Annotated in this window: 68 protein-coding genes, 2 tRNA genes and 1 pseudogene (1 of these 71 running past the window's edge); 27 read left to right on the top strand and 44 right to left on the bottom strand. The window is 56.1% G+C overall.

Going from position 1 to position 90,641, the window contains the following annotated elements:
• Positions 1 to 874: 874 nt before the first annotated feature.
• Positions 875 to 1,180 (bottom strand): hypothetical protein, encoded by a 306-nt coding sequence (locus VFA76_11525; protein HZR32465.1) that lies wholly within the window; start codon positions 1,178 to 1,180, stop codon positions 875 to 877.
• A 121-nt stretch (positions 1,181 to 1,301) separates the two neighbouring features.
• Here VFA76_11525 and VFA76_11520 point away from each other — a divergent pair.
• From VFA76_11520 to VFA76_11495, 6 genes are all read left to right on the top strand, one after another.
• A tRNA-Thr gene (locus VFA76_11520) sits at positions 1,302 to 1,377 on the top strand.
• 172 nt (positions 1,378 to 1,549) lie between these two features.
• Positions 1,550 to 2,896, top strand: coding sequence for a sigma-54 dependent transcriptional regulator (locus VFA76_11515; protein HZR32464.1), 1,347 nt, complete (start codon positions 1,550 to 1,552; stop codon positions 2,894 to 2,896).
• 144 nt (positions 2,897 to 3,040) lie between these two features.
• A complete protein-coding gene (locus tag VFA76_11510) occupies positions 3,041 to 4,225 on the top strand; it encodes an AAA family ATPase (GenBank protein ID HZR32463.1) in 1,185 nt (394 codons plus the stop codon).
• 88 nt (positions 4,226 to 4,313) lie between these two features.
• The gene (locus VFA76_11505) at positions 4,314 to 5,084 is read left to right on the top strand and encodes an SDR family oxidoreductase (GenBank protein HZR32462.1); all 771 of its coding nucleotides are present in this window, start codon (positions 4,314 to 4,316) and stop codon (positions 5,082 to 5,084) included.
• A gap of 432 nt (positions 5,085 to 5,516) precedes the next feature.
• Positions 5,517 to 7,088, top strand: coding sequence for a hypothetical protein (locus tag VFA76_11500; protein ID HZR32461.1), 1,572 nt, complete (start codon positions 5,517 to 5,519; stop codon positions 7,086 to 7,088).
• 66 nt (positions 7,089 to 7,154) lie between these two features.
• A complete protein-coding gene (locus tag VFA76_11495; GenBank protein HZR32460.1) occupies positions 7,155 to 7,859 on the top strand; it encodes a hypothetical protein in 705 nt (234 codons plus the stop codon).
• 37 nt (positions 7,860 to 7,896) lie between these two features.
• Here VFA76_11495 and VFA76_11490 read toward each other — a convergent pair whose 3' ends face one another.
• Positions 7,897 to 8,205, bottom strand: coding sequence for a hypothetical protein (locus VFA76_11490; protein HZR32459.1), 309 nt, complete (start codon positions 8,203 to 8,205; stop codon positions 7,897 to 7,899).
• A gap of 194 nt (positions 8,206 to 8,399) precedes the next feature.
• Here VFA76_11490 and VFA76_11485 point away from each other — a divergent pair, with 194 nt between their 5' ends.
• Positions 8,400 to 9,950 (top strand): glycosyl hydrolase family 28-related protein, encoded by a 1,551-nt coding sequence (locus VFA76_11485; GenBank protein ID HZR32458.1) that lies wholly within the window; start codon positions 8,400 to 8,402, stop codon positions 9,948 to 9,950.
• 77 nt (positions 9,951 to 10,027) lie between these two features.
• On the opposite strand, the gene VFA76_11480 is transcribed toward VFA76_11485, so the two are convergent.
• The gene (locus VFA76_11480) at positions 10,028 to 14,083 is read right to left on the bottom strand and encodes a hypothetical protein (protein ID HZR32457.1); all 4,056 of its coding nucleotides are present in this window, start codon (positions 14,081 to 14,083) and stop codon (positions 10,028 to 10,030) included.
• A gap of 235 nt (positions 14,084 to 14,318) precedes the next feature.
• Between VFA76_11480 and modB the strand changes: the two genes are divergently transcribed.
• Entirely contained in the window at positions 14,319 to 15,002 is a 684-nt protein-coding gene (gene modB / locus VFA76_11475; GenBank protein HZR32456.1) for a molybdate ABC transporter permease subunit, read from the top strand.
• Complete coding sequence (modC, locus tag VFA76_11470) at positions 14,978 to 16,183, top strand: molybdenum ABC transporter ATP-binding protein (protein HZR32455.1); 1,206 nt, start codon at positions 14,978 to 14,980, stop codon at positions 16,181 to 16,183. Before modB ends, modC begins: the two co-directional genes overlap by 25 nt.
• A 7-nt stretch (positions 16,184 to 16,190) precedes the next feature.
• Here modC and VFA76_11465 read toward each other — a convergent pair whose 3' ends face one another.
• The 3 genes from VFA76_11465 to VFA76_11455 form a co-directional block, all read right to left on the bottom strand.
• Positions 16,191 to 17,621, bottom strand: coding sequence for a M20/M25/M40 family metallo-hydrolase (locus VFA76_11465; protein HZR32454.1), 1,431 nt, complete (start codon positions 17,619 to 17,621; stop codon positions 16,191 to 16,193).
• 120 nt (positions 17,622 to 17,741) lie between these two features.
• Complete coding sequence (locus tag VFA76_11460; GenBank protein ID HZR32453.1) at positions 17,742 to 19,319, bottom strand: glycosyltransferase family 39 protein; 1,578 nt, start codon at positions 19,317 to 19,319, stop codon at positions 17,742 to 17,744.
• A gap of 25 nt (positions 19,320 to 19,344) precedes the next feature.
• A complete protein-coding gene (locus tag VFA76_11455) occupies positions 19,345 to 19,635 on the bottom strand; it encodes a DUF3467 domain-containing protein (GenBank protein HZR32452.1) in 291 nt (96 codons plus the stop codon).
• A 146-nt stretch (positions 19,636 to 19,781) separates the two neighbouring features.
• On the opposite strand from VFA76_11455, the gene VFA76_11450 reads away from it, so the two are divergent.
• Together VFA76_11450 and VFA76_11445 are read left to right on the top strand one after the other, a co-directional pair.
• On the top strand, positions 19,782 to 20,762 hold the full coding sequence (locus VFA76_11450; GenBank protein HZR32451.1) for a hypothetical protein: 981 nt from the start codon (positions 19,782 to 19,784) through the stop codon (positions 20,760 to 20,762).
• A gap of 195 nt (positions 20,763 to 20,957) precedes the next feature.
• Complete coding sequence (locus VFA76_11445) at positions 20,958 to 21,557, top strand: PEGA domain-containing protein (protein HZR32450.1); 600 nt, start codon at positions 20,958 to 20,960, stop codon at positions 21,555 to 21,557.
• A gap of 7 nt (positions 21,558 to 21,564) precedes the next feature.
• Here VFA76_11445 and VFA76_11440 read toward each other — a convergent pair whose 3' ends face one another.
• Positions 21,565 to 23,748 carry a hypothetical protein gene (locus VFA76_11440; GenBank protein HZR32449.1) on the bottom strand — a complete coding sequence of 728 codons (2,184 nt, stop codon included), beginning with the start codon at positions 23,746 to 23,748 and terminating at the stop codon, positions 21,565 to 21,567.
• A 318-nt stretch (positions 23,749 to 24,066) separates the two neighbouring features.
• On the opposite strand from VFA76_11440, the gene VFA76_11435 reads away from it, so the two are divergent.
• Positions 24,067 to 24,909, top strand: coding sequence for a class I SAM-dependent methyltransferase (locus tag VFA76_11435; protein HZR32448.1), 843 nt, complete (start codon positions 24,067 to 24,069; stop codon positions 24,907 to 24,909).
• A gap of 346 nt (positions 24,910 to 25,255) precedes the next feature.
• Here the strand turns inward: VFA76_11435 and VFA76_11430 are convergent, their stop codons facing one another.
• On the bottom strand, positions 25,256 to 27,961 hold the full coding sequence (locus VFA76_11430) for an amylo-alpha-1,6-glucosidase (GenBank protein ID HZR32447.1): 2,706 nt from the start codon (positions 27,959 to 27,961) through the stop codon (positions 25,256 to 25,258).
• Positions 27,962 to 28,115: 154 nt separating this feature from the next.
• Here VFA76_11430 and VFA76_11425 point away from each other — a divergent pair, with 154 nt between their 5' ends.
• A complete protein-coding gene (locus VFA76_11425) occupies positions 28,116 to 29,870 on the top strand; it encodes a CRTAC1 family protein (GenBank protein HZR32446.1) in 1,755 nt (584 codons plus the stop codon).
• Here VFA76_11425 and VFA76_11420 read toward each other — a convergent pair.
• Positions 29,836 to 31,677, bottom strand: a complete 1,842-nt coding sequence (locus tag VFA76_11420) for a CRTAC1 family protein (protein HZR32445.1) — start codon at positions 31,675 to 31,677, stop codon at positions 29,836 to 29,838. The two genes, VFA76_11425 and VFA76_11420, sit on opposite strands and share 35 nt — an antisense overlap.
• 61 nt (positions 31,678 to 31,738) lie before the next feature.
• On the opposite strand from VFA76_11420, the gene VFA76_11415 reads away from it, so the two are divergent.
• From VFA76_11415 to VFA76_11405, 3 genes are all read left to right on the top strand, one after another.
• Positions 31,739 to 33,508, top strand: a complete 1,770-nt coding sequence (locus VFA76_11415; protein HZR32444.1) for a tetratricopeptide repeat protein — start codon at positions 31,739 to 31,741, stop codon at positions 33,506 to 33,508.
• Between the two features lie 360 nt (positions 33,509 to 33,868).
• Positions 33,869 to 37,411, top strand: coding sequence for a TonB-dependent receptor (locus VFA76_11410; GenBank protein HZR32443.1), 3,543 nt, complete (start codon positions 33,869 to 33,871; stop codon positions 37,409 to 37,411).
• 90 nt (positions 37,412 to 37,501) lie between these two features.
• Positions 37,502 to 38,539 (top strand): tetratricopeptide repeat protein, encoded by a 1,038-nt coding sequence (locus VFA76_11405; GenBank protein HZR32442.1) that lies wholly within the window; start codon positions 37,502 to 37,504, stop codon positions 38,537 to 38,539.
• 27 nt (positions 38,540 to 38,566) lie between these two features.
• On the opposite strand, the gene VFA76_11400 is transcribed toward VFA76_11405, so the two are convergent.
• On the bottom strand, positions 38,567 to 40,258 hold the full coding sequence (locus VFA76_11400; GenBank protein HZR32441.1) for a trehalase family glycosidase: 1,692 nt from the start codon (positions 40,256 to 40,258) through the stop codon (positions 38,567 to 38,569).
• Between the two features lie 244 nt (positions 40,259 to 40,502).
• On the opposite strand from VFA76_11400, the gene VFA76_11395 reads away from it, so the two are divergent.
• A complete protein-coding gene (locus VFA76_11395; GenBank protein HZR32440.1) occupies positions 40,503 to 42,557 on the top strand; it encodes a glucan 1,4-alpha-glucosidase in 2,055 nt (684 codons plus the stop codon).
• A gap of 183 nt (positions 42,558 to 42,740) precedes the next feature.
• On the opposite strand, the gene VFA76_11390 is transcribed toward VFA76_11395, so the two are convergent.
• The 7 genes from VFA76_11390 to VFA76_11360 form a co-directional block, all read right to left on the bottom strand.
• Positions 42,741 to 42,825 (bottom strand) — tRNA-Leu (locus VFA76_11390).
• A 676-nt stretch (positions 42,826 to 43,501) separates the two neighbouring features.
• Positions 43,502 to 44,002, bottom strand: coding sequence for a hypothetical protein (locus tag VFA76_11385; protein ID HZR32439.1), 501 nt, complete (start codon positions 44,000 to 44,002; stop codon positions 43,502 to 43,504).
• 48 nt (positions 44,003 to 44,050) lie between these two features.
• Positions 44,051 to 47,227: a TonB-dependent receptor gene (locus VFA76_11380; protein ID HZR32438.1), complete on the bottom strand. Its 3,177-nt coding sequence runs from the start codon at positions 47,225 to 47,227 to the stop codon at positions 44,051 to 44,053.
• A gap of 154 nt (positions 47,228 to 47,381) precedes the next feature.
• Entirely contained in the window at positions 47,382 to 48,638 is a 1,257-nt protein-coding gene (locus tag VFA76_11375) for a hypothetical protein (protein ID HZR32437.1), read from the bottom strand.
• Positions 48,625 to 49,377: a sigma-70 family RNA polymerase sigma factor gene (locus VFA76_11370; protein ID HZR32436.1), complete on the bottom strand. Its 753-nt coding sequence runs from the start codon at positions 49,375 to 49,377 to the stop codon at positions 48,625 to 48,627. Before VFA76_11370 ends, VFA76_11375 begins: the two co-directional genes overlap by 14 nt.
• A 373-nt stretch (positions 49,378 to 49,750) precedes the next feature.
• A complete protein-coding gene (locus tag VFA76_11365) occupies positions 49,751 to 50,092 on the bottom strand; it encodes a PilZ domain-containing protein (GenBank protein HZR32435.1) in 342 nt (113 codons plus the stop codon).
• Positions 50,093 to 50,298: 206 nt separating this feature from the next.
• The gene (locus VFA76_11360) at positions 50,299 to 50,568 is read right to left on the bottom strand and encodes a hypothetical protein (GenBank protein ID HZR32434.1); all 270 of its coding nucleotides are present in this window, start codon (positions 50,566 to 50,568) and stop codon (positions 50,299 to 50,301) included.
• A gap of 322 nt (positions 50,569 to 50,890) precedes the next feature.
• On the opposite strand from VFA76_11360, the gene VFA76_11355 reads away from it, so the two are divergent.
• Positions 50,891 to 51,256 (top strand): iron-sulfur cluster assembly accessory protein, encoded by a 366-nt coding sequence (locus VFA76_11355; GenBank protein HZR32433.1) that lies wholly within the window; start codon positions 50,891 to 50,893, stop codon positions 51,254 to 51,256.
• A 118-nt stretch (positions 51,257 to 51,374) separates the two neighbouring features.
• On the opposite strand, the gene VFA76_11350 is transcribed toward VFA76_11355, so the two are convergent.
• The 13 genes and pseudogenes from VFA76_11350 to VFA76_11290 all read right to left on the bottom strand — a co-directional run bounded on the left by VFA76_11350 (position 51,375) and on the right by VFA76_11290 (position 62,435).
• A complete protein-coding gene (locus VFA76_11350; protein HZR32432.1) occupies positions 51,375 to 52,403 on the bottom strand; it encodes a hypothetical protein in 1,029 nt (342 codons plus the stop codon).
• 18 nt (positions 52,404 to 52,421) lie between these two features.
• On the bottom strand, positions 52,422 to 53,045 hold the full coding sequence (locus tag VFA76_11345; protein HZR32431.1) for a hypothetical protein: 624 nt from the start codon (positions 53,043 to 53,045) through the stop codon (positions 52,422 to 52,424).
• Complete coding sequence (locus VFA76_11340; protein ID HZR32430.1) at positions 53,046 to 53,579, bottom strand: hypothetical protein; 534 nt, start codon at positions 53,577 to 53,579, stop codon at positions 53,046 to 53,048.
• Complete coding sequence (locus VFA76_11335) at positions 53,576 to 54,223, bottom strand: PilN domain-containing protein (GenBank protein ID HZR32429.1); 648 nt, start codon at positions 54,221 to 54,223, stop codon at positions 53,576 to 53,578. Before VFA76_11335 ends, VFA76_11340 begins: the two co-directional genes overlap by 4 nt.
• Positions 54,224 to 55,081 (bottom strand): hypothetical protein, encoded by an 858-nt coding sequence (locus tag VFA76_11330; GenBank protein ID HZR32428.1) that lies wholly within the window; start codon positions 55,079 to 55,081, stop codon positions 54,224 to 54,226.
• Between the two features lie 149 nt (positions 55,082 to 55,230).
• The gene (locus VFA76_11325) at positions 55,231 to 56,889 is read right to left on the bottom strand and encodes a GspE/PulE family protein (protein HZR32427.1); all 1,659 of its coding nucleotides are present in this window, start codon (positions 56,887 to 56,889) and stop codon (positions 55,231 to 55,233) included.
• Positions 56,890 to 56,960: 71 nt separating this feature from the next.
• Complete coding sequence (locus tag VFA76_11320) at positions 56,961 to 58,172, bottom strand: type II secretion system F family protein (protein HZR32426.1); 1,212 nt, start codon at positions 58,170 to 58,172, stop codon at positions 56,961 to 56,963.
• 91 nt (positions 58,173 to 58,263) lie between these two features.
• Entirely contained in the window at positions 58,264 to 58,953 is a 690-nt protein-coding gene (locus VFA76_11315; GenBank protein HZR32425.1) for an outer membrane lipoprotein carrier protein LolA, read from the bottom strand.
• Positions 58,954 to 59,056: 103 nt separating this feature from the next.
• Positions 59,057 to 59,980, bottom strand: coding sequence for a hypothetical protein (locus VFA76_11310; GenBank protein ID HZR32424.1), 924 nt, complete (start codon positions 59,978 to 59,980; stop codon positions 59,057 to 59,059).
• Complete coding sequence (locus VFA76_11305; GenBank protein HZR32423.1) at positions 59,977 to 60,753, bottom strand: ABC transporter permease; 777 nt, start codon at positions 60,751 to 60,753, stop codon at positions 59,977 to 59,979. Before VFA76_11305 ends, VFA76_11310 begins: the two co-directional genes overlap by 4 nt.
• A complete protein-coding gene (locus VFA76_11300) occupies positions 60,750 to 61,679 on the bottom strand; it encodes an ABC transporter ATP-binding protein (protein HZR32422.1) in 930 nt (309 codons plus the stop codon). Before VFA76_11300 ends, VFA76_11305 begins: the two co-directional genes overlap by 4 nt.
• A 186-nt stretch (positions 61,680 to 61,865) precedes the next feature.
• Positions 61,866 to 62,243, bottom strand: coding sequence for a prepilin-type cleavage/methylation domain-containing protein (locus tag VFA76_11295; GenBank protein HZR32421.1), 378 nt, complete (start codon positions 62,241 to 62,243; stop codon positions 61,866 to 61,868).
• Between the two features lie 52 nt (positions 62,244 to 62,295).
• Positions 62,296 to 62,435 (bottom strand): annotated as a pseudogene (locus tag VFA76_11290) (prepilin-type N-terminal cleavage/methylation domain-containing protein).
• Positions 62,436 to 62,671: 236 nt separating this feature from the next.
• On the opposite strand from VFA76_11290, the gene VFA76_11285 reads away from it, so the two are divergent.
• Positions 62,672 to 63,325 (top strand): UdgX family uracil-DNA binding protein, encoded by a 654-nt coding sequence (locus tag VFA76_11285; protein HZR32420.1) that lies wholly within the window; start codon positions 62,672 to 62,674, stop codon positions 63,323 to 63,325.
• Positions 63,326 to 63,342: 17 nt separating this feature from the next.
• On the opposite strand, the gene VFA76_11280 is transcribed toward VFA76_11285, so the two are convergent.
• Both VFA76_11280 and VFA76_11275 read right to left on the bottom strand, forming a co-directional pair.
• The gene (locus tag VFA76_11280; GenBank protein HZR32419.1) at positions 63,343 to 64,239 is read right to left on the bottom strand and encodes a metallophosphoesterase; all 897 of its coding nucleotides are present in this window, start codon (positions 64,237 to 64,239) and stop codon (positions 63,343 to 63,345) included.
• Positions 64,240 to 64,264: 25 nt separating this feature from the next.
• Complete coding sequence (locus VFA76_11275) at positions 64,265 to 65,629, bottom strand: APC family permease (protein HZR32418.1); 1,365 nt, start codon at positions 65,627 to 65,629, stop codon at positions 64,265 to 64,267.
• 104 nt (positions 65,630 to 65,733) lie between these two features.
• Here VFA76_11275 and VFA76_11270 point away from each other — a divergent pair, with 104 nt between their 5' ends.
• On the top strand, positions 65,734 to 66,819 hold the full coding sequence (locus VFA76_11270) for an aromatic ring-hydroxylating dioxygenase subunit alpha (GenBank protein ID HZR32417.1): 1,086 nt from the start codon (positions 65,734 to 65,736) through the stop codon (positions 66,817 to 66,819).
• Positions 66,820 to 66,832: 13 nt separating this feature from the next.
• On the opposite strand, the gene VFA76_11265 is transcribed toward VFA76_11270, so the two are convergent.
• From VFA76_11265 to VFA76_11245, 5 genes are all read right to left on the bottom strand, one after another.
• Positions 66,833 to 67,840 carry a radical SAM protein gene (locus tag VFA76_11265; GenBank protein ID HZR32416.1) on the bottom strand — a complete coding sequence of 336 codons (1,008 nt, stop codon included), beginning with the start codon at positions 67,838 to 67,840 and terminating at the stop codon, positions 66,833 to 66,835.
• Between the two features lie 91 nt (positions 67,841 to 67,931).
• Positions 67,932 to 69,398 (bottom strand): pitrilysin family protein, encoded by a 1,467-nt coding sequence (locus VFA76_11260; protein ID HZR32415.1) that lies wholly within the window; start codon positions 69,396 to 69,398, stop codon positions 67,932 to 67,934.
• On the bottom strand, positions 69,395 to 70,918 hold the full coding sequence (locus VFA76_11255) for a pitrilysin family protein (GenBank protein HZR32414.1): 1,524 nt from the start codon (positions 70,916 to 70,918) through the stop codon (positions 69,395 to 69,397). The genes VFA76_11260 and VFA76_11255 overlap by 4 nt, the downstream gene beginning before the upstream one ends.
• A 71-nt stretch (positions 70,919 to 70,989) precedes the next feature.
• Positions 70,990 to 71,697 (bottom strand): metallophosphoesterase, encoded by a 708-nt coding sequence (locus VFA76_11250; protein HZR32413.1) that lies wholly within the window; start codon positions 71,695 to 71,697, stop codon positions 70,990 to 70,992.
• A 5-nt stretch (positions 71,698 to 71,702) separates the two neighbouring features.
• Positions 71,703 to 72,566 carry a nucleotidyltransferase gene (locus VFA76_11245; protein HZR32412.1) on the bottom strand — a complete coding sequence of 288 codons (864 nt, stop codon included), beginning with the start codon at positions 72,564 to 72,566 and terminating at the stop codon, positions 71,703 to 71,705.
• Between the two features lie 122 nt (positions 72,567 to 72,688).
• Here VFA76_11245 and ligD point away from each other — a divergent pair, with 122 nt between their 5' ends.
• The 4 genes from ligD to VFA76_11225 are packed head-to-tail and all read left to right on the top strand — an operon-like array spanning position 72,689 to position 76,486.
• Positions 72,689 to 73,795 (top strand): non-homologous end-joining DNA ligase, encoded by a 1,107-nt coding sequence (gene ligD, locus VFA76_11240; GenBank protein ID HZR32411.1) that lies wholly within the window; start codon positions 72,689 to 72,691, stop codon positions 73,793 to 73,795.
• A 25-nt stretch (positions 73,796 to 73,820) separates the two neighbouring features.
• The gene (locus VFA76_11235; protein ID HZR32410.1) at positions 73,821 to 74,570 is read left to right on the top strand and encodes a DUF72 domain-containing protein; all 750 of its coding nucleotides are present in this window, start codon (positions 73,821 to 73,823) and stop codon (positions 74,568 to 74,570) included.
• Positions 74,571 to 74,599: 29 nt separating this feature from the next.
• Complete coding sequence (locus VFA76_11230) at positions 74,600 to 75,559, top strand: tyrosine recombinase (GenBank protein ID HZR32409.1); 960 nt, start codon at positions 74,600 to 74,602, stop codon at positions 75,557 to 75,559.
• A 24-nt stretch (positions 75,560 to 75,583) separates the two neighbouring features.
• Positions 75,584 to 76,486: a tyrosine recombinase XerC gene (locus tag VFA76_11225; GenBank protein ID HZR32408.1), complete on the top strand. Its 903-nt coding sequence runs from the start codon at positions 75,584 to 75,586 to the stop codon at positions 76,484 to 76,486.
• Positions 76,487 to 76,570: 84 nt separating this feature from the next.
• On the opposite strand, the gene VFA76_11220 is transcribed toward VFA76_11225, so the two are convergent.
• A complete protein-coding gene (locus VFA76_11220; GenBank protein HZR32407.1) occupies positions 76,571 to 79,345 on the bottom strand; it encodes an AMP-binding protein in 2,775 nt (924 codons plus the stop codon).
• Positions 79,346 to 79,463: 118 nt separating this feature from the next.
• Between VFA76_11220 and VFA76_11215 the strand changes: the two genes are divergently transcribed.
• Positions 79,464 to 80,021 carry a DUF892 family protein gene (locus VFA76_11215; GenBank protein ID HZR32406.1) on the top strand — a complete coding sequence of 186 codons (558 nt, stop codon included), beginning with the start codon at positions 79,464 to 79,466 and terminating at the stop codon, positions 80,019 to 80,021.
• A gap of 206 nt (positions 80,022 to 80,227) precedes the next feature.
• Complete coding sequence (gene secA / locus VFA76_11210; protein HZR32405.1) at positions 80,228 to 83,221, top strand: preprotein translocase subunit SecA; 2,994 nt, start codon at positions 80,228 to 80,230, stop codon at positions 83,219 to 83,221.
• A 24-nt stretch (positions 83,222 to 83,245) separates the two neighbouring features.
• On the opposite strand, the gene VFA76_11205 is transcribed toward secA, so the two are convergent.
• The 6 genes from VFA76_11205 to larC all read right to left on the bottom strand — a co-directional run bounded on the left by VFA76_11205 (position 83,246) and on the right by larC (position 89,851).
• Positions 83,246 to 83,824, bottom strand: coding sequence for a class IV adenylate cyclase (locus VFA76_11205; protein HZR32404.1), 579 nt, complete (start codon positions 83,822 to 83,824; stop codon positions 83,246 to 83,248).
• 110 nt (positions 83,825 to 83,934) lie between these two features.
• Positions 83,935 to 84,924, bottom strand: coding sequence for a polyprenyl synthetase family protein (locus tag VFA76_11200; GenBank protein ID HZR32403.1), 990 nt, complete (start codon positions 84,922 to 84,924; stop codon positions 83,935 to 83,937).
• 14 nt (positions 84,925 to 84,938) lie between these two features.
• A complete protein-coding gene (locus VFA76_11195) occupies positions 84,939 to 85,436 on the bottom strand; it encodes a YajQ family cyclic di-GMP-binding protein (GenBank protein ID HZR32402.1) in 498 nt (165 codons plus the stop codon).
• 51 nt (positions 85,437 to 85,487) lie between these two features.
• Complete coding sequence (locus VFA76_11190) at positions 85,488 to 86,306, bottom strand: TatD family hydrolase (GenBank protein HZR32401.1); 819 nt, start codon at positions 86,304 to 86,306, stop codon at positions 85,488 to 85,490.
• A gap of 34 nt (positions 86,307 to 86,340) precedes the next feature.
• A complete protein-coding gene (metG, locus tag VFA76_11185; protein ID HZR32400.1) occupies positions 86,341 to 88,431 on the bottom strand; it encodes a methionine--tRNA ligase in 2,091 nt (696 codons plus the stop codon).
• Positions 88,424 to 89,851 (bottom strand): nickel pincer cofactor biosynthesis protein LarC, encoded by a 1,428-nt coding sequence (larC, locus tag VFA76_11180; GenBank protein ID HZR32399.1) that lies wholly within the window; start codon positions 89,849 to 89,851, stop codon positions 88,424 to 88,426. The genes metG and larC overlap by 8 nt, the downstream gene beginning before the upstream one ends.
• A gap of 74 nt (positions 89,852 to 89,925) precedes the next feature.
• On the opposite strand from larC, the gene argS reads away from it, so the two are divergent.
• Positions 89,926 to 90,641 carry the 5' portion of an arginine--tRNA ligase gene (gene argS / locus VFA76_11175; protein HZR32398.1) on the top strand. 1,261 nt of this gene lie beyond the right edge of the window, so the window shows 716 of its 1,977 coding nt (coding positions 1-716); it begins with the start codon at positions 89,926 to 89,928; its stop codon lies beyond the right edge, outside the window.

Below are 90,641 nucleotides of genomic sequence, written 5' to 3'. Positions count from 1 at the left end.
ACGGTACGTTCCACCCCAGTCTTCAGTGCTTGTTCTTGGGTCGAATTAGGCGGACATTCTCCGGCGTTGTATTAATGCTTGGGAAGTCTCGATGATTTACTTGAAGAGCGCACTTGGTTGGAGTGGCGTCGCGTGTCCAAGGCCAAGAGCCTAGTTGCTGTCCAAGGAATTTTCAAGAACACTGTTACCAAAGGGGCATGTCCTTCTGATACCTACGTTACTTGCAAGTTCTCTGCTCTAATGGGCCTCAATAGAGGAGGGCTAGGTTCCGTGGCCCACTGGCACGAATATCTCATTAAGTTTGGCGTCCTGGTTTGCACGGCTATTGCCGTGACCAAGCTGATTGTTAGCGAGCTTCGCGGTCTTTAAGTGGTAACCGCTGGCAAAGGCATCCTGGAGGGCTGCTCGGGGCAGGATTGTTCAGTGAAACCCCCCAAAGATCAGTTCGGCCAGTGAACCACTCCAAACGCAAGCTCAAGGAGAAACAAGCAGCCGAAAGACAAGGCCACGTATCCGACGAACACGACTCGCTTCACTTGCTTAGCATTCGGAGTCTTGCCCCATGACCCAATGCGACCACACTGGGCGGGGAATTTCAGCAGCAGGAATCCCCATCCAAAGAACCACACGAGGGTTATTATGTGAACACTCCGGGGAGATGGCATGGGCCTTTAGTTTGCCAACAGGACAATTTGAATTCTCAGAACTCCGGGAGCAAAGAGCACGCGGAGCAGGAACCAAAAACCCTCGTGGATGATACCGTAGATAAACCCAATCACTACGAGCAAATCTAAAATTACGGAAAGGGCCAGCAGGTTGCCCTACCAGCCCTGGAGAAAGCAGCGACACGACTAGCTAGTTAATCGGACAGTATTCAAGCAGCCCCGGCCCGTTCCAGTACCAGTGCCAGCCCACGCGCCAATACCTCAGCCGATTTAAACACAGCAGCGGCATGTACCGCACCAGCAGCGTGTTTCTCGTCGTATCCCGGCACAACCTGGACTGGAACTCGCATGTGGATACTCTGAAGCATGAACTGTTTGGCGACATCATTTCTCGGCTCGTCCTCGTCTAGCTCGTACTCAATTGGCTGATCTTCGGCAAGCTGAGGGCAATCCTCAAGACGGTTGGATTCTTCGGGGCGAGGAAGGAAATCCGCCCCACCTGGACAACCTTGCACGTCGCGTCATCAGGCCAGCACTCGCTGAGGCTAGGTTAAAATGGAGAGGCTATTGCAGCCTGCGTCCAGCAAGTCCAGCAAGTCCCGCAAGTGCAGTAAACTCAAGGGAGTCCAAAGAGAGGCCGACGTAGCTCAGTTGGTAGAGCAGTCGATTCGTAATCGACAGGTCATCGGTTCAAGTCCGATCGTCGGCTCCATGTTTAACAACGGTCCAACCTGGCATCGCGCACATCGTGCATTCGCCAACCTGAACCATGGCCGGCAAAGGGCGCCCACGGTCACTTTCGTAACCTTCAGATCAGGTGGCAGCCCGGATAGGCTTGATATGTACCACTAGCAGGCCTTCTCTAGAGGCGAGGAGCTGTCAGCTTGAAATGCCACTTCGTTGACGACCGGCGGGAGTTCTTCGCAATTTTGGAGGAAAAGCTGGGAGCGGACTTTTCGCTCTCTCCTGCCTCCCTGGAAGACCATTCGCGCCTTGCATCCAGCGATGTGATTATCAGCAGTCTGCCTGCCGCCGACGATCCGCAATTTCCGTCGCAGGTAAGGGCCCTGCAGACGTTGGTCCGCAATCCTGCGGGTGTGCCGGTAGTGGCTTTTCTTTCCACCGACAACCGTGAAGTAATGCGCACCGCCATGACTAGTGGAGCCTACGACCACTTTGTGGAGAACGGCTCCATGGAAGAACTGCGCCTGGTGCTTCGCCGTGCGTGGCAATATCAGGAAGCGCAACGCGAACTGGCGCGCCTGCGTGCCAGCGCGCCGGACATGAGCCGCTTTGCAGCCATAGTGGGTACTGATGAAACCATGCGCGCCGTGTTTGCCCTGGCAAGCAAAGTGGCTTCCACCGATGCTACTGTGCTGATCACAGGGGAAAGCGGCACTGGCAAGGAACTCCTGGCGCAGGCGATCCATCGTGCCAGCCCGCGTGCCGACCAGCCATTTGTCGCGGTCGCCTGCTCGTCGTTACCGGAGAGCTTGATTGAGGCCGAGCTCTTCGGCCACGAAAAGGGCGCATTCACCGGCGCCACCGGGCTGCGCGTAGGACGCTTTGAGGCGGCCCAGCGTGGCACAATTTTTCTGGATGAGGTTGGCGATCTCGCTCCCGCGCTTCAGGTCAAGCTGTTGCGGGTGCTGCAAGAACGTACCTTGGAGCGGCTGGGCAGCAATGAGCCGCGTAGTATGGAAGCCCGCGTCATCTGCGCCACCCACCGCAACCTGCAGGAGTTGGCTAAACAGGGGGGCTTCCGTCTCGATCTTTATTACCGGCTGAACACTGTCGAAATAGAACTCCCGCCACTGCGCGACCGCCGTGATGATGTCGCCCTGCTGGCGCACACTTTCTTGCAAACTTTCCGTGAGCACCACCAGCGGCCGGTGCAGCGGATTTCCGCCGCTGCCCTATGCGCTTTGGAAGAATATGACTGGCCCGGTAACGTGCGCGAACTGCAGAATGTGATCGAGCGCGCCATAGTCATTTGTGACGGCCCGCAGATCGAAATCGAACACCTGCCCTCGCAGTTTGCGGCCTGGAGCCTCGAGGATTCCGACAATTCGTTCGACGAAGAGGTACGTAATTTTAAGCGGCGACTCATCCTGCGCACTCTGGCTGAGTGTGGCAATAATAAGGTACAGGCGGCGCGCTTCCTGAAAATTGCGCGCTCCTCAATTCACCGGCTGATTGAAGAGTTGGACATTCCTCCCCTGGTGCACTGAACCGGGACTCAGCCTCCACTTTTTCCAGGCTTTTCGGCGAATACGCGTCTTAAAACGGCAGGTCTGCGACTTCCGTCACCTTGGAGCAACTCGCTCCGGCTTCTAGCATTTAGGTGGACAGTTGTCAGTGGGGAGGGCGGCATCATGAGCACGGTCACGGTCGGCATCGTGGCAGCAGAGGGTGATCAACTCGACCTGTTGCAGGCTCTGGTCGATGCCACTACGGCGGGCCGCACCGTGATGAAGGAATTCCACTCCACCCCTGATTCTCTGATCCCAAAGATTAAGGAAGCGCACCCGCAGATTCTCTTAGTCGATATTCCGCCGCGAAGCGCGGCTCCTGCTCTCAGCGCGATTGAGACTCTGCATGCCCAGTTTCCGCACACCTCCATCTTCGCCGTGGGCGACATGACCAAGCGCCAGGTGATCGTGGATGCCATGCGGGCGGGCGCGTGCGAGTTTCTGGATCGGCCGCCCAGCACCAGCAGCCTTTTGGACGCCTTCTCGCGCTTGACTGCGAGCCGGCGCAAGAGCTCCGACGATGGCAGCCGCGGAAAGCTCATCACAGTGATCAATGCTAAAGGTGGATGCGGAGCCACCACCATTGCGGTCAATGTGGCGGTCGCTCTGAATGAGTCGCATGGCAGCGCGGTATTAGTGGATCTGGCTCAGATCGGGCACACCGCCCTGCACTTGAACGTAAGACCCAATTTCGGCGTGGTTGACGCTCTCGGTAACGCGCAGCGTCTCGACAATTCGCTGCTCGATGGTTTCATGACCAGGTGTCCTTGTGGCATCCAGCTGCTCGCCGGCCCTGAAATACCTACTCCCGTAAAGGTGAGCGAGGAAGATGTGGAGCGCCTTTTCGACATGCTGCTTGGACAATTTCGTTATGTTGTTGTGGACGCCTCCTCCCGGTTGGATCCCCTGGTACGCATGGTGTGCAATATTTCCGACAGCATTGTGATGGTGGCTGAAACTGACATGATCGCCCTGCTCTGGAACGCAGCCCGGGTGCAGAGTTATCTGGGCGATGGGCCTGTGCGCGACAAGGTGCGCCTGGTGCTCAATCGTTTTCGCAAGACCCCGGAGTTCAGCGATGCCGATGCCGAAGCGGCCACCGACGCTAAAATCCTGTGGAAGATTCCCAGCCAGTATCTGACGGTCGGCACTTCCATTGATAAAGGCAGCCCAATTGCGCTGCAGAAGACTCCCGAAGTAGCCCGCTCGTTTAGAGGTTTGGCCGCCGCCCTTGCGCAAGTGCAAAGCAAGCCGCGCCGCAGCTTGCTGAACAGCGAATATGCCACGCGCATCCGTTCGCTGACTTAGTCGTCACAATCCACTCTAGTTTTTCCACCTGCCGCATTGGCCAGACCTTTCAATTCCGCGTAGGATGTTGAGTTTTCAACCCGCGCGCATGAACGGCTTTCCCAACTTTGACCTCAATGGCCAGGTGGCACTGGTCACGGGCGCGGCTCGTGGCCTCGGGCACGCCATTTCTCTGGCATTGGCGAATGCCGGCGCCGACGTGGCGCTCGGCCTCCGCGATGTGAAAACCGGAATTGGGCTTGCTCGTGAAATTGAAAAACTCGGTCGCCGTGCACTCCCTTTGCAGATGGACGTCGCACATCTCGACCAAATCTCGCGCGCGGTGGATGACACCGTGAAGCGCTTCGGACGTCTCGATATCCTGATCAACAACGCTGGTGGTGGCGTCAGCAACCTGGCTGAAGACGTGAGCGAGCGCGAATTTGATGAAACTGTCGCCCTCAATCTGAAGGCAACATTCTTTGCCAGCCAGGCCGCGGGGCGGGTAATGGCGCGCCAAAAGCATGGGCGCATCGTCAATTTAAGCTCACAGGCGGGATTCGTCGCGCTGCCCACCGAATCGGTTTACTGCATGACCAAGGCTGGAGTTTCGCACCTCACCAAATGCCTGGCCGTAGAGTGGGGCAAGTACAACATCACGGTGAACGCGGTGGCTCCAACTTTTATTCGCACCCCGGGGACTGACGAGGCGTTAGCTGATCCCGCGTTCTGCGCCGACGTCATTGAGCGCATTGCTGGACTGCACCGCATCGGCGAGCCAATGGAGGTCAGCGGTGCGGTCGTGTTCCTGGCATCGCCCGCAGCTTCCCTGATTACCGGGCACACAATTCTCATTGACGGCGGCTGGACGGCGCGCTAACTGACCACGAGCTTTCACTCCGCTGGGGATTTCCCTGAATAAAACACGTTGTTATTGTTTACAGAAGGGAATTCTTCGATGCCATGGGAGCGCTCGCCGCGGTTCGAGGACACGATGGATGTGATGGGCAAATGCAGCGAAAGGCTTGACAAGAGCGGATTTCGGGGTACTATGTAGCGCTCCACCAAAGCGAAGTCTTCCGGAGGAAGTTTCCCTATGAAAAGGAATATTTCTCGGTCAATTACCAGTCTCTTCTTGCTAGCCTTTTCCATAACAATTCCCGCCTGGGCGGGCCAGGTTTCAAGTGGAAAGGGGTTTAAATCTCCGGCTGCAAAATTTTCCAAAGCTGTGGCGGCTGATGTTTCGCCGTCTATGCGCACCCTTGCAACAGTGCCCCGTCTTTTCTCTCCATCCTTCACATCCCTGCGCGAAGTGAGACGGGAGCGCGGGCCGGTAGCTAAGGATAAAGGTTTTTCGGGTGACGCAGCGGTTCAGTCATCCACAGGGCGCGCCCTAGTTAATGCCGCAGCTGCTCTTACGCCAATACGAACTTTCGAAGGCTTATCGAACCAGGACAACTTCAACATCTTCGGATTCCGTGTCAACCCACCCGATCCTGTGGGCGCAGTCGGCCGCAACCATTACGTCGAGATGGTCAATTTGACCTTCGCGGTCTATGACAAACTGGGCAATCGCTTGTTAGGGCCGGTCGATACCGGCACCCTGTGGCAAGGTTTTGCGGTTCCCGATTGCACTGATCCTTCGGGCGATCCAGTGGTTCTCTACGATCGCTTCGCCGACCGCTGGCTCCTCTCACAGTTCACCACCAGCGGATTGAATCCCGACGGCAGTTACAACGGCAAACCGTTCTACAACTGCGTCGCGATTTCGCAGACCGGAGATCCCACCGGCGCGTATTTCCGGTATGCATTTATCACCTCCGCGCCCGGATCGGTGACATTCTTCCCCGACTATCCTAAGTACGGAGTTTGGAGCAACTCGTATCTGCTGACCTCGCGTGATTTCGGCCCCACGGTCGAATATGGCATCAGCGTTTATGCTCTTGAAAAAGAAAAGATGCTAAAGGGCGACCCCAATGCCCGTTCGGTGCACTTCTTCCTTGATTACACAGTGGTTCCGCTTGAACAAATTGGTGACGGCCTGCTCCCGGCCGATATGGACGGTGAGAACGTTGATGATAGCGTCTCTGCTCCCATCGTCGGCACCCAGGACGATAACTCCGATTACGGGGCGACCTTCGACGCGCTCAACATCTACGAGTTATCAGTCCGCTGGCGCAGCCAGCCGACCGCATCCCTGAAATTGTCGGCTCAGCTTCCGGTAGCGCCGTTTGACTCGATTTTCCCCTGCGGTGTGGTGCATGGATCGCAACCGCCGAGCGCCAGAGACTGCTTGCCTGAACCCGGGATCACTGATGGAAGCCGTTACCTCGACATCCTGTCCTACCGGCAGCGTCCAACCTGGCGACTTGCTTACCGGAACTTCGGCAATTACGAAGCGATGGTCACGAATCAGTCGGTGGAGGCGCGTCCGGGAGTCGCCGGCGTGCGCTGGTACGAGATACGGCGGCGCAACGGCAAATTCTCCGTGTTCCAGCAAGGTACTTACGCCCCCAGCGATGGCGTGCACCGCTGGATGGGCAGCGTCGCCATGGATCGGAAAGGCGATATCGCCTTGGGCTACAGCGTCGTTAATGGAACCGATGTTTACCCAGGGATTCGCTACACTGGCCGGCTAGCTGGTGACACTCCGGGGCAAATGACCTTGGGCGAGGGCACCATTATTAATGGGACCGGTGTGCAGGTGACAACTAACTCCCGCTGGGGTGATTACACCTCAATGAACGTGGACCCGACTGATGATTGCACGTTCTGGTATGTAAACGAGTACTACCAGATAAGCGGGATCATCGGCGTTAATACCGCGCCTTGGCAGACCCGGATTGGCAGCTTCCAGTTGCCGGGCTGCGCCAGGAAACGCTAGACACCACTTGCAACAGTGTTATTCAAACCACCGGCGCAAATTTCCCGTTTGCGCCGGTTCAATTTTATGCCGTTAAAATCCTGCAATTTTGGACGGAGCACGATCATCCTTCTGGCCGGAATGGTTGCGGTCTACGCCTGGGCTCAATCCCCCAAGCGCAGTTTGGCGATTAAATACGGCGATGCAGAACAGAAATTAACGTTCAATCCAAATCTACTTTCAGAGGACCAGGTTCGCCGTTTCGCAAAGCTATCTCCCCATGTCTCCGAATACACCGACCTTGACTTGTCTCCGGCATTAGAGTTGTGCATTGCTGGCAGACCGGAATACCTTGAATGCGGCAGTCGCGACTTGCACGACAAAAACTTCTATCGCAACGCACAAATCAATCTGAAGAAGGGCCGTGAAGCGTTGCGGTACTTGGCGGACCAGCAATATCCGCCGGAGCTTAAGCCGGTTTTCGATTACTTCAATAGCTCGCTCAACTTTTCGCTCTGGCGGGAGCAGGCGAGATTGGATTTTTACAAGAGCTGGAACACTGACGTGTTACGGAGCGACTACCAGGATTTGAAGCCGACCGCGCTGTGCGCGTCAGTCCTTGAAAAGATAGACTCGGCTAGTTCAAGAGATGAGCGATATGGGCTGGCGAAAGAGTGGTCCAACTGTTTGGTTCGTGCTCGCCCCCAGTCATACCCGGAACCTGCATGGCAAAACTTTCTTAAAGCCTACGGCATGACTGAAGAGTATGTGGAGGAGGATGACAATGAGTGACCTTTATCCGACTTCGACCTCGTCAGCCTACGTTCTACTAACGCTGCTTCTTTTCTTGTTTCAGACGCCAAACTGAGGTGAGTAGATCGGGGGAGGTCACAGGCCCGATCAGTCCACGATCCTCCAATGCTTTTATAGTGTTCCGATTGGCGGATGCAGTGCGGATGACTTCGTTGTCTTTTAGTCTGCGCAGGAGCGGCCCCGTTTCCAGAGAATTGGTCTCAATCTGGTAGCCATTCTGCAGATGCCGCAGCAGGTCTGCTTCGGTTTTGCTCAGTTTTGCAGGAAGCTTAATGGCTGATGTGTTCTGCCTGGTGCGGAATGTTGGTGTTTGTGTTTTGCTCACTTGCATACCCTCGCTATTGCAGCTCCTAGAGGAAAAATTAATGGATGCCCTCACAGAGTTAAAAAATGTGCTTAACACTAGCGATAACGTGCTTAACCCTAGAGATAACTTTACTGAAATTTCATTTCTCTGCGAACAACGCTCGTAGACTCTGCGCATCTGAGTCTATACCCCTGAGATGTTGAGGATTTCCCGTGAGGATTTATCGAGCAGGTGCATTGCTATTAGTGTGTGTCGCTGTAACATTTGCGGCCGCGATTGCACAGATGACCCCAGCCACTCCAGTAATTATCAATGTGAAAGACTACGGTGCGATCGGCGATGGCATCGGCGATGACACGGCAGCGATTAATAGGGCCATAACTGCGATTCCGCCGACAGGCGGCACTCTTTATTTTCCCTGTGGCACGTATTTGGTCACCTCCAGTCCCTTACCCATTAGGATCAGCCACGTCACAATAACCGGGCCGAGCACCTCGTGTGCAACTCTAAAGGCTTCGGGGGCAGCCAACATTACTATGTTGGAGCTGGGTGGTGGATCTCCCGGTTTGAGCCAGCCGGAGTTCTTGGCCAGTGATACTACTGCAAACACATTTACGGTTGGGGGTGGCGGGTTGGCGAAGCTTGGCATACGGGTGGGGAGCTACGTTTTAGTTTCTGATGCGGGTACTCCCAGTCACGGTCCTGGATCTCCCTTAATCTCAGATCAGCAAACAGTGAAAGTCACGAGTGTGAGCGGCGACACGGCCACCATCGAGAACGCGTTCTCAACTCCATTCACTGTTCTTGGAGGTAGTTACGTCCAGAAGATCATGAAACCGGTAGTTGGAAGTCTTATTTCGTATCTGGCATTTGACGCCACGTCCAATGTGGGGACAGGGACATTCGGAATCAGCTTGCCTCTCGCTGTCTCCTCGGTGATTGAGCATGTCTCGGTCACGGGCCCTCAGGGAGGGGGCATCGTGGTGGACTGGGGGTACAAGAACCATGTGCACGACGTTGTCTGTATAAAGTGTGGTAACGGGACGGTAGGGGCGCAATCTGTGATGATCAGACGACAGACTTTCACAGTCGCTAAGAATCTCACTGTAACGAATAGCTCAAGTCAATCGGTCTTCGGGTTTGCCCTGCATCAAGTGCATTTCAGCACTGTACAGAATGTTGCTGTTGATGCGGGAGGAGCCAATGGACGGCCCTTCAAGTTGCTACGTTCCAGCAACAACACACTTTCGTATGTGACCGCGAATAACGGTGGCGGAGGTCATAACGGCATCAGCATTACTGACAAGTCCACTTACAACACTTTCAACAACTGCGTTGCGCTGAACAACACTGGAAATGGAATCATCACCTTCGGAGACCACAACACGAACAACACTTTCAACAATTGCATCGCCAAGTACAACACCCAGTCTCAAATCGGCCAGATGGCGGCTTGGGATGGCACGTACACCGATTTTTACAACACTGTTAACGGCGGCACGTTCTGCTGCGTGCGTGCCGTTCACCGGGCCGTGGTGGCAATTTATTCCGATTACACCACGTTAACGGGTGCGGTGATTACGGACGACCAACAACTCGCGCGAAATGGATTGCTAGTTTCAGCATCTGGTGTGACCGTCCAGAATAACCAGTTCAGCGGATTGCCCAAATTGCACGACATTTACGTGCTCTCCGGCATGAGCTCCTCCACATATTCTGGAAATGTGACTCCCGATGGGACAACTCCTGCCGGCGTGCCGTGACCTCGATCCTGCCGTTCACTTGTCATCTGAGAGTTCAGAAGGCAGCGCTCAACTGTAGTTCGCAGGCGGCACAAGCGTTATTGCACCACCAACGTTAGTGAGGTGGTGTGCGTAATGGAGGGGGAGGCAGCGCTTATCTTTACCGTGTAAGTGCCCGGAGGAGTGCCCCCACTGCGCGGCGGTGGACTGTTGCTGTTTCCGCCGCCGCCGCAACTCATCTCAGCCAACGACAGGGTGAATAGAATCAGCAGTCCACAATACAAGCGCAAGCGTCTTTTCCGGGAGAAAGGCAGAAAACCGGTTGTTAGCAGGCCACAAAGCGGCAGAGTCCAGAGCGCGGTGATCGGAATGCTGTTCCGGTGCTGCGGCGGGTGGAACACGGCCAACGTTGGCACGGGTGCCATGGTTGAAACGCTCACGAGCACGTTTGCTACTCCGGCCCCAGGAGTGATTACCACTGGTGAAAATGAGCAGTTGCTGCCGGATACGTGATCTGAACAGAGGAATGCCACTTGATCGTTGAAGGCTCCTCCCACGCCAACAAGCTGCAAGTGATATTCCGCTGTCTGTCCAGCGGACACAGTAACGGAACTGTTCGAAACACTTGCTGAAAAGTCTGCATCCACGGTGAGCATAGCGGCGAAATTGTGGACGGGGATGCCGGATGCGTCGTGAGTGCTCACGTTCACGGGATAATTGCCCACCAAAGCTGAGCGTGGAACGCTTACAGTTAAAGTTGCGCTGTCCGCGCCGTGCGCGAGAGATACACTCGTCGGACTAACGCTGCAGGAAGCACCGCCCGCGGCGCTGGCATCGCAAGTTATGTTTACGGTCCCCTTATATCCATTTACCGGCTGAAAAGTGAGCGGCATGGTTGCTGAGTTCCCCGGCAAAACCGAGGCGGACTGTACTTGCCATTTGTAATCGGGGACCACTTTGACGGTGAGAGAGAGACTCTGAGTCTTAGGTGCCGGTGCGCCGATGGAGTTGGCGACGACATTGAAATTGGAAGTACTGGCTGGCGTGTCCTCGGCAGTGCTGACCCACATCGTGACCGTGACCGGGGAAGCCGAAGTGGGCTGCACCGTGTCCGAGGGCAAGAAATGACAGCTCGCGCCGGGAGGCACCAGGCCTGCACAAGAAAGGGTGACAGCCGCATTGAACGCTCCCTGGGCTGTGACCTGCATTGTCGCACTATTAGAAATTGAGCCGCTGTTCACGATCAGCGCGGAAGGGGAAGGAGCCCCCAGAGCAAAATCCACAACATGCAGAAGCACCGGAGCAGAGTGGGTGACGTGCTTAGGGTCAGAACCGACGCCTTTGAGGTTGAAGCTGAAATCCTTGATGCTGCTGCCGCCAAACGTAGCTGTAAAGGGCGCTCCGCTGGAAGTCGGGGTTACGCTTGGGCCAACGCAGCTGGGCGGCTGTGTACTGCCATCACAACTAAGCGCTACCGGGCTGTTGTAGCCGATCAGAGAGGTCAGGGTTCCGGAGAATGATCCTGCCTGACCTGGATAGACCGCAACGGGTGAGGAAACCGCAATCTGAAAATCAGGCGGCGGGCTCGCCAAAACAAGTTCCCAAATTCCCCGGCCGTAGGTGGCAACTCTGAGGATCTTGAATCCGCCGCTCTCAAAGAATCTGAGAGTCATCGCCGGCGCGCTGGGCAGTAGCCCCGTGCCCGAGGTTGGCCCGACCTCGGTCCAGTTGACGCCTCCATTCGTAGTTTGAAAGACGCCGACGTCAGTACCGACGTAGATGGTGCTGCTATTGTCCGGATCAACAATTACTGAATCAGCCGGCGCGTCGGGCAGGTCGCCGGTGAAATCGGTCCAGGCGGCGCCGCCGTTTGTGGTCCTCCATACATGGGGAACGCCGAATCCCATCACGGTGGCGTAGGCGGTCTGCCCGGTTAGGTCGGACGGGTCGAGGGCGACGTCAGAAATGCGGAAACCCGCAGTGCCGGGCGGAGTAACGTCAGCCCATGTGAACGGACCGCCCGCTGCGTCGCTGGTAGCAAAAATTTGGCCGGCGCTCGTGCCCGCGTAGTTTACGGAAGAGTTGCCGCCCGATGCTGGACCTCCGGCGGCCAAGGCGGAGACAAGATTGGCCTCGAACCCGGTGCAGGCAGCGGCCGTGCTGGTATCAAAATTGAAGCTGCTGGGAGAAAAGCCTGTGCCATCGGTATTGCCGTTCCACACCCGGCAAGTTCCGACAATCATCCTATTGCTCGCCTGGGAATCGAGGATGTACGGCGTATAGAAAGCTCCCTGGTCTCCCTCGAGCGTGTTGGAGTCCACGATGGTCTGAAAATCGAGGCCGCTGCAATTCACTCCGGATAAACAGCTTTGAATGCTCACAAAAATATTCGACGTGAACCATTGGGTAGGATTGCCGGGATTGATGGCGTTGTACCCGCCGTCCCCGCCGTTGACTGTGAGCCAACCGGGAGCAACAGTGGAGGCGGTTGCGGGCGAGCCGTTGTCCTGCGTTCCGCCGAGCAGAACGGTCCGATCAGTGGGATGCTGCGAAAAAGAGACGAAGTCACTCAGCGAGCCCAAGTTTGCATTCAGGTTGTCGAACGGGTTCGATGTCGCGCAAGTTCCGGAGCGCAGGTTGTAGCCGTCAAGCGCGCGGTTCACACCACCATCGTTGCCGAAGTACATCAAAGCGTGGCCGTTCACAATCATGAAGTCGAGATCGTGCTGGTCGGGATGAAGGTGCGAAACCCAGGCGACGGGGCTACAGCCGTACACGCGAGTCAGGTTGAGAAATCCGGAAGAGCAGGTTGGATTTGAGAGATTGACGGAACATTTGTAGAGATTGATGGCCCCGGCGTACAGGTCAGTGCCGCTTCCTGAGGGAACAGCAGCCAATTCCAAGTCGTAAATTCCCTGGTCGGCGGTGCCACACCCTTCCGCGTCTCCACAGAAATCAATTGAGCTGGTGTTAATCTGCAGCCAGGTTGACCCGCTATCCGTGCTCTTGTAAATGCCTTGATCGGTAAACGTGAAATCTACCGGGTTTTGTGAGATGTACCACACGTAAATCTCATTGGCCCCCGGCCGGATGGCAATCTGGCCGCGCAGAATGGGACAGGTTGCAGCATCGATTGCCGCCGGCGGGCAGTTCGCCGCGATCAGTCCCAACCCCGGCTGATTGGGCAGCCGAGTCCAGTTGGCGCCATCGGTCGAACTGTAGAAGCCATGTCCTGTCATTGCGGCGTAAAACGTGCCATTCGAGGAGTTGTACGTAACATCCGAGACTGATTGCTGGGCAACCGGAACACCAGCATCGGTGACGCTGGCCATCTGCCAAGTGAGCCCTGGATTAGCGGAATTATTCGACCAGTACAGGCCGGGCGCGCCCGACGCCAACGGTGATGGATAAAAATCGAAGTTGCTGGCCGCTGCCACTACCAGGTTCGGATTGACCTGGCTGAAAGCGAGCTTGCTGAAACCCAATCCGGCGAATGGGTGGGCTCCGGAATCCGCCGAGCTGATCAAGCTCCAGGTGCCTCCGTGATTAGTGGAGCGAAGAATGCCGAGCCCGTAGTAAGAATCGCCTGAACCGTTCGGTTCACCGGTTCCAACCAGAATCAGCTGACTATTGTTCGGCTGTAGCGCGATGGCGCCTGTCGCGAGGGTAGCTTGACCGTCAGTGAGCGCGGTCCAAGTGACAGTGGTTGGATCTGGGTTGGCGGCGTTCGTACTTTTCCAAACACCACCGTATGCACCGCCCGCATAAACGGTGTTGCCGGTTGTGTCGGATGGGTCAATGGTGATGGAGGTTACACGTCCACTGACGAAGCCATAGTCCTGGTCGGGACCGAAGGTGCGGGAAGCGAAGTTTGTGGGTCCCAGCGGTCTCCACGCAGGGGATGATGTTTCAGATACCGCGCGCGCCGAGCGCAGCGCCATCTTCTGTTGATGAGCGCGACGCAACAGAGCGGCCGCTGATTGTCCTCGAATTGTGCGTCCGTTGCGGAACCAGCGCTCGCGCTGTAAGAAATGGTCTCGGGCGCCCTTTTCGGATGGAGGGAGGGACCTCTGCGCCCACGCGTCCGGCGCCCATCCCAAAAAAGTGAATACCATGACTGCGCGAGCAATATGACGCGCGCTATTGCGCCTCATGATCCAATCCTGGGATGAGAAGAGATAAAAAACAAACTATGGCTGCATGGAGAGCGTGTCAAAGCAAATTGAGTGAGTTCGCGTGTGATCGCCATCACAAGGCGTCCTATTTCAGGAACGAAGAGGGTTCCGTGCTGCTGATAATTTACCAAGCCACTGGCATGAGCGCCGGATGTGACGTCCGCATGGGGTCGCGGATACAATCAGGTTTTCACTCTGATTTCTACTAAGAGGAATGCTCCGTATGGATTGGCAGGCGTTCGCCTTGACCCTGAGGCTGGCATTGGTAGTCACAGCCGTGCTGTTGGTGGTCGGCCTGCCTATTGCGTACTGGATCACTTACTCAAGCTGGCGTGGAAAATTTCTGGTAGAGGCTGTGGTTGGGCTGCCCCTGGTCCTGCCCCCGACCGTGCTGGGTTTTTACGTCCTGCTGGCACTAGGCTCGAGGAGTCCAGTTGGAAGGATGTGGACTTCGCTCACCGGTCATACCCTGGCTTTCACTTTTGAGGGCCTAGTGGTCGGCTCGATCCTTTACAGCTTGCCTTTTGCGGTGCAGCCCTTTGCGGCTTCGTTCGCAACCGTGGATCGAAAACTGATTGCAGCGTCATCTACTTTGGGAGCGTCGCAACTGCGCACCTTCTTCAATGTGATCGTGCCCCTCTCCACTTCGGGACTGCTGACGGGCGTCGCGCTTACATTCGCGCACACCATGGGAGAGTTTGGCGTGGTGCTGATGGTGGGCGGCAATATTCCGGGCGTCACCCGCACCGTCTCCATTGATATATATGACCAGGTGCAGGCCACGAACTACGCCGCTGCTAACCAGACAGCGCTTGTGCTTCTGGCTATTTCATTTGTGGTCCTGGCATTGGTGTACGCTTTGAATCGAAGGGTATGGGCGATTTGGCCGTGGAAATAGCTGGAGAACAGCGGGCAGCTCTGAGTCCTATTTTGCCAACCGTCGCGGTCGGGGCAACGGGCTTGGATGCCCACATCCTTAAGCATCTGAGCGCCAGCGAAGACGATGATCCTTCCCACCTGGGCTTCAATCTAGATGTGCAGTTTTCCGTTCCCCCAGGTATCACCATTGTTTTCGGTGCGTCTGGCTCGGGGAAGACCACGCTGCTGAACTGTCTAGCCGGATTGCTTACGCCTGATACTGGTCGAATTGCGGTTGCCGGGCATGTACTCTTTGAGCGACCCCCGGGGCGCGCTCCCAAGGTAAATTCTCCGCCGGCACAACGCCGAATTGGTTATGTGTTTCAAGACCTGGCGTTATTTCCTCACCTCACGGTGAGAGGAAACGTGGAGTACGGCCTGGGCAAGTTTGATCCCGACGAGAGAAGCCTGCGCGCCGACAAGATTGTGCAGACACTAAACATTGCTCATCTGCTGGACCGCCGGCCAGGTGACATTTCCGGTGGCGAGCGTCAGCGTGTGGCTTTGGCCCGTGCGCTGGTGATAGAGCCTTGTTTGCTGTTGCTTGATGAACCCCTGGCAGCTCTCGATGCCCCCACCAAGTCGTCCATCGTGAAAGACCTGCGCATCTGGAACGATCTGCACCGTATCCCGATTTTGTACGTCACCCACAGTCGGGAAGAAGTGTTTGCGCTCGGCGAGCGTGTGTTGTTTATGGAAAAGGGAAAACTGCTTTCTCAAGGGACGCCTCATGAAGTGCTGGAAACGCCCCGTCAGGAGATGGTTGCTCAGTTGGCCGGCTTTGAGAACATCTTCGACGCCAGAGTGAGCGAGATACACGAACGACAGGGCACCATGACCTGCGCCCTCGACGGAGCCGGGGTGCACTTGGAAGCACCGCTTACCCGGGTGGAGGTGAACGCACGACTTCGGTTAGCTGTGCGCGCGGGCGACATTCTTGTGGCAGCAGCGCAGCCCCAGTCTCTGAGTGCGCGAAACATAATCGCGGGAAAAATAACCTCGCTGGTCCAACGAGACTTTATGGTGATCGCCCAGGTGGACTGCGGAGCGCTTTTTGAGGTTCATCTCACTCCCGGCGCGCGAGATTCACTGCAACTCGAGAGCGGCAAGGCAGTGTGGCTGGTGATAAAGACTCACTCCTGCCATCTTGTGCGACCCTAATATCCAGTCACTCTGACGAGGTCAGCGCCTTCAAGAAGCGATAGTAGAAGTCCACTCCGTTGTAAAACGATTCGATCCCCACCCGTTCGTCTTTTCCGTGGGCACGACTGTCGCTAGCTTCAATGGCTATGCCGGAAACTTCATAAGTGGGCAAGCCGACCGCGTTGGTGTAGATGCCGTCGGAGGCTCCTCTGGACATGGAGGGCACTACCTGAACGCCGGGCCATTTAGCCGCTGTGGTCCGTTCCAGCGTCTTTATTACTTCCGGACGCAGGGGCGCAGGCGGGAGTGCGGTGCTTTCGGGCGCTGTGTCCGAGACGGTGCCGTCGTTGGCAACCGAACCAACCGAAATCTTGGGATCGGCAAAAACGCGAATCAGGGTTTGACGTACTTGTTCGCGCGAGTGTCCAGGCAGGATACGGCAGTTCACATTCGCGCGCGCCATTTGAGGCAGGGCATTGTTGGCATGACCGGCGTCAAGTCGAGTGGCCACACAGGTGGTACGCATGGTGGCATTCTCCAGCGAATCGGCAGAGAGGCGTTTAATGGCAGCCTGGTCGGGAGGAGTTTTCAGGATGGCGCGCATGTCCGCAGCTTTCTGTCCGGTCTGTACCTTCGCCATGGCCTGGAAGTAGGCGCGAGTCACAGTATTGAGTTCGAAAGGGAATTGATAATGCTCCAATCGGACCAGTGCATTCGCCAAGTGGTAAATGGCGTTGTCCGGCACCGGGCGTGAACTGTGCCCGCCGGGGTTGGTGACCGTGAGCTGGTAATCGCCATATAGTTTTTCGCTGCCATTCACGGAGAACAGCAGCGGCTTTCCATTTTCAGTCAAGACGCCGGAGCCGTCGTGGTTGAGAACGAAATCAGCCTCAATCAGATTTCGGTGATTCTTAAGGAGCCAGTCAACGCCGTTTGATTTTCCGCCTTCCTCGTCGGCGGTAAGGGCAAGGATGATGTCGCGGTCTGGTTTGTATCCCTCCTGTTTCATGCGAATGAGGGTGGTGACCATGATTGCATCGCCGTCCTTCATGTCCTCAGTGCCGCGACCGTAAAAAAAGCCGTCCCGCTCCACGAATTGAAAGGGATCGGTGGTCCAATCCTGGCGGCGAGCTTCCACCACATCGAGATGCCCGATGAGCAGCACCGGCTTATGCGCCCCGGTCCCGTGGAGGCGCGCGACCATATTGCCTTTGCGATCGCTGGGGCCGAGTACTACAACGTCCTCTGCGGGAAATCCCGCATCCCGCAGGCGCTTCGCCATGGCCTCGGCGGCCACGGTAGTGCTACCAACCGAGTCGGTGGTATTGATTTCGATCAGCTCTTTGAAAATGTCGTGGGAAAGTTTCTTGGTTGCGTCATCAACCTGCGCGCCTGATGTGATTGCGCAAAACAGCAACAAAATCGCGAGGAATGCCGTCGAACTCCACTTTTGCATCAGAATGGCTCCAGGGTTGAGCAACGGAGATTACCAGATCGTTTGACGAACGCCAAACCCGCCACGCGTTGTGTGTATGAATATAGGGATTCCTCCCGTTGCCCGGAATGACATTAAGAGTTAATAAAGGGGGCTGGCTATCGCATTGACGGCAGGCTGCAGGTCAATTAAGACTATCCACTGGCCGCCGCGTCTTTTTTCCAGGACGACGATTCCACCCAGCAGTTCGGCAGCGGCCTGGGGTGGGAGATCGCGGTGATAACCAAAGAAACGAGTCTTGATTCTCTCCCATGCCTGCCAGTCGCCGAGCAGAGGTTTGGCGGGTTCGTACTTGGTGGAAAATAGGAGTGCCACATCGAAGCCTGATTCTGCCTCCCGCACGCGCAAGATCTCCGGCAACGAAAAATTATCAATACTGACCACGCGCGCTGGATGTTTGACGTATCCGAGATATGGTTTGGTGAGCTCGTCGGATGCAGGCCAGGCGGTCAGTACCCTGGAATTTGTGTAGTGCTGAGCTACGAAACCGTCGGCTTCTTTGTGCAACAGCACGTAGTCGCGGTAGGCGAGGTTATCTTCAGGAGCAAATCCATACGGTGGATTTACGAACAGTGCGATTACAAATCCGAAGGCAACTATGGCGACAACGGCGCGCCAGCGTCGAATTCGCCGGCGCAAGGTGGAGACGCAAACAATAATGACCAAAGGAATGACAGGCAGCATATAGCGCGCCAGTACTGCTCCGCCGATTAGAGACATTGCCAGCAGATAGGTGATGATCACCGCAGCAAATGCTCGCTGCACTGGGAGCCGAATGCGCTGTCTTTCGTCAGAAGAATCAATTACAGGAGGGAAGGACATTGCAAGCGCGGCTGCGCCGCTCAGAAAAAGCATATTCATGTAGCCGAACGTCTGCCAGACTCTGAAGATCGCAGCCAACAGAAGGCGCGCCGGGTGCAGCGTGGCTTGCAGGTTGTAGCGAACGTATTCAGGATTGCCGAAGGCGTAGCCGGTACGCCATCGGTGATAGCCGAACCAACACGCCAGCGCAAAAACGGGGACGCCTAGTGCCAGGGCACGACGGCGGCTGCGCTGCTCAAAAAGGCAGACCTGCTGGAGGGTGCTTTCCCGGCGCCGCAAGGGACAAAGCCACTCGTAGGTGAGCAGCGCCAAGGGCGCCAGGACCGCGGTTTCCTTGGTTAGGGCCGCCAGCGAAAACCAGGCGGTGGTCGGAAAGCGGCGATCCTGCAGATACGAGACCAGCCCCCAAATGGTGAGCGCTGCTGCCGCCAAATCCAAATGCGCCAGCGAGCTTTGGGCAAAGAACACGGGATAAGACGCTGTGCAGAGCACCGTGGCAACGGCTACTTCGCGGTTGGAAACAAGCTTCGCCAGGCGGTAGATGCCGAGCAGACAAAAAGCGGCGACCATTAACATGGCCGTGCGCGTGACCGCCGGCGCGAAGCCGGAAACCTTCCACCACGCTGCAAGATAAGCCATCAGCAGCGGAGGATGCGCATTAGAAACCGTAGAGTGCGGGATGAGACTGCCGCTCAGGAGCAGGTCGCGCGCTGCGGGAATAAAATATCCCGCCTCGTCCCAAAAATAAGGAAGCCGTAAAAGGGGTGCGTGAGCGATGAATAGCCCGGTAAAGAGCAGCGCGAAAATCAGCACCGGGTGAATTTCACCACTAGCCACGGGCTTCCGAGCGCCGTCGTTACCGTCAGTGGACTGGTCCGCTCGCGACCATACGCGGGTCGAGCTTGATCTCGCCAAATGTGTTCTCGTAGCTGACGACGTTTTGTTGCAGGATCGCAAGCAACGCCTTAGCTTGCTGCGGACTCAGATAGATACCCTGGAAATTTCGCACCTCGACCTGGGTCTCGGTCTGTTGCTGAAGCGTGCCGAAGACGAGAAAGAAGTCCCACACATTCACCCGCACTTGCACGCTGTTGGCATAGCTCTCCCGGTATTCTGGGCTGTTGATGAGTTTTATATTCGGCTGCCCTGGCATTTGCATAGCGTAAGAGTCTAAATCAAAGGCAGCAGGACGAGTATTTGTTTCCGAGCATGCAAGGCATCCGCATGGGACCGCCCCTTAGCTATACAATTTAGGGGCCCAATTTGTGGGCTTTGCGCTGAATTTTTTGGAGGTGGCGCATGCAGTCACTTCGGTTTTGGTTACTGATCCTAATTACCGCCGCAGCTTCTGCGGCCACCGGCCAGGTTTCCATTCACGAATGGTCGGTGCCTACTCCCGACTCCAGGCCGCACGATCCCGCCCTCGCGCCCGATGGTTCGCTCTGGTTCACGGAGCAACTGGCAAACAAATTGGGACGTCTCGATCCCAGCACCGGGCAGTTCAAGGAATTCGCTCTCAAGATCGCTGATTCCGGGCCGCACGGACTGGTTGCCGATCACGACGGAAACATCTGGTTCACCGGAAACCGCAAGGGGTACATTGGAAAACTGAATCCGAAGACCGGTGAGGTTCGCGAATATCGAATGCCGGATCCGCGCGCCCGCGATCCACACACGCCGGTATTCGACAACAGGGGAACACTCTGGTTTACAGTGCAGAGCTCCAATTTTGTGGGGCAACTTGATCCTCGCAGCGGCGACATCAGGCTTAAAGAAGTGCCAACTCCCAATGCGGTGCCTTATGGGATCGTGGTCACGTCGGATGGAACGCCCTACTTCTGCGAATTTGGGACCAACAAGCTGGCCTCAATCAATCCAAAAACCATGGAAATTTCTGAGTACAGCTTGCCGCAAGGCGCGCGTCCGCGCCGGTTGGCAGCGGGAAAAGATGGAACTATTTATTACAGCGATTATGCCCGCGGGTATTTAGGACACTTCGACCCAAAAACCAAGAAAGTAGAAGAATGGGCCTCGCCCTCGGGCGCGGAGTCAGAGCCTTATGGAATAGCGGTCGCGCCGGACGGGACCGTCTGGTACAGCGAATCTGGAGTGCAGCCGAACACCTTAGTGAGCTTCGACCCTGCGACGAAACATTTCTCCAGCACGCCAATTCCTTCCGGCGGAGGCGTGGTCCGAAATATGGTGGCGACGCCGGAAGGCAAGTTGTACCTGGCCTGTAGCGGAGTGAACAAGGTCGCAGTGGCGGAAGTGAAGCAATAACCTGCAAACCTGCCGAGGTTTGCAACAGCAGTGAAATTAATCGAAAAACTCAGGGGTTTACCGGGTCTTCAAACATCGGGGATATGGCTGATTAAGGCCATAATCCGCTTGCGACCTGAGTCCTCGCTAGCTAGCATCGGGGTAATCCCAAAAGGGGAATTTCTTCCCAATCAATAAATTTGAGTGGAGGTTGAAGTGTCCAAGTATTTAAGTTTGTTGTTGGCTGGATTTTGCGCGGTCGGCATCGCAGGCACGGTGCACGCCGATAACCAGGTTATGTCCGAATTGCGGTTTGTGGCAGACAAAGGTGCAGACAAAAACGCCGGAGTCTGGGTGGATGGCCAATACGTCGGTTACGTGAAAGAACTCAAAGGAGACAAAAAGATTCTGCTGCTCCCGGGCACGCATGAGATTGTTGTGCGGCAGGCCTGGTACAAAGACTACGTCCAAGAGGCCGTGCTCGAGCCCGGTGAGCTGCACGTAGTGAAGGTTGCGCTGATGAAGCAGGAACGGAAGCCTACGGGCGCGGCGACGGCCGAGTTGAAGATTGCCGCCAATCCGAATCGAGCTGCCGTGTTCGTTGACGAGCAGTTTGCCGGCCACGTCAATGAATTCGACGGAATCGGAAAGGCAATGCTGCTTACACCAGGACAGCACAATGTACGCATCGCTTTGCCCGGATACCAGCCGTTTGAGACGACCGTGGACCTACTGCCCGGTCAGAAAATGAAGATACAAACCGATCTGGTGAAGGGCAGCATCGAGGAAGCGGGTTCGCTGGTCAGCCAGAAATAAACCAAGCCTACTTCAGCCCGAAGACCCATAAATGGCGCGAGGTGCCGACGTACACCTTGCCGTTAATCACAGTGGGCACCGCCCATTTGGTCGGTGTCCCTGTGAGCGCCGGACTCCGATACAGCTCATTGGCCAGGTTGGTCGCGTCATAGGCATGCAGGCTCGGGTTAGAAGTTGGGCGGTCAACCACCCACGCAATTCCATTGCTCGAACCGTTGGACGAAACCACCGGTTGCCCCCCCGGGAAGTTGAATACGAACGTACCTTGTGACACTGGGGCAGCGGACATCTTGCCGGTCACAGGATCCAGGGCGAACTGCTTGATTACGTCATTGTTGCCCACAAAGTAAAGGCTGCCTTGCCAGTAAGCCGCGCTGGTGAAGCAATGATTGTCGGCTTGCGTGCCCACCGGGCCACCAACAATGTTGGTGAGAGTTTGAACAATCTGGCTGTTGGACGTTGATTGGTAGTGCCCCATCTTGTCGCGATCTACTACGTACACATCCGGCCCCTTGCCGCAACCGATGATTTCGTGGGGATGAGCCCCGGTTTGATCTGGCACCAACAGCAGTCCACCAGAGCCCAGGTCCCAGTCTTTCCTGGAGAGTGTGGCTTGATCAAATGGAGTGAAGTAATCGAGCACGGTTAAATTTGGACTCAGCTTGACGAAGCTGGTGGAGTAGTTCTGCGTGCCGTCCCAGTCTCCATTAGAAGTGGAAACATAAATGTTCCCGCTGGAATCAGCGGCAGGAGCGGCGCCAGCCATCCAGATAGATCCTTCCGTGCCGGTCGGCGTGCTAGTCCAAACCGCCATTTGCGCCAACGATACTGCGCTATACGCAAACAGCCAGCCATGATAAGGATCGGTGTCATTTTGCGATCCGAAGGCTATGTACACATTGCCATTGGCGAGCAGCAGGCCGGGCCGTTGCAACTGGCGGAACGGCTGCCAACCCGGAGCATTAAGAATGACTGGGCTGCCTGGCCTCTCAGCGCCGGTGGTAACGCTTAAAGCATGCAACCGGAAAACAATGCTGCTGTTCTCTAGAGTTTCAGCGACTACGTACAGGGTCCCGGCGGCGACATCAATCACCGGTGTGCCGGTAATCCCGACTTCTGGCCGGATAGAGCCGAGCACCAGGGTTTGTGGGGCCGTAGTCGCTCCTGGCGGGATTAGACTCTGCTGCCACAGCGGCGCACCCGCGATGTCGGCATCAAAGGCATACACGCTGTCATGTTCGGTAGCGACGAACACTACGTTGTGGGTGCTACTGCCGATCATCAGGTTAGCCAAATAAAGCGGCTGGCTGTATACCGAACCGTCCACGGGATCGCTGAATTTCAATCCAAAGGTGGTTGAATTCACATTGCCAGGCGTGAGCACGGTCTCGCTGGCCTGTTGTCCGGTGCGCTGGTTGTCGTTTTTCCAGCTGGTGTAATTCAGGGCAGTAGTGACGGTTATGTTGGTGCGTCCGGTAAAAACTTTCGCGGTAGTCGCATCCTTGGCCTGCACTTCGATCAGGTGCGCCCCGTTCGTCAGGCTGACGCTGGTGTCAAATACATTTGTTGTGTGTTGAACCGTGCCCGCAACATGGTCCACCCAAATCTTCATGTAGGTGGCGGCAACCGACCCGTTGTAGGTCGCGTGCACATGGACGGGCGAGGTCACGGTCGAACCATTGGTTGGGGTCTGAATAGTGACAGTGTTTGGCGGGGAAATAGTAACCGTGGCCGTTCCCTGGTTGCTGTTTGAATCGGTGGCCGTAACGCTGAATGTCCCTGAAACTGAACCTGCTTGATATAACCCTGCGCTGGTTATGGTTCCCCCGGTGGCCGTCCAGCTAACCGGCAGGCCGGCGCTGTCCGTGGCGGTAAATTGCTGCGTTCCACCGGTTTGGAGATTAACGGACGCTGGGCTCACGGTGACCGTGGCTGCGGACGTAACAGTTATGTGGGAGCCGGTGGTGTACACGATCAGGCTGGTGCCGTCCTTGGCTTGGACCTCGATCAGGTGTGGACCATTGGCCAAAGTAACGGTGGTATCAAACACATTTGTGCTGTGTTGAACCGTGCCTGCAACGTGATCAACCCAGATCTTCATGTATGCGGCGGGAACGGAACCATCGTAGGTGGCATGCACATGGACAGGCGAAGTGACGGTCGACCCATTAGTGGGCGTGGTGATGGTCACGGTTCCGCCAAATGCCTGAGAGCCGAATGCAAGGGAGCAAATCGTGAGGGTAAGAAGCTTACAGAGAAGTTGTCTTGGGCCCATAGAAAAGGCGCATAGCCTCAAGGTTATCCGCCACATAATAGTTAAGCACGTCAGCAGCCACTCTCTTTAGGGAGAATCTCGGAGGAGTATTATAGCCCTGTTCCAATCTTGGGAATATAGCTGCCTTGTTTAAGGCTAACGACGGCAATAAGGATGGGTCAAAAAGCAAGTCAAGCCCCTGAAGGCAACATCAGTTGCTGCCGTGGGATAATTTCACTTCTAGTGAGGTACTGAATGCAAGCTGGCAATATCGATTTCGCTCGGCTCAAGTCCAGCATGAAGGCCAGCTGGACGGCGGGCGACTTTGGCCAGATTGCCAACTACGTCGCCAAAGCCGGCGAAGACTTCGTAGGGCGAACGAAAATTACGCCCGGAGCTCGCGTGCTGGATGTGGCTTGCGGAACCGGAAACTCAGCCATCCCATCGGCACGGAAAGGCGGCGTCGTGACCGGGGTTGACATCGCAACCAATTTGCTCGACCAGGGGCGCAAGCGGGCGGCGTCAGAAGGAGTCAACGTCTGGTTCGAGGAGGGTGATGCGGAAGAACTCCGCTTTGATGATAAGTCTTTCGACTTCGTACTCAGCATGTTTGGCGCAATGTTCGCGCCCCGACCGGAGCGCGTCGCCGCTGAACTGATTCGCGTTTGCAAGCCGGGTGGCCAAGTGGCGATGGCGAACTGGACTCCAGAAGGATTCGTGGGCAAGTCGTTTCGCGTGACGGCAGAAATGGTGCCGCCTCCTCCCGGGCTGCCCGCGCCCGCACTTTGGGGAAGTGAGGAGGTCGTGCGGCAGCGCTTCTCTGGCCGAGTTTCCGACTTGAGCCTCACGCGGCAGAAGGTACTCTTCCATTATCCGTTCAGTCCCAAAGAGGTAGTGGGATTCTTTCGGCAGTACTTCGGGCCGACCCAGGTCGCGTTCACACGACTGGAACCACCAGGCCAATTGGAGTTGGCTTCTCGGCTGGAGTCGCTGTGGACTGAGTACAACACGGCCACGGATGGAAGCACGAAAGTCGAGGCCGAGTATTTGGACGTAAGAGCGACCCGGGCGTTAGGCAGGCCTGGCGCGGAAGCCTAAGCGGGAACTTCTCCTCTCTTAATGCTATAAGACATAGTCTTAATGTTGTAAGAATAAGCAGCTACTCTGGATTTTTGTTGCCCAGGCAAGGTGTATTTTGTAGGCTGGAGACCTCCCCCAGCTAGGAATGGTGTCATGGTACGAATCCTCAGGTTCCCCAGAAAGAAAAGTTCTGCGCGCTGCGAGGTCAAGGGCCCAATTCGTTGCCACAGGTGTCAAAGGCTATGTCGAGACGCTGTGGATTACCTGAGCCACAAGTGCGTGCCCAAGAAGGTAAAGCCGGTTACCCAAGTTTTGTAAAACAGGACTGAGATTCCAACCCTTGTGGTTGGTCTGACTGACGCCATTAATGGGCGTTCGGCTTTCCTGCCGAGAATCGTATGGTGATACTTGTGTGTAGATACCCTGGGCTGACGGCTTCTGGCATTCGAAGTTGGATGGACTTGAATCCCTCGCGATCTTTGTTTACCCGTGCGCCTTGTACATCAAACAGAGCTGAGCCAAACACCGGGATCTGATATTCCCGCCCTGACAGGCCAGAAACTTCCAACTGAAGCCGTTGGCGGTCTGCGCTCCACGATTGGGAAACAAATTTCAAGTTTCGGCTCGTTAAACCGAGACGCGGAAGCGGTGCAATTACGCCCAGATTGAAATCACCCTGCATGCGAATGCGGATGGTGTTGAGGCCGGGGAGAATTGGCACCCGAATCTGGATATGCTGGTCTTCAGTATTTGCTTGTAGATGAAAAGCTGCGGGGCGACCGTTCATCTCCACGTCCAGCACGCGAGCGTGGAGACTCACTGCAGGCGCGAACTGGAGTATGCATTCACCCTTCCCGGCGCTTCGCGCCTCGAGCTTGATTTCATCGTCGGCTCGGCTGTACGCGAGATCAATAGTTACGCTGCCCACTCGCACATTTCCTACACGGAAGGAATTCCATTCTGCCGGAACGTGGGGCGCGAAGGTGAACTGATGCGCGGGGACGTTGACCTCCATTCCCATCAACCCCCGCAATAAGGGACTCACAACCATTGCCGCCGACCAGATCTGGTGCGGCGAACTCGTAGAAAGCGACTGGTGGTAATCACCGGAGAGAACCTCGGTGACGTGGCCCAGCGAGCCGCCGAGGACGAGTTCGGCATTCGCACGCAGATTGGCGTAGGCAGCCAGTGGGCGGTGATAGCGATACTCGCCCACCGCGGCCCAACCGGTAAACAGCGGCCAGACGGTGCCGTAGTGGTAGCCGGCGGGATTGTATCGAGGATCACGCGAAGAAATGATTCGTGAGCCCCAGTCGGTTTCAAAGTCGGCATCCGCGAGCTGGTTGATCATGGGCTGCGCTTTGTCCATATCGAGCAGGCCAAACCACATGGGAACAGTAGCCAGCACGCTGGGAACGTCTATGCGCTGGTCCTTCGGATCCAGAGCGAAAGCAAAGCTCTTTGCGTTTTGATTCCAGAAAAGCTTATTCAGTAATTGCCGCTGATGCTCGACCGCCTGCTCGGCTTCGCCGCGGAGATCATTGTGACCAGAAAGCCTCGCCAGATCCGCAAGTGCAGTTAATGCTTCAATCCCCAATCCACTTTGATAAAGTTCAGTTTTGATCACCCGCGGCTTGGGCTGGCCGGAACTCATGTCCAGGCCGCCCAGGTTGGTGGTTGGCTCCTCGGGAGGGCGTAGCGGGCCACCTTCGATCCAGCCATGCCCGATCCCAAAATTCTGCGCGAGCCCTTGCGGATCCCACGTGGAGCGCAGGAATTGATAGGCCCTTTGGATGTTCTCCCATTTTTGAGTGGCGAAGGCGACATCGCCGCTGTGAAGGACATAATCACGGACAGCGATAATGAAAAGCGGGGTCGCATCCGCAGACGCCCACGGATAGGGGAAGCTTTTAAACCAGTCAACCAGGCTGGCAGTCTGCGCGATCTCGTGGGGGATTTTTCCGTCGGCGCGCTGGTATTGCGCCAAAAATTCGAGACCCTGGCGAACGTGCACAAAATCGCCGGCGGCATCGAGTGCCAAAGCCGTCCACTCCGTGTCGCGCCCGAAGAACCACGCGAACCCAGGCCGCTGTCCGCCATCCGAACCTCGGTAGCCGGCCACTAATCCCGTGCCGAGATATGGATTAGCAACTACGCCTTGCAGCATGCTGACTCGCGCCCAATCGTACGCTTGCTGCATTCGTGAGTCGGGCAGCGTAAGGGTGATGGTGTGGTCGAGGTAGCGCCGGTAATAGTCGGCGGAGTCGCGCAATAAAGCGTTGTAGTCGGCGGCCAGGTGCTGAAACGTTTTCTCAGCAGCCGCTCGACCCGTTATGGACCCGGCAATAATAATGACCTTTTTGTCCCGGCCCTTGTTGATTTGCCCCAGAGAGAATGAAGTTATGGCGGAGCTCGAGTAGTTGGTAGCGTATTCCTGTTCCAGGACGACTGCTGAAGGCGAGCCGACGAGTGCGACATATTTTCGCTGCTCTTCAGCCATCACGAAGGCGCGCAAAGCTGCGTCCCAGCTCATGTAGGTTGCGCCTAGCGCAGCTGGCCATTCCAGGGTGAAATCGCGAACAAATTCTGCTTCTATCTGCAGCGGCTCCGCAGTTTCGACCTCCACTAGTACAACCGCTCCAGGTTCGTTAACCGGGACGAATGCGGTCTCTTTTACCTGAAATGTGTCGTAGACATAAGTAATAGTGGCCGATTCAGCGTGAACGGTGAGCGTGCGGGCCAGAGCTTCTGCGGGTAACACCCGGTCGGCAATACGAAATTGCAGCCGAAACTCGCGAAAAAGCTTGAGCGGATACACCCACGCTTCAAACGCGCCCGATTCCTGGCCAAACAGTCCGGCACGCGTGCCTACAGCCGGAAGAAACTCCCAGGCGCGGACTGGTCTGGAAAGTTCAAGATCGTTGGCCGGAACATCCTGAGCGGGCGCTGCTGCTGGTGCGCCTGCCGCAAAAAGCAGAACGACCAGCACCAGGAGAATAAGGGTGAGCGCTTTACCAGAGGCTTTTTGGGGCGTGATGGTTTCTGGCTGCATCAGCGCGGGCGTTTGCAATCTCCCCTCAGTAACTGTTAGAAAATAGGCGCGATTCTAGCACGGAGCTATTTCGGCCAGGTATCCCCTCTTGTCTTTTTCGCGACGCTCGTTCCTTCAATCTTTAAGCCGATCGGCGCTGGTCCTCTCCTTCGAAAGTGTTGTGGCGATGGCAATGCCCAATCGGTGGAATCCGCTTGCACGAGCCCAAACTGCAGCAGCCAAGCCGCCGACGCATCCAGCTTATCCGCCGCCGCCCAAGTTCGCTGACTTGGGAATTAACTTCGTGAACGTGGCGCGTGAAGCCGGCTTGAACGCGAAGACCCTTTTTGGCGGCGAGCATAAAAATAAATATCTGCTCGAAACCACAGGTTGCGGAGTTGCCTTCTACGACTACGACAATGATGACTGGCTGGATATTTTCCTGGTAAACGGATGGCGACTGGAAGGTTTTCCGAAAGGCGAAGAACCACATTGCCACCTCTTCAAGAACAATCGCGACGGCACTTTCACTGACGTGACTGCGAAGGCCGGACTGGCCCACACGGGGTGGGGACAAGGAGTCTGCGTCGGCGACTATGACAATGACGGCTTCGACGATTTGTTCATAACCTATTTTGGAAAGAATGTTCTGTATCACAATAACGGGGACGGCACGTTTACTGACGTCACTGAAAGAGCTGGCGTAGGAGGCAATGGCAAGCGCTGGAACACCGGCTGCGCATTTGTTGACTATGATCGCGACGGCCATCTGGATTTGTTTGTGGCCAACTACATAGACCTGGATCTGGCGACGGCGCCGGTGCCGGAATCGGGACCGTGCCTATATAAAGGTGTGAAGGTTGCCTGTGGCCCACCCGGCCTTGCCGGTGGAAAGAATATCCTTTATCACAGCAACCGGGACGGAACTTTTACGGACGTATCCGAAGCTGCGGGAATCACACAGGCGAATGGCACTTACGGACTTGGCGTTCTGACCGCCGATCTGGACAACGACGGGTGGCCGGATATCTATGTAGCTGACGACTCCACTGCCAGCGTTCTGTATCAGAACCGCAAAAACGGAAAGTTCGTGGATATCGGCATTGACGCCGGCTGTGCGTTCAGCGCCGACGGCAAGCCTCAAGCAGGCATGGGCATCTCAGCCGGAGACTATGACCTCGACGGCAATCTCGACCTAATAAAGACTAATTTCGCCGGCGACACCCATTCCCTTTATCACAACATTGGTACCGGCGCCTTTGAAGACACAACCTTCGAAGCTGGTCTTGGCCTGAACACCAAATACCTTGGCTGGGGTTGCGGATTTTTTGACATGGATAACGACGGCTGGCCCGACATTCTGGTCTGTAATGGCCACGTCTATCCCGAGGTCGAGCAGCTCAAGACTGAGGCCGGTTACCCGCAGCGCAAGCTTCTTTACCAGAACCTGCGGAATGGACGCTTCGAAGATGTCTCGCTGCAGGGCGGCCCCGGCATCACCGGACCCTCGGCTTCCCGGGGCTGCGCATTCGGCGATTTCGATAATGATGGCGATATTGACGTACTCGTGAACACCGTCAACGATTTCCCGCAATTGTTGCGGCGCGATTCTTCTGCCAGCCAAAATTGGATAAAGATTCGGACCATCGGCACCAAATCGAATCGCAGCGGAATCGGAGCGCGTTTGCGGTGTCTGACCCGACCACCTGATGAATCAGTCCCTCACCAGCAAATAGATGAAGTGCGAAGCGGTGGCGGGTATCTCTCTCAGAATGATTTGCGCGTCCATTTTGGCCTAGGCAAAGCCAAGAAAATAGAATTACTCGAGATTCGCTGGCCGAGTGGACAGGTGGACTCGCTAAAAGATCTCGAGCCTAATCAATTGATCTATGTAAAAGAATCGGCGGGAATTGTTAAGGCGGTGAGGTTTGAAGGGAGAAAATCTTAAAAGCCCGCGAGTGGACTTCCGCTTTGACCTGTGTTCCCGAACCTTCCTTCAAGGTATGAATGGTATCCACGGCAAGGTCTCGGAAACCCTCAACTAGTCCGCTCGGCCAGCGAATCTGTAGATGGTCAATCTTCGTGGCGGCTCCGAGTCCGAAGTGGACGCGCATGTCACTGTTCGAGATGTAGCTGGAGCCGCTGCGGACTTCATCCACCAACGTGCGCTTGCCCACCTTGAGCGTGATGCGTGCGCCGATACCATCCCGATTGGAGCGCGTGCCTTCGGTCTTAATCGCGATCCAGTGGTTGCCATTCTTGACTTGGTTCACCAACAGACTCGCTCGATCATTCATATTGCTGATCACCGCAGAAAGTCGCCCATCATTCCAAAGATCACCCACCGCGAGTCCGCGGCCCGACCAGGCCGTCGCGATGCCGGGGCCGGCGGAACTTGAAATGTCGCTGAAAGTCCCGTTGCCATTGTTGTGATACAGAATTCGCGGTTCACGATAGTTGCTGCCCAGTTTGTACTTGTCTACTTCGGGGTAAACGTGTCCATTGACCAGTAGAATGTCGGGCCAGGAATCGTTATCAAAATCGAAAAACATCGTGCCCCATCCTAGATATTGGGTGTGCAATCCCAGTCCGGCCGCGAAAGTCACTTCGGAAAAGCTTCCGTTGCCGTTATTGCGATAGAGTGTTGAGGTGTCGTCAGAGAAATTGGTCTTGAAGATGTCTAGATTTCCGTCCCCATCGAAATCCGCCACCGTAGAACCCATACCCGCCTGGCTGCGGCCGTCCTCGTTGAAGGCGGCTCCCGCGCTTACGGCTACGTCACTAAAGGTGCCGTCACGATTGTTGTGATAGAGGATGCTGGGCGTGCTGTCACAAGCGACGTAAATATCGGGCCAGCCGTCATTATCGTAATCCAGAGTTGAAATGCTCAAAGCGTAATAGCCGTCGCTTCGGTCAATCTTGCTTTTGCTGGTGACGTCCGCAAATTTTCCGTTGCCAAGATTGCGATAGAGAATATTTTTGGCAGGCTTCAGCCCGCGGGGACCACACATCACCGGCACACCTTTCCAGAGACAACTCGGTCGCTCCCCGGGGCGCGGCGCAGTCTGCAGGTCGAAATCAACGTAATTGGCCACCACCAGGTCGAGTAGCCCATCCCGGTCGTAATCCACGAAAGCGCATCCCGATCCCCAGGCTTTTCCGGAACCAGCGACTCCTGCCTGCTCCCCCACTTCTGCAAATGTACCGTGCTGATTGTGATAGAGCCGATTTTTGCCGTAGTAGGTGACAAAAATGTCTTCCCAGCCATCGTTGTCATAATCCCCGACGCATACGCCCTGTCCCCATCCCGCTCCCGCAAGTCCCGCCTTCGCCGTGACGTCGGTGAACGTGCCGTCATGATTGTTGCGGTACAGGTGACTGGTTGGTCCTTTGCCCGGAGGAAAGCCCTCAAGAGTGGTGCCGTTCACAAGAAAGATGTCTGGCCAGCCATCATTGTCGTAGTCGAATATCGCGACGCCCGTCCCGGTAGTTTCGGTGATGTACTTCTTGGTCTCTAACCCACCGAACACGTTCAACATTGTTAGGCCGGCCTTCTGCGCGACGTCGGTGAAGTAAGCCACCGCTGGTGTACGAGCTGTGGTTTGCGTTTTGGAAGTCTGAAGCTCCGCGCTTTGGAGGCTGAAAGCCAGTCCGCCTACCATAAGCACGAGGGCGAGAATCAAGCAGACGAACCGGAAGTGCGGGCCCCTCAACATCTCTTGAGATACTATCGTGGCTGCCTTTGGGGCGGTCAAGGTTGGCTCCTGCGCTGAGGCCAGCATAGTAATATTTTCGCAAGCCACTTTCGGATTCGTGATGTCCCTTCCATTCATCTGTGATCGCCGTCTCTCGTGTACAAGGGCGCTTGTCTTCTCGTTGATGTGCGTCTTGATGACGCTGCCATGCTCTGGTCAAAAGCCACCAACCCGTGCGGCAGCGGCGTATAGGCGCGGAGTCTCTGCCCTGAAGAGGGGTGACCTCCCAGCAGCGCGCTCTGCGTTTGAAAACGTGGTGAAGCTCGCGCCCGCGGATTATGACGGCCACAACTCTTTAGGCTGGGTGCTTCTGGCTCAAGGTGAGACCGATGCTGCAATCTCGCATTTTCGCAATGCTATCAGGCTCAAACCCGCGACTGCTTCGGCACACACGAACTTGGGAAGCGCTCTGGCCATGCAAGGAAAAAAGGAGGAGGCCATTGCCGAACTACGCCAAGCCGTCAAGCTGGCTCCTTCAGATGCGGAAGCCCATCGGCAGCTTGCAAAGGCGCTGAGTTCAAAGGGGGCACTTGCCGAGGCCACTCTCCAGATGCGTCGCGCCTCGCAGCTTGCGCCGCATCGTGCCGAACTGCACGATGAGCTCGGTTCGCTTCTGGCGCAGGCAAACAACTTTGAGGACGCAATCGGTGAGTTTTCAAAGGCGGTGCGCCTCGAACCAAACATACCGTCTTCCCACCTGCACCTTGGCATTGCATTGTGGAAGAAGAAGGAGCTTGAGCGGGCGATTACAGAACTGAAGCGGGCCGTCGAGCTAAACGCAAGCGACGCTCATAGCTATTACTACCTGGGGTCAGTGTTGGAAGCGCAGGGGAAGCGCGCGGAAGCCATTGCTGCCCTCAAGAAGGCTGTGCAGGTGCAGCCGGATTATCCCGAGGCCCAAACGGAACTAGGACTGATGCTGCAGCGGACGGGTGAAACTTCGGGCGCCATCGAGGCGTTCCGTCGCGTCATTCAGCTTCAGCCCGGTAATCCAGACGCCCACAATAATTTGGGACTTGCGCTTGTGCAAGCAGGGCATGCCGACCTTTCCATCCCGGAGTTTCGTGCGGCTTTGCGACTCCGCCCTGACGACGGTGGATATAAAGAAAATTTGGGCACTGCTTTTCTTCAGAAATCAGATTTCGATGCCGCGATCGGCGAGTTCCAGGAAGCACTCAAGACAACGCCGGGTGATGCGACGCTACACTACAACCTGGCCTTAGCTTTGAAATTGAAGGACCAGCTGCCGGAAGCCATTGCAGAATTTTCGCGGGCACTAGACCTCGACCCCGCGCTTGCAGACGCCCACTACAGCTTGGGTGTAACTCTTTGGCAGCAAGGTGAATTCTCCAAATCAGCAGAACACTTGCAGGCTGCCGTGAAGATCAAGCCAGACTACGCTGAGGCCTATTACACTTTAGGCACCGTACTTAAACAGCAGGGCGAACTGACAGGCGCAACCGCAGCCTTGCGGGAGGCGATTCGCTTGCAGCCCGATTTCGCTGGGGCGCACACCACTCTGGCAGCGATCCTTCGCCAGCAGGGAGATGTCGCTGGCGCAACTGCCGAAGCGCGGGCGGCCTCTGAAATCACTAAGACCAAAAATAGTTTGCAGGCCGCCACGTTTAATACCAATTCTGGAATAACGCTACTCAATGCTGGCGACCTGGCGGGCGCAATTGGGCAACTTCAGAGCGCCATCACGCTTGCCCCCAGTTATGCTCCTGCACATTTTTATCTTGGGCGGGCACTTCAGATGCAGGGCAAAGTTCAAGAAGCTCAGGAAGAATTCCGGCGTGCCGAAAAGCTGGATTCAATCCTAAAACACTAGCCTCCCTAATCTAGCTGTTAAATCCTGTAGTTTCATAACGCGCGACTATGGCTTTTCATAGTAGGCCAGCCTCGTATAACGTCCTTGACATTCAAAACAAAGCGGCTTAGCCTTGCGCTCGCCTTGGAAGAATAGTTGCTGTACGAACCCCCTACAGATTTTTTTTTGGCAGGTTGTGCGCGAAGCATAAATGACCGGATCCCCTAAACTAAATCCAAGCCGTTGGCACTCGACCGCATTGATTCTAAGTTTGCAGCTGTCCATCGCTAGTTCACCCATTCAACAGTCAGAGGCATACGCCGACCAGTTCAGGGAAGAGCTCAAGGCCAGGCGTGCGGGAAAACATTGCGGAGGCATGTGATGAGAAAGCAACACGTTTGGGCGATAGTCGCTTGTATAGCGCTATTTTGTTGGGGATCAACATCCGCCGTTGGCCAGGCAGTTTACGGGAGCATCTTCGGGACCGTCACCGATCCTAGCGGCGCGGCGGTGCCCAACGCCAAGGTTATCGTAACCGACGTGGCAAAGGGATCCACTGAACAAACCACGACGAACGCGACTGGCAATTACAGCGTGACCCACTTAATCCCTGATGTTTATGGCGTGCGTATCGAAGCGCCGGGCTTTAAGGCGTCGGAGCAAAAAGGCATCAAGGTACTGGCTGATACAGCAGCGCGCCTTGACATGCAGCTGCAACTCGGAGCGGTTTCTGAGGCAGTAGAGGTCACTGGCGAAGCGCCACAGCTAAAAACCGATCGCGCTGATGTGGCTGTGATTTTTGATCAGAAAGCGGTTCAGGAGCTCCCGCTGCTGAATCGGAATTTTACGTCCCTGGAGCTATCCTCGCCGGGTACACAGAAATTAGTGGGATGGTCGCATGCGGCCACCGAAAATCCACAAGGAAGTCAGCAGATTTTCGTAAATGGACAGCACTTCAGCGGGACCGCTTACGAATTAGACGGCACTGACAACCAGGATCCGATCCTGGGGATCATCGTAATCAATCCCAACCTGGATTCAGTTACCGAGACCAAAATGACGCTGCAGAACTACGATGCCGAGTTCGGCAAGGCCATTGCGGGCGTTATGACGGCCCAGACGCGATCCGGCAGTAATGCGCTGCACGGTAGCGCTTTTTGGTTCAGGAGGAGTGACGCTACTCAGGCCCGCGACCCTTTTACCCAATTCCAGAAGGATCCAGTGACGAACCGCTTCATTCCCAGCACGATGTGGAATCAGTTTGGCGGTTCCATTGGTGGCGCGGCGATCAAGGACAAGCTCTTCTTCTTCGGCGACTACCAGGGTACTCGGCGTAAAAGCGGACGCACCATCAAAGGCACGGTCCCGACCGACCTCGCTCGTACTAGCTGCCTGCAATTAACTGGCATGTGCAATCTCTCCGACTATCTGGGGGTGAAGGGGACGGGAAAAGTTTACAATCCTGCGACCGGTGATCCTCTTACCGGCGCTGGTCGTACTCTGTTTGCCGGCAACCTGATTCCCAACTCGCTAATTTCGCCACAAGCCCGGAGTATCCTAGCGTTGTTTCCGTCGCCTAATGCTCCTGGCGTGGTGAATAACTTCGTAGGCTCGGGGTTCGGTCCTTACAATGACAACAGTTACAACACCCGTGTTGACTACCAAGCAAGCCAGAAAACGCACGTGTTCGGGCGCTATAGCTACGCCGAATTTAGCTTGTCTGGTCAACCCATATTTGGGAAGGCGCTCGGCGGGGAGGGGTTTGGCGAAGGAGGATTGGCTGGCAGCGCAACCACCCATAACCATAGCTTGGCTAGCGGTTTCGACTACGTCGTCAGTCCAACCTTGCTCACCGATTTCCGTTTCGGCTATTTCAAATACCACCCCGAGAGCAACAAGTTCGATGTAGGGACCTCGCCAGCAACGGGATTTGGCATTCCAGGATTGAATCTGGGCGACCCGGTCACGTCTGGACTACCAGGTTTCTTCATGGATCCCAGCGGAGACTTTCAGACGCTGTCTCACTTCGGCGAAGCTCTGAACATTGGTCGCTGCAACTGTCCCTTGGTTGAAAGTGAGCAGCAGTTCCAGTTTGTTAATAACTGGACAAAAATATCCGGGAACCATCAGTTCAAGTTCGGGGGTGATGTCCGCTATGCGATGAACCTCCGCACACCCAGCGATGCGAACCGGGCAGGACAACTCACCTTTCACCACCTCGGCACTTCAGGCGGGTCCAGTGGAGGAGATGGCGGGCTCGATTTTGCAACGTTTTTACTTGGGGACGCCACCTTCCTGGAGCGATACGTCAACAGTGCAGGCACCCTCGGTGCCGCGGAACGCCAGAAACGTTTCTTCTTCTATGGCCAGGACACCTGGCGGATCACCCCGAAACTGACATTTAATTACGGTCTGCGGTGGGAGCTGTACTACCCCGAGTCGGTAAATGGAAAGGGCAAAGGCGGCTTCGCAAACATAGAGCAGGGTTTGATCCGCGTCGCTGGCTTTGGTCCCTACGGAACAAATGGCAACATTGATATGACATACAAGGCCTTTGCCCCGCGGCTTGGAGTTGCGTACCAACTCACACCTAAAACTGTGGTGCGCATGGGCTATGGACGGAGTTTTGACATTGGTGTCTTCGGCTCACTGTTCGGCCACACAGTCACACAAAACCTCCCGGTATTGGTTAACCAGAACGTGACCGCGCAGAACAATGTCGATCAGAACGCCACCAACGATCGGATCCCGGCATTTACGCTCGCGAGTGGACCGCCAGCTTTCGTCTTTCCTCCCATTCCTGCGAACGGCACGCTGCCGTTGCAAGGACCTTTGGGCAACGTGAATCCAAAGGTTCGTCCCACATTTATGCGGTTGCCGACGTTGGATGCCTGGAACGTAACGGTCCAGCGTCAAATCACCAATTCAGTTGCTGGTGAGATCGCTTACGTGGCCAACAAGGGCACCCATATCTTCGCTGGCAATGGGCCTTCGTATAACGTCAATCAGGCCAGCTTGGTTGGTTTTGGGGTCATACCTCAGGCACAGCGGCGTCCATTGTTCAACCGGTTTACATATCCTGGCTTCACCGATTCCTCCGGGAATACCCTGATGTGCTGTTCAAGCGACATTACCTACCTAGGGAATGATGCCAGCAACAATTACAACGCTTTGCAACTGAAGGTGACCAAGCGCTTCTCGCAAGGCCTGCAGTTCATGGCGCACTACACCTGGTCGAAGGCGATGAACTACACAGACGATTATTTCGTGGACTCGCCGCGCATTGCTTACGGACCGGACGACTACAACCGCAACCATGTGTTCATCAGCAATGTCCTCTGGGAACTTCCGTTCGGCAAAGGCAAAATGTTTGGCGCCAACATGGGCCGAGCCGCCAACGCGATTCTAGGAGGCTGGCAGCTCAGTACGGTGACGAACTGGAGCGGTGGACTGCCATGGACCCCCAGTTATGCCAACTGCGGTTCTGACAAGGACACTGGTCCCTGCCGGCCGAACCGGGTGGGCTCGTTTGCGACGGGTGTCGGCTCATTTGACCCGATAAACCACCAGGTAACCTTCTTCACTCCTGTAAACGGTGGAAATGCTCTGGCTAATCTCCAGAGTGCTGGAGGATGGCAGCGGCCTGGACCAGGAAACTTTGGAACGGCTGGCCGGAACTCAATGCGTGGTCCGCGTCTCTTCACCTCAGATATGTCTCTGCTGAAGAATTTTGACCTATCGGAGCGTGTAAAAGCACAGTTCCGCGTGGACGCCTTCAACGTCTTCAATCACCCGGTATTAGGATTTAATACCGATCAAGGCAATCATTGTATTGATTGCGGTGGGGATGCTGGCAAGATCACTCATCTGGAGAATGACACCTCCATGCGGCAGCTACAGTTCGGCTTAAGACTTAGCTTCTAGTCTTGGTTCGAATGTTCTCACAGGGAGCCCTTAGTGGCTCCCTTTTATTTTTCTATCGTGTTGAGATTAATATCTAAGTAACCATCGCTTATGTCTCCACTCGTGACATTGGCTCTTTTTCTGGCTGCTTCAGCACCGTTCGCTGGAAACCCGGCCTCTGCACGTAACAATGCTGCGGGCGCTCAGGAACAGAAGTCTCAATCTCTTGCCCATGCCCGTGTTCTCATTCAGGAAGGCCACTTTGAAGAGGGAATATCGGAGTTGCAAGACCTGAAACGCCAAAATCCCAGCGCCAAGGGCCTGGCCCACGAGTTCGGAATCGCGTACTACAAAAAGGGCGATTACATCAAAGCCATCGAGTCGCTGAAGAAGGCTTCATCTGAAGATCCTCAGGATAACGAAGCCGTGCAGCTGCTGGGCCTCTCCTACTACTTCGCTGGTAATCCGTCGGAGGCCATCCCTTTGCTGGAGCGGGTCCAATCTTGGTACCCCATCGCCAACGTGGATGCCTCTTATGTTCTAGGCATCTGCTACATTCATCAAAGAAAATACGATCAGGCTAGGCGCTCGTTCTCCACGATGTATGGGGTCACGCCGGATTCCGCACCGGCGTATCTGTTCACTGCACGCATGCTTCTGCGCCAGGAATTCGATCCCATCGCGGAGGAGTACGCCCAAAAGGCCATTAGCCTCGATCCCAAGTTGCCGCTCGCGCATTTCTTTATAGGCGAGCTCTATCTGTTTAAGTCACGAATCCCCGAAGCGCTCGAGCAGTTCCAGAAGGAATTGGCGATCAACCCTGCCCACTCCCCGACGTATTACAAGTTAGGCGATGCGTACTCGCGCCTGCTGAAATTCGACGAGGCCGAGCGGGCGCTTCAACGGTCAATCTGGCTGGATTCCACCGCGACGGGGCCGTACGTCTTAATGGGCAAGGTCTTGCTGAAAAAAGGCGAGCCCGAGTTAGCAGTCCGTACCCTGAAGCACGCCCTGGAGATGGACCCCAACAACTACATTACTCATCATCTATTGGGCGAGTCCTACCGCGCGCTGGGCAACTCAGCAGAAAGTGACCGGGAGCTCAAGTTAGGCGAGCAGCTACAGTCCCTCGAGACATCACACCCCTAGCATCACACAAAGGTGGGTTTGCAGCGATTACTTTTCCAGGCGGCTTGCCCAATCCCTCGGTAGCTGATGCAGTAGCGCGAGGAAGGCTGCGTTAGTCCACCCGAACCCTACTTCATTCGTTGTGTATCCCGCCCGGACGGGCGTTTCCGAGGAACGCGTCACCACATTATATTTTTCGCGGATCGTCCCATCCCGCCGGAAATTTTCCAGAATCGTGGAAAGGAAGGCGTACGAAACCCGGTTCGCGTCATCGTTGAACCCATATCGCCGCAACCCCTCAATTGCCACCAGCTGAGTCGGCGCCCATCCGTATGGATAGTCCCACTGCATTCCGCTATCGGTCCGGCTCATGGCCAAGCCACCCGGATGCTCAAATACCTTCAAATTGCGGACCAGGGCGCTGGCCTGCTCCGGAGTGGCCAGACCAGCCCACAACGGATAAAACGTCGCTATGTATTCGTAAGTCGAACGGACTTGCTTTTGTGCATCGTAATCGAAATACATTCCTCGTTGCGCATCCCACAATAGACTCTGCATCGCGCGGCGGCGTTTTTCGGCGCGATCGTGCCACTCTCGTGCTTCGGAGTCGCGGCCTAGTACTGAGCCTATCTGCTCCATGTCTTTTTCATATTTGTAGAGCAGGCTGTTCAGACACACTGCCGCATAGTGGTGAGTATCGGCGCCGAATGGTCCAAAGCGGAACGAAATATCGAATCCTGATTCCCGCATGCTGCGGTCACCCTTGTAGTACTCAGGCGTGAGGGCGACGTTCTCCAGATGATCGCAGCGCGAAGTCGCCGGCTCGGATGCATTCACCGTGTCGCAAAATTCGACCGCATACGTTTGGCCCAGCACAGGCCGACTCTCGTTTTCGTTTACAGGTATCTCCCGTCCGGCAGCAGCTTCAGGATGCAGCAGAAAATATCCCGCCGGCCTGCGATAAGCCGCTCCTTCGCCCTGGGTGGCTTCGGGCGCAGGTCCCTCGCCAAAGTCAAAATAGCGGGACAATCCGGTCGTACCGGCGAGATGTGGGGCGTGGGTCCAGAGCTGGTAATCTGTGGCTGCGAAACTGTAGGCTCTCGCCAGCCAAGCGCTGTCCTGGTGTCCCGCGCGTTTTTCCGCGTCATATACGGCCAGAATCATCGAGGTCAAAAAGGGAGGCTGGGAGCGAGTCAGCATGTAGGTGCGGTTCGCGTTGAGCACGGTTCCATAGTGTTCAATCTCAAAAAAAAAGTTTTCCACCATGTCGCGCGCCAATTCCACACGACCATCCTCCAGGAGCCCGCGAATTATGAAGTAGCTGTCCCAACCGTACATTTCGTTGAACCTGCCGCCCGGCACGACGTAAGGCTTTTCGAGGAACAGTAGTCCCGGTGGTTGAATCTTTTCGACGTCAAGTTCACCCGGTTGGTGGATCGCTTTCGGAAGCTTCTCTACATCGACCGCGCATTGTTTTTCGAGCGCCTGAACACTCGTGGGCGGTGAATAGTCCGCTGGCAAGTACATCACCGGCTTGGATTTGAGCTTGGGGTCAGCAACGCTGGAGCACTGAGTAGTAGAACGAGTGAGCGTGTTCCAGCCGTTTGAGATGTATTGCAGTATGTCACTGAGCCCGTGAGGCTGTGGGGCTGCGGCTTGCGCGGATCCAGAACTGGCGCAGAAGATTATCTGTAGGAAAACTACACAAACAAGCAAAACTCGCGGATTTGTTGTCTTCATAATTTTTCAGGCTACTCGAAACACTCCCGTCGGACGGCGACCGGAATCCCACCAGCTTACACAACCACTACAACCGCAGCAATCGCACCGCCGCGGACCAGCTATTGCGAATATTCAACCGCTAGGATAGATTGCGTGACTTGGTTAGTTCTTCTAACCATCACTGATGATCATGGCGACTTTCCGGGTGCAGCACAGAAAAGCTCTGGTGGCATTCTTACTGTGCCTCTCCTCTCCGCCCTGTGTGGCACAACTAGCACCCGGCGCACCCGGCGCAAAGGCCACCTGGACCAACGGCAATAAACAGGGAGTTGGCACTTCAAACACACTTACTTCGAAGGTTTGGTTTTCCCTGGGCGAGGGCGCGCTGAATGAGGTTTACTATCCGACAATTGATAAAGCCAACACTCGCGACCTGGAACTGATTGTCACCGACGGCCGTACCTTCGTCGAAAATGAAACCGAAAACACAACCCACCAGGTCGAAGTACCGGATCCCGCTGCGCTGGTCTTCCGCCAAGTCAATACATCAAAATCCGGACGCTATCGGATATCGAAAACGTATATCACCGACCCCGAACGCGATACTGTGCTCATCCAAGTGAAGTTCACCCCGCTTCGGCCGGGCGATTACCACCTTTACGTGCTATACGACCCTTCTATTAACAACAGCGGATTACATGACACCGGCTACTCCATAGGTGGGGGCCTAATCGCTGCTGATGGACCGGTAGCTTCCGCGCTGCTGTGCAGTTTGCGCTTTTTGCGCACCAGCAGCGGGTACCTCGGCACAAGTGACGGCTGGACTGAACTGAAACGGCAGTTCGGACTCGAGCACACTTACGTGCGCGCCGCGGATGGCAACGTTGTTCAGATAGCGGAACTACCAGCGGAGGCGGCCACTTCCGCGTTCACGCTCGCGCTTGGATTCGGGGCCGAAGGCCAATTGGCCATTAAGCATGCACGAGAATCGCTGCAGCGGCCGTTCCCGCAACTTCTACAGCAATACAGTGCGGGCTGGCACGAATATTTGGCGACTCTTAAATCAGTTGATCCGCCCTACCACGATCAATACCAGATGTCAGCCATGGTGCTGAAGGCGCATGAAGACAAGACTTATCGCGGCGCCGGGGCCGCTTCGCTGAGCATTCCATGGGGCAATGGGGTTGACGCTAACGAGCCGTCCGTGGGCGGGTATCACCTGGTGTGGGCCCGCGACTTATACGAAGTTGCTACCGCCTTTTACGCGATGGGAGACAAGGAGTCGGCAGACCGCGCCCTAAACTATCTGTTTACCGGACAGCAAAAGCCGGATGGTTCATTTCCGCAAAACTCCTGGCTCGATGGACGTCCCTACTGGCCCTCCCTGCAAATGGATGAGGTATCCTACCCCATCATCCTCGCCTACCAGTTTGGCCGGACCGACGGCCAAACCTACCTCCAGCACGTAAAGCCTGCGGCCAATTTCATCGTCGCTCACGGGCCCGCAACCCCCGAGGAGCGTTGGGAGGAAGTACCGGGCTACTCGCCATCCACTATCGCGGCGGAAATAGCGGGCCTGATTTGTGCAGCTGAGATTGCCCGCCACAACTCCGATGACGCTTCGGCCAAACAATGGTTGAGCACAGCAGACAATTGGGCCAATCAGCTGGATTCCTGGACGGTGACCACTAGCGGCCCTTACGCGCCGCGCTACTTTATTCGTATCTCCCAGCACGGGAATCCAAACTCAGGTGAAAAGTTGGACGTCCACAACGGCGGCGGAACTTGGGACGAGCGCGAGATCGTGGATGCTGGTTTTCTGGAGCTGGTGCGTCTTGGTATTCGGCCGCCCCACGACAGTGCAGTCCAGGCCTCGCTGCCCGTAATTGATAAGGTCATTCGTATCAACACTCCCAATGGGCCGGATTGGTACCGTTACAACCATGATGGGTATGGGGAGAAGCCCGATGGCAGAGGTTGGGATGGCACCGGTATCGGGCGTCTCTGGCCACTCTTTGTTGGCGAACGAGGCGAATACGCCCTTGCCTCAGGACAGGATGCGCATCCTTACCTGGATGCCATGCTTCACATGGCGAACAAAGGACGTATGTTGTCAGAGCAAATTTGGGATCGGCCAGACACTCCCGATCCGGAGCATTTGAGGTTCGGCGAGGGTACAGGCTCGGCCACTCCGCTGGCTTGGACCAATGCTCAGTTCATCCGTCTCGCCCTTGCTATTAAAGAAGGCCGCCTGCCGGAAACGCCCGCCGTCGTGGCTGAACACTTCAATAAGCGCGAAGTTCGCCAGGAGCCGTGATGCAGCATCGTTTGTGGCGCTGACCCTGGCGTACAACGTAACCTGGTGTCTCTTTGGCCGGAAGGTGAGGGACCAGCAGGCCCAGTTTTGCCGCTGCCGCTGCTCGGCTGCACGAACTGGAGGGCCCACTGGAAAAAAGGATCAGCAGTCGAAATCTGTCGGAACTTATTGATGCGAAAAGGGTGGTGCGAAAGGGGGGAGTCGAACCCCCATGGGTTTCCCCGCCAGATCCTAAGTCTGGTGCGTCTGCCAGTTCCGCCACTTTCGCACGTGGGAGATCAATTATATATAGGCTCCTTGTTTTCCGGTTTGGCTGGCGTAGGGACTACTGTAGGGACATATCTGCAAATGCGGCAGTAAGTCAACAGCTAAAAGCTAGCCTGCCGAAAAATGGACTCGCGGCGACACTTCTCAACGGTTTGCTTTCAACTTGGTTCGGCCACCCACAGTTCTTCTTCGAGTAATATTCGGCTATTCTGCAATTTGAAACGCGGACAATTGGAAAACTGTTGCGCCGTCGGAATCTACCAGGAACGCTCCGAGAGTGCAGGTGTTTGCCGCCGTTCCAAGTAGCTTCGGCGCAGGCCCAGACGGCGAACGAAAGTTGCTGGGGAAAGTGAACGTGTGGCCGCCAGCTCCGTCCTGGCAAACAACAAAGTTAAGCTGCTCACCTGCTACCGGATTGGTCAAATTCGAACTCGCCACGGTTCCCATCAATACAATCTTTTGAGAATTGCCGAGAGAAGCGTCAAACGTTGGATTGGCAGAGAAAGCTACTACATTAATTCCGGGGGCAATGGCTTTGGTGGACAGCGTTCCAGTTAAGAGGAGAGGATCCCACACGAAACCGCTTGTGAATTCGCGCCTGGCCGCGAATTCACAAGCACCAAAAGCTGCCAGAAAAGCTGACCGGTTAGGCCGTCACCTTTTCCTGTATGCTGATATTAGTTGGCTGGAGGTGCAGCTTTCTTAATGGCGCCGTCCGGATTCAGTGTCACTTCCGACTGAATATCTGCGTCGTACCCTAGGACCGTCCCGTCGGCTTTCGTGACTCGTTCAAGTTTGGCAACCGAGCCGTTGATGCCTTTCACGTATTTCTGCAGTGTTTCCCGAACCGTTGCCGGAACCTCATTCGAGTCCATTTTGACTTCTTCTTCGATGCTGAGGACCCCGCCCGTTGACTCGATGAGAAGATCGCGAGTCAAGCCCGCCGCCGTGACCGTTTCCATCTCATAGTGTACGTGGCCGATCTTATTTGTTTCCGCGGTATATCCGCGTACCGTCGCTCCCTTTAACTGTGCGGTCGCTGTTTGTTGCACAGCCTTAGGTAGCTCTTCAAATTTAACTGCATGCTCTGCTTCCTGTGCCACAACTCTGGTGAGCAAACCGAAGCTAACGAGGCAAACCAACGATACGGCTACGGCCAACATTCTTGTTCGAGACATGTCCTTTTTCCCTCTCCATTATTCGTAAGGTGGTATTTAGTGCGCCTTCTAAAATTGCAATTTCAAAGCGAGTTGGATGGAGCGCGGCCCTCCAACCTGGTACAGCGGATTCAAACCTCCTTCCTGGCCCCCGCTCCCCAAGCTTCGGCCGAGCATTTGAGATGGAACACCAAAGAAGGGATTTGGAAGGGGTCCACCACTTGGGGAAAGACCGTTATACAAAATGCTGGAATTCACCGTATCAAATCCGACGTCGGCGAAATTTGGATGGTTGAAGATGTTAAAAAGCTCACCCCGGAACTGCAGCGCCAGCTTTTCCGTGAGCTCAAATCGCCGGGCGAACCCAAGATCAAGCTGATACATCGCCAAGCCACGAAGCGCATTGCGGCCAAGGGTTCCCTGCCTGGTATCGGGAGGCAATGCAAACGCGTTGCTGTTTATTCTTCTTCCGCCTGGAGCTTGCGGATCGTGGACATAAAAGGGAACATTCGGGACCACATCCGGGCGTTGCAATCCGAAAATCTGAACTCCGATAATTCCGGCACCGGTGGGGTCACCAGTAACGATATTGACCGGTGTCGCGGACCTGGCAGTAAATGTTGGGGCTACGGACCAGCCTTTCAGTATGTGGTGGATCGCCGAGCTGACATGCGGAGCCGGAATGTCATAAGTGGCGGCAGCATTAAATGCGTGCCGAACATCAAACGAGGAAGAACCTCGATCAATGTTCGGATTGAGAGCGCCTACCCCAGCCAGATTTGACGAATCCTCCGAAGCCAGATCAATCGAATGAGCCCAGGTATAGGACGACAGTATCTGCAGACCATTTACGAGCCGGCGTTCGAACTGAAGCTGCAAAGCATGGTAGTCGGAAGTGGCGGCATTCCGCGTGATAGCGACGAAACCGAAATCCGGGTTCGGTGCAATGATTAACTCCCGGCGAAGAAGTCTTCGTCCCACCGTGCCTACGTAGGTGGCCGTGATACCTTGACTTGCTCCGATGGCCTGCTCCAGAGCGACGTTCCACTGGTATGACCTGGGTAATTTCAAGTGTGGGTCCGAAGCCTGGACGAATCCAAACGGCGGGCCAGAATTCACGAGTGAAGGTGGCGCTGCGTCGGTTAGACTGAGCGGAAAATGAACATTGTCGAAGAACTTGGAAGCGGAATACGGCAGATTCGTTAAACCGCCCGCAGTAGAGGAGTTACCGAGATCGTAAAATAGACCAAAGCCTCCTCTGAGGATGGACTCCGTTCCTTTTCTTTCGGAAAGGTGATAGGCCGCTCCGATTCTTGGCGCAAAGTTGTCATAGGTCGTTTGGTAGAGCGGGGTGTTGGGCGGCGCGACGCGGATCGTCGCTGGGCTATCCACGCCCTGCAGTGTGATGGGATTTTTGCCGCTTGCCTCGGTGGGGGGCGGTTCGAGCTCCCAACGTAAACCGTATGTCAGGGTAAATCGAGGAGAGGGCATCCAAACGTCCACCGCATACAGACCCAAACTCAAATATCGCGGGGAAAGGTTGGCCGCGAAAGCGTCCACTTCCACGGAATCGGCGATTCCCGTGAGGGCACCCGCAGTGCCGTTGTAAAAAACTGCCTGCTGCAGGTAACTGGCGGGACCAGAAACAGGGAAAAGCCTCCGATAATCCACGCCGAACTTTAGTTGGTGCTCGCGCTTGATTACGTTCACATTGGCGACCAAATTGATCTGCCTTTGCAGGTTGCTGGCGAGGGTTCCAGATGCCAGGTCGTTGGCGCCAAACGGGATGAACTCCACCAAGGCATGGGCTCTCGAAGTGAACGGCGGAAAAATGACCGAGTCTGCCGGTGGCTTGGCGCCATGAAAATTGTCTACGGCGAACGTATTCGCTCCCCGAACTCGGCTGTAGTTCATGCGCACATCGATTCCGAGGGTTGCGTTCAGCGTCCAGGTATAGCCGCCGGTGAGGGTTTGCGTATCCACTATGGAGTCCACAACATCACTCATTGCAGAGCGGCGCCGGGAACTGCTGGATGGCGCGGAGTTGTAGCGCACGAAGAAAGAACCATGCTCGGGGATTGTTTGATCCACTCGGATACTTCCGGCGTGAACTACCGACGGATCGGCGTAGTTCGCGGCAAAAACACTTTCGCCATTGATCGTATCGGGTCCGTTCGGGAGCGGATAGGCATCCAGCCAAGGCTTCAGTTCAGGACTCGCGGCGGCCCGCGAGGCCAGGGAAGGGACCTTTGAGGTCTTGGTTTGCGGGAGCCGCAGGGTCAATTGTTCATAGGAAGCGAAAAAGAAGGTCCGATCCTTTACGATGTGCCCGCCGAAAACGCCTCCAAAATCGTGTTGCCGCAAAGGCGCCTTATGGAGACCGAGATGGTTGCTGAACCAGTCGTTTGCATCGAGAGCTTCATTCCGAAAATATTCAAACGCCGTCCCGTGATACGCATTGGTGCCAGAGCGCGTGACAATTGAAATTTGACCGCCCGGGGTATGACCAAATTCCGGGCTGAAAGCCGATGTTTGAACCTTAAATTCCGAGAGAGCGTCAACCGAGACCAGGTTGCTTGTCGTGCCCAGTGCCGTGAGGGATGGCAATGAGCCTCCCGCGGCTTGACCTAGCCCGATCGAAGTATCGGCGGCCACATTCGCGCTGACTCCATCGATGGAAATGGTATTGGCGTTCGTTCTCTGCCCGTTTACGCTGAACTGCCCCGGATTATTACTGTCTGCTTTCGCTGTCACCACACCTGGGACGAGAGCAATCAATGCCTGGAACGTTCGGCCGTTGAGCGGAATATTTTCAACCAGGCCGCGATCGATTACCGTTCCGACAGCAGGGGACTGCTGGAAATTCTCTTGCGTGGCTACAACGGTAACCGATTCTGCTACGGAGCCGACCTGCAATTCAAAGTTTTGCGCGATGTTGTCCTGCACACGCAATGAAATTCTTGTGCCTACCGTCTGACGGAAGCCGTCCTTCACCACCACGATTCGATAGCGCCCCGGCTGGAGGTCCGCTAATACATATCGGCCCTTTTTGGTGGTTATGGTTGATACAGAGCGATTGGTTCCGATCTCCGTGGCGATAACCTCCGCGCCGGCTATGACTGCGCCTGACGGATCTGTGACACGCCCCGTTATCACGGCCCTTTCGCTTTGCCCCATGACGGGACGCGGGAGCACAATCAGCAAGAGAAGACAGACAAGCGAATGGAATGTACGCCACCGCTGCATTCGAGGGACCTCTGAGCCCGTTATTCACAGTATTCCTTCGTATGGGGAAATTTGTACCAAAGGAAATGCGGACAAAAAGAAAAATGGGGCGGCTGCTCGCCACCCCCTAATTTGTTCAGCGTGAAGCTGAACAAATTTTAATATTTCTCTCAACCTATGGATGATTCGGTTGATTGTTCAAAAACGCGTATAGCAATTTCTTGCCGGAGGGTTGCTTCTTTCCTCCATATGGTTCTACGGTGACAAAAACAGAGTCAATCTCTCGCAGTAATCCTGGATCATCCACTTTAAGCACCCAACGTCGCTGGGAATGGTCATCGAGGTACAAAATGCCGAGGCTTCGCGCCGAGTCGTCGGCCTGATCCTGTTGCCCCCAAACCTGGAAAGATTTTGCATTCTGCGGGTGCGGATCGCCCAGGTCGTAAGCATAAAAGATAAGAGACTCCCCTTCCGTGTAGAACACTCGTCCAAAGGCCTTCTTATTCTTGCCGCTCTTATCTAAATCGTGTACATCGATAATGTGCAGATTTCGGGCGCTCATGAGTTCGCGAATCAACCGGTCAGATGCCAGGAGTTCACGTTCACGGTCTAACTTTTCCTCCAGCTGTCTGGCGCGGTCAGAGAGTTCAGTGATCCTGCCTTGTTGCGCGGATTCAAAAGAGAGGGCTTGCTGCCTCTGCGTCCGTAATCCTTCCAGCTCTCTTTGAGCGTCGGCCAGCAATTCGGAATCTGTTCTCTGTATCGCTTCCAACGTGGCGAGAGAAGCGGCCGCCTGATGTAATTTCAGCTCCAGGTCCTTAGCTTCTTCGGTTTTGCTGTTGAGGCTTCTTCGCAGCGCCAAAAGGGCCCGGTCCGAATTTTCTTTTTGGCGTTGAAGGGCCAGGAGCTCGTTCCGCAGCTGTTCTTCGCGTTGCCATGATGGTGGCGGCCCCGCACGAACTGCTGATACTTGCTCACTGCCTGCCCGGCTTGCGAGAGGCGCGTCTTGTCTTGATGGACGCGCCCTGACACCGAAAAGATATGCGGCAAGTATCAAAGCTGCTGCTCCCGACAGAGCTAAACTCACTCGGACGAATGCCCGCCATGCATCAACTCGCCAGAAACCTGCAGGAGACCTGGCTTCAGGAGAAGTGGTTTTAGGCGGATCGCCAATAACAATTCCTTCCTTGCGGGCTCGATCCACGAATCTCGTGCGCAATTCACTGGCTCCAAAATCGTTTCCAAAGAATTCAAGTTCCTGGCTTTTATCAGCTCGAACCAACTCTGTCAGCGTCATCCTGAATTTCACCTCAGAGTCGCGGCAATCGGAGCAATTTGCCAGGTGGCGGGACAAGGCATTCGCTTCATCCTCCGAGATTTGTCCAAGCGTCCACAAGGCGCACAGTTCCTCGAAGTATTCATGGTTTAGCATCGAGGGTACCCTCCAAAACGAGTTTCTGTGATTGACTGGTGTTTTTTGGCACGATCAGTGACCTGAGCTTCTTAAGCCCTCTATAGTAGTGGTGCCTTACGTTGCCAAAAGATTGATTGGTTATTCTTGCTATTTCCTTTAATGACAAGCCTTCAAAAAATGCCAAACAGATTGTTTCGCGCTGGGCGTCATCGAGACTCTTCAACGCTTGATCAACCAAATGACTGGACTCATCATTCGTTAGGCAATGGGCGGCTCGCGTTCCGCTGTTCTGTAAACGGCTCTCATCCGCGATAACATTTTCCAGGGTGCTTTCCGCGAACATTTTGGCGTGAAGGTGCTGTCGTTTCGTCAGGCTGCGGTGGTAAGCAATTTGCAACAGCCAGACCTTGACGGGGCCTCGAGTGCGATCGTACTTGGCTGCAGACTTATAAAATTCAAGGAAAACGTTTTGCATGATATCTTCTGCTTCTTCTTTGTTGCGCACGATCTTCCAGCACACCGCGAAGACCAGGCGGAAGTAACGGTCGTAAATGACTCCCAGGGCCTCATCTTGTCCTGACAGCATCGAAGCAACCAGGGGCTCATCCGGGAGATCACTCAGTTCGGTGTACGACAGTTTTGGTGGGCTCGCTGAGGACGAATTTCGATCCCGGCTGTCAATAGAGAGCATTTCCGCCTTGCCCTTTTTGGCAGCACCCGCGTTACAGTTTGGGTCAGTATTTCCGAACTTGGCCATTATCGGCTTTTAGACCACGTTTTTAATGTTCGCTTGAGCGTGATGTTTCTCCGTGCTTATCGATACGACCGATCGAACGCTCACGACCCCAGATGCCTGAATGAGTCGTGGATTCAGAAAAACTCCGGCACAGCACTCCACTCGCTTTGGAAACCCGCCGATCACTTTGTGAAGTTCGTTCATTCGCCTGTCCCGCGGCTGGCCGAGCATTATAGCCGCAAACGCGACGACGCCCAATCCTGGCTGCTTTCTGGTAGTGGTGCAGTCTTTGATAGGTAGGTGAATTATCGACTCGGGCTAACCGATTTCTCCAGATTATTGTCCTTTGGACGCAACCCGCGGGAAACGAATATTTCTAGAGGGGAGGCCTGGGCTAAGAAGAAGCAGAGCCGCATAGTTGCCGGATGGAATGGCGCTGCGCGTCGCGCAACAGCACGAATTCGAAGCCGTGGGCGAATCCTCTTTGGCTGCGGACCGCGGCATACACGCGTAGCCCGTCCTTAAGTTGAAGATAGACGACCTCACCCAGGCGGAACTGCTGGGACATGACGGCGCCGACGCCGCCTTCGCCAATCACATGGCATCGTCCGGAGACAGTCATGGTGGGAGTATCGGGCCAATTCAGCACGGCATAGAGTGGGCGATCCACTGGATACCTTGGAAAACGGCGCTGAGTCGAGTAGTCGAGCGTTCGATCGTCGTCAGATACGAGCATGATCTTTCTCTTGGTTCGAGTCTACGCGCATCTTTGCAGGGGCGGAAAAACGCAGGAACAGCGGCGGGAGGCCAGTGTCCGTCCGGCCAGCGACCTTGGTGCGAAACGCCTCAAATCGCAAAAGAGAATGCCTCCCGCAGGAGGCATTTTTAAAGCACACTCTTTTCTTACGCATTGGGAACGTGGCTAACGGCGGCCGACCTGCATTACTGCATGGTCAAGCCCTGATATATCCACATCGCCGCGATTACCAGGATCAACAATCCCGAAGCCGCGCCAAATGCTCGAACCAGAGGATTGACCTTGTTCACCCGGCTGATGAGTTCCATTTGCTCTTGCTGCATATGGGATTCTGCTTCATCCAGAAAGAGCTGTTCCTCTTCACGCATGGTGAGGGTGCTGCGATAGATCAGGAGCACAATCAAGATGGCTGTGAGGATACCCCACACCGTCAGCAGCCAAAGCAGAGGAGACATAGTGCCACCTCACTAAAATTCAGAGCTGCTCCGCCTAGGTTCGACCCGGCGCGTCCCCGGACAGGCCGCCCGGGACCAAGATAGGGGGCGACCGCATTATAGCCCTGTTTTCGGTTTGTGTTGCCCAATTGTGAACGGCAATAATCTACTTAATCCCGGTCTTGGGGCGAAAAGCAATGCGGGGCCAATGCCCGCTACTTTTTGCTCACTGGATCATCTAAGTAGTTGAGCCACAAGCGGCTGCAGCGTTGCATACGAAGTCAATATGCCGCTCAGGCCGATTTGTTATAATTTGTAAGCTAACCGTTTCAAGGAGATATAAATGGCGACCACAACGATCCCGAACGTTACCCCAAAGGCAGCGCCGCTGAGCCTGACCCCTAATGCCATCAAGAAAGTTAAAGAGATCATGGCCCAGCAGAACCCCGTACCTGCGGGTTTGCGCGTGGGAGTGGTGGGAGGGGGATGCTCCGGTTTCTCCTACTCAATGTCGTTCGAGAACAGTCCGGGAATGATGGACAAGGTTTACAACTTTGACGATCTGAAGGTCTTCGTGGATGCGACCTCGCTTATGTACCTGAATGGCTGCTCGGTTGATTACCTCGAAACGCTTGAGGGTGCAGGCTTCAAATTCGAAAATCCCAACGTGAAGAGCACCTGCGGCTGCGGATCTTCTTTCAACGTGTAGAAATCGTAAATCTGAATTTGAGAAAGCCCCACACGCGTGGGGCTTTTTGCTGGGTGAAAAGTGGGGGACAAGACTGTCCGCCCTACCAAGTCGTGTGCCGCTGATACTCTTTAAACGCTTACTGCTCAGGTGGCATCTGGGGTTGACCTGGGCCGGGCATCTGAGGATTTCCGGTCATCCCTCCAGGGTTTTGCATTCCCGGATTCGCATTGGGGTTTTGTCCAGCGGGATTCTGCATGCCCTGGTTCTGCAGATTCTGATTTGCGCCGGCAATTCCCACACCAGTCCCGCCGGGTTGGACCGGGCCATTAAGCAGGCCCCCGCGGTCTGAGCTCGGGTCGTAAATGAACTGCCATTCATTGTAGTGGCGCTTCTTGTTAAACTCCCGAACACTTACCTTATGGCTGGTACTGGCTACTCCGACCACAGGGCCTCCGCCAAAAACCTGATTTGCCGGATTCTGTCCGTCTATCGCATTTTGAGGTCCGGCAGCATTTGGCGGCTGACCGGAGATGGGCCCCTTCATCTCCTGCGGTTCATCTGAGTTGGCACTGGCGCCGCCAGCGGCGCGAGGGTCCTGCTCGGCTTCCGGTTGCGGTGCTACGGCTTGCTCGGGCGGTGTGCCGAGGCCTGGATTCGCAGGAGCAATGGGACTTCCGAAACCAGAATTCATTCCTCCGGCATTCCCGGGAAAACCCGCGGGCGCTCCCACTTGTGCCTGTGCCACTCCCGCCACTCCGCCCAGGGCCTGCGCATTAACTCCGGCTGGCGCCAGTCCGGCAACTCCTTGAGGAAACATTTTGACGTCGCCGAAACGGAGCAGGCGAAACTCCTTGCCGGTGATGGGGTCTTTGTAGCGCTTGCGCAGAAAACGAAAATTATTAGTGTTTTCCAGTTCCTCGATGCGGGTGGGGTACCGGTTATTTTTTCTGTAGAAGCGCTTGATGGCCCGCGCATACTGCACCGCGCGGTGGATCATCTCCTCTTCGCGGTCTCGGCGAATTTGCATCGCCAGCTGCGGGGCCACCGCGGCGCTGGCTATCACCAGAAGGGTGATGAAGAGCAGCAGTACCATCAGCAAATAGCCGTCTTCGGCGTGTTTGCTCCCCGCCCTCGGTTGCCGGCGAAATTGTCTGCTGACCAGCATGCAATTGAAAACCGTGTACTAGCGTCCCTGTGGATTTTGAGTCAACGGGATACTCTGATGCCGGTTGGGATTGAGGACATCTTCAACCTCCACCGAGCTGGGGCTGATCCGAGCCAACTTGTAGCGCCGGTTAACGATGTCTCCCTCACCGGCGATAAATACGTCTTCTCCCTCAGAAAGAAAAACTCTCCTGCGTTCACCCGAACGGCTGGCAAATCCAAAAAATTTCAAATCAATGGGAGGGGGCGGCGGCGGTCCAGGCGGCGGCTGCGGGGCCGAAACCTTTCCTGATTCCACCGGCTTGGGAATGGGCGCCTCTTCCTGCGCGAGAAAGATATTGCGGCCCGTACCCGCATAGGTGACTTCTTCGCTGCTTCTCAGCAGATCCAAGCGCAGCCGTGGATCCAGGCTCATGGCAGGAGCCTGTCTCTTGGCATTTGCCATTGTCTTGGACGTGGAAGAGAGCCGCCGAGGAGTGGTCTTCGTTCCGCGCGGGTTCGCAGTGCCGTCAACGGATGGCAACGGAGCTGACGCGCTGGGGCCGGAATCCACCAATATCATGCGAGCGAACAGCACTACAGCCAGCAGCATTAGTCCCCCGGCTGCAATCACTTTACTGCGATTCTCGGCTCCGACTCTCAACTAGGCTCCACTCTTGAGATAAGTTTCCATTTTCAGTTGCAGCTTCACCGTGCCTCCCTGGGCATCGCCCAAGGCCACGCTGTTCACGATGAATAAGGTCTTGTCACGTTCCAGTGAATTGATGAACTTCACTATGTGAACGTAGTCACCGGACAGTCCAGCTTCAATGAGCACGGGACGCAGTCCGCTCGCTTCTACGTCCTGTGGGCTGTATTTCGCCTGCACAATTTTGATGTTACTCTGTGCCGCCATCTTGCCCACCCGATCTGAAATATCCGAGTACTGGCCTGGCAGACGGTCGCGATAGAAGTCCGCAATCTCCTCTTTGGCGACTACCACTTTTTTGTCCAGGCCACGCAGTGGCTGAACCTGCTGCATCTTGGCCCGGAGCTGGAGTTGCAGCGACTGGATCTCCTCTTGCCGCGAGCGGCCAACCGGAGAAAGTAATACGACTCCCGCAGCCAGGTCCACGAAGAGCAAAACTCCGAGCACAATGATCAATCGTTGCCGAGTTTGGCGGACGTTACCGATCACAGGCCGCCTCCCCAATCCTCCCTTGGCTTGCCGTTCATTGCCGATGCCTCCGGGGAGGAATGCAATAACGTTCGCACCTGGGGGACGTAAAGCGCACTGATGGCGAACTCCACATTGTCGCCCGGGGTGTGCCCCTCACCACTGCTCTCCTGCAGAATCTGGGGCTGGCGAAAACGTGGGGATTGTTCCATTTTCCGCAGAAGCGCCAAAGCCCTTTCCCTCGATTCGCCAGCAACCACCAGTCTGAGCTCCAGCTCATTTTGCGCGGTAAGTTCCGGATGAATGGAAAGCACGTGTAGACGGGGCGGCATAAGCCGTTCCAAGTCAGAAAATACCTGCGTCCAGGAGAAAGCCTTGCGTGCAATCAACTCGTTTAAAAGCTGGGACTTGTCACGTGTGTCACGGTTCTCACCTTGGTTGAGGAAGGCTTCGGCGCGCGCAATTTCGCCGTTGCCCTGGGCAATCTGCGCCTGCAGGTCGTGAATACGGCGCTGTTCGACGCGCCATTCCTTCAGTCGCACCAGGGCCCCAAACACCAACGCTGCGGTGAGCAACGAAGCCGCCGTAAGAATCAATACCCATTGACGGAAGAACCGTCGCGCGTCTTCGTAGGGCTGACTCGAAAGATTTATGTCAATTCGCATCTACGATGCTAGTGCCCCCAGGACGCCGGCCAGACGCCAGCGTGGAAGGTTCCCGTTTACATTGGCGACCCGCCGCGCGCTTACCAATTCTTCCACTGCAATTCCAGTTTGGTTTTGCAGCACGTTGAAAGACTCGGAATCAGGTAATCCCGCCACCAGGATGCGCTCAATATTCATGTGATAAGTATCCTGGAAAAATACTACCGAGGGATAAACCTCTTCCGCCAGCTGTTCACCAGTGAGATTCAGCCCACGGCTATTTTCCAGGGTACGAAAGAGCAGCAATTGTGAGCCGTCCATGAGGGCGATGCTGGTGGTAAAGGCGTCAACTTTCACTACCATGGTCGGCTTGTCTGCGTCCACAGCGCCAAGGGCGGCAAGCATGGAGGGCAGCATGACCCCGGGGTTGTAGCCGGCCTCGCGAAAAGCAGATTCATATTCCTGGATCACGCTGGTGAGCGCGACGGCGGCAATTACTCTCACGCCTTTGCCGCTCACGTGTGCCTGGTAAGAAACTTTGGCATGCTCCACATCGAAAGGAAGAGACTTCTTGAGCCGAAAACGGACAACGGCTTCTGCCTCCTGGGGCTTGGCCGGCAAAGTTTCAAAGTCCAGCAGCACCACCCGAGCGGAAGAATCTGGCAGGACAGCGATTACATCTCGCGACCGCTCGCCAATGGATTGAAGCGCGTCCGCGATGCTGTCTCGCAGGACCTCACGGCGAAGCACGTTGGCCTCCGTCAGGTCCGGAGCGAGACTGCCTTCGGGTAGTTCGCGTGAAGTGTACACATCGAGAGTGTCACCGCGTTCGGCGGCGCGGCCGGCGACGATGCGATCCACCGAAATCTCGCATGCCATGCGTGGCCGATTTCCTCTCGAACTACTGCCCATGCCCGTGTCTCCGTCCTGAGGGTTTCACCATTACGTTTTGTGTGTGCCTGGGAAGCACCTGAGTAGCCGAAACCTTCGAGCTGTCTGGTGTAAGTGCTTCATCGCGCCGGATGGCTTCAGCGTGTGGTCTCGATAAACGTGACTTTATTGATCTCCTTCAGCGTGCTGAGGCCGGACCGTACTTTGTCGAGGGCCGATTCACGTAAGAAGCGCATGCCCTCCTCACGGGCTGCTCGGCGGATTTCTGAGGAAGGCTTCTTGGCCAAAATCATTTCACGGATACGGTCACTCAGGTCCAGCAGTTCGTGGATGGCAGTGCGGCCGCGGAAGCCGGTGCCGGAGCACTCGATGCAGCCCTCGCCTTCGTAGAAAATCACGCCCCGCCACTCTTGCGGGTTCAGGCCACTGCCTTCCAGTTCATCGTCTGAGTAGCGGACTTCTTTTCGACAACTGTCGCAGATCAGACGCACTAGCCGCTGCGCCAAAATGCAATTCAGCGCCGAAACGAAGTTGTAGGCCTCTACACCCATGTTCAAAAATCGGCCGATTACGTCCACAACATTGTTGGCGTGTACCGTGGTAAACACGAGGTGGCCGGTAAGCGCTGATTGGATGGCGATCTGCGCAGTTTCTGTGTCGCGGATTTCGCCCACCATGATCTTGTCCGGGTCGTGGCGCAAAATCGAGCGCAGCCCGCGGGCGAAGGTCAGGCCTTTCTTCTCGTTTACCGGAATCTGAGTGATGCCGCGGATTTGATATTCCACCGGATCTTCAATGGTGATGATCTTGTCTTCGTCGGTCTTGATTTCGTTCACGGCCGCATAGAGGGTGGTTGTCTTGCCGCTGCCGGTCGGTCCGGTGACCAGCACCATGCCGTACGGTTCTTTGATGTAACGGCGAAACTTCTTCAGGTCGTCCTCACTAAAGCCCACCACGTCGAGCACCAGGGTCTTGAACTTCTCGCTCATGGACTCTTTGTCCAGCACGCGCAACACGGCATCTTCACCGTGTATGGAAGGCATGATGGAAACCCGGAAGTCAATCTGCCGTCCGTTGTATTTCACGCGAAAACGGCCGTCCTGGGGCACGCGACGCTCGGCGATGTCCAACTCGCTCATGACCTTGATCCGCGAGATGATAGTGGTGTGGTGTTCTCTGGCGATGGGGTTCATGGCTTGTTGCAGTACACCATCAATGCGGTACTTGATCACTACCGAGTCATCGCGGGTTTCGACGTGGATATCGCTGGCACGCCGTTGCAACGCCGTGAAGATAGTGGTGTCCACCAGCCGGATGATGGGGCTAATGTCGCCCTCGGCAGTTAGCCGCTCAATGGATATAGTTTCGTCGCCGCTCTCGTCCTCGCGAATAACGTCGAGCGCAAAGCCTTCACTGGCCTCTTCCAGGACACGCTGAGACTGCTCCGTCTTTTTCAGAATGTCATTGATCTGGGAGAGCGTGGCTACCTTGGTAATGATTCGTTTGTCCAACAGCAAGCTGATCTCATCAATCATCATCAGCTGGCTGGGATCGGCGATGGCAATAGCCAACCGCCCCTCGGCAGTTTCGTCCAAGGGGATGAAGTTGTAGCGGAACATCAGGTCGACAGGGATTTTCTTAAAGAGATCATGGTGCAACTGGAAATCGCGCAAGTCCACGTACTCACAACGATAACGACGCGCCACATCGCGCGCCCGAGTCTCCTCGCTGCCTTGGATGTCGGTGGCAAGGCGCCCGCCGTTACCTCCATTTGTGAATAGTGGTTTTTCTGCCATGTTAAGACTCCACCTTCAAAGTGTACCTCGCAGCCCTCGAAAGCGATGGGACACTTCGGTACCCCCGTGCTTCAGTGAAAACCCCCTGCTCCCAGTGTGAAAATGGGCAAATACAATGAAATCAATACAAAAGCGACGATTGTTCCCATAAAGATCAAGATGACCGGCTCAATAAGCGACATCGCTGCCGTCAACCCCGCCTGCACATCTTCTTCGTAGAACTCGGCTACTGAGGCAAGCATGGCAGGCAATGCTCCAGTGGATTCGCCCACCTCGATCATTTCGACGGCCAGATCGGGAAATATCTTCCGTTCTTCCAGGCTGCGCGCCAGCGGAAGACCTTCGCGGACCCGCCGGGCCGCCTCTACAATGCCATTGGCGATATGCTTGCTGCCAACCGACTCGCCGGCAGTTTCAAGGGCTGGAACGAGTGGCAAGCCACCGGTGAGCAAAGTGGCCAGAATACGCGCGAAGTTCGCGACCTGATATTTCAATAAGACTGCTCCTGCAATGGGGACATGCAGCAGAAACCTGTCAATCTGGTCCGCACCGCGCTCGGAGTTTTTCCACCGCCAAAGCAGGACGGCCAGCACAATGGCCGATCCTATAAAGAGAAACAAATATTTTCTTGCGCCCGTTCCCAAAGCCACCATGAACATGGTCATGGCCGGCAGTTGAGCATCTACGCTCTGGTAGAGCTCACCGAAGCGAGGCACCACATATGTGACCAGGAAGCTCAGCATGCTCACTACCATGACCACAAGCAATGTCGGGTAGACGAGTGATGCTTTCAACTTCTTGCGAAACGAAATGGTCAGCCGCTGAAAAGCAATGTAGCGGTTCAGAACTTCTTCCAAATTTCCGCTCTTTTCACCTGCCAGCAACGTGGTGGTATAGAGCTTCGGAAAAACTGCCTGAGCAGCGAAGGAATTGGAGAGTAATTCACCGCTCTTCACACGATCGCGCACGTTCTCCAGGAGCGTTTTAAAGTAGCCGTTTCGCTGCCGTCGTATCAGCAGATCCAGAGAGTTCAAGATGGGCAATCCAGCCTTGATCAAGGTCACAAATTGCTGGTTAAAAATGACGAACTGTTCGAGCTTGATCTTGCGTCGTTGAAACAACGACACGTCTCCGCCCGCCAGGATTCCGCGGGGCTTGACCCAGTACACCAGGTAGCCCTGTTGGGCGTAGCGGTCACGGACCTCGGACTCGGAGTACCCGGTCTCGACTTGCTGCAGCAAATGGCCGCGTTCATCGGCCATTTTGATAAGGAATTCCGACATTCCTTGTATTGTCCCTGTGAAGCTAGTCTAGCATTGCAACTACTTTCACTTTGACACCTAAAGCCGGGCTGCCGGGGCTGAAAAGTGCTGCCTAATCTGCATTTTCTCCCAGGTCGCCCTGAATGACTTCTACATCCGGTGGAAGCGAAAAACGAAACTGCTGATCTCCGACGACAATGTTTTCCTTTTGCTCGCCCAAGCGATACTCCGTAGTCGAACCATCTTCCAGGTCCACCACGATCCGGTTGATTTTCCGGTCGGGAGTAACTTCCAGCAGCACCTGGCTTACGCCCTCCATAAACTTGGGAACGCCGCGAAGCACCAAATCTTCCGAGTGAATCGGGGAGACATCCGGCGCCAGCGAAAGCCCAGCGAACTCCCTTTCCAGCTTTGTTTTGCCTAGCAGGTAACCGATAGGCGATCGCAAGTCTTCCAGTTTCTTCACTGGCAGCTTACGGGCCTGTCTCTCTCCAGGAACGTAAAACCAGGCAGTTTTTGCGTCAGAAATGAACAGTTTCTGCCTGGGCTGGCGGTACTCCCAACGCATCTTGCCGGGCTTCTTCAGCCACAATGTGCCGGATTCTTCCCGGGACATGCCGTTGCCCTGATAAATCTCAGTAAACTCTGCGACTAAGGTTCGAAGCTGGTTGTAGTGCTGGTCTACTGCCTTGGCAATCTCGTGGATCGGGGGCAACACCGAAGAGGATGGTTGTTGCTTCGCTGCTACTGGGTTGAAAGCAGGGGCGATGAGCAGAATGATCAATGCCCAAGGGAAGCTCATTCTTTAATAGTAATCTGAACGGCGGCGGACAAGAGTGTCCGCCCGTGTATGCCGGCGCGGCTAGCAGGTCGCGTGGCGCGGAGCACTCCTGCCCTCGGGCAGGTTACTCAGATAGCTTCTTCGGCGCGGGTGCGCTCATACCCGGCGGCAGGCCTTCAGTGATGAAGGGAAGATCGTCGGGAACCGCCACTTCCACGCGGCCTCCCGGAGCCAAGCGGTAAGGGTGACCTATAGGATCGAGGGGTATTCCGGGCAGCCAGCCGGTACGTACCAGTTGGGCCAAACTTTCGGGATAAAAGCCGGTAAGATCTCGATATTTCCGAGCCATAGCCTCAAGTTGAAGAACTTCCTGGTCCACTTGCAGCGCGCGCAAGTGAGCGGCGGCATTGGCACGAATGCTCTTATCCTGGGTGGTCTCGTAGGTCTTCGTCCACATAAAGCGGGCGGTCTGCAGATCGCCACCATGCTCGGCCATATGGGCGGCGAGCACTTTCAGCCAGGGATGAGCGCCGGGAACGACAGAACCGCGCTCGAAAGCTTTAGCCGCCGCCGCATAGTCCTTGCGCTCAGTGGCATTGATGAATCCCAAGTCGTAATAGAGCTTCCATTCTCCCGGGTTTTGGGTGATGCCTTGCTCAAGCAGTTGAACTGCTTTGTCGGGCATGCCGGCGCCCTCCGGCGGGCGCTGTGCGAGGAACATGCCTCCGAATTCGTAAGCCACCATTAAGTGAGGATCGAGAGCGGTGGTGATTTCAAGCAAAGGCGCGAGCAGATTGTATTCACGAGCGCGCAAGAAATGATGACGGCCGAAATATTGCACGGCGCGGGTCCAATAGATGTCCGCCAGCAGGCCCCCATAGCCAAGGGTCATGCGCTTTAAAATCTTGGGCGAGGGGACGTAAAGGACTTCTTCTAAAGTGGCGCTAGGCCGAAGCTGGTCCAACTGCCGAACGGTCAACACCGCCAGCGCCAGGCATAGTGCAATGGCTGTACCAAGAATGATGGGAATACGCCGGCCGACTCTCATTTCAAATCACGATATTCGAAGATCAACATGGCGCCGCAGAGCGCCGCAGCCGCGTAAAGCATGGCGTACAACGAGTTGTAGAGCACCAGTGAGCCCGCGACCGGCTGGGCATGGGCGACGCTTGAAATCACATTGAGGGAGGCAAAGTTGGGAACAACATAGGCGGCAGCGGTTGCTACCCAGCGAGTGAGGCCATGACTCACCGCGGCAAATCCACGCAGGTCTTCGGCGAAAGTTCCGATGACGTAGAGAGCAAAAGCAAAAATGGCTGAGAGCAAGGGCGACGAAAACGACGAGAATAGCAGCGCTAGAGCAGTTATTACGACGAACTCCAGAACGATGAAGTACAAGGCGACCAGCAGATACGCGTCAGTTTTTTCAAAATGATGCGCAACATAGAGCAAGGCCGCGAAAATTGCGATCGCCATGAAGAACGTGTTCACTACTAACGTTCCCACCAGGCCCCAGAATTTGCCGAGAATGAATTCCCATCGGCGCACTGGCCGGGCCAGGATGGTGTACAAAGTGCGCTTGTCAATTTCCTTTGAGACCAGTCCGATTCCGATGAAGATGGCGATGACCAAGCCAAAGAGTGAAACCGCGGTGAGGCCAAGGTTCATAACCACGAGCTTTTCGATGTCTATGGAGATCTGTCCTACCAGGACCGAAGTACCCGTGATGAGAACCGCGAACGCAATCAGGTTGTAGAGCACGCGATCGCGGACCGCCTCGCGAAAAGTATTGGACGCGATGTGCACGATACGGCTGCTCATGCCATCACCTCTTGGTTCTCCACCTTCTCAATGAAATAATCTTCCAGCGTAGCGCGAACCGGGGTCACCGAAACCAGGCGCAGCTCGGACCGTCGTAGCGCATCAATGGTCGAGTCCAGTTTTTCTTCGGGAATGACTGCCCGCACCATCTCTCCGGTGATGTGTGACTCGAGAGCGATTTTTTCGATGTTCGCCGGCACCTTGGCGCCTTGCCAGAGCACTTCCACTTTGCCGCGGACGGTTGAGGTCAGGTCGGCAATCACTCCCACCCCGCGCAGTTTGCCCTTATTGAGGACCGCCACTCGATCGCAGAGGGCCTCAGCGTCCGAGAGTATATGGGTAGAGAAAAATATAGTTTTGCCTTCGTGCTTCAGGCCTTCCATCAGGTTCCGCACTTCGCGCCGACCCATCGGATCCAAGCCGGACATCGGTTCATCGAAAAAGACGATCTTGGGATCGTGCAGGATCGCCTGGGCCAATCCCACGCGCTGCAGCATGCCTTTGGAAAATTTTCGCAATTGGACATTGGCGGAGTCCGCTATCCCAACGCGTTCCAACACCGCCCCCACCCGGCGCTTGTGCTGGCGGGCGGGAACGCCTGAAAGGTGGGCACAATACTCAAGCAGTTCGCGCGCCGTGAGGTAGTCGTAGAAATACGGCTGCTCAGGCAAGAATCCGATCTGAGCTTTTACCCGCGGATCGTTGAGGTCCATGCCCAGGATCTGGGCAGAGCCGCCTGTAGGGTAAATCAAGCCCATCAGTAGCTTGAGGGTGGTAGTCTTCCCGGCGCCATTCGGGCCCAAGTATCCGAAGCACTCGCCTTTTTCGACGGTCAGAGTCAGCGGGTACAATCCGTACTTCAGCTGTTTACGCCAAAATCCTACGCTGTAGGTTTTCTCTAAGCCAATAATTTCGATCGCTGCCATAGAAGCTGAGTCAAATACGTTTTCTCAATTATATTCAACGCCAACGGGCAGCCAATAATCACGGATGTACGTGCACTGAAGTCATCGCACCAGATTGCGGCGAAATTAAAAGGGGAGCGCCAGATCTCTCCGTCGCTCCCCTCGGCTCGTACCCTCCCCCAGGTACTTAGCCGACCTTGATCTGAATCAGGGCAATGCAGCTAATGCCGAGCAACTGGGTGCATCCGGTGGAGTGGTGCTTTGGCCCGCATTGTTATCCACTCGGATCACCTGGTCCTGCAACGAGCAGAAGCGCCGCACCCCGGTTTTGTCACAGGCAAGTGGCGCAGCTCCAACTGAGTAGGTGGTGTTCGCGGTTCCAATGGGATTCGCCCCTACCGCCACAAATGTGTAGCCCGTTCTTGTACCGGAGGCCAAGGCGTTATCAAGGAGGCAAGCAGTGGCCGCCGAAGCCGAACAAGGCGCCGCGCCTCCAAGACTGCTCAGCGTAGCCGGATAACCGGTACTGGGGTATGCTGTCTGGTAAGTTGCTTCCGCCGTGTTGATGCTTCGAATGGAACCCACTGCAGATGCCTCATTGGCCGCCATTCGCGACCGAAAGAAACTAGGTACCACGATGGCGGTAAGAACTAAAATCAGGGCTACCACGATGAGCAGCTCGGGTAGCGAAAATCCATGGTGTTCACCCGCGCTTGACGCTCTTCTGCACCGCGACAGCGTCGGTTCGGACACCTTTTGAATACCCCTACCGCCCATAGTGGCAGTTTTAGTGCCATACGAGAATTAACCAGCAGGGTTCAGGGTTGGAATGTAAGTCTTTCGTTTTGTGGCGCTACAAGACGTGAGAGCGGCAGGGGGAGAAGAGTTCATGGCTGGATGATGAGCGCTTCTCCCAGTTCGGGAAATTAGTTCGACAAGAATTGTCAATACGGAAGAGTATGGAGCCGGCGGAAGCACCGCGGTAAATCCGGAGTGCATCTGAAGAGAAAGGAATGGCCAGAACGACGAAGAATCAGCTTACGGCAGCGCCCCTGATTCCGCAGAGACCGACGCTGGAGAACTTGCGTGCAGCCGCGCGGCATTGTCGCGCTTGCGACTTATGGCGACTGGGAACGCAAACCGTCTTCGGGGAGGGGAGTGCGCGTGCCCGGGTGATGTTTGTGGGAGAGCAACCTGGTGATCGCGAAGATCTGGCTGGTCGCCCGTTCGTCGGTCCGGCTGGTTTGCTGTTGGACAAAGCACTGGAGCAAGCCGGGATTGATCGCCGCGCTACCTACGTAACCAACGCCGTCAAGCACTTCAAGTGGGAGCCGCGGGGAAAGCGGCGCATTCACAAGAAACCCAATCAACTGGAAATCGCCGCCTGCCGCCCGTGGCTCGATGCGGAGATTGCGGTTGTCCGTCCCACTGTGATCGTCTGTCTCGGTGCTACTGCAGCCCAGGCGTTACTGGGACGGACTTTCCGGGTAACACAACATCGAGGCGAGATGTTGTCCTCGCCGCTGGCCCCGTTTATCACCGCGACGGTCCATCCTTCTTCCATTCTTCGCGCGCCTGATGATGAAAGTCGCCATCGCGAGACAGAGCGGTTCATTGCAGACCTGAAGAAAGTCGCAGCCTTGTTGCCTGAGCACAAAGCCGCTTGAAGAGGATCGCTTCTCTCCTATACTGCACGGCGAAGCGTGAACAAGGTAATTTCTGGCGGGCAGTTGAGACGCGCGGGAAGTCCGATGGTTCCGACACCCCGATTGGTGTAAAGCTTCATGGGCCCAATCTGGCGCAAGCCTTCAACGTATTTTTCAGCCAGCGGGGGCAAGTACAGGGGACCAACCAGAGGGAATCGAATCTGGCCCCCGTGGGAGTGGCCCGACATCTGGAAGTCCACGGGGGTACGAAAGTGCTGACGCGCCACTTCATCGGCGTAGTCAGGTTCGTGTACCAGCAGCAGGGTCGTCTCTCCGCGAGCAATCTTGGAGAGTGCGCGGTCAGGATCGTGATCTCTTTCAAGCACGTCATCCAGGCCGGCTAGCCACAAGCGGGCACCGTCCCGCTCTAGCGCTACGGAGGAATTACGGAGGACGTGAATCCCGTGTCCGCTTAGAGCCTCGCTGATGAAATCCGGGTCGGTGGTGGCGTCATGATTGCCCAAAACTGCAAACGCGCCTAGCCGAGCCCGCAAGCCCGATAGAAGAACGGCGCAGGGTTCTGCATTGCGCCCTGCCTGGCGAGCTTTTCCACCGATATAGGGGTGGCTGACGAAGTCCCCGGTAAGCACTACAACATCTGGCGCTAATTCGTTGGTACGGGATACTGCGGATCTGATGATCGGTTCGTTGAACCCTCCATAGTGAAAGTCGCTCAACTGAACAATCGAGAAGCCGTCCAGGCGTTCCGGGAGACGCGGGAGGCGAACTTCCACCCGCTCGACCACCAGGTGGTGAGCACCGAGAGTGACCGCATCGGTGGCGAGGGCGAGGCCACCGGCGGCAGTTGCTGCCGCGGCCCCGAAGAGCAATTGTCGGCGAGTCAGGCGAGGCGGGGTCAAAGGCAAGTCTACCATCGGGACTTGCGGTGGTAAGTTCGCGTCAGCGGCTGGGGCGACTGCGCCGGGCAAATGCAAAGTATGCGACCGGGCCCAGGGCAAGACATGCCGGGCCCCAAATGCGCGATTGCGGATCGCTGTTGATGAGTGCCCAGGCAAAGAGCGCGATGGGCACCAACACAACGGCTGCCAGCCCGGCCGCGCCGCCAGGAATCAGAAATCTTCGCGGCAGGTCGGGAGCTATACGCCGCAACCGCCATACCGAGAGGAGGGTCAGCACCGAGGTTGCACTCCGCAGCCAAGCATAAATCGCGATTAGTTGCGTCAGGCTGAAAACCGCGAGCACAGCGCAAATTACGGTGGAGAGCGCGATGGCGCGGGCGGGAGTTCCGAAACGTGCATGCAGTTTTGCCAATGCAGGATGAAAGTAACCGTCTTCAGCCATGGTGAAGGGCAGCCGGCTGGCAGAGAGGACTGTGCTATCGAGGAGCACGAAAGTGCAGGCTGCTGCGGCCGCCAACATGGCTGATTCCAGTGTCGGCCCGCCGATCAGCCGGGCTGCGCGAACCAGATATCCGGTCTGCCACTGCTCCCAATTTCCTAAGGCAGCAAGTCCGGCGGCGAGTGGCAAAAAGAAAGTGATCATGGCCAGGGGGACGACAATGGCAAGCGCGCGCGGGAAATTGCGCTCCGGTTGGTCGATTTCTTCGCTGACGGTTGAGAGTTGTTCGTAACCGGAGTAAATCCACAATCCCAGTGCCAATCCAACTCCAAACACATCGTGCCAGGAACGGTTCGAGGGCATGATGGGATAAAACGGATTGAAGCGTGCCTGCGCCAAACCCTTAACGACGAAAATTGTCACCGGGATGAGCGCTCCCAGGAGCAGGGCAAGGGTGAGATTGCCCACAAGTCGAATTCCGCGGATGTTCAGAAATGCGACCAGCGCGAGAAATGAAAATGCGATCAGCCAGTGTTCCAAGCGGCTATTTAGCGGGTGGAACTGACCGATGTAGTCCGCCAGAGCCACGCCATAGGAGGCGCTCATGAGAAATGTGCCGGTCCAGTTCCACCATCCGCAATGAAAGCCCCAAAAGCTGCCAAAGGCAGCTCGCGTCCACCGGTAAAAGCCCCCTTCCACAGGCATAGCGGTGGCCATTTCGGCAGTAGCCAGGGAGATAGGCACGCTGAACAGAAATGGAACAGTGAGAATAAAAATGAGCGCCATGCCCGGGCCTGCCCTTGAAACCATGGCTTCAAAATCGAAAGGTCCACCGGAGCAGTAGCCATAGAGGAGGGCCACAAACGGGACCAGGGCAATGCGCTTCAGCTGCTGATGGCTGGCAGGCCGTGAAGAAATCGAGCGTGCGCCTGAGATCTGGCTCGGTGATATTGGAGATGCGGGCATCGGTTCGGCAGGGCAGCGCTGGTGAGCGTGCCGTGAATCTCCGCACGCTAGTGGAAAGCCAGTTCTAGGTCAATAGCGCGAGCCGTGGCATACAATAAGCGGCCATGAAGCAGGCCTCATCGATTCTGAAGATCGAGTCTGATCTCGCCCATGCTTGGTCCTTGCCCGCAGAATTTTATTTCGATAGCGGGACTCTTCTTGAAGAAAAGGAGAGGATCTTCGCGCGCACCTGGCAGCTTGTAGGCGGGCATGATCAACTGGCGAAGCCGGGCGATTATTTCACTGCCAAAATTGCGGATGAGCCGTTGCTGCTCGCGCGTGACGAGGCCCGTAAGCTGCGCGGCTTCTACAACGTTTGCCGTCACCGGGCCGGCCCGCCTGCGGAAGGTTGTGGTTCACGCAAAGTTTTCCGCTGCGGGTATCACGGATGGACCTATGGCCTCGATGGTGGTTTGATCAGCACGCCGGAGTTTGAAGGAGTCGCTGATTTCCGTCCACAAGAATTTGGGCTTCGCCCAGTGCGGACCGAGGAATGGGCAGGATTGGTGTTCGTGAACCTCGACGACAAAGCTGGACCCCTGTCGCGGAGCTTCGGTGATTTTCCGCAGCAGGTGGCACGCTACCAGCAGCCCGGGTTGAAATTACGTGAGCGACGGGAGTACGTCGTGGAATGCAACTGGAAGACGTACATTGATAATTACCTCGAAGGTTATCATGTGCCCAGCGTCCACCCCAGCCTGAACCGCGAGGTGGATTACAACCAGTACGTCGTCGAGGCATATAGCCATTACTGCAAACACTCGACTCCAATCCGCACCGACGGGAATGGTGTGCGAAGTTATCGCGCGAGTGCGGGAAGCGAAGTGGCGGCATACTTCTGGATTTTTCCCAACTGGATGCTGAACTTCTATCCTGGGAACCTGCAGCTCAATATGGTTCGACCCCTGGAAGCGGAACGCACGCTGGTAATTTTCGAGTGGTATGTCCCGCCGGACAAGCTTGAGAGTCCCGAAGTTGCCGAGGGCATCAAGCTAGGCGACCAGACGCAGCAAGAAGATGGCGCCATTTGCGAAGTTGTGCAGAGGAACCTGCATTCACGCAGCTACCAGCGCGGCCGCTACAGCGTGAAGCAGGAAAAATGCGTGCACGCCTTTCACCGCATGTATGCCGAGTGGATGGCAAAGAGCTGACTATCTCAGCGTCCTAAAACAGCGACATCTGTTCTTGCTCCAGGCGAGGAGAGTGGGTGGGGTGTCCACCGCGGCCATACTCCGATCCGATGCCGTACTTCTTCCGCAGTACGGACATCAGCTGCGAAATGCGTTTGCCGTAACTCGAAGGCAGAAATGCACGATCGGCATAGCGTAGCCGGTAGCTCTCCACCAGTTCCGGAAATTCTTTCTGCAGAAAGGGCAGGAAGACGCTTGCCGAACACGGCTTAAGGAACAAGGGATTGGCGTAAATATGCTTTCCCCCGACCTCGGCGGTGGCTCGCACCAGGTCTTCAAGGTCGCGAGGGGAATCGGTGATCCCCGGCACCACGGGCGCGCAAATCACACCGGCATGTACACCCGCCTGGTTGAGCTGCCGCACAGCGTCGAGTCGCAGATCGGGACGCGGCGCGCGCGGCTCCAAAATCCGGGCCAGGGCGGTCTTCAAGGTGGTGATGGTGACATTGACAAACAGCTGATTGTGCTTCGCGATTTCACGCAGCACATCAGTATCGCGCAATACCATGTTGGATTTGGTCACGATCCCCAGCTCGAGTCCGCGATGCCGGGACAACTCCTCCATGATGCCGCGAGTTACGCCGTAGCGGCGCTCAGCCGGCTGGTAGGGATCGGTGGCGGTGCCGATGGCTATTTGCTCTCCCGCTTTTACTTTCTTTAGATCGCGCCGCAGCATCCAGCTTGCGTGCTGCTTAACGTAGATCTTGCGTTCGAAGTCGAGGCCATCGCGCAACTCCATGAACTCGTGGGTATAGCGCGCGTAACAATACTTGCATGCGAATTCACAGCCGCGGTACGGATTTATGGTCCACGTGAACGGCATCCGCGGCACATTGCAGCGATTGAGCAGAGTGCGGGCTGCGAGGGTGAAGAATTCGACGTCGTGCCCGGGCTGGATGAACTCACCCTCAGCCGCCAGGCGGGCGATGCCCACGAGCGGTCTGGGTTCTTCAGAGCCGAGTAAGGGGAGAGGGTTGGTCACAAAGCAGAGCGCATCTCGTAGAGATATTCGCTTTTTATTCGCCTATAAAGCATAACGCTGCGTGGGCGGGGAAGTCAAAGAGCCGAGTTGGTCACTGCGGTGGGGCCGCCGCTCCCGGCTTCGCAGGCCCGGATGCTTCTGGCGAGCCGGGTATGGTTATGTCTATGTTGGTGACTGGGCCGAGTGAAGAGAGCGGCCGGTCGAACTCCTGCGTGTTTCCCACTACCAATACCGAGAACTGATCTTTGTGAATGTACTTCTGGGGCACACGCATCACGTCTTCACTTTTTACTTTCTCAATCCCAACGCGAAAGCGCTCCAGAAAATCGGGAGGGTAATGATAGAACTCGTAGGCCATGCGCTCGCGCAACACTTTCGAAGGCGAGTCGTAATTAAAAACGAACGAATTGAGGATGTAATCTTTAGCGCGCTTGAGTTCTTCAGTGGTAACGGGATGAGGTTGCAGGTCGTCAATTTCGCGGTACATGGCCTGGATCGACGCAATGGTTGTCTGGCTCTTGGTGCCAATTCCGAAATCGGTTATGCCGGGATGATCGTACGCAGCCCCCACACCACCGCCGACGGAATAGGCAAGGCCCTGGCGGGTACGGAGTTCCTTAAACAGCCGTGAAGAAAATCCGCTCGCGAAGGCCTCGTTGAATACGTCGATAGCGTGGTAGTCGGGATTCCGACGCGTTGTCCCCAAGTCAATCATGCGGATCAGGCTCTGGTTGACGTCTTCTTTTGCCACCAGGTAGTAGCCAGGCTTTGCCTTATGGAATTCCAGGACTGGCTCCTTTGCCGGCGGACCAGCAGGCCACGGGTCAAATGTCTGGCGCAGACGTGCTTCCATCTGGGCGGTGTCGAAATCCCCAACCAACCCCAGGATGATGTTGTTGGGATGTACGTAAGTCTGGTGCCAGCGAACCAGATCATCGCGGGTAATTGCAGCCACAGTTGTGTACTCGGCGGTGCGGGCGTAGGGGTTCTGGGGGCCGTAGGCTAGCTTAGCTGCCTCCCGCCCGGCAATCTGGTTGATGTCGTCGTTGCGGCGCGAAATAGCGGTATTCTCCTGAAACTTAGCCAGCTCTATTTTGTCTTCGCGAAATGCGGGCTGCCGCATCACTTCGACGAAGGCGGTAAAAACATCGACGAAATCCTGCTTCAGGCAAGACAAGGAAATGGAAGTTGAGTCCGCGCCACCGCTGGTTTCAACTTTGGCTGCGTGGGCCTCCAATAAGTCATCTAGCTGGTCCCCGGTTCGCTTGGTTGTGCCACCGGTACGCCAGACTTCGCCGTAGATGCTCACCAGACCGGTTTTCTGGGCCGGTTCAGCACGTGATCCACCGCGGATTCTGGCAACACCGTCGATGAGAGGTAGCTCGTGGTCCTCTTGTAAGAAGATCACCATGCCATTGGAGAGCTGAATGCGCTTGGGCTGTACCGGATGAAAATCTGGCAGTGGCGGAATCTTGATGTTTTCCAGATCGGGAACCTGGGCAAACATGGCTGTCGCAAGCAGCAAGAGCGCGGCCAATATTTTTGAGCAAAACGTCATTGGGCACCCCCGGCCTTTGCTGGCGCTGGCGAAGGACGGTTCTCAATAACGCCTACCGTCCGGTTTTCTGGGGTGAAAGTTTTGTTGGCAACGCGGCGAACATCAGCCTTGCTGACCTTCTCCACACGGTCTATTTCGCGAAACAGTTCACGCCAGTCGCCGAACCGGACCTGATGGGTTGCCAGCTGGGACGCCAATCCAGCGTTGTCGTCCAAGCCACGAATAAGATTGGCCCGCAGCCGAGTCTTGACCATTTTCATTTCTTCGTCGGTTACGTCGGTGGTCTTAAGGCGCTCGATTTCTGCGTGGATTGCCTGCCGCAACTCTTCGGTGCTGTGGCCGGGTATAGGGACCGCGTAAAAGGCAAACAGATGAGGGTACTTAGTTCCGGGAAATCCGCTGAAGCCGGCCGCATCTGCGGCGATTTTCTTGTCTCGAACCAGTGTGCGAAAGAGCCGAGAGGTACGGCCATCCGACATTAGGTCAGTCATCACATCGTAAACTGCGTCGTCCGGGTCGCGATAATCCGGGCGGTGATAGCCTTCAAGGTAAAAAGGTTGAGCTATTTCGTGCAGCACGGCTTCGCGTTGCGAATTCTGCGGCGGCTCCTCGGTGTGGATTGGTTCCGGTTTGGGGCGCGCGGGCAGCCTGCCAAAATATTTCTCCATGATGGGCATTACCTCCGCAGCTTTCACCTCTCCGACCACCGCCACCACCATGTTTGCCGGCACGTAGTAGGTGTCAAAAAACTGTTTGGCGTCGCTGGCGGAGAAATACTGCAGGTCTGACATCCAACCAACCGTCGGCCGATGGTAGGAGAATGTTTCGAATGCGGTGGTCAGGAATTTCTCTATCAACCGCCCGATGGGTTGGCTATCGGTACGCATGCGGCGCTCTTCCATGACAACGTCGCGCTCCTTATAGAACTCGCGCATCACGGGATGCAGGAAACGCTCAGATTCCAGATAGGCCCAGACCTCGACCCGGTTCGCTGGCATGGAATAGTGATATTCCGTCTCGTCCCAACTGGTGGAAGCATTTAAATCTTCGCCGCCGTTCGCCTCGACAAGCTGGCCAAACTGGTTCTTGATAACGTACTTGTCGGCTTCGGCGATTGCGTCCCTCCAGGCTTTTTCCAGCGCCGCAACTTTCTGCGGATCTCGGCCCACCATCTTGTATTTCTCTTGGCGATAAGCGGCATAGGCCTTTTCCACTTTTTCGAGGGCAACTTTTTCCGCTGCGTAGTTGGTGGTGCCAATCTTGTCGGTGCCCTTGAAGGCCATGTGCTCGAACATGTGGGCGATACCGGTCTCGCCATTGGGGTCCTGCACTGAACCCGAATCCACAATGGTGTTAAACGCGAAGACCGGAGCTTCCGGCCGCTCCATGACCAGCAGCGTGAGGCCGTTCGGAAGTTGCTTCACGGTGATGCGCTTTTCAAAGGAAGCAATATCTTGTGACCAACCGAATTGGGTGAAGATAACAAGCACGACGATGAGTCTGGCAATCCGGAATGTCATCCGACCTCCAAAGAGTTGCTGCCGGAAGGGAAACATCGAAGTTAAGAGGTGAGACCTTGGATTGTCAAACCCTAGAGGTCAATAATACGGTAGGGCGTTGCCGAATCGCGTGACATGAGCAGCGGCAATCCCACGTTGTAAACGGGTATACCAGCCGTGGTTCGGCCTTCGGGGTGGCCGTGGTGGGCGTGGCCATGAACAACCGCGTTTGCGCCGTGACGATCAACCACTTCTCCGAGACGAGATGTCCCCAAATAAGGATAAATCTCCGGTACCTCGCCTTGAACGGTGGCGCCAATAGGCGCGTAGTGCAATACCACCACGCGCTTTTCCGTGCGCAATTGCGCCATGGCGCGCTCCAGCTTCAACGCCTCATCAATTCCTGCTTGAACAAAAGCTTTTATGGGCGCCTCGCCGAATGCGGTAAGGACACCTCGACCGAACCCACCGGCAAATCCTTTGGTGCCGGCGAATCCGACACCATCGCGTTCGTAAGCAGTGCCGTCCAAAACTTTGATTCCTTCCGCAGTCATCATCCGCATCAGTTCAACTTCGTGACCGCTCTCGTAATCGTGATTGCCGAGCACGGCGACCACGGGTACGCGCACCCGTACTAATGCGTTCAGCAACGATTCCATTTCCTGTACGGTGCCGTAATTCGTCAAGTCACCGGCAACAATAAGCAGGTCCGCCTGGTCGCGTATGCGGCTCATTTGATCGCGGATGCGATCGTAGCTTTGTGGGCTGAAATGTAAATCGGCTGTGGCAGCGATTCTCATCGTGCTTACGAGGCTTTGCGCTCCGGGTCCGCCGGCGGAACGTCCAGATGGGCAACCGGGCAGGTTTCCGGCAGAGAGAGCTTAGGCTCTCTACGATCCCGCGCCTCATCCACCAGGTTCGCCATGCCCCACTCATTCACATCAATGGCGAACATCTTCTCGTCAATTAAGCTGCCGCGAAACTCCGCTTTGGGGTCTGGGTGCTGCAATTCTTCCTGGAATCGGCCTAGCAGGTCGTGCCACACATGACCTGGCACAAAGGTGGCGTGCGCCGGGTAAACGTATTGGAAGAGCACCAGTTGCCAGAACAGCACTCCCCAGTGTGCTCCGGCAAGTTCCAGTAAACGTTGCCAGTCCAGCAGACCCCGAGTGCCAAAGATAACGTGCGCGATGTCGGCGCCGTCGAATCGCTCCCGCCGGGTGACAAACAGCTTGGAGGCGATCAACTCTTCCGGTGCAAGCACTTGCGTTGGCACGCCGAACAGCTCGGCGGGCGATCCGCGCTGGATCCAGGAGGGATCCACGGTTATGACTCCATTGCTCATGCCACAGATCAGGTCAACGTAGAAGTCACCGCGATGTGCTTTTGCCAGCCAAACCGGGTCGGCAACATCGCAACTGAAGCCATCGTTAATCAGAGCTTCAAGGGCGCCACGGACATTTTCCGGGGGCAAGAAAACATCCAAATCCTTCGTGTCGCGCCCGATTCCGGTATGCTGCTGCAGAGCGAAAGCGCCCGAAACGACGTAGGGCACCTGGGCGTTATTCAATACTCCCAAGACCTCGCGAAAAAGCTGTTCCTGTTCCGGCGGAAAGACGGGCGGGACAGAGGAACTGATGGGCAGCGCTTTAGCTTCGCGTTCAGGCACAGAGGCTTGGATGTTGCGCCGCAGCAAGCAGTTGTGGCGTTGCACAAAAAGTGAGAAGAAGCAGGCTTTTGCCCGGCTGGGCTTGTGGCTGGTCTTGCAGCATCCAAGATGTGAGGACCTAGATGTCTGCCGCCGCGATAGCGGTGGTCAATGGGAAAGAATCAGTGGCTAGAACAACCACGAATGTCGAAATTCAAGGCAAGCACCTTGAGCTCTCCAACCTGGACAAGGTGATGTATCCGGCGGTCGGTTTCACCAAAGGCCAGGTCATTGATTATTACGTTCGCATCGCCCCGGTGCTCCTACCCCACCTGCGCGGCCGACCCCTCACCATGAAGCGATACCCGAACGGGGTTACCGGACAGCACTTCTATGAGAAGAACTGTCCAAGCCACCGGCCTGAATGGGTAAAGACAGCCAAGGTCTGGAGCGAGGGCAATAACCGCTGGATGGACTACTGCCTGGTCGAAGACCTGCCCACGCTGGTGTGGGCCGCGAATCTTGCCGACCTCGAGCTGCACACATCACTGTCATTGGCGAAAGACATCATGCGGCCGACCATGATGGTTTTTGACCTTGATCCCGGCGAACCGGCGAACATCGTGCAATGCTGCGAAGTAGGGCTGCGGGTGAGGCAGGTGCTGGGGCACTTCGGCCTGCAAAGCTTTGCCAAGACATCCGGCTCGAAGGGCCTCCAGGTTTATGTCCCGCTGAACACCCCGGTGACCTACGATCAGACCAAGGGTTTCGCGCATGCTTTGGCGCGGCTGCTCGAACGGGAGCACCCGGACAAGGTAGTCTCTGACATGAAGAAGGTGCTGCGCGTGGGGAAGGTCTTCGTGGACTGGAGCCAGAACGACGACCACAAGACGACGGTTTGCGTCTATTCTCTACGGGCAAAAGAACGGCCGACAGGGTCCACCCCCGTAACCTGGGAGGAGGTCGAGCAGGCTCTCGCCAGGAAGAATGCCAGTATGCTCGTGTTCGAGGCTGCGCAAGTAATCGAACGAATGGAGAAATCAGGAGATCTCTTTGTGCCCGTGCTGGAGCTGAAGCAAAAGTTGCCGGATTTGGGAGCTATTGAGGGCCCCGCGGCTGAGAAACTGAGTGCGGTCAAATCGCTAGCCGCCGGAGCTGGTCGTCCAAAAACCAGGCGAGTGGCGCCGCCCAAGAGCACCACCCGGGCGGGAGCAACTTCCAGAAAAGCATCTCCCCGGAAACGAGCCTAGAGGAGCAGCTCCGGGGAAAATTATCATGGTCAAACTGCATGCAGGGACTTCGGGCTGGGCATACCCAAACTGGAAGCCGGCCTTTTATCCGCCCAAACTGGCCCAGAAAAAATTCCTGAACTATTACGCTAGTCGGTTGAACGCGGTGGAGGTGAACTACACCTTCCGCCATCTCCCGAGCGAGAAAAGCCTGCTGAACTGGATTGACGAAACGCCCGAGGAGTTCTGCTTTTGCGTTAAGGCCCATCAGGTGATTACACACATCAAGCGCTTGAAAGATACGGACGAGATGGTGCGCAGATTTGTGGGCTCGCTGGAGCCGCTGCTGCGCGCCGGCAAGCTCGGCCCAGCGCTGTTCCAGCTGCCGCCCAACTTCAAGGCTGACCCGGTGACATTGGGGAATTTCCTGGGCACCCTGCCACCCGCCCTGCGCTGCGCTTTCGAGTTCCGCCACCTTTCGTGGTTTTCTGATTCCGTGTACGAGGTCCTGAGGAAACACAATGCGGCGCTATGTGTGGCGGAGAGCGAAGATTTGACCTGCCCGGATGTCTGCACTGCCGATTTCTGCTATTACCGTTTGCGCAAACCCGAATACTCCGAAGCGGAGCGCAAGGAGATCGCGGAGAAGATGGGGCAACAATTATTAACCGGTCGCGAAGTATTCACATTTTTCAAGCACGAGGACACTCCGGAAGGCGCGCTGTACGCCGCTGAATTGCTGGAGAATGCCGGCGCTGTAGCAGTCGAACCCGCGCGCAAGTCGGCAGTTTCATAAACCTGAGCGGAAGCCTAGTCGTAATTCCCATGGCGTCCGATAACGCGCATACTACGGTCGTGTCTTCCGGCGCGCCGAACGAACGCGTGGTCCAATCGTTTCTTGCCTTTCTGAAGGTAGAAAAAGGCCTGGCGCCGCTAAGCATCGCCGCGTACGCCGCAGACGTCCGCCAGTTCTGCGAGTTTTTGGGCAAGCGCAAGCGTACGCTGGCCGCCGCTCGCCGCAAAGAGGTCAGCGAGTTTATCCAGGAATTACTTTCTTATGGCGTTGACGGTCGCTCGGTCGGCCGCAAACTCTCCGCTCTGCGGCAGTTGTATCGCTATCTACTGCTGGACCGCCATGTGACGCATGATCCCACGTTGAACCTGGAATCGCCTCGACAGTGGAAGGTGCTTCCCAAAGCGCTTGCCCGGCAAGAAATGGAAGCGCTGCTGCGCCGCCCGTCCAAAGCCCCGGTGGGAAAGCAGGACGAGGCTCTGGGCCTGCGGGATCGGGCCATGCTGGAGGTTCTCTACGCGGGAGCGCTGCGCGTCTCTGAGATCATCGGGGTAAAGCTCGACGATGTGAAACTCGATTCCGGCTGTGTGCTGGTGCGCGGCAAGGGAGACAAAGAACGCATCGTGCCGCTGGGCCGCGGCGCGCGACTTGCGATCACGGATTATCTTGCGCGAGGCCGAAAGACCCTGCTGGCGGAAGGGAACTCGCCTTTAGTATTCGTCGGCCGCGGTGGTCGAGCGTTGAGCCGGCAGCGGGTCTGGCAGATGGTTGGCGTGGCTTCCACTTCGACCGGTCGCCACGCCAGCCCGCACATGCTTCGCCATAGTTGCGCCACCCACATGGTGGAGAACGGCGCCGACCTGCGCACCGTGCAAACACTTCTCGGGCACGCCGACATCAGCACCACGCAGGTTTACACCCATGTGGCGCTCGACAGGCTAAAGAATGTGTATCGCCAGCACCATCCGCGGGCGAAGAAGAAGATGGGCTGACTGAACTGTTGATTCAATGACGCAATGCTGAAGACGAACATCAACACCGTGGTCAAGGAGTTTCTGCGACATCTGGAGGCGCGCAACGCCTCTCTCCATACCATCACGGCATATCGCAAAGACCTGCGCGCCTTTTCGGGTTACCTGGGAGAAGCTCGGCTCAACGACATAGATCACGTCCGCATTCGCGGATTTCTCTCTTACTTGTATGACCGTGGATTGAGCAAGACCTCAGTGGCGCGCGCGCTGGCTGCTGTGAGATCCCTGTATCGGTGGCTGGCGCGCGAGGGCGTTGTGGAGCAGAACCCTGCCACGTTGGTGGCCACGCCGCGATTGCCGAAGAAACTGCCGCGGGTCCCCACGATTTCAGAGATGAACGCCGTGCTCGACGGCGAGATGCCGGAAACAGCAGCGGCTTTTCCTGAGCGCGACTTACTGATGCTCGAGCTGCTCTACGGCTGCGGCATTCGCAATTCTGAGCTGGTCGGCATCAACCTGGAAGATATTCGCCGAGCCGACGAGGCAATCCTGGTACGCGGCAAAGGCAAGAAAGAGCGCATTGTGCCTTTCGGAGAATCGGCGAAATCCGCTCTGGACAGCTATTTGCCAGCACGCCACAAGATGATTTCCGCTGCAGGCAGGAGCACTCCCGCGCTGCTGGTAAACCGCCGCGGAGGCCGCCTGACAACGCGCAGTGTGGGGCGGATCGTAAAGAAAATAGCCGTAGCCAAGGGACTATCGCCTGATGTCCACCCGCACACGCTGCGTCATGCCTTCGGCACCCATATGCTGGAAGAAGGGGCTGACCTGCGTGCCATTCAGGAACTGCTGGGGCATGAGCGGCTCTCAACCACGCAGCGCTACACGCAGCTCTCAATAAAGCATGTGATGCAGGTTTACGAGCGCACTCATCCGCGGGCGAAATAGCCGAGGGGACAGCCGCCCTCGGCTGTCCGGGCGAGCTCCGCCATGCACAGGCGAGGCGCCTGTGCCCACGTAAGGCATACATAGTTACGATGGTTCTGGTTTGAGTTCGCGCCGTAACTCTTTCCACATCTCTACCACACGCGCCTTCAACTCCGCCGTAATCCGTTCGTGCGCTTCCTCTGGATTCTCGCTCGTCCCCGGGGGCAGGATGGGATCGCCAAACGCCACTCGCAACGGCTTAAATCCTTGAAATCTCTTTCCCCGCGGCCAAGCATCGTAAAAGCCGTCCAAAGCGACTGGATAGATCGGCACGTGCAGATGGGTGGCCAGAATCGCTGCGCCTTTCTTGAAGGTCCTGGGGAGGCCATCAATGCTGCGCTCGCCCTCGGGAAAAAGCATAAGAACTTTACCCCGGCGTAGGCCGTAGGCGCAGGCGCGCAGCGCGGGCACCAGGTTGGCGTCGGGATCAACCACGATGATCTTCAGCAGCCGGGCAATCTTTCGGCCGACGCCGGAGCCAAAAATCTCGCTGGTCCCTACGGAGAAGCCGTCGCGAAATACGGACCAGGATGCGAGCGTGATGAGCACCACTGGATCAAGAAAACTCTGGTGGTTGGGGCAAACAATAAACGGACCGTGTTCCGGCAGCTTTTCCATGCCAGTGACCCGCAATTGAAAAAGGTCGCGGCAGAGTAGCTGCAGGAGTCGCGACATCACAAAGGCGAAGCTGTCGAGCAGAGGACGTCGGCTGGTTGCCGCTATCACCTCTTCATTCGGAGCTTCAGCGTCACTGAACACCGCTTCCCACGAAATTCGTCCTCTGGGAGCGATGCCTTGCTGTGAGCTGGTCTTGGCAAGCACCGCGTCTACCAGCTCTCGCACCGTATAGACCTCGGCCATTACGGACTCGGGCAGATCGGAGCCGAACTCTTCCTGCAGGCTCATCAGCAGCTCGACGCGTTGCATGGAGTCGAGACCGATGTCGAGATCCAGGTTGTCAGTTGGGCGGATCTCTCGTGCCGCGGAAGTTGCGCCGCGAACGATCTGCAATGCGCGCTGCACTCCGGGACGCTCCAGCCAGTCGCGATCTTCTGGGCTGAGCGGCCGGGCGGCAGAAGTTTCGCCAGGATCCGCCTGTTCCGCACCCGCTCTGACTAACTTCTCGATTTCAAATCTCTTCAGCTTGCGGGTGGTGGTGCGCGGCAAGTCAGTTTGCCAGATGTCATAGCTCAGAATGCGCTTGGTGGCAGGCAGTTGGGCTGAGAGTCCTTCGATATGGAAGCGCAAGATCTCCTTGATGTTGCCGATCTTCTGCTCCCGAAGCCGTTGAAAATTCGGCACGATCACGGCATGCAGGCGCTCTGATACGGGTTCCCCGGGACGGCTCTGCAGACCCAGCACACAGACTTCTTCGATCCAAGGAGACTTCAGATAGTGCTGTTCGATCTCCTCGGGATAAATATTCTTACCGGAGCTGAGGACAATAATTTCTTTTTGGCGGCCGGTGATGAACAGGTTGCCGTCATGATCGAAATAACCCAGGTCGCCGGTACGAAGCCAGCCATCCTGAAGTACCTCAGCCGTGGCCTCGGGACGCTGGTAGTAGCCTTTCATGACGATGCGGCCCCGAATCGCGATCTCGCCAACCTCTGGGGTTGAGCCGTCCTCTGGCGTTCGGGGATTGAGCAGTTTGACTTCCGTCCCAGGCAGGGGCGTCCCTACGGAACCGATCACATTGCTGCCCGGACGGGTACAGGTGGCGCCACCTGTGGTCTCCGTCAATCCATAGGCCTGCAGAATGTCGAACCCGAGGGCGTAGAAATCGCGGCCAATACCAGCGTCAAAGCGGGAGCCGCCTGTGATGAGGTAGCGCATCTTCCTTCCCAACATCTGGTGAACCGGCCGAAAGAAAAGTTTCCCGGCGTTCCATCCCAGGCTGCGAGCGGCGCGCGAGACGGACAGCAATGCGCGAAAACTGCCGCGAGCAAGGGGGCCACGGCGGGAAATTTCCTTCAGAATGCGCTCATGGATCAGATAAAAGAATTGTGGCACGCAACAGAAGAGCGTGATTTCACGTTCGCGAAGAGCTCGCAGCAGCTCCGCAGTATTCAGAGTTTCCAGATAGACGATGCGAGCGCCACGAACTAATGGAAGCAGCAGGTTTGCCATCTGCGCCAGAGCGTGGAACAAAGGTAAGACACCGAGAATGGCGTCGTCGGGGCCGACCGGGAGAAACCTGAAAACTGATTCGATCTCGCCCAGCAGATTGTCGTGCGTGAGCATGACGCCTTTAGGATCTGAGGTTGTGCCCGAGGTATAGAGGATGGCGGCAATAGCATCTTGCGGCGCAGACACCGGCTCAAACTCTTCCGATTGAGTGGTCAGGATTTCATCCAGGCTTACGAGATCGGCGGTCTGTGCTCGGGCTGCGCCAAGCGATCCGCTAACCTCGCTCGGGTCGCCATCAAGCAGCAGCAAGGGAAGGCCCGGTTCTCCGATCGCCTGTCGCGCCACCGGCAGGTGTTTGGAATCAATAATAAGAAGAGAGCTGCCACTGTCCTCGAGCAGCTTGGAAACCTGGTCGGAGTGGAAAGCCGTGTCCAAGGGCACGGCAGAGCAGCCGGCCGCCAGCACACCGAGGTAGGCAGCCACCCAACGCGGGCTGTTGGCGGCCAGGATGGAGCAGCGCGCGCCGGCAGGGTAGCCGCTGTTCACCAGCCATTGGCCAACCGATTCCGCCATACGGCGCAGCTCGGCGTAGGTGAAGCTCTCAACCGCCTCCCCCTGCTGCATCTCGACCGCAACCAGGCGCGGGTACGTCTCAGCGCATTCCCGGAAACGGCTGTAAAAAGTGGGCATCTCTGCCGAGGACTATAACCCGAAAGCCAAGCAAGGCCCAAGACCAGTCCTGGCTCTCCCTGCATAGTTTTTTCGCATCTCAATGGCAATTCGGAATTGATCTTTTTCAGGAGGAACTATGCAGACTGCGCATGAGCTATTTCTTCATGGGTTGAAAGATACGTTGGACGCGGAGCGTCAGTTAGTTGAGGCTTTGGGAAAACAGGCGGAGGAATCCAGCCGTCCGGAGTTGCGCAAGGCATTTGAAAGTCATCGCGAACAGACGCAAAAACAGGCGGAGCGCCTGGAGCAGGTATTCGAGTCTCTAGAAGAGCAGGCAGAAACGGAGGAGTGCGCCGGTATTCGTGGGTTGATTCAGGAACATGACAATTTCCAGGAGGAAAACCCTTCGCCTGACATTCTGGACATTTTCAATACCGAGGCTGCGCTCAAGGTGGAGCGTTACGAGATCACTTCATACGAGGGGCTGATCCAACTGGCGCAGGAAATGGGGCACCGCAAAGCCGTTCAACTGCTCAAGCAAAACTTAAAAGAGGAGCAGCAAACCGAACGAAAGATGGAAGCCTTCAGCAAGAAGCTTAAGCCAGAGCAGATGGGGATGGGAGAAGAGGAAGAAGACAGCGGACGCGAAGCTCGGAAAACAAGCTCGCGGCGCCGCAGCCGGCGTGCAGCGTAAGCACCGTCTTTCAGAGCAGGGCCCCGTGCCCTGCTCTTTTTTTGCTTCGGGGGCTTTCTTTACTTCCGAATCCGGCATTTTTTGCCATTAACTCTACCCCTTTGAACCCGGTACCTTAGCGGGAGTACCCGCATCTAACTGTGTTAGGCTCAATAATTGTGTAGATAGGCGCTTGGTTCGCGCCGCGCCCGTTCAGGAACATACCTTTGATTAACACCTTAGTCGCCAAGGTTTTCGGCACCCGCAATGAGCGGGAGGTCAAGCGCCTGCAGCCTCGAGTGGCTCAGATCAATGCGCTCGAACCAGCTATGCAGGCTTTGAGCGACGAAGAGCTACGCGCCAAGACCGACGAATTCCGCGCCCGCATCCAGGAGCGACTGTCCACCTTTCAGGATGATTCCGAAGGCGACCCTGAGCGGACAAAGCAGCTAGAGAGTGAGCGGAACCAGGCTTTAAAAGATGTACTTGAAGAAATCCTCCCCGAGGCTTTTGCAGTGGCCCGTGAGGCTGGCCGTCGTGTGCTCAATATGCGGCATTTCGACGTGCAGCTTATCGGCGGCATGGTGCTTCACCAGGGCAGAATTGCTGAAATGAAAACCGGTGAAGGAAAGACCTTGGTCGCCACCCTTCCGGTTTACCTTAACGCGCTCACCGGGCGTGGCGTGCACGTGGTCACGGTGAACGACTACCTGGCTAAACGCGACTCCGAATGGATGGGCAAGCTTTACAAATTTCTTGGTTTGACCGTAGGCGTGATTGTCCACGACCTCGACGATGAGGAGCGCCGTGAAGCATACGGCGCTGATGTTACCTACGGCACTAACAATGAATTCGGCTTTGACTACCTTCGCGACAACATGAAGTTCGACCTCAAGGACTGCGTACAACGCGGTCATAATTTTGCAATTGTTGACGAAGTTGACTCTATCCTGATTGACGAGGCCCGCACTCCGCTCATCATCAGCGGGGCGAGCGAGGAATCCACCGACAAGTACTACAAGGTCAACCGCATTCTGCCCAAGCTGGAGAGGGGCGAGGAGATCCAGAAGTCCATCGAAGAAAAAGTCCTCACTGGCGATTACGTGATTGATGAGAAGCACAAGACCATCACCGTCACCGACGAGGGCTGGGAGAAGGTCGAGCAGCTGCTCGGCATCGGCAACATTGCCGACCCTGAAAACTGGGACCTCAAGCACCACGTTGAAACTGCGGTGAAGGCGCACGCTCTCTATCACCGCGATGTTGAGTACGTAGTGAAAGACGGCGAAGTCATCATCGTGGACGAGTTTACCGGGCGTTTGATGCCTGGCCGCCGCTGGTCTGACGGCCTGCACCAGGCGATCGAGGCCAAGGAGAACGTAAAGGTTGAGCGGGAGAATCAAACTCTGGCCACGATCACCTTCCAGAACTACTTCCGCATGTACCAAAAGCTCGCGGGAATGACCGGTACAGCGGAAACCGAAGCTACAGAGTTCGACAAGATCTACAAGCTGGACGTGCTTGTCATTCCAACCAATAAACAACTGTTGCGCCTGGAGAACCCGGACATCGTTTATCGCACCGAGCGGGAGAAATACTTTGCCGCCGCCGATGAGATTCAAAAAATGAACAAGGAAGGCCGCCCAATACTGGTGGGCACCACGTCGATTGAGAAGTCAGAGCGCCTTTCCGACCTGCTAAAAAAGAAGAATGTCAAACACGTAGTGCTCAATGCCAAGTTCCACGAAAAAGAAGCTGAGATCGTAGCTCAGGCAGGCCGTAAAGGCGCGGTGACCATCGCCACCAACATGGCAGGTCGCGGAACTGACATTCTGCTCGGCGGCAATGCCGAGTTCATGGCCAAGCAGGAATGTATGAAAAAGGGCTTGGCGCAGCCGGTAAAGCAGGCAGCCGGCGCGGTTGAAGTTCGACCCGACGATCCCACGACCACATACTTCTATTATTCCGGCAATGAGTTCCGTTGCCCGACGGAGAAATGGACCGAGATTTATTCCAAGTACAAAGCTCAGACCGATGTTGAACACGGTGATGTAGTCGGCCTCGGGGGGCTACACATTCTGGGGACGGAACGGCACGAGGCGCGGCGCATTGATAACCAGCTGCGTGGCCGTGCCGGCCGACAGGGCGATCCCGGTTCCTCACGTTTTTACCTGTCGCTAGAAGATGACCTGATGCGCATCTTTGCCAAGGAGTGGGTCTCAAACCTGCTGCAGCGATTGGGGATGGAAGAGGGCGTGCCCATCGAGTCGCGCCTGATTTCTCGGCGAATCGAGGCTGCACAGAAAGCCGTGGAAGCCCAGAACTTCGAAGCCCGCAAACACCTGCTGGAATACGACGACGTAATGAACAAGCAGCGTGAGGCGGTTTACGGTCTGCGTCATCAATTGCTGGAAGGGCTGGATCAGAAAGAGCTCATTCTCGAAGACTACGTCTCTGGCATTCTCAGCGACTTGATGGACAAGTATGCCGGCAAGGACAAGCATGCCGACCAGTGGGATGTGAAGGCGCTGAAGAACGAAATCTTCACCCGCTTCGGAGTTGACATTATTGCCGAAGGCATCAAGCCGGAGGAGCTGAGCCGGCAGGAAATGGGCGATGCAATCTTCGAGACCTTGAGGCAGCGCTACGAAGCCAAAGAAAAGTTGATCGGCGCTGAAGCCATGCGTTATCACGAGCGCATGATCATGTTGAGCGTGTTGGATTCGCAGTGGAAAGACCACCTGCTCAACATGGACCACCTGAAAGAGGGAATTGGGCTGCGCGGCTACGGGCAGCACGATCCCGTGGTGGAGTACAAGCGCGAATCTTTTGACATGTTTGAAGCCATGATGGCGCGCTACCAGGAAGATACCGTGCGCTACTTGTACCTGATGCAGGTGATGGGTGGCGAGGCCGCCGAGGCGGCACGCGCAGGCGCGCTTCCGGCGATTGAAATCGGCGGGCCCGAAGGCGGCGAACCGGTATTGGTGCCCGGTGGCGGTGACGGTCACCATCCACGGCGACGCGCGACTTCAGTGGATGAATTAGAGGAAGAATTTCAGCGTAAGAAGCGTCGCGAATTGGAACAGGCGCGCATGGCAGGTTCGGGCGAATACCAGCCGGTGCAGCAGGTGGTGCGCGGCGCCAAAATCGGACGCAATGACCCCTGTCCTTGCGGCTCCGGCAAGAAGTACAAGAAGTGCTGCGGCGTGAAGGCCTGAGAACTCAATTTTGAAATCAATAGTCTAGCTGGCAGGAGTGCCGGTGGCAGCGAATGTCATCTCTTCGGCGGGGCTGCGGGTCCGTTTTTTCCAGTCGCGAAAGAGGTCAGCATAGTTCTGGGTAATGTATTGTTCACGGGAGACCCCCAGCTCCTTCGCTGTTCTTTCAATCCAGTCGGGCTCGCCTTCGATCTCCGCTAAGTTGCCAATGGGAGTCTGGTCTATAACCACATGGCCACGACCGTCGCTCCATTCCGCCCGAAACTTCTCATAACGGAAACCCGGTTTTAAACCGAGCGCGAGCAGAATGGCATGCAGGTTCTCGCCATCGGCAACCCTAGTTTCTGTTTCGATTCGGCTCTTGTGAATTCCGCGTTGTCCGGGGGCTTTATGGGTCAGCGTCCACGTGGGACCGTACTGGCGCAACCGTAACAGCTCACCTCTTCTGCGTAACTGTTGGTCGGGAAAATCGTAGAGCGTGTTCAATTCGTGAGTGCGCGGGGTTTCGACGTGAAAACCGGCAGAGCGCAGCTTTCCCTCGAGGGTGGGAATATCGGGAACCACAAATTTTATTTCGACTTCGCTTTGGGGTAGTGAGGTCAAAGGCTTTTAACGCAGGGTACGCAGAGACTCCCGATTGTTAGCCGTAAAGAATTTGAGATTTTCGGCAGCTCCTGCGCGCTAGATTCTTTGCGAACTCTGCGTTTAGATTTCTACTTCTCTCGGGCGACCACGAACTCCGGCGCCCACAATAAGGCGCGCTTAATTTCCGAATCGGGGAATGTGCAAATCGCAGTGCGCGCCGCTTCGGCATAGTGCTGGGCACGGGCGCTGGCGGCTTCGAGCGAGCCGTACAGGCTCAAGATCTGGAGGATGTCGCCATGGCTGACACTCTGGAAAGCTCGCTCAGCGAGCACTTGCTCGATTTTCTCCCGTTCGGCAGGCGTACAGCGCTCGAGCGCGTGAATGACCGGCATGGTGACCTTGCCCTCGCGCAGATCGCTGGCCACAGGCTTGCCCAGCACGTCTTCTGACGCCGTCAGATCGAGCACATCGTCCACGATTTGGAATGCCATTCCCAGGTTGCGGCCATAATCCGCGAGTCGTTGCTCCTGCTCCGCGGTCACGCCGCCCAGAATTCCGCCTAATCGCATGCAGACGGAAAACAAACACGCTGTTTTGCGGTAGATGAGGTCAAAATGCTCATCCAGACTGATGCAACGTCCGAGCTTTTCCATCTGCATGAGCTCGCCTTCGACCATTTGTTGGGTGAGCTCAATCAGAGTGTCGAGAATGCGGAAATTGCGTTCTTCCACGGCGATCTTGAACGCCTGCATGTATAGCCAATCGCCGGCCAGCACGCACCTGGAATTTCCCCACTGGGTGTTGGCGGCCGGCCGTCCGCGGCGGGTTTGCGCCTCATCAATGATGTCGTCGTGCACCAGGGTGGCGGTATGAATGATCTCGACCACGGTGCCCAGCCGGATAGCGCCCCGCCCGTTATAACCGCAGAGTTTTGCTGAAAGAATGAGCAGTGCCGGCCGCAGCCGCTTGCCGCCTCCAGCTCGAAGATGCTCACCAATCTCGGTGATGGCCCCGACACTGGAAACCGTGTCGCGCCCAAATTCTCGCTCAATGGCGACAAGATCGTCCCGCACCAGATCGAATACCGACTGCGGCGTGATGGGGACCGTTGTGACCACGTTCAGTTGGGCTGTCAGTTGGTACGGTAATTCACAAACTGCATGTCAATGCCGAAATCATTGCCGCGCAACAATGCAATCACCGACTGTAGCGTATCGCGGTCTTTACTACTGACCCGCACCAGGTCGGCTTGGATCGCGGCCTGCACCTTGTGCTTGGAATTCTTGATCACTTTCACAATCTCGCGAGCTTTCTCGATGGGAATACCTTGTTGCAAGGAAATGCGTTGGCGCACCGTTGACGCGGCGGCAGGCTCAATTGCGCCGTAGACCAGACCCTTCAAAGGTACACCCCGCTTGACGAGGCGTTGCTGAAACACGTCATTCACTGCCTTGAGTTTGTACTCGTCCTGGGAGGTCAGGATGATGGCGTCCTTGCCTTCGAGTGCGATATTAGATTTCGAGTCCTTGAGGTCGAAGCGGGTATGAATCTCTTTTAACGCCTGCTGGATGGCATTCGAGACCTCCTGCAGGTCAATTTTGCTAACGATATCGAATGAATTCTCAGGCATACGCTTATTGGGTGCGGCCGCGCAACCTATGAGTATACGGCACGCGGGCGTTCAAACCGACTTACTTGAATTAGAGTTCTGCAGCTTGAAAAAGTCGAAGAAATTGCGGCTGGTCTGCTCCCCTATCTGCTCAGGCGAAAGCCCTCGGAGCTCTGCAATCTTGCGGGCAACATCCACCACAAAGGCGGGCTCGTTTCGCTTCCCGCGATGAGGAACGGGGGCGAGGAAAGGCGAATCAGTCTCAATGAACATGCGGTCGAGCGGAACTTCACGAGCCGCTTCGCGAATATTCTCTGCTTTGGGAAAGGTGACATTCCCCGCAAAAGAAATGACAAAGCCGAGATCAAGCGCGGCCCTGGCGTGCTCGATGATCCCAGTGAAGCAATGCAAAACTCCGCCCAGCGCGGTCTTGCCCCAGTGCTGGCGCAGAAGTGCCAGGCAATCCTGCCACGCGTCGTTGCTGTTCGCAGAAGGCCGGCAGTGGATCACGATCGGCAGCCGCGCCTGGCCCGCCAATTCCATTTGGCGGACGAATACTTGTTGCTGGACATCGCGCGGCGAGTGATCGTAAAAGTAGTCCAGGCCGATTTCCCCCCACGCAATCACCCGCGGATTTTTGGCCAGAGTTGCCAACTCCGCAAAATCAGCATCGGTCGCCAATTTGGCTTCGTGAGGATGAATACCGATGGTGGCATATACCCAATCGTACTTCTCGGCTAGCTCGACTCCGCATGCGAGGGAGCCGGGCCCGGTGCCGCTGCCGATGGCGACGATGTTTTCCACTCCCGCGGCCCGTGCACGCTCGAGCACCGATTGGCGATCGGCATTGAACTGCTCCATTTCAAGGTGGGCATGGGAGTCAACGAACATGAGCGAGGGAGTATCTCCGAAAGAAGAATGGGAATTACTTAAGCCGCGCGCCGATGGGGACATCTTCCAGGAAGCCCGCCAGCACAGGGGTGCCTTTTTCGCCGAATGAAGCGGCGACGATCATGCCGTTGGATTCAAGCCCCCGCAGTTTGCGAGGCGCAAGATTGGCGACGATTACAACCTTGCGACCGATGAGCGATTCCGGAGCATAGGCTTCGGCAATGCCGGCCACCACCTGCCGCACCTCGCTGCCGATGTCCACTTCCAGGCGCAGCAGTTTGTCGGCGCCTTTTACCTTTTCCGCGACCTTTACTTGTCCGACACGCAATTCAATCTTTGCAAAATCGTCGATGCTGATCTTCCCATTCAGCGAAGCCGACTGCGCGGCCGCTGCAGAAGGACCAGCGACAGCCTGGGTTGCGGGTTGTCCTGCCTGCGCACCGGTTCCAGCCGGAGAATTCCTGCCGGCAACTGCGGCTGCGGGTTGCGATTGCCCGCTCGCGACTGTTTCCGCGGATTCTTTCGCTGCAGCAGGGCGGCGTTCTTCTTCCATGTTCTTCATTCTCTCCACTGAGCTCTTGTCCGCTCGCGGGAATACTCCCTCTACTTTGCCCACTTTAGTCGCCAGCGGAAGCTGTCCCCACTTCAGGCTGGAAAGGTCAAACTTGCTGATATTTCCCAGCCCCAGTTGGGCCCAAATGCGCGCCGTCGCTTGAGGAATCATCGGGTGTGCGAGGGCGGTGACGATGCGCAACGCTTCCGCACTGGTATAAAGCACCGTGGCCAATCGCGACAGGCTGGCGTCGTCCTGCTTCTCGCCGAGCGTCCAAGGCTCGTTCTCGACGATATATTTGTTGACGGCAGCAACCAGCGTCCACGCGCTCTCCAGCGCTCGAGAGAATTCATAGCGTTCAAAATGAGAGCTGAACTCGGCAATGGCTTTGCGGGCCACATCCGCTATTGCGTCATCTGCGGGAACTCGGGTTGCGCTCGCGGAGGGATAGGGAACTTCACCGCGAAAATATCGCGTGATCATGGTCAGTGTGCGACTGGCCAGGTTCCCGAGATCGTTTGCCAAGTCGGAGTTATAACGCTGCACCAAAGCGTCGAAAGAGAACGAACCGTCCTGTCCGAAGACGATCTCCCGCAATAGAAAGTAGCGCAGCGCGTCTGCTCCCAGCACATCAATAATGGTTTCCGCGCGCACCACATTGCCGCGCGACTTGGACATCTTGTCCTCCTCGAACAGCAGCCATCCGTGGGCAACGATAGATTTCGGGAGCTCCAATCCTGCCGCCATCAGAAATGCCGGCCAATACACGCAGTGAAAGCGGACAATCTCCTTGCCGATCATGTGCACGTCGGCGGGCCAGTAATGCTGAAAGCGCTGCTGGTCGGCCTTGTCCGGCGAACCGAATCCTATAGCTGTGCAGTAATTACTGAGAGCATCCAGCCAGACATAAATTACGTGGCCGGGATCGTCGGGCACGGGGACGCCCCAACGAAAAGTGCTGCGAGTGACCGAAAGATCGCGCAGTCCCGAGCGCACAAATGAAATTACTTCATTGCGGCGCGTCTCCGGACAGATAAACCCCGGTTGATCGTGATACAGCTGCAACAGTCGGTTCTGGAATGCCGACAGTTTAAAGAAATAGTTTTCTTCGCTCACCGTCTCGGTTGGACGCCCACACTCGGGACAGGGCGCGCCGGGGCCAGCAGCATCTACGTACAATTCGTCAAAAACGCAATACTGGCCGGTGTACTTTCCCTTGTAGATGTAACCGTTGTCGCGAAGCCGGCGGAACATTTCCTGCACGCCCCGCTTGTGTTCGGGATCGGTGGTGCGGATAAATTTGTCGTACGTCAGGCCCAGCTTGTCCCAAAGCTGGCGGAAAGAAGAAGAGATCTCATCGGCCCACTTTTGCGCCGGTTTACCGGCCGCCTGCGCGGCGCGTTCCACATGCACCCCGTGTTCGTCGGTCCCGGTTAGAAAAAACGTGTCCACTCCAAGCATCCGCTGGCGGCGCGCTAAGGCATCGCACACGATGGTGGTGTACGCGTGCCCAATGTGTGGCTGCGCATTGACGTAGTAGATCGGTGTGGTGATGTAGAACTTCTTATCCATGCTGCTCGTTGTGCGATGTTCCCAAATAGATGCGGATCGCCTCTTGCATGACGCTCTTTAACGGAAGATGTTGTTGCGCGGCGATGTGCCGGCAATCCTCATATTCCGGCGAATAATTGGTGACCGTGCCGTTCAGACTGCCGATCTTCATCCGCACTTTGCCCCACTGCGTCTGCACGTCCACCCAGCGGCGATTAAGCGCTTGTCGCCGTTCGTCACGGCGACGGACGCCAAGCGTGGTGGTTTCGTCAAAGATCAGGCGCGCCAGTCGGTCGGCGTCCTGCGGGCGTGCCAGGAGGGTCAGCAGCATGCCGGGACGGTTTTTCTTCATCAGCAGGGGCGTGCCGAACGCCTCCAGAGCGCCCTCCGCAAGCGCACGATCAATGACGTAGCCGAAGACCTGCGGATTTAAGTCGTCGAGGTTGGCCTCAAGCACGGTAATGGTCTCCTCGATCAAATGGGCGCCAGCTTGGGTAGCTTCAACCCCAGCGCCGGGCTGCGCCTCTCCAATCGTGATCCGCATCACGTTGGGATAGCCGGAAAAATCGCGTGTACCCGCACCATAGCCTGTCTTTTCGATTTTCATGGCAGGAACTGTGCCAAATCGCCGTACCAGAGTCTTCGCAATCGCAGCGCCCGTAGGCGTCACCAGTTCTGCCTGGGGACCGGATGAATAAACTGGAGCGCCTTTCAGCAATTCAATGGTCGCGGGAGCAGGAATTGGCAGTGTGCCGTGAGCACAAACCACCGTGCCGCTGCCAACGTTGAGGGGCGAGCATACCCATTCATCAACATTCAACGACTCTGCGCCCACCGCGGCGCACACAATATCAACCATCGCGTCCACTGCGCCTACTTCATGGAAGTGCACAGTCTCGATCGGAACATTGTGGATCTTAGCTTCAGCGGCGCCCAGATTCTCGAAGATGGCGATTGCAGTAGCTTTGGCAGTTTCGCTGATCCTGGAACGCTGGATGATCTCTCGAATCTCGTTTAATCCTCGACCATGGATGTGCTCGTCATGTTGGTGATGCCTCGCGTGCGAATGTTCATGACCGTGCCCGACATGATCCTGGTGTCCTTGGTCGTGAGAATGATCGTGAGTGTGTTCAGGACTGTGCTGGTGAGCGTGTTGATCCCGCTGCTTGATGTACTCCTCGCGGGGCAGGTCTTTCTCCCCATGGGAGTAAACATCCACCTTGGTTGCGCTGATCCCGCTGCGATGCACCCGCGAAATCTCGAGGCGGGCGCCAATATTCAATTCTGCGACCGTCTCTTCTAGCAACTCCGGACGAACTCCTGCGTCGAGTAGGGCGCCAAGAAACATGTCGCCGCTGATCCCAGAGAAGCAATCAAGGTAGGCAATGCGCATAGTTGACGCGAAAGCGGGCGCTAGAACTTTCATGATAGGGAAGGGCATGAATCGCGTCAAACCGGGACCGGACACGGCCTTTGTTATAATCACTGTTTCTTCAACAGCTTACAAGGATTTCCGTGTACCGCTCCCTGCAACTTCGGCTGGTAAACCAAGTGCGTGCCTTTCTGCGCCGACAGTACGATCTGGACGTCCCTAATATCGTTGTCGAGCAGCCGCCACGAGTCGAACTGGGGGAGTACGCGCTTCCTTTAGCCTTCGAGTTGGCCAAGAAGCTGCGCCGTCCGCCGCGCAAAATCGCGGAAGAGATTGTTGCCAACATAGGACCAATCGATGGCTTCGAGAAGCTGGAAGTTGCTGGCGCGGGCTACATCAACGCTCGTGTGAAGCGTGACGAACTGGCCCGCGCGATGGCGGAGGGGCGTCGTCCGCAAACCGAACCCGAAGCCGGCAAAATTCTGGTTGAGCACACCAGCATCAACCCCAATAAGGCGGCGCATATCGGGCATCTGCGCAACGCCATCCTGGGAGACACCTTTGTTCGCTTGCTGCGCTCGGCCAGGCGTGAAGTGGATGTTCAGAACTACATTGATAACACTGGGGTGCAGGTGGCCGATGTGGTCGTGGGATTTGTGGAGCTGGAAAAGAAGAGCAAAGCCGAAATAGAAGCTCTGATTCGAACTCCAAGGCCCCGCTTTGACTACTACTGCTGGGACTTGTATGCGCGAGTCTCGCAGTGGTACGAGCAAGACAAGAAGAACCTCGAAGCACGCTCCCGAACGTTGCACGAAATCGAAAAGGGCGGAGAACTCGCCCAAATTGCCGACCTGATCTC

Source organism: Terriglobales bacterium (genome assembly GCA_035651655.1).
Lineage (GTDB): Bacteria > Acidobacteriota > Terriglobia > Terriglobales > Acidobacteriaceae > DASRFG01.
Note: the sequence above shows the minus strand (reverse complement) of the source record. Positions and strands in the feature narration are given on the sequence as shown.

What these genes read in the sequence shown, in the direction of transcription:
- VFA76_11510 (HZR32463.1), top strand. Translation starts at nt 3,041, where the DNA reads ATGAGCACGGTCACGGTCGGCATCGTGGCAGCAGAGGGTGATCAACTC.
- VFA76_11505 (HZR32462.1), top strand. Translation starts at nt 4,314, where the DNA reads ATGAACGGCTTTCCCAACTTTGACCTCAATGGCCAGGTGGCACTGGTC.
- VFA76_11495 (HZR32460.1), top strand. Translation starts at nt 7,155, where the DNA reads ATGCCGTTAAAATCCTGCAATTTTGGACGGAGCACGATCATCCTTCTG.
- VFA76_11480 (HZR32457.1), bottom strand. Translation starts at nt 14,083, where the DNA reads ATGAGGCGCAATAGCGCGCGTCATATTGCTCGCGCAGTCATGGTATTC.
- modB (HZR32456.1), top strand. Translation starts at nt 14,319, where the DNA reads ATGCTCCGTATGGATTGGCAGGCGTTCGCCTTGACCCTGAGGCTGGCA.
- modC (HZR32455.1), top strand. Translation starts at nt 14,978, where the DNA reads ATGGGCGATTTGGCCGTGGAAATAGCTGGAGAACAGCGGGCAGCTCTG.
- VFA76_11465 (HZR32454.1), bottom strand. Translation starts at nt 17,621, where the DNA reads ATGCAAAAGTGGAGTTCGACGGCATTCCTCGCGATTTTGTTGCTGTTT.
- VFA76_11455 (HZR32452.1), bottom strand. Translation starts at nt 19,635, where the DNA reads ATGCCAGGGCAGCCGAATATAAAACTCATCAACAGCCCAGAATACCGG.
- VFA76_11450 (HZR32451.1), top strand. Translation starts at nt 19,782, where the DNA reads ATGCAGTCACTTCGGTTTTGGTTACTGATCCTAATTACCGCCGCAGCT.
- VFA76_11435 (HZR32448.1), top strand. Translation starts at nt 24,067, where the DNA reads ATGCAAGCTGGCAATATCGATTTCGCTCGGCTCAAGTCCAGCATGAAG.
- VFA76_11425 (HZR32446.1), top strand. Translation starts at nt 28,116, where the DNA reads ATGCCCAATCGGTGGAATCCGCTTGCACGAGCCCAAACTGCAGCAGCC.
- VFA76_11415 (HZR32444.1), top strand. Translation starts at nt 31,739, where the DNA reads ATGTCCCTTCCATTCATCTGTGATCGCCGTCTCTCGTGTACAAGGGCG.
- VFA76_11410 (HZR32443.1), top strand. Translation starts at nt 33,869, where the DNA reads ATGAGAAAGCAACACGTTTGGGCGATAGTCGCTTGTATAGCGCTATTT.
- VFA76_11405 (HZR32442.1), top strand. Translation starts at nt 37,502, where the DNA reads ATGTCTCCACTCGTGACATTGGCTCTTTTTCTGGCTGCTTCAGCACCG.
- VFA76_11400 (HZR32441.1), bottom strand. Translation starts at nt 40,258, where the DNA reads ATGAAGACAACAAATCCGCGAGTTTTGCTTGTTTGTGTAGTTTTCCTA.
- VFA76_11385 (HZR32439.1), bottom strand. Translation starts at nt 44,002, where the DNA reads ATGTCTCGAACAAGAATGTTGGCCGTAGCCGTATCGTTGGTTTGCCTC.
- VFA76_11380 (HZR32438.1), bottom strand. Translation starts at nt 47,227, where the DNA reads ATGCAGCGGTGGCGTACATTCCATTCGCTTGTCTGTCTTCTCTTGCTG.
- VFA76_11375 (HZR32437.1), bottom strand. Translation starts at nt 48,638, where the DNA reads ATGCTAAACCATGAATACTTCGAGGAACTGTGCGCCTTGTGGACGCTT.
- VFA76_11370 (HZR32436.1), bottom strand. Translation starts at nt 49,377, where the DNA reads ATGGCCAAGTTCGGAAATACTGACCCAAACTGTAACGCGGGTGCTGCC.
- VFA76_11365 (HZR32435.1), bottom strand. Translation starts at nt 50,092, where the DNA reads ATGCTCGTATCTGACGACGATCGAACGCTCGACTACTCGACTCAGCGC.
- VFA76_11360 (HZR32434.1), bottom strand. Translation starts at nt 50,568, where the DNA reads ATGTCTCCTCTGCTTTGGCTGCTGACGGTGTGGGGTATCCTCACAGCC.
- VFA76_11355 (HZR32433.1), top strand. Translation starts at nt 50,891, where the DNA reads ATGGCGACCACAACGATCCCGAACGTTACCCCAAAGGCAGCGCCGCTG.
- VFA76_11350 (HZR32432.1), bottom strand. Translation starts at nt 52,403, where the DNA reads ATGCTGGTCAGCAGACAATTTCGCCGGCAACCGAGGGCGGGGAGCAAA.
- VFA76_11335 (HZR32429.1), bottom strand. Translation starts at nt 54,223, where the DNA reads ATGCGAATTGACATAAATCTTTCGAGTCAGCCCTACGAAGACGCGCGA.
- VFA76_11330 (HZR32428.1), bottom strand. Translation starts at nt 55,081, where the DNA reads ATGGCATGCGAGATTTCGGTGGATCGCATCGTCGCCGGCCGCGCCGCC.
- VFA76_11325 (HZR32427.1), bottom strand. Translation starts at nt 56,889, where the DNA reads ATGGCAGAAAAACCACTATTCACAAATGGAGGTAACGGCGGGCGCCTT.
- VFA76_11320 (HZR32426.1), bottom strand. Translation starts at nt 58,172, where the DNA reads ATGTCGGAATTCCTTATCAAAATGGCCGATGAACGCGGCCATTTGCTG.
- VFA76_11315 (HZR32425.1), bottom strand. Translation starts at nt 58,953, where the DNA reads ATGAGCTTCCCTTGGGCATTGATCATTCTGCTCATCGCCCCTGCTTTC.
- VFA76_11310 (HZR32424.1), bottom strand. Translation starts at nt 59,980, where the DNA reads ATGAGAGTCGGCCGGCGTATTCCCATCATTCTTGGTACAGCCATTGCA.
- VFA76_11305 (HZR32423.1), bottom strand. Translation starts at nt 60,753, where the DNA reads ATGAGCAGCCGTATCGTGCACATCGCGTCCAATACTTTTCGCGAGGCG.
- VFA76_11300 (HZR32422.1), bottom strand. Translation starts at nt 61,679, where the DNA reads ATGGCAGCGATCGAAATTATTGGCTTAGAGAAAACCTACAGCGTAGGA.
- VFA76_11285 (HZR32420.1), top strand. Translation starts at nt 62,672, where the DNA reads ATGGCCAGAACGACGAAGAATCAGCTTACGGCAGCGCCCCTGATTCCG.
- VFA76_11280 (HZR32419.1), bottom strand. Translation starts at nt 64,239, where the DNA reads ATGGTAGACTTGCCTTTGACCCCGCCTCGCCTGACTCGCCGACAATTG.
- VFA76_11275 (HZR32418.1), bottom strand. Translation starts at nt 65,629, where the DNA reads ATGCCCGCATCTCCAATATCACCGAGCCAGATCTCAGGCGCACGCTCG.
- VFA76_11270 (HZR32417.1), top strand. Translation starts at nt 65,734, where the DNA reads ATGAAGCAGGCCTCATCGATTCTGAAGATCGAGTCTGATCTCGCCCAT.
- VFA76_11260 (HZR32415.1), bottom strand. Translation starts at nt 69,398, where the DNA reads ATGACGTTTTGCTCAAAAATATTGGCCGCGCTCTTGCTGCTTGCGACA.
- VFA76_11255 (HZR32414.1), bottom strand. Translation starts at nt 70,918, where the DNA reads ATGACATTCCGGATTGCCAGACTCATCGTCGTGCTTGTTATCTTCACC.
- VFA76_11250 (HZR32413.1), bottom strand. Translation starts at nt 71,697, where the DNA reads ATGAGAATCGCTGCCACAGCCGATTTACATTTCAGCCCACAAAGCTAC.
- ligD (HZR32411.1), top strand. Translation starts at nt 72,689, where the DNA reads ATGTCTGCCGCCGCGATAGCGGTGGTCAATGGGAAAGAATCAGTGGCT.
- VFA76_11235 (HZR32410.1), top strand. Translation starts at nt 73,821, where the DNA reads ATGGTCAAACTGCATGCAGGGACTTCGGGCTGGGCATACCCAAACTGG.
- VFA76_11230 (HZR32409.1), top strand. Translation starts at nt 74,600, where the DNA reads ATGGCGTCCGATAACGCGCATACTACGGTCGTGTCTTCCGGCGCGCCG.
- VFA76_11225 (HZR32408.1), top strand. Translation starts at nt 75,584, where the DNA reads ATGCTGAAGACGAACATCAACACCGTGGTCAAGGAGTTTCTGCGACAT.
- VFA76_11220 (HZR32407.1), bottom strand. Translation starts at nt 79,345, where the DNA reads ATGCCCACTTTTTACAGCCGTTTCCGGGAATGCGCTGAGACGTACCCG.
- VFA76_11215 (HZR32406.1), top strand. Translation starts at nt 79,464, where the DNA reads ATGCAGACTGCGCATGAGCTATTTCTTCATGGGTTGAAAGATACGTTG.
- VFA76_11195 (HZR32402.1), bottom strand. Translation starts at nt 85,436, where the DNA reads ATGCCTGAGAATTCATTCGATATCGTTAGCAAAATTGACCTGCAGGAG.
- VFA76_11190 (HZR32401.1), bottom strand. Translation starts at nt 86,306, where the DNA reads ATGTTCGTTGACTCCCATGCCCACCTTGAAATGGAGCAGTTCAATGCC.
- metG (HZR32400.1), bottom strand. Translation starts at nt 88,431, where the DNA reads ATGGATAAGAAGTTCTACATCACCACACCGATCTACTACGTCAATGCG.
- larC (HZR32399.1), bottom strand. Translation starts at nt 89,851, where the DNA reads ATGCCCTTCCCTATCATGAAAGTTCTAGCGCCCGCTTTCGCGTCAACT.